This window comes from Kushneria pakistanensis, assembly GCF_014652795.1.
GTDB lineage: Bacteria > Pseudomonadota > Gammaproteobacteria > Pseudomonadales > Halomonadaceae > Kushneria > Kushneria pakistanensis.
The window spans coordinates 516794-632136 of the sequence record NZ_BMZM01000002.1 but is presented as its reverse complement, the minus strand read 5'-3'; the positions used below and the strand labels follow the sequence as shown (position 1 = coordinate 632136).

Genomic DNA, 115343 nt, shown 5'->3' with positions numbered 1-115343 from the left:
TCGTTCACCGCCCGCCTCACCCGGGCCTGGCCAATGTCCTGCGTATTTCAGCCGTCGAGGATGCGCTGATGCCGGGTCGCCTGGCGGCACTCGAAAGCGCGCTTGCGCGCTGAAACAGCGATTTCCCTTACCTCCCTTTCATCACATTCTGCCCTTTCCTCAAGGGCAGAAAGCAACCCTTCACACCGCCATGTCTGTGACCTGACGCCAGGTTTTATGACAACCGGCCTGTGCTCTACCACCAAATTGTTAAGAACTTGTTAAAAAGGCTCTGGACATAAGCGAACAGTGTTCTTATATTGCAGGAAAGGTTTAGCCTGTTAACGAAGTCTTGCCTCAATACCGTGACACAGTGCTCGATCCCATCGCTTGCCCAGGATCTGTACCGGTACTTCCCATCATGAATATTTCCGATCGTCAGCGCCGTCGTGGACGTCCCGATGTTCTTCAGCGCCACTTTCATGGCCCCATCAAATTTGCCGGCTCCCCCTGGCAGTGGTGGCTGGCCGATGACGTGCGCTCGCACGAGGCGGCGCAGCGCATGGATCAATACCTGCGCGGCAGTGAAGACGATCGCATCACGACCCTGCGTGAGCGCAAGGGACGCAGCATCTTTCGCCTCAAGGCCGAACAGGGTGATCTGTTTGCCAAGGAGATCGCCCTGCCGTCGCTGCGAAAGCGCCTTGGCGCTCTACTTGGCGTGCAAAACCGGCTTTTTGGTCATGACCACGGCAGTGCCGAAGTGGATAACACCCTGACGCTTAATGAACGTACCGGGCAGGGCCTTGAGGTCTTGTGTCTGGGCGAACTTCTGCGCGGCGGCATACCGGACCGCCAGCTGCTGATTCAGCCCTGGCTCGAGGGCTGGATCAATCTGGGCGAGGCCTTTGATACAGCCGACAGCCACCAGCGCCGATCGCTGCTGCAGCGCCTTGAAGACCTGTTGCGCGACTTTCATCATGCCCGCATCTGTCATCTGGATATCAACACTGGCAATCTGATGGTATCCACACAGGATGCGCAGGCACCGCTGCGGGCCATCGACTGCGCCAGGATGACGACCGGGGTCACCCAGCCGGCGATTTCCACCGCCCTGCAGATCGGCAAGATGCTGCGTGAGCTTTACGGTCGCGATGAAGCGGACTTCCCCACACTCTATGCCAAGGCCCGCGCCATGCAATATCGCATTGCCGGCGAGACAGGCGTCAACGAGGCCACCGATGCCCTGCTGGCCCTGTCTTTGCGCTATCGACTGAGCAAGAACCTCTCGCGTCGCAAGCTGGTAACCGCCGCTACCGTCAATATTGACGGCCCCTGGCTGGAACAGAACGTACGCGCCTCGAAAAAAAACGCCGACGTGCCGGCTATCGCCTGGGAGCACAACCATCCGGTTCTGCCCGACGACGTTCCGCTCTATTCAAGCCAATAGCTCGGCATGACCTGTCGATAAAAACCGCTACGCTCAAGAGAGTCGCCTGTCACGGCCTGTCCGGAGCGTTTCGTCATGAGCTATCACCCCGGCATTTTCAAGCCGCTACCTGCCGAGTACTTCCGCCACCCCGAAGAAGGGGGCGCCACCAACGTCGAGACACGTCTGTCCCGGCTGCCGGGCTATCTCACACCCAACCGGCAGTTTTACGTGCGAAGCCATTTTGATATTCCCGAACTCTCGTCGGAACACTGGTCGCTGACCCTTGAAGGCGATGCGCTGCACCAGACGTTAAAGCTGGACATGGCCGCGCTGGAACGGCTGCCGCGCGTCAGCGTCATACGAGCCATCGAATGCGCCGGCAATGCACGCACCTCCTTTGCCCGGGATTTTGGCAAGGCTGCCGAAGGCGCCCAGTGGCACCTTGGCGCCATCGGGGTGGCCGAATGGAGCGGTGTCCGTCTGCGCGACGTGCTGGCGCTGGCCGGCGTTGAAAGCGATGCCTTCCATGTCCTGCCCGAAGGGCTCGACAGCGGCCGCTTTGCTCGCCCCCTGGCCATCGACAAGGCGCTCGCCGATGACACCATCATTGCGCTTTCCATGAATGGCGAACCGCTGCCGATCGATCACGGCTTCCCGGCACGGCTGGTCGTCTCCGGCTGGCTGGGTGCGGCCAGCATCAAGTGGCTGGGCCGCATCGAGGTCTCGCGCCAGCCACGCAATACATACTGGAACACGCAGGACTACATTCTGGCAGGACCAGACTATCCGGCCAAGGGCGAGGCCGAAGGCGTCCCCATCACCACCATGCCGGTCATGAGCGTTATCGACATGGAAGAAGGCGCCGTTATTCAGGCCGGCAGGGCCGTGATTCGCGGCCGGGCCTTTTCCGGTGAGGGGCAGATCGTCCGGGTGGATTACCGCATTGATACCGGCAAATGGCAGAGCGCCGAGCTGCACACGCCCAATATTGCCGGCGCCTGGGTGTGCTGGTCACTGCAGTGCGATCCATCACCGGGTCAGCACACCCTCAGCGTTCGGGCAACCGATGATCAGGGCCACCAACAGCCCGAGCAGGTGCCATGGAACGATCACGGCTGCTGCTACAACGCCGTGACCCGGCTCACGTTTCAGGCCGTTGAAGGCCACATCACTTCTCGATGATATACATCCGCTCGGGGTCGAACTGCTCCGGCCAGTCGCGACGCAGGAGCACCTGCCCGTCCTCGCGCAGGTTGGCAATGGCGGACAGATCCAGCTCGACGTGCAGCCACGAGCTGCGATCGATCGTGATGTTTTCGCTCTGCGCCACCACCCCGCTGGCCGGCATGCCGATGTCGGCCGGAACATACAGCCCGGCGCGACCGTAGTTGTAATCGAGCGCCTGCGACCAGGCCGCCTCGCCGACCGTCGGCGAGACCGCCACGGCAATCTGGTTTTCCAGTGCACGAGCCCGGGCCCCGGTACGTACCCGGTAGTAACCGGATTCGGTATCCGTGCAGCTCGGCGAGACGATCAGGTCCACGCCCTGCTCGGCCAGCAGGCGCGCGGCCATGGGGAACTCGTTGTCATAGCAGATCAGAATGCCGAGTTTGCCCAGGGCGGTATCAAATACCTGCAGACCGCTGCCGCCCTTGATGCCCCAGTACTCGCGCTCAAAGCGCGTCATGATCAGCTTGTCCTGAGTGCCGACCAGCCCGCTGGGACCAAACAGCCAGGCGCGGTTGCGATAGATGCCATCGTCATCGCGCACTGGCGCACTGCCCGGCACCAGATAGATGCCGAAACGCCTGGCCAGCGCCTCGCACTGTTCAAGCCAGCCCGGCAGCATCGGCTGGAGCGCCGCAATGGATTCATGTAGATCGCCGCGCACCTCGGGCGGCATCTGTCCGGTCATGACCAGACTTGCATACTCCGGCATGACCAGCAGCTCGGCGCCGCGGCGGGCGGCCTGCTCGATCAGTGATTCCAGATGCGCCTGATAGTCGCGGGGGTGTTCAAAAAGCTCGATGGCGTACTGACACAGGGCCAGGTGCATGGGCAGTCCTTGTCAAAAAAGATCGGAAAGTGGTGCCAGGCAGGCAGTGCCCCGACTTAATCCAGCGTCTTGAGCCAGAAGCGCAGCGTCTTGTGATCGGGCGCCTCGGCGTCGATATCCTGCCACTCATAGTGGGCATAAAGCTCGGGCCGGGGTGTATAGCCGCGTTTGTGCCAGAAGCTGTCCAGCGGCTGATAACTGGCTGGGCGCAAGGGGTGATCCTCAGGGCGCTCCACCGCGCAAAAGGCTGTATGACACACGCCGGCAAGCGTACGCGCATGTGCCTCACGTTCTTCAAAAAAGCGCACCCCCAGCCCCTGGCCGCGATACTCGGGCAGCAGGATCGACTCGCCAAAATAGCAGACGGTCTCGACAGCAATGCCCTGCTCGATGAAGGGGCGCATGAACGCCTCATCCTCATGGGCCAGCGGCAGCGCCGTGCTCATGCCCACGACCTGCTCACCGTCGAGCACCAGCACGCAGAGGCTGTCATCGCTTTGTGCGTAGGTTGCCAGATAGTCGCGCTCGTAGTCGCGCGAGCCCTCATAGAGATAGGGGAATTCACGAAAGACCCGGATACGCAGGGCCGCCAGCGCATCAAGCCACTGCCGGATCTGTGTACCCTGAAGATGAATCAGCTGCATCGCAACGCCTCCGTACCCTGTCAACGGATCGTGCAGGATAGCGTACCGACAAGTGCGATGCTGCCCTGAACCGGCGCCTGTCTATCCACAGGCGCTGGAACAGACCTATATAGAGATGGGTGTGGATAACGCAAGGTTCAGCGAGTGCGGGCAGCCCCGGGGTAGCGCGCCATCAGATCCAGCAGTACGCCGTTGGTCCAGCCGAAGCCATCGACCACTTCATACTCACCGCCGCCGCCCACGCCGGGGTTTTCCACGTTGTACTTCTCGACCAGTTTGCCGGTCTCGTCATACACGCGCTGATTGGTATCGATCCAGCGTCGGGCGATGGTCTCGGCCAGCCGGGTCTGGCCGTAACGGGTCAGACCATCCACCGCCAGCCACTGCAGCGGTGCCCAGCCGTTGGGCGCATCCCATTGCTCACCGGTGTGCCGGTTGGTGGTGACCATGCCGCCCGGGCGCAGCAGTTCGCGCTCGACGGCCGCGCTCGTGGCCTCGGCGCGGGGCTGGTCGGCCACTTCAAACGCCAGCGGATAGACCATGGCGGCGGAGACCACCTCACTCAAGCGCTTTTCGCGCCAGTCGTAGTCGGTATAAAGACCCCGATCGGCGTCCCAGAACACCCGATTGATCGCCTCGCGGCGGGTCTCGGCCAGCTGCTCAAACTGCTCGGCGCGCTCGCGGTTACCTTCGAGCTGCCAGGCGTGCGCCAGCGTCTTTTCCAGATGGAACAGCAGCGCGTTGAGATCCACCGGCACGAAGTCGCGGGTGGCAATGGTGGCCTGCTGGCTGCCGTCTGCCATCCAGCGCGAGCTGAAGTCCCAGCCGCTTTCAGCCGCGGCACGCAGCGCACCGTACACCTCGGCGGCGGGCCGCTCAGGCGCTTTCTGCGCCAGGGCGATTTCACCGGCATAGGATTCCGGCCGCGGGGTGTTTTCACTGCCGTGGTAGCGATTGAGCAGCGTGCCATCCTCGAGTCTCACCACATGTTCCTGCGCCTGACCCGGCGCGAGGGCATCACCGCCGCGCATCCAGTACTCGTACTCTTTCTCAAGCTCGGGCAGGTAGCGCTGATAGACCTTGTCGCCATCGTGTTCGGCCAGAAGCTCTACCATCGAGGCAAAAAACGGTGGCTGGCTGCGGGTCAGGAAATAGGTACGAGTGCCGTTGGGAATAAAGCCGTACTGATCGATCAGCCAGGCAAAGTTGTCGACCATGTCGCGCACCAGGTCATAGCGATCGCTGTGCGCCAGCCCCAGCATGGTGAAGTAGCTGTCCCAGTAGAACATCTCGTTGAAGCGCCCGCCCGGCACCACATAGCGATGCGGCAGCACCACAAGGCTGCTCCACTGCCCCTCATCGGTGGCGGCAGGGTCGCGGGTCAGATAGGGCCAGAGGTTGATGATGTGCTGATCGATCGGCGTGCCGGCCGCCTCGGACAGGCGCGACTCATTCTCGGGCGGCTCGTCGAAGTTCTCACGCACAAAGTCTTCAAGCGCTTCCCGGGAGAGCGGTCCGTCGCTGGTGCGCGATTGATAGTCCGACACGATCAGACTCGGGTCACGCCGGGGCACCAGATCCACCACCGACTTTTCATCCTCATACAGCTCGGCCTCGGCAATGGCCACCATGACCGGTCCCCAGGCGCGCTCCGGAGACTGCGCGGCAAGCTTGGGATCACCATTCGTCCCACCGCTACTGGCACAGCCTGCCAGTACGCATGTCAGCGCCAACCCTGTCAGCACGCGGCCTATCGCGCTCCTTGATGCCATTCCCTGCATGATGATTCTCCCGTCCCTGTCGCCTTGTTGTCTGAAAACGCCGCTACAGCGCCGGAATTCATATTAGCGCACGCCTATCAAATCGCGACTCGCCATTGGGCGAAGTGTTCAGACCTTTCCTGGCAGCACAAAAGACGCTCGAGCCTTTGAAAAGACCCGCCTTCTGTCAATTTCGTGTAAGTCTGCGTAAAGACATGTATCCATGCCGCCGATAACAACAGGGACACCAGCACGGTCGGCGGGGGCGCATGCATGATAAATGCACAGACACCCCCGGCCGTATCAATGCTCCTGTCAGGAATCACCGCGCTTTACCACAAAGGCCAGACACCATGAAACTGACCATGAAAACCCTATGGGCCGGCGTCCTTCTGCTCACGACATCGCTTAACGTCATGGCACAGGGCTATATCAGCGACGAATTCAATACCCCCGGCAGTCAGGCGGTCGCAATCTATACCTGTGCAGTGACCGGCGCCGAAAAGGGGTTTGAACCCGAGGCGTTCGATATCCTGCAGTCGGCCTTCAAGCAGAAAGGGGCCAACATGAAAAGCCGCCAGGCGGCGAACCTGAAGGCGGATGCCTATCGCTGGTATCAAAGCGAGCAGGGCCGCTTCGACTTCGACAGCTACTGGCACGGCCAGTGCGCGCCGGTCTTTGACCGCATGGAACGCGCCATCAACGCCTGACCCTTTCGAACATCGGGGCAGGCGATGCTTTACCTACACGCCCCGCCCCATCATCCGATCCAGCTGGCGATAGCCGATCGCCTCCATCAGCGCGCCCTTCTCGACCTTCGCCTCACCGTTTAAATCCGCAATGGTCCGCGCCACCTTGAGCACGCGGTGATAGGCTCGCGCTGAAAGATTCAGCCGTGCCAGCACGCCGGAGAGCCAGGCACGCTCGTCATCGCCCAGCGCGCAGGCGGTTTCCAGCTCGCTGGTGGAGAGGTGTGCGTTGAGCCCGCCACGAGCGTACTGAATTCTTCGCGCCGCCATCACACGTTCGCGCACGGTCGCGGAGTTTTCGCCCTGTGCTTTGGCGGTGAGCTGTTCGGCAGGCAGCGCGGGGACTTCAATTTGTAGATCGATGCGGTCGAGCAGCGGCCCGGAAAGCCGCGCCTGATAGCGCTGAATCTGGTTGGGCGTGCAGCTGCACTGCTGACGCGGGTCGCCGAGATGCCCGCAGGGGCACGGGTTCATGGCAGCCACGAGTTGAAAACGGGCCGGGTACTCGCGCTGATGGCTGGCGCGGGCGATGTGAACGCGACCGGATTCCAGCGGTTCACGCATGGCCTCCAGTACCTTGCGGTCGAACTCCGGCAGCTCATCGAGAAAGAGTACGCCCTGATGGGCCAGCGATATTTCACCGGGGCGGGGACGGGAGCCGCCGCCGACCAGCGCGGCGGGGCTGGCGCCGTGATGCGGGGCGCGAAACGGGCGCTGTCCCCAGCGCTCGAGAATATCGAGCCCGCAGACCGAGCGAATCGCCGCGACCTCCAGGCATTCGCTCTCGGTCAGCGGCGGCAGAATGCCCGCCAGGCGGCTGGCCAGCATGGTCTTGCCGGTACCCGGAGGGCCGGCAAAGAGCAGGTTATGTCCACCGGCTGCAGCGACTTCCAGCGCCCGGCGCGCCTGATGCTGACCGCGCACATCGCATAGATCCGCGGCAGCAAGCGTCGCGGCCGGCGGTGCATCCAGATGGTGCGGCGTAATACGCCGCTCGCCGGTCAGGTGTGCCACCACCTCTAAAAGATTTGAAACCGGCAGCACTTCCAGATTCCCGGCCAGCGCCGCTTCATCGGCATTGGCAGTGGGCAGCAGCAGCTGGCGCCCGGCCTCCGCTACGGCCAGCGCGGCCGGCAAAACGCCGGTCACGGCACGCAGCTGGCCATCGAGTGCCAGCTCTCCCAGGCACTCCAGCTTGCCCACCGCCTCCTGCGGGATCTGCCCGGAGGCGACCAGAATGCCAAGCGCAATCGGCAGATCAAAACGTCCGCCCTCCTTGGGCAGATCGGCCGGAGCCAGGTTCAGTGTGATGCGCTTGGCGGGGAACTCGAAACCGGCGTTGATCAGCGCGCTGCGCACCCGCTCGCGGCTCTCCTTCACCGCAGCTTCCGGCAGCCCCACGATGGCAAGCCCCGGTAGCCCGTTGGAGAGATGCACTTCAACGACGACTTCAGGGGCCGAAAGCCCAACGCTGGCACGGGTGGGGATGATCGCAAGCATGCAGGGCTCCTGACAGGGGAATCAGCACGCCGTTTTCCGCAGCATGCATTAGATATCCCTTGTGTATCGGCATGGCCTGCTCATGCTTGAATGATTATTACACTAACGTTCTCAAGTTTGATTCCTGAAACGACGATAAGCAGCGCATCCCCACCCGCAGCATCGAAAGCAGAGGTTCCCGCTTTACGGCTGTATCGGTGTAGGAAATCTCATTTCTGCTCCGGTGTCGCTTGCGCGCCGTCTTACAGGGAATTTTGACATGAACCATCTGAGTATTCGTCAGCGCCTGTATCTGAGTTTTGGCGCTGTCGTCCTTATCCTGGTCGCGCTGGTGACCACCATCCTTATCACCACGCATGGCCTGGAAAAGGCCAGCCGGTGGAGTGAACACAGCACTGAAGTCCGCGACAGGCTCGCCGATGCCGCAAGCGCCCTGATCGATATGGAAACCGGTGAGCGCGGCTTTTTGCTGACCGGCGATGAAGCGTCGCTGGCACCCTATCACCATGGCGCAGATGTCTTCGAAAAGTCTCTGGCCCTGCTGACGACACTGACTGCCGACAACCCGACCCAGCAGCAGCGTCTGGCAAGGCTTGGCAGCATGGAGCGAGAGTGGCAGAAGGTGGAAGTCACTCCGGCGCTGGCACTGCGCCGCGCCGTACAGCCTGATGGCACGGGCATGTCGGCGGTGGTCGACTTTGAACAGCAGGCCACGGGCAAGACCCAGATGGATGGCATGCGGGTGGTGATGGCCGAGCTTGATGAGGCCGAGCAGGCACTCAACGTTACCCGTCTGGAGCAGGCTCGCGAAGGACGCGCCCATGTCTTCTGGGTCAGTCTCGGCGGCGGCATCATGTCCGCCATCCTGGCCGGCGTGCTGGGATTTCTGATTTCCCGCAGTATTGTGGGCCCGCTGCGTGAGGCCGAAATGGCCGCCGATGCCATTGCCGAGGGGCGCCTCAATGCCGTGCCTGAAACGACACGCACCGATGAGATCGGTCGGCTGCTCAAGGCTTTCCGGCGCATGGACAACAAGCTCAGCGAGATCGTCAATGATGTCCGCCGCAACTCGGAATCCGTCAGCGTTGGCGCACGCCAGATCGCCGGTGGCAACAACGACCTGTCACGCCGCACCCAGGAGCAGGCCGCAAGCCTTGAGCAGACCGCGGCCTCCATGGAAGAGATGACCTCCACGGTCAAGCAGAATGCCGAAAACGCGGTCCATGCCAAACACCTGACCGGCAGCGTGCGCGATCAGGCCCGCAAGGGCGGCGAGGTGGTTTCAAGAACCATCGATGCCATGAGCGAGATCAACGCCTCAAGCCGCAAGATTGTTGACATCGTCGGTCTGATTGACGACATCGCCTTCCAGACCAATCTGCTGGCACTCAATGCGGCGGTGGAAGCTGCCCGTGCCGGTGAACAGGGGCGCGGGTTTGCCGTGGTGGCCTCCGAGGTTCGAAGCCTGGCCAGCCGAAGCGCCACGGCGGCCAAGGACATCAAGCGGCTGGTGGAAGAAAGCGTCAAGCGGGTCGAGGACGGCTCCGAGCTGGTCGACCTGTCGGGTAAAACGCTGCACGAGATTATCAGTAGCGTGGAAAAGGTCAGCGATATCGTGGCCGAAATCACCACCGCCAGTCAGGAACAGGCCACCGGTATCGACCAGGTCAACCAGGCCGTGGCCCAGATGGACAGCATGACCCAGCAGAACGCGGCACTGGTCGAACAGGCCGCCGCGGCCAGCAACTCGCTGGAACAGCAGGCCGAAATGCTCAAACAGCAGGTGGCTTACTTCCGGTTTACCGGCGAGCGTGAGCGGGAGGTCTCATCACGCCCTGCCACCGCGTCGCCTCGCAGCAGCGCGCCGGCTCGCACACCGGCGCCGACCGCCAGAACGCCGGCACCTGCAGCAACACCGGCGAGACAGCCTTCCAGACCTGCCGCCAGGGCTCACAATGATGTGGAAGAGTGGGAATCCTTCTAGACCGGCCANCATTGTTCTGATCACCTCGAAGTCCGTGCCCTGAGGGCACGGACTTTTTTTTAGGGCAGCCTTCTCAAGTGCCGGTGGCTTCAGATGGCGCGCCCCAGCGGCGCTGCTTGCTGGTCTGGCCGATGCCGGGATTAAAGCAGTTGCAGGGGTCGAGCTGTTGGTAAAACTCGCGCAGGGCCGGCTTGGCGTGATAGAGATGCCCCACGTTGTGTTCGGCCGGATATTCGGCGCCGCGCGCATCCAGCAGTTCCCACATGCGGTGTTCGAGCGCCAGGCAGTCGGTGCCCTTTCTGACGATGTAGTCCTGATGCATCACGTGACAGAAGAAGTGGCCGTAGTAGAGCTTGTGGATCATTGGCGCATCGACATCGTCCGGCAGGACTTCCAGCCAGTCGCGCTCGTTACGCTTTAACGCCACATCCAGTGCCACGATGTCCTCGACCTCGTCATCGTGAATGATGCGATAGCGCCCGGCAGCCCCGGCCGCGGCGAAGCGGTGTAGAAAGGCCTTTTTGCCCTCCTCATCGCTGCACTCGAAATACTCGCCTTCGCGCGTGGCGAAGTGTTCATCGAGCAACGCCCGGGTGCGCACCACGTTCTCCTCGCCCACCTTGAGCAGCAGATGGTGCTCAAAGCGATCCCGATAGTCGTTCATGCGCCCGGGTAGATGATCGGGAAAGAGCCGGCCCAGCTTTTGCAGCACGCGATCGGTGACGTAGTCGGGCATAAAGCGCAGTCGATTACAAAAATCGTCAATCCGGTTCTTGCGATCCCACAGCGCCGGCAGGCGATGGGTGCCCAGAGTCTGGATGGTGAGGAAGGTGTCCTTGCCGTAGTCCCTGGCGATGTCATAGGCGTCGCGATGCATGTACTCACCGGCGATCGGCAGCGTCTCGAAATCAGACAATATCTGCCGGCGCAGCTCGGTCAGCTCTGACGGCGTATTGGTGCCGATGTAGAACACCTTCGGGTTTTTCTCCTGCTCGAAGGTGTCCAGTCGCAGGGCGAACACCATCAGCCGCCCGGCGGAACCTGCTGCCTCATGCAGCCGGCGCAGGTCGGCATTGAAGCGTGCCGGCGTGTCGGCATCGATATCGCGCACGTGCTGGTGGTAATCCGGGTCAGAGGCTGATGCCTCGCTCTTGTCGATATCGGTGTCACGGTAGTCACCACGCTGCAGACGATTAAGCACGGTGTCGGGATCATCACCCAGCCGCACGCCCAGATGATTGACCAGCTCCAGCTCACCGGCCTCGTTCATGCGCGCATAGAGCGCCATTTCGGTATAGGCAGGCCCGCGCTTGATCAGCGAGCCGCCGGAGTTGTTGCATACGCCGCCAAATACCGAGGCGCCGATGCAGGACGAGCCGATCACCGAGTGCGGCTCGCGCCCCATGGGGGCCAGCGTCTTTTCCAGCTGATCCAGCGTGGCGCCGGGCAGGCAGATCACCTGCCGGCCTTCGTCGATGGGCTGGATGATGTTCATGCGCAGCGTGCTGACAATCACGATCTCGCGATCATAGTCATCCCCATCCGGGGTTGAGCCGCCGGTCAGGCCGGTATTGGCCGCCTGAGTGATCACGATGCGATCACTTTCCATGCAGGCCTTCAATATCTGCCACTGCTCGATCAGCGTGCCCGGACGCACCACCGCCAGCGCCCGGCCGGTGCCAAAGCGAAAGCCGGTGCGATAGCGCCGCGTGCTGACCTCGTCACTGAGCACAAAATCACGCCCCACGATCGTTTCAAGCCGATGGAGAAACGCGTCGCGCTCGGGACTGTCGGCGGGCTGCATCTCGAGGGTGTGTGGATCAAGGGTCTGGCGCCAGGTCGTCATGCCAATTAAATCTCCGCAACATCGCCGCATCATGGCGCCATTGGCAGCCATGCGGGCCTGAACCATCAGGGAATCTCTGGCAGGTCGGCATCCGCACGCCATGGGTCGGATATCAACCGGTCAGGCAGTGGCGGGGGCATCGGGTAACGAGGCAGGCTTGCCTGTCATGCGGGTGTCGGCACTACATCGGGACATCATTGTGAAACCGATGTTGCCATATTGCCAGTTGCTGATACAGATTGTCCCGGTGGAAGAGCCCGCCACGACGGCTCGGGCCGTGGCGGGTCAGCAGCAGGATCAGGGCAGTGCCTACTTCCGGTACAGGGTAATGCGGGTCAGCTCCGAGGGCTTGCCCAGGCGCAGGGCAAAGCCCATCCACAGCGCCGTGCCGTTGCTGACGTAGAGCGTCATGTCGTCCACGTCGTAGCGCCCCGATACAAAGCCTTCGTTGGCGCGCGCCACAATCTGATCCATCCCGATAATCATGCCGCCATGGGTATGGCCGGAGAGCTGCAGCGCAACACCTTCACGCGCAGCTTCCCGGGCGTTTTTGGGCTGGTGATCAAGCAAAATGATCGGCACATCATCAGGCACCCCATCGATGGCCGCCGCCACATCGGGGCCCGGCAGGCCGCGGCTGGCACCGGCCGGGTCGTTGACGCCGGCGATAGCCAGCCGCGCGCCGTCTCGTTCGATCAGGGCATGGGCATTGGACAGCCGCTGCATACCCAGACTCACGTAGTGCTGCATCCACTGCTCATAGCCGAAATAGTATTCATGGTTACCGGGGCTGACGAACACGCCATCGGGTGCGCGCAGCCCGGCCAGCGGGGCAACGTCATCACGGCGGTTTTCAAGGGTGCCGTCCATCAGATCTCCCGTGATCAGGATGGCGTCCGCGCCCAGCGTATTGGTGCGCTCGACCACGGCCCGGGTCCAGGATTCAGGGAATAACCCACTGATGTGCAGATCGGTGAGCTGGACGATCCGGTAGCCCTCGAACTGCGGGGCAAGTCCCGGTATCGCGATCTCGACATCCTTGACCGGCGGCACGCGGGAAGCCTGCTGTGCGCCCAGAATGCCCAGCCCCAGCGCGATGACTGCCATGATGTAGCGCGCCATGTCCGGTGCGGCCATGCGCTGCTGCCTGACCAGCATGATGAGGAGCATGATTAGATCCAGCAGCAGCTGAAAGACCGCCAGCAGGATCAGTGCACCCAGCAGGGCGTTCATCACCATCGACAGGGGACGATGGATTTCCGGAGAGAAGATCGACCCTGTGACCCAGCGGCTGATCAGGTGCTGCTCGGCCACAATCAAAAGTACCAGCGCCACGGCCAGCTTGACCCAGAGCGGCGCCGTCAGCGGCAGCAGATAGCGAAGAACAATGACCCCCCAGGGCACGACGAAAAACAGATGAAACATGTTTCATGACTCTTCTGGTCGAATGCGTAAACTCGGACACGGCCCACGAAGGATAGCGGACGAACGAGCGGCGCATGATCCAGAAGTCTCATGACACTGTCCTGCATCGATAAGGCTGCGATAAGCAAGCGTAGAAAGAGGTAACTTCATGGGTCGGCCGACGGCTGCGTCGTCGGGCCATACGGCGCGTCCCGCGGCCTGCATCGTGCCTGTCGATACAACAGCACCGCCGAATGGCGGTGCTGACAATGCAATACTGAAAGGACCAGACTAACTGGCGATATCAGTCAGCGGTGCCCTGCCCGCTTTGATCATCACTGCCGGAGGCGCGCTTGCCGCTGCCACGCGTGGACTTGCCGGCAGGCTTTGACGCTGCAGCACCGGTATTGCCGGTGCCGGAAGTGGCCGAGCCGGTCGTGCCTTTATGGGTGGCCACCGTGCCGGTGGTGTCCGTACCGGCAGTTCCGCCGGCCTTGTCGCTCGAACCGATCGGTGCAGCCGGGGCGTCATGCTCACCAGCCAGGCGCTCGGCTTCGGCGGTGGTCGACGCACCGCCTGGGGCAGCCGCTGCACTCATCTCTGACGGGGCACCGGCCGCCGACTTGCCATCACGCTCATCGAGCGCGGCTTCGAGTCGGGTAACCTGCTTTTCCAGTGCCTCGACACGTGAACGGGTGCGCTGCAGCACCTCCATCATGACATCGAAATCCTCACGCGATACCAGTTCCATGCGATCAAAGGCGCTGCGCATGGCGCTTTGCACCGTGCGCTGGATCTCTTCGGGGCCGCGGGACACATCCTGCAGTCGCTCGCCGACCTGTTGCGCCAGTCGTCCAAAAATATCGTGCTTTGCCATGTCTGCTCTTCCTCTGATCGTCTGCGTTCCCAAAATGAGCGGGTCGGCCACATGACACCTGACATGCCTGCCGACAATACCTGCCTACAGGATACGCAACATGTCGCCTGAACGCCTAGAAACCGCACCGCACCAAAAGCGGGCAGCCACGATCATCTCTCATGCCATTTTAGTGCACTGCGATGCGCCTGCTGCGCGATCATGGTGCTTACATGAATTTACCCAAACTCTGGATTCTCAATAAATACCTGTTTTTAAAGCGTTCTCATGACGATGGCACATTGTCTGCCATGTAATGGCAGACGTGGCGCTGACGCCGTCCAGGCTCCGGCTTCAAGGATATAACGACATGAATGAACTTGTAGAAGTCCAGTACGCACTCGATACCTTCTATTTTCTGATCTGCGGCGCGCTGGTGCTGTGGATGGCCGCCGGTTTCTCGATGCTGGAGGCAGGCCTGGTACGGGCCAAGAACACCACCGAGATCCTGACCAAGAACATGGCGTTGTTTGCCATTGCCTGCACCATGTACATGCTGATCGGCTATCACATCGTCTATCTGGGCGATGGCGGCAGCATCCTGCCTGATTTCGGCTTTCTGATCGGTGCCGAGCATGGCGTGGACGACGTGCTTTCAAGCGGTGGCGATACCTACTATGCCGCCCGCTCGGACTTTTTCTTTCAGGTCGTGTTCGTGGCGACCGCCATGTCGATCGTCTCCGGAGCCGTGGCCGAGCGCATGAAGCTGTGGTCGTTTTTGTTGTTTGCGGTGTTCATGACCGGCCTGATCTACCCGATCCAGGCCTACTGGTCCTGGGGCGGCGGTTTCCTTTCCGAGGCCGGCTTCAGCGACTACGCCGGTTCCGGCATCGTGCACCTGTGCGGTGCGGCAGCGGCGCTTGCCGGCGTGCTGGTGCTGGGGCCACGGCGGGGCAAGTACGGCAAGAACGGTGCCATCAACGCCATTCCCGGTGCCAATATGCCGCTGGCCACACTTGGCACCTTCATCCTGTGGCTGGGCTGGCTGGGCTTTAACGGCGGCTCGGAGCTCAAGCTTTCCGACATCGACAGCGCCAACGCCGTGGCGCAGGTCTTTGCCAACACCAATGCCGCCGCCAGCGGAGGTGTGATTGCCGCGCTGATCCTGGCCCGTCTGTGGTTTCGCAAGGCCGATCTCACCATGGGCCTTAACGGCGCGCTGGCAGGCCTTGTGGCTATTACGGCCGGCCCCTCGGCACCGAGCATCCTGGCCGCCACGCTGATCGGCGCCGTGGGCGGGCTGCTGGTGGTGGTGGCTATCGTGGCGCTGGACGAGCTGCGCATTGACGACCCGGTCGGCGCCATCTCGGTGCACGGTGTCGTGGGCATCTGGGGGCTGCTGGCCGTCCCGCTGACCGATGATGCTGCAGGTTTCGGTGCCCAGCTTCTGGGCATGGCGACCATCTTCATCTGGACCTTCGCAGCAAGCCTTGCCGTGTGGCTGGGGATCAAGGCCGTCATGGGGGTCCGCGTCAGCGCAGAAGAAGAGTATGAAGGTGTGGATGTCGCTGAATGCGGTCTTGAGGCCTATCCTGAATTCACCGGCGGCAAGCGCTAGGAGGCTGCCTGCCTGACCCGCAGTGTTTCGGGCACCCGACGAGGGTGCCCTTTTCATGCGTCGGGTCATGATGTATCACAACAGCACCATGCCGACATGCAGCGGTACCTGAAGCTCGGTGACAATCATGTTTTTTCAACCGGTAAGCGGCACTGTATGCTTGAACCACAGGGCAGCAACCCTACCCATTCCATGACGATCAGGTGAGGACACGAAAGATGAAACTGGTATCTGCCATCATCAAACCCTTTAAACTCGACGACGTACGCGAGTCACTCTCCGAGGTTGGCGTTCAGGGGATCACCGTGACGGAGGTCAAGGGATTTGGTCGTCAGAAGGGCCACACCGAGCTGTACCGTGGTGCCGAGTACGTCGTCGACTTCCTGCCCAAGGTCAAGATCGAGGTCGCCGTGGACGATGCCATGGTCGACCAGATCATCGAAGCCATCACCACGGTGGCCAACACCGGCAAGATCGGTGACGGCAAGATCTTTGTGGCCCCGCTTGAGCAGGTCATCCGTATCCGTACCGGCGAAACCGGTCAGGATGCGGTCTGAACTCCTCCGTCATACCAAAAAACCCGCCAATCGGCGGGTTTTTTCATTTTTACGCGAGAGCGCTCACAGCGACAGCGCGTCGATCTCGGCGCGGGCCGAACTCTGTGCAGTGCTGACGGCCTCTTCACCCATGCCCAGCCCTTCGGCGTAGACAAATTCAACGTCGGTCATGCCGAGGAAACCCAGGAAAGTGCGCAGATAGGGGGTCACCAGATCATGATCGGTATCACGGTGCAGGCCGCCACGGGTGGTCAGCACGATCACACGCTTGCCGGTAATGAACCCTTCCGGACCCTGCTCGGTATAGCGGAAGGTCACGCCGGCACGCGCCACGAAGTCACACCAGGTCTTGAGCTGGGTCGGGATGTTGAAGTTATACATCGGCGCGGTGATGACGATGGTGTCATGCTGCTTCAGCTCCTCGACCAGCGTATCGGACAGCGCCAGGGCTTCCTGCTGGGCCGGTGTCGGCTCGGCCACACTGCCGCGAAGGGCAGCCATCAGCTCGGCATCCAGCACCTCGACGGGCGTAGCGGCAAGATCACGCACGGTGACGCTGCCGGCGCCGTGGCGGCTTTCAAACCGATCGCCCAGATAGTCCGCCAGCTGGCTGGACTGGGAGTGTTCACCAAGAATGCTGGACTTGAGAATCAGTGCTTTTGACATGACATTGTCCTGAAAGGATGGCGCTGAAGCAGCGAATGAGGTGACTTTACACGTTCATCAAATCGAGTGTGAAGCGCAATAATTGCCATTTCTCATTCGATTAAAACGAATAACGCGGCACTCATGGCCGCGTCAGTCCATTATCGTCGGAGGGTACTGCCAGGGGCCGTACCCTTTCTCAACGCAGGACTACTTTTCAACAAAGGCGCGCTCGATCACGTAGTCGCCCGGCTCGCCCATGCGCGGCGAGATGGTAAAGCCCAGCTCATCGAGCACTTCACTGCTTTCGGCCAGCATGGCCGGGCTGCCGCAGATCATGGCGCGGTCATGCTCGGGGTCCAGCTGCGGCAGGCCGATATCAGCGGCCAGCTTGCCGGAGCGGATGTGATCGGTCAGGCGACCCATGGTATGGAAGTCCTCGCGCGTCACGGTCGGGTAGTAGATCAGCTTGTCGCTGATCTCCTCGCCCAGAAACTCGTGGTTGGGCAGGTCCTGGGTAATGAACTCCTGATAGGCCAGTTCGCTGACCGTACGCACGCCGTGAATCAGGATGACCTTGTCAAAGCGCTCATAGGCTTCCGGGTCCTGAATCAGGCTCAGAAACGGTGCCAGGCCCGTGCCGGTGGAGAGCATGTAGAGATGGCGCCCTTCCTTGAGGTCATCAAGCACCAGCGTACCGGTCGGCTTGCGGCTGACCAGCAGCGAATCACCGACCTGCAGGTGCTGAAGCCTTGAGGTCAGCGGGCCGTCCTGGACCTTGATCGAGAAGAACTCCAGATGCTCCTCCCAGTTGGGGCTGGCGATCGAGTAGGCCCGCGTCAGCGGCTTGCCGTCGACCTCAAGCCCGATCATCACGAACTGGCCGTTCTTGAAGCGCAGGCTGTCTTCGCGGGTGGTGCGAAAGCTGAACAGCGAATCGTTCCAGTGATGAACGCTCAGGACTTCGGTGGTAGCAAACTTGCTGGACACGATGGAGGACTCCCTGACAATGGGTCGCATTTGCAATGAATAAGTGGGCCTATTCTAGACACTGCGCCTGCGGGCGTCACTGCACATGCGCCCTCCTGCCTGTTGATAAAACACCGCCGCCCATGAAAAAGGCCACACCCGGGTGTGGCCTTCGATCCTGATGCACTCAGGCGCTAGCGACTCAGTCGGAACGCTCCCACCGTGGTGGCCAGCCGCTGGGCCTGCTGGCTCAGTGATTCCGCCGCCGCGGCCGACTGCTCGACCAGCGCCGCGTTTTGCTGGGTCATGTCATCCAGCTGGGTGATCGCCTGATTGACCTGACCGATGCCGGTGGACTGCTCATTGGTGGCGCGGCTCAATTCCTCGATCACCGTGCTGACCCGTCCGACCCGTTCGACAATCTCGCCCATTGCCTGACTGGTGGCGCTGACAAGCTCTGCACCGCTGGTGGTTTCCCGGCTCGAGGTGGTGATCAGTGCCTTGATATCGGTTGCCGCCTGAGCACTGCGATTGGCAAGGTTACGCACTTCCTGGGCCACCACCGCAAAGCCGCGGCCCTGCTCGCCGGCGCGCGCCGCTTCCACCGAGGCATTGAGCGCCAGCAGATTGGTCTGAAAGGCAATGCCGTCAATCACATCGACGATCGATTCAATCCTGCCGGACGTTTCGCGAATGCGCGCCATGGTGGCGACCACACTTTGCATCTGCTCGCCGCCGCCGCGGGCCATGCCGGCCGCCTCATGGGCCAGGCCGTTGGCCTCCTTCGTGGAAACGGCCGAATGCTCGACGGTACTGGTCAGTTCTTCCATCGCGGCAGCAGACTCTTCCAGATTGGCCGCGGTGGATTCAGTACGCCGGGAGAGATCGTGCCCGCCGGCCGAAATCTCGGCGGCGGCCAGCTGTACCGAATGGCTCGAGTCGCGAATATCGATCAGCACCGCTTCCATGCGATCAACGAACTGGTTGAAGGCCTCGGCCAGCTGCGCCGGCTCGTCACGCCCCATCACCGGCAATCGCTGGGTCATGTCGCCATCACCGTTGGCAATCTGGCGCATGCGCTCGGCCAGAAGCTGAAGCGGACGGGCGATGCGGCGACCGACCATCCAGATGGCGCCCAGCCCCAGCGCACTGACCAGAAGCCCCACCAGCGCCATGGTGATCAGGGCGCCGCGCTGCTGATCCTGAAGCTCTACCTGCAGGGCGTTGAAGTCGGCGTAGACCGCGCTTTTCGGCACGCGCAGCAACAGCTGCCAGCGCGTGGTGTCGCCGATCTGCACCGGCAGCTGCAGCGAAAGATCATCGCCTACCGCGCTCATGACCGGGCGGTCACCGCCACCGGCCAGTTGCCGGGCGGTTTGCGCATCAAAGAACTGACCGGCCGGTTTACCCGGGCTTGCGCCGTCGCCCGAATACCCCACGATGGTGCCGGCGTCCGACACCAGCGCCATGCTGCCCACGCCCTGATACAGCTCCTGGTTGGCGTCAATAAGCACGCTCTGGATGAAATCCAGTGACAGATCCACCCCGGCACTGCCGCGGAACACGCCGTTGACCATGATCGGGACGTTAAACGAGGTCACAAGGATAGTCTTGCCGTTGTAGTCATAAGGGTGTGGGTCGGTGACACAGGCGCGCCCGGTCTCACGCGTGCACAGATAGTATTCGCCTTCGCGGATACCGCTCTCCATCACTTTGGTGCTTTCCATCCCGCTGCCCAGCGCCAGCACCTCGATACGGCCACTCTCGGTACGATACCACCAGGGCATGAAACGACCATCCTCGCCATATCCCCGAGAGGTCTGCCCCTGGTAGTCGGCATCGTTATCGAAGGCGTTGGGTTCCCAGCCGATGAAGGCATCCAGAAAGTCGGGATTATCAATGACGCGCTGGCGCACGATATTGGACATCACCTGCCGGTCGATCGGCAGCAGCGCCTCGCCGATGGCCGGCTGCGCCATCATGGCGTTGGTTCTGGCAAGCTCGGTGGCCGTCTGCAGCGCTCGATCAAGTCGTGCGCTGATGTCGCTGGCCTGGGCCTGTCCCAGCGCCTGCAGGCGGGCCTGAATGGATTCGCTGAGCTGGGCTTCGGTACGACTGGCGGTCTGCTGCTGGGTGCGGGTCATGGCCATCAACGAATACAGCACCAGCACAACCACCACCGCCAGCAGACAGGCGCCTGCGGTGACGGTGACAAAATTACGGATGGATCTGAACTGCATCATGATGCACCACCATGGCTCTCAACGGCTGATAAAAACCCCCTGGGCATATCGGCCCGGCAGGTGATGAGCGTTGATCCACCGGTCGTGCCTGCAGTTGATAACGGCGCAGAAAGTTTGATCTTGATCAAACTCGACCAAGGTCGCAGTCGACCTCAGCCCTGATAAAGCTGCGCTGCCATCAAAAGAAAACCCGCCACGGTGTACCGTGGCGGGTCGGTAAAACGTCGGATGAACTCAGGACACGCCGTGATCACGCAGTCTGAAGGCACCCACCGTGGTGGACAGCCGCTGGGCCTGCTGACTCAGCGATTCGGCCGCCGCCGCCGACTGCTCGACCAGCGCCGCGTTTTGCTGGGTCATGTCATCAAGCTGGGTAATCGCCTGATTGACCTGACCGATGCCGGTGGACTGTTCATTGGTGGCGCGACTGAGTTCTTCGATCACCGTGCTGACCCGTCCGACCCGTTCGACAATCTCGCCCATCGCCTGGCTGGTGGCGCTGACAAGCTCGGCGCCGTGGACCGTCTCGGTGCTGGACGTGGTAATCAGCGCCTTGATATCGGTCGCCGCCTGGGCACTGCGGTTGGCAAGATTGCGTACTTCCTGGGCCACCACCGCAAAGCCGCGGCCCTGCTCGCCGGCGCGCGCTGCCTCCACCGAAGCATTGAGCGCCAGCAGGTTGGTCTGAAAGGCGATACCGTCGATGACATCGACGATCGATTCGATTTTCCCCGAGGTCTCGCGGATGCGTGACATGGTGGCGACCACACTCTGCATCTGCTCGCCGCCGCTGCGGGCCATGGCGGCGGTTTCACGCGCCAGGCCATTGGCCTCTTTCGAAGAGGTCGCGGAGTGCTCGACGGTGCTGGTCAACTCTTCCATGGCCGCCGCCGACTCTTCCAGATTGGCCGCCGTATTCTCGGTGCGCCGGGAAAGATCGTGGCTGCCCGAGGAGATTTCGGCAGCCGCCAGCTGCACCGAATGGCTCGAGTCGCGAATGTCGATCAGTACGGTTTCCATGCGATCCACAAACTGATTGAAGGCCTCGGCCAACTGCGCGGGCTCGTCGCGGCCCATCACCGGCAGTCGCTGGGTCAGGTCGCCATCACCGTTGGCAATCTGGCGCATGCGCTCGGCCAGAGTTTTCAGCGGTCGAGCGATACGACGGCCCACCAGCCAGATCGCCCCCAGCCCCAGTGCGCTGATCAGGATGCCTACCATCGCCATGGTGACCAGCGCCTGACGCTGCTGATCCTGAAGCTCTGCCTGCAGGGCGTTGAAGTCGGCGTAAACGGCGCTTTTCGGCACGCGCAGCAGCAGCTGCCAGCGGACCTGATCGCCGATCGCCACCGGTAGCTGCAGGCTCAGGTCATCACCGCTTGAGGCCATGACCGCGCGGTCCACGCCAGCGGTCAACTGCCGGGCCGTAGCGTCATCAAATACCTGACTCGCCGGCCTGCCGGCGCCCTGCGTATCGCCCGAGTAACCCACAACGGTGCCTCTGGTCGAGACCAGCGCGATGCTGCCCGCGCCGTTATAAAGGTCCTGGTTTGCCTCGACGAGCATGTCCTGAATGAACGCCAGCGACAGATCCACACCCGCACTCCCCATAAAACGGCCATTGACCATGATGGGCGCGTTGAACGACGTCACCAGAATGCTTTGCCCGTTGTAGTCATAGGGCGCCGGGTCGATCACGCAGGGGCGTCCTGTTTCGCGCGGGCACAGGTAGTATTCGCCTTCCCGGATGCCGTTGGGCTGGGCGGCCGTGCTCTCCATGGTCTCTCCCAGCGCCAGTACGTCAACGCTGCCGTTGGCGGTGCGGTACCACCAGGGCATGAAGCGACCGTTGTCCCCGTAGCCCAGCGCCGTCTGGCCCTGGTAGTCGGCGTCATTGTCAAAGGCGTTGGGCTCCCAGCCGATGAAGGCATCCAGCAGCTCGGGATTGTCGATCACGCGCTGGCGCACGATGCGGGACATGTCCTGGCGATCGATGGAAAGCCCCGCAACACCACTGCTGTCACGGGCCATCATGGCGTTGGTTTGCGCCAGCGCCTCGGCCAGCTGCAGCGCCTGATCAAGCTGGGCACTGATCTCACCGGCCTGCGCTCTCCCCAGCGCCTGCAGGCGCGCCTCAATGGCCTGCTCGAGCTGCGCCTCGGTGCGCTCAGCCGTTTGCTGCTGGGCGCGGGTCATGGCGAGCAACGAATACAGCACCAGCACGACCACCACCGCCAGCAGACAGGCGCCTGCCGTGATGGTGACAAAGGTACGAATGGACTTGAACTGCATCATGATGCATCACCATGGGTTGCAAGTGCGGGCCAACGCCGCGTGTAAGGTTAAGGCCAATAACGGCCCCGATGGCGCTCGACTTGATATGCCGTTACACCCGGACACCCATAAAAAACGGTCCCGAATGGCCGTCTTTTGTTTTCAGGCAATGCCGTCATGAAAGGGTACGTTCATGAAGGATTACGCTCATGAATGAGTGCGCTCGCTGAGCCGGAACACGCCAATGATCTGTGACAGGCGCTGCGCCTCCTGCGAAAGCGAATCCGAGGCGGCGGCAGACTCTTCCACCAGAGCAGCGTTTTCCTGGGTCATCTGATCCAGCTGTGTGACGGCCTGGTTGACCTGGGAGATGCCGGTGCTCTGCTCGTTGGCGGCGGTGGTGACCTCATTGATCAGCCCGTTGACCCGCTGGATCTGGACCACGATATCTTCCATGCGCTCGCCGGCCTTTTGTACCAGTGCCTGGCCGTTGACGGTTTTCGTCACCGAGGCATCAATAAGCTGCTTGATGTCCTGGGCTGCCTGCGTGCTGCGGTTGGCCAGCGTGCGCACCTCGGCAGCCACGACGGCAAAGCCGCGCCCCTGCTCACCGGCGCGCGCCGCCTCCACCGAGGCATTGAGCGCCAGCAGGTTGGTCTGGAAGGCGATCGAGTCGATCACCCCGATGATGTTGGCGATCTCGCTGGACGAGGCACTGATATCGCTCATGGTCCCCACCACTTCGGTCATCACCTGGCCGCCCTCTTCGGCAGCCTTCGTGGCCTGCGCGGTAAGCTGCGCGGCATGACGCGAGGATTCGGTAGAGTTGGCCACCGTACTGGTCAGCTGTTCCATGGCGGCGGCCGACTGCTCAAGGCTTGCTGCGGTGGTTTCGGTGCGGCGTGACAGATCCATGCTGCCGGTCGAGATTTCGGAAGACGCCATGCGCACGTTTTCGCTGCTGTCACGCACGTCATGCATGACCCGATCAATACGATCCACGAAACGGTTGAACGAACCGGCAATCTGATTGACCTCGTCATCGCGCCCCGACAGCGGCAATCGCTGGGTCAGATCGCCCTCGCCTTCGCTGACATCGCGCATCGCATCACGCACCTCATGCATGCGTCGGAAGATCGGCGTCAGCAGCGCCCACATCAGCAGGGCAGCAATGATGCCCACCACCACCAGCGCAATGATGGTGGTCTTGACCAGACTCACCATGCCGGCCATGGCTTCCTTGCGATCCAGCGCCATGACCAGTGTCCAGTTGGTGCCCTCGATCGGTACCGCCGACAGAAGCACCTTCTGCCCGCGCAGGGTGGCATCACGCAGTGTTTCGGTGCCGCTCATCCGTGACAGCGCCGCAGGCGTCAGGCTGGCATCCAGTTCGGTGGCCGGCTTGAGAATCAGCGACTTGTCGGCATGGGCAATCATGATGCCGTCATGGTTGACCATGAAGGCATGGCTGTGTGGCGTGGGATCAATGGCGTTGACGGTCTCGATCACGCTGTCCATGGCGACATCCGAGCTGATTACACCAAGCGTTCGGCCATCACGCACGATGGGTGAGGCAAATGACACCACCAGCTTGCCGGAGGAAGCGTCCATATAGGGCAGCGTGGCAATGGTGTGGCCGGCGGCCAGCGTCTGCTGATACCAGGGGCGCTGGGTCGGTTGATAGGTCGGCGGAATGTCCCAGTCAACGTCGCTGGTGATGTAGCGATTGTCACTGAAGCCGGCATAGACCGTAATCATGTCGCCGGCATCGGCAGCCAGAATGAAACGCGACAGGGCGTCCTCGGTCAGTGCCTGGCGTCCGGTGGCTTCCACCACCGTCTTTTTGGCGCGGCTCCAGTCACTGATCGCCATGGTATAGCCTTCGGCGATTTCGGCCTGGGAACGGCTGATGGCCTCGGTGTTATAACGATCGGTGACCTGATAGGTCGCGATGCCGGTCAGCGTCAGTGCCAGCAGCACGATCGCCAGACAGAACACCAGAATTCGGGTACGAATGGATGTCAGCACTGGATTGTCTCTCTTGTTGACAGAAAAGCGGCACAGGCCGGCTATCCCGTCATAACGGCGCCAGTGGTGCCCGGCTTGACCCCTGGCGGCCGCCTCTTCAGTTATTGAAGCGACAGCCACGGACGGCGACACTGAAAAGCCCCGCCACGGGTTCACCGTAACGGGGCTGCGGGCATGACAAGGCCGCCAGAAAAACTGCCGTCGCGCTCAGCGAATACCGTGCTCGCGCAGCCGGAAGGCACCTACCGTGCTGGCCAGCCGCTGGGCCTGCTGACTCAGCGATTCGGCCGCCGCGGCCGACTGCTCGACCAGCGCGGCATTTTGCTGGGTCATGTCATCAAGCTGGGTGATCGCCTGATTGACCTGGCCAATCCCGGTAGACTGCTCACCGGTGGCACGGCTCAACTCGTCGATTACCGTGCTGACCCGCCCGACCCGCTCGACGATCTCATTCATCGCCTGGCTGGCGGCATCCACCAGCTCGGCGCCGCTGACTGTCTCGGTACTGGATGTGGTAATCAGTGCCTTGATATCGCGGGCCGCCTGGGCGCTGCGGTTGGCAAGATTACGCACCTCTTCGGCTACTACCGCAAAACCGCGGCCATGCTCGCCGGCGCGCGCCGCCTCCACCGAAGCATTGAGCGCCAGCAGGTTGGTCTGAAAGGCAATGCCGTCGATGACATCGACGATCGATTTGATTTTCCCCGAGGTCTCGCGGATGCGTGACATGGTGGCGACCACACTCTGCATCTGCTCGCCGCCGCTGCGGGCCATGGCAGCGGTTTCACGCGCCAGGCCATTGGCTTCTTTCGAAGAGGCCGCGGAGTGCTCGACGGTACTGGTCAATTCCTCCATGGCCGCCGCCGACTCTTCCAGATTGGCCGCCGTATGCTCGGTGCGTCGGGAGAGATCATGCCCGCCCGAGGAGATCTCGCCGGCCGCGTTCTGGACCTGCCTTGAGGCATCGCGAATCTCGATCAGGGTGTCATTCATGCGATCGGCAAAGGCGTTGAAGGCGATGGCAATGGCGGAGATTTCGTCACTGCCCTCGACCGGCAGCCGTCGGGTCAGATCCCCCTCACCGCTGGCCACGTTTTCCATCGCCTCGTGAGCCCGGCGCAGGCGTGCCAGCATCGGCCTGAGCGCCAGCCACAGCACCAGCGCCGCCACCAGCGTGCTGATGACCAGTGCCGCCAGGGTGGTATGGCGAATCGAGGCAAGCCCGGCAAGCGCCTCATCACGATCAAGGGCGATATTGAGCTGCCAGTCCAGACCCGGGATCGGTGTGGCCGAGAGCAGATAGTCGTGACCCCTGATACTGACATCGGCAAGCGTGTCGTTGCGTGCCATGTCGGCCAGCGCCGCGCTGCTCAGCGCCGGTGACAGCTCGGTGGCGGGCTTGAGAATGCGCGCGGCATCGGCGTGGACAATCACCCGGCCATTGGCATCGGTGATGAACACCAGACTCGAGGGCGTCGGCTGGATTTTCAGAATCTGTGCGCTGACCTGATTCATCACCGCGTCGGCTGCCACCACCGCCGTAGTCTGCCCGCTCTCCACCACCGGGGTGGCAAAGGTCACGACCAGCCCACCGGAGGTCGCGTCGATATAGGGCTCGGTAGTGACGGTACGCCCGGCCGCCGCGGCCCTTTGATACCAGTCCCGCTCGCTGGCGACGTAATCCGCTGGCGCCTCCCATTGATCGGAAAAAAGCGTTCGACCATCGTGCCAGGCCACATAGGTCGCCAGCAGGCCGCCGGCGTCATTACCCTTGACCAGTCCTGCCATCACATCGCCATCGTCCAGGTGATGGGCGATCGACTTGACGATGTTGCGACGGGCCTCAAACCACTGCGCCATGGCATCGGCGCCACTGCCGCCCAGTGCCGCCGCGTTATGTCGTGCTTCCTGAAGTTGTGCGGTACGACTGGCGATATAGATGGTGGTGCAGGTCACCACCAGCGCGGTGACCACCAGGGCAATACAGATCAACTGAAGACGGGTGCCGATGGAGCGCCGCATGAAAAGGCCTCTTGTTGCGTCATGAACCAGAAGATATCTCCTGATTAACGACGCCCGAAGCCGGGGCTTGAGGGAATTGAAGGCGCAAGCGTTAAAGGAATTAAAAAAACCGGGTGAGCAGAACGTCAGGGACGACAGGGACGACAGAGGGAAAGGATGGTTCTGTTAAAAGGATCAGGTATCGGCCAGCGTGGCCGGTAGCGAAAGACGCTCGCACTGGGCGTGTGTCAGCGTGGTGAGAAGGCGTGCCTGCACGGCACCGCCCATGCCGGGGTCGGTGGCGAGTTTTTTACGATAGCGCCCGACCACACGATAGACACCATCACGCAGCGGCGTGGGCAGCCAGCGCAGGCCGGCCGCCGCCGACCAGGGCGCCTTCAGCGACTGCGCCGTGCGCCAGAGCCCGTCGCTGTCACGATAAAGCGCACCGTCCCGGATCAGCCACATGCTGTCCAGATCATCGGCATCTTCACCAAAGTGCGCCCCCAGATGATGACCCAGCCTGGATTGCAGGGCCACCAGGCCCGTGATGGGCTGCGCCTCGTGAGCCAGGATGGCGTGCACCGCGCGACGACACAGCGGGCACTCGCCATCAAAGACCACCAGCTGACCCGGCCAGTCCGGGTCAGCGGGGGGCGTATTCCGGCCTTTAGCGGTGGCGCTATCCGCGATGGTGCTATCCGCGGTGGTACTGGGGGCTGAGTTCATGCAGCGCCTCGATGAAGGTCTGCACATTCTCGATCGGCGTGAACTGGGAAATGCCGTGGCCCAGATTGAACACATGGCCATTGCCCGGACCAAAGCTTTCAAGAATACGCGCGACCTCGTCGCGAATGACCTTCGGCGAGCCGAACAGCGCCGAGGGGTCGAGATTTCCCTGCAGTGCGACCTTATCGCCCACGCGGGCACGGGCATCGCTCATTTCGGTGGTCCAGTCCAGCCCGACGCCGTCGGCACCGATATCGGCAATGCTTTCCAGCCACTGGCCGCCGTTTTTGGTAAAGACGATGACCGGCACGTGACGGCCGTCATGTTCGCGGATCAGCCCGCGTACGATCTTTTCCATGTAGGCCAGCGAGAAGGCCTTGTAAGCGGGCGTGGAGAGCGCCCCACCCCAGGTATCAAAGATCTGTACCGCCTGGGCGCCGGCGCGGATCTGGGCGTTGAGGTAGTCGGTAACAGCGATGGCCAGCGTGTCCAGCAGTTGATGCAGCACCTCGGGCTGGCCATAGAGCAGCCCCTTGACGTGGCGGAAGTCCTTGCTGGGGCCGCCTTCCACCATGTAGGTGGCCAGCGTCCAGGGACTGCCCGAGAAACCGATCAGTGGCACACGGCCATTGAGCTCGCGGCGAATCGTTGAAACGGCGTTCATCACGTAGTCGAGATCGCGCTCGGCATCAGGCACCTTTAGCGCATTGATGGCGGCCGCATCGCGCACCGGGCGCTTGAACTTCGGCCCTTCGCCCTGCTCGAAATAAAGCCCCAGATCCATCGCATCAGGAATGGTGAGGATGTCGGAGAACAGGATGGCCGCATCCAGGTCAAAGCGCTCCAGCGGCTGCAGCGTCACGTCGCAGGCCATGTCCTGGTTGCGGCATAGATCCATGAAGCTGCCCGCATGCTGTCGGACCTTGAGATATTCAGGCAGGTAACGGCCAGCCTGGCGCATCATCCAGACCGGGGTACGGTCAACGTCCTGCCGCGCCAGGGCGCGCAAAAAGCGATCATTCACGAGAGTCATGCAGACAAGATCATCCGGCAGAAAAATGTCGCTTCATTGTAGCGCAGACAACCGTGCTGCAGGAGAGTCCATCATGGTGCAATATAGACAGCCGCGCCTTTCCCTTGAGCGTCCTTTAGAGCGCTGTGCCCTGCATGTAGATAAACGCCACCTGCCCTGCCAGGATAGCCCCTACAGCCACCACGACGGCTTGCCAACAACATTGAGGTTACCGTGACGATCAGATTTATCGCCAGCTCGCGTCTCCCCATGCCCTGGGCCACCTTCACCATGCATGGCTTTGAAGATGACGAGACCGGCAAGGATCATATTGTCCTGACGCTGGGCGATGTGGCCGATGGCGAACCCGTGCTCGGTCGTGTGCATTCCGAATGCCTGACCGGTGACGCCCTCTTTTCGATGCGCTGTGACTGCGGCTATCAGCTTCAGACCGCGCTCAAGCGCATTGCCGAGGAAGGCCGCGGCGCCCTGTTGTATCTGCGTCAGGAAGGCCGCGGCATCGGGCTTTTGAACAAGATTCGCGCCTATCATCTCCAGGACGGCGGCGCCGATACGGTCGAGGCCAACGAGGCGCTGGGCTTTGAAGCCGACATGCGCCGCTACGACATCTGCATTCCGATGCTCGAGCAGCTCGGCATCACCCGGCTGCGGCTGATGACCAACAACCCGCGCAAGGTGCTTGCGCTGCAGAGTGCCGGCATCGAAATCAGTGAGCGCGTGCCGCTGACCACCGGCCTCAATGCCCACAACGAGCAGTACCTGTCGACCAAGGCTGGCAAGCTCGGTCACATGATGGCACTCGATGAGTTTGAGTCCGCCAGCGATGTGGACCGCGAACATCCCTGAGCCGGCCCGTCATCACCTCGGGCGTCCCGGTCGGGGCACGAGGTGACGACGGCCTGGTCGATATAGCGCTGGCGCTAGTCGATATGGCGGGGGTAATAGTGCGGGTCAAAGCGCCAGCTCATTACCAGCATGATGGCAAAGAGCACGGACAGCGCCACCCAGGCCGTGGCAAAGCTTGAGAGCATGTCACGGGCAATCCCGGAAAGCAGCGTGGCCACCGCCGCCACCAGATAGCCATGTCCCTGTACAAAGGCGGCCAGATCGCCCACGCGGGCAGGGTCGCGGTGATGATCCATGGGCACCAGCACCGACAGCGAGAAGAGTGCCCCAATCCCCAGTCCCAGCAGCGTCCCCCAGAGCGTGGCGAAAACAACGCCTTCGGGTTTGACGCACAGCCCGATAAAGCCGATCAGCGACATGCCCACCGTTAGGTACAGCGCCCGACGCCGGTCCAGACTATAGCGCACCAGAAAGGGCGCGCCGACGCTCGAGGCCACCTGCAAAAGCGTGATATATCCCAGCAGCAGCCCGGCCTCGCCGGCATGCCAGCCCAGCGCCAGATAGTAGGGCGGCAGCCAGGCCATGACGCAGGCATAACCTGCCGTCCCAAAGCCGAAAAAGAGCGCCAGCGTCCAGGCACGCGGAATATGCGACAGCGGTGTGGCCTCGGAGGAACGCTCGCGCGGGACCGGGGTCAGCATCTGGCTGCCCAGGCGATACCAGAGCATCAGTGCCACGGGCACCAGAATGGCCCATCCGGCCAGTCCCAGCCGCCAGCCACCCATGGTGGCAAGCCAGGGCGCCACGCCGGAGGCCAGTGCTCCGCCGCCGATGATCGCCCCGATATAAAGCCCGGTGGCGGTTTCGACCGTGTTGGGCAGCGTGACCTTGATCAGGGCCGGCATCAGCGCCTGAATCAGGGCGATACCAGCGCCGATTGCCAGCGCCGAGGCCGCCAGCAGCGTGAAGCTTTCACCCCACAATCGCAGCAATGAGGCCAGCCCGATCAGGGTCAGTGCCCCCATGACGATGCGGTGACGATCCCAGCGTCGGATCAGCTGCATGCCCTGAAAGCAGGCCAGTCCCATCGCCACGAACGGCAGCGTGGTCAGAAGCGACGCGGTGGCATAGCCCACCGACAGCTCCTCCTGAATGCGATCCAGCAGCGGTCCCACGGCGGCAATCGAGGGACGCAGATTGAGCCCGACCCACACGATCAGCACATACAGCCATAAATAGCGTGCGGTGGGTTGCTCGAATCTTGCCTCGGTGACCTTCATGGAATCCCCCGGTGAATGGATGGCGTGTCGGCGCCTCGACAGGCTGCCGGCACGCCATGCTAGTCATGCAGGGGGTAATTTGCCATGAAAGCCACGCTTGTCATGATCGGGAATGCGGTATGCTCGATGGCCACAGGCACCATCACAACAATATGACGAGAAGCGAGAGAGGGAATGGATACACCGCGTCACCAGATCACCATGACCGTGTTGATGACCCCGGACATGGCCAATTTCTCCGGCAAGGTCCACGGTGGCACCCTGCTGAAGTATCTTGATGAAGTCGCCTACGCCTGTGCCAGCCGCTGGGCCGGTCACTACGTGGTCACCCTGTCGGTGGATCAGGTCATGTTCCGCCAGCCCATTCATGTCGGTGAACTGGTCACCTTTCTGGGCGCGGTCAACTACACCGGGCGCTCCTCGATGGAGATCGGGATCAAGGTCATTGCCGAGGATATTCGTGCCAGCGTGGTCCGCCATACCAACAGCTGCTACTTCACCATGGTGGCGGTGGGCGATGATGGTAAATCGGTCGAAGTCCCCCAGCTTGAGCCTGCCACCGACGTTGAACGTCAGCGGTTTGAATCAGGGCTCAGACGCCGCGAACTGCGCCGTGAGATGGAGCAGCGCTTTCGCGAGATTCGCCATCAGGAAAGCGCTCCATAAGGCTTGGCAAAGTCGCTCAATGGCCCCGGCGTCAGGCGCGACCGGGGCCCGGGGGCATGCCTAGCCCTGGCCGCGTGCCTGGCGAATCCGCTCGTAGGCGTTGCTGATTTCGCTGGTACGCTGCTCGGCCATGCGTTTCATGCTGTCGGGCATGCCCTTGCCGGCGAGCTTGTCGGGGTGGTTCTGACTCATGAGCCTGCGATAGGCGCGCTTGAGCTCGGCGTCCGTGGCCTCCGATGATACTCCCAGTACCCGGTAGGCTTCTTCCAGCGGCTGGGCGCTTTCCTGCGTGCCGCCGCCGCTGGCAGCGGCATTGAGCATGGCCTCGATACGCGAGAGCTCTTCCTGCGAGCAACCCAGCCCCCTTGCCACACGTACCAGCATGTCGCGCTCGGCCTGATCCACCTGGCCATCAGCGGCCAGGGCCACAAGCTGCACCTGGAAAAAGACCTGCAAAAGACCACGCTGGGCGCCGACGATCTGGCGCAGGCCGGCAAGCTCTGCCTCAAGGTCGAAGCTCTCCTGCTGGCCGCGCTCGAAGTCGGCGCGTGCCTTGTCACGCTGGGCGCCGTTGAGATTAAGACGATCAAACACCGCCTCGGCGCTCTGACGCTGGCGGTCGGACACCTCGCCATTGGCCATGCTCATGGCCCCCATCACCGAGAAGGTGGCGGAGAGAAAGCGGGTCTGGCGCTCGGCCAGTTTCCCGATCAGCTTGGCGCGCAGCCAGCGCACCAGCGCATAGCCCAGCAGGCCCCCGATCAAAAGCCCGGGCAGGCGGGCAATGAGGTAGCCGATGAACGCAGCAATCAGGGTGACAATCAGCATGAGACGGTTCTATTTCCGGTTGATTGGAGGAAGTCAGTGACCCAGACGTTGGCGAATTGACGCCTCGATGCCTGCAGCATCCAGCCCGCACTCGGCCAGCAGCTCGCCCGGCGTGCCATGCTCGATAAAGAGATCGGGAATGCCCAGGTGCAGCAGCGACGTGCGCACGTTCGAGGTGGCCAGCAATTCACCCACGCCACTGCCGGCGCCGCCGGCTATCGCGTTCTCCTCAAGCGTCACGACCAGACCGTGCTCACCCGCCGCGGCCAGAATGGCCTCACTGTCCAGCGGCTTCACAAAGCGCATGTCATAGACCGTGGCATCCAGGCGTTCGGCCACGTCCAGCGCCGAGGTCAGCAGGCTGCCAAAGACCAGCATTGCCACGCCCTGCTCGCCCTTTTTGCCTTCACGCCGCAGCTCGGCGCGGCCGATCTCCAGCGGCGCCAGCCCCGGCTCGAAGGCCACGCCCGGCCCGGTCCCACGCGGATAGCGCACCGCCGCCGGGCCTTCGTACTGATAGGCCGTGGTCAACATGCGATAGCATTCGCGCTCGTCACTGGGTGCCATGATCACAAGGCCCGGCACGCAGCGCAGGTAGGAAAGATCCAGCGTGCCGTGATGGGTCGCGCCATCTTCACCAACCAGGCCGGCCCGGTCGATGGCAAAGGTCACGTCCAGCCCCTGCACGGCCACATCGTGAACCAGCTGGTCATAACCGCGTTGCAGGAAGGTGGAATAGATTGCCACCACCGGCTTGACGTCTTCACAGGCCATCCCGGCGGCCAGCGTGACCGCATGCTGCTCGGCGATCGCCACATCGTAGTAGCGCTCGGGATACTCCTTCGAAAAGCGGATCATGTCGGAGCCTTCACGCATGGCCGGCGTAATGCCGACCAGCCGTGGATCGCGTTCGGCGGTATCACACAGCCACTGGCCGAAGACGTTGCAGAACTTGAACTTCTTCGGTGCCGGCACCGCAGGCGTCTTGACCTTGTCCTTTTCGAGCTTGGTGATCGCGTGATAGCCGATCGGGTCACCCTCGGCGGGCTCAAAGCCCTTGCCCTTGCGGGTGACAATATGCAGAAACTGCGGCCCCTTGCGGTTTTTCAGATCGCGCAGGGTGCGAATCAGCAGCGGCAGATCGTGACCGTCAATGGGGCCGACATAGTTAAAGCCCATCTCTTCAAAGAGCGTCGCCGGCGTGAGCATGCCCTTGACGTGCTCTTCGGTGCGACGAGCGATATCCAGCGCGCCGGGCAGGTGCGAAAGCACGCGCTTGCTGCCCTCGCGCGCCGCCACGTAAGGGCCACTGTTGAGAATGCGGGCCAGGTAGGTGGCCATGCCGCCGACGTTTTCCGAAATCGACATCTCGTTGTCGTTGAGCACCACCAGCATGTTGGCATCGACATGGCCGGCATGCGCCAGCGCTTCGAACGCCATGCCGGCGGTCAGGGCACCATCACCGATGATGGCGCATACGCGGCGATTGTCGCCGCGGGTACGGGCCGCCAGCGCCATGCCCAGTGCTGCCGAAATGGAGGTACTGGAGTGACCGACACCAAAGGTGTCATAGGGTGACTCCTCACGACGCGGAAAGGCCGCCAGCCCCTGGTAGCGGCGCATGCTGTCCATGGCTTCGCGGCGGCCGGTCAGAATCTTGTGCGGGTAGGTCTGATGCCCCACGTCCCAGACCAGCCGGTCATGCGGGGTGTTGTATTGCTGATGCAGCGCAATGGTCAGCTCGATGACCCCCAGGCCGGCGCCAAAGTGTCCCCCCGTACAGCCCACGCTGTAGAGCAGATAGGCCCTGAGCTCATCGGCCAGACGCAGCAGTTGCGACTCATCAAGGCTGCGCAGGTCGGATGGCGCTTCGATGCGGTCCAGCAGTGGCGTGACCGGTCTTGTGGTAGGAATATCGTCAAACAGCTTCATAGCGCCTCAATGGCCTGTCAGGATCCTGTCCCTGGTCCTGTCGTACCCCGGGACATCAAAGGGTGTCTTGTTCGGCATGCAGCCGGGGGCGTCTCAGTGATCCCGCTCGATCATGTAGCGGGCCAGGGCGGCCAGCGTCTCGCCGCGCGCACCCAGCGGTGCCAGCGCTGCCAGCGCCTGATCCAGCAGGGCCTGAGCCCGACGCTGCGCCTCTTCAAGGCCCAGCAGTGCCGGGTAGGTCGGCTTGTCACGCAGGGCATCGGCCCCCTGGGTCTTGCCCAGCACTTCGGTCGAGCCGGTCACGTCCAGAATGTCATCCTGGATCTGGAAGGCTAGCCCAATGGCCCGGGCATACTCGCCCAGCGCCTGCAGATGCACCGGCTGCACGCTGGGGGCGACCAGCGCGCCCAGCGACAGCGCGGCTTCAATCAGCGCGCCGGTCTTGTGATGATGAATGGCCATCAGCGCGTCCACGTCGAGCTGCTGACCCACGGCCGCCAGATCCAGCGCCTGGCCGCCGGCCATGCCCGCACGTCCGGCGCAGCGGGCAAGCGTTGCGACCATCTCGGCGGCCCGGGGCTGCCCCGTTCCGGCCAGCACTTCAAAGGCCAGCGTCTGCAGGGCGTCTCCGGCCAGCAGCGCCGTGGCTTCATCAAAGGCACGGTGACAGGTGGGGCGCCCACGCCGCAGGTCGTCGTCATCCATGCAGGGCAGATCGTCATGCACGAGCGAGTAGGCGTGAATCAGCTCGATGGCCACGGCCGGGGCGTCCAGCGCCTGATCATCGGCATCCAGCGCCTGACCGGCGGCGTAGACCAGAATGGCGCGCAGCCGCTTGCCACCGCCCAGCACGCTATAGCGCATGGCCTCTTCAAGCCGGCCGGCCTGCGCGGGGGCTGCATTTTCCAGCACCATGCCCAGCTGCGTCTCGATCCTGTCGCGCAGCGTTGTCATCAGCGCGCTGACATCCACGCCTGCCGTATCCACAGTCATGTATCACCCATCATGCGTCGTTGTTCTCCCGCGATGTGTCATCCCGCGGCGGTGGCATCAGTGACCCGTCCCCCTGCTCCAGCAGCTGCTGCACCCGCAGCTCGGCCTGCTCGAGACGTACGCGGGCGTCCCGAACCAGCGCGATACCGTGCTCGAAATCCTCCAGCGAGGCTTCAAGGCTCAGATCACCCGATTCAAGGCGTCTGACCAGCGTTTCAAGCGCAGCCAGCGCGCCGGCAAAATCAGATGGGCTCTGCGCTGCCCCGGTCGATGACGCCGGGGCAGTCTGGTCATTTGAATGCGCGGACTCGGGCCGTTGTGTCATGCGTAATCCTGTGAGCGCCGGTACATGGCTTGAGATCAGAGCGATGTCGGCCATCGTTACGCGCCGACAGGCCTGCAAGTATACACATCCGTTACGCTTTTGACGCCGCCCGGGCTGCGTATCAAGGCCGATCACAGCAAGTCTTGAGGGGGCATCACATGCACCGGATTCATCCAGCAGACGCAGAGGTTTCAATAAGGGGCGCACTGGCAGACCATGCGCCCCATGTACCACCATGGTAGAATAAGCGCCCCGCCGAGCCGGGCCATCAGGGCAGCCACTGTCGTATCGATGTCCATCCGGTGTCGGTCGATATCGGGCCGCGTCCGCTATCGTTATTTTTACTTTCCCTCAGGCCAGCCGATTAAAGGGTTGATGCGCACATGGCTAAAACGTCTCTGGACAAGAGCAAGATCAAGGTTCTGCTGCTCGAGGGCGTCCACCAGTCCGCCGTGGACAACTTTCAAAATGCCGGTTACAGCAATATTGAACGTCTGACGACGTCGCTGAGCGAAGAGGATCTGATCGACAGGATCCGCGACGCCCATTTCATCGGTATTCGCTCGCGTACGCAATTGAACGAACGTGTGCTGGACGCCGCCGAGCGTCTGGTGGCCATTGGCTGTTTCTGCATCGGCACCAACCAGGTGGATCTGCCGGCGGCGCTCAAGCGCGGTATCCCGGTATTCAACGCGCCCTACTCCAATACCCGCTCCGTCGCCGAGCTGGTACTGGCCGAGACCATCATGATGCTGCGCGGCATCCCCGAAAAAAACGCTCGCGCCCATCAGGGCGGCTGGCTGAAGTCCGCCAGCGACTCGTTTGAAGCCCGCGGCAAGACGCTGGGTATCGTTGGTTACGGCAGCATCGGCGCGCAGCTGTCGGTGCTGGCCGAGTCGGTGGGCCTTAACGTCATCTATTACGACACCATCACCAAGCTGGGGATGGGCAACGCCCGCCAGGTCGGCAGCCTTCAGGAGCTGATGGCGCGCGCCGACGTCGTGACCCTGCACGTGCCGGAAACGCCCGCCACCACCTGGATGATCGGTCGTGACGAGCTTTCGCTGATGAAGCAGGGCAGCTATCTGATCAACGCCTCGCGCGGCAAGGTCGTGGATATCGAGGCACTCGCCGAGGTGCTCGAATCCGGCAAGCTGCTGGGTGCAGCCATCGACGTCTTCCCGGTCGAGCCCAAGGGCAATGACGAGGAATTTGTCTCGCCGCTGCGCAAATTCGACAACGTGATCCTGACGCCGCATATCGGCGGCTCCACGGTCGAGGCGCAGGAAAACATCGGCGTGGAAGTCTCCGAGAAGCTAATTACCTTCTCCGACAACGGCACGACCATCACCTCGGTCAACTTCCCGGAAGTCGCCCTGCCGTCGCATCCGGACAAGCATCGTCTGCTGCACATTCACGCCAACGTGCCGGGCGTACTCTCCGAGATCAACCATGTGCTGGGCAATGAAGGCATCAACATTTCGGCCCAGTTCCTGCAGACCAATGAAGAGGTCGGCTACGTGGTGATCGACGTCGACAAGGCCTACGGGGAACAGGCACTCAATGCCCTGCGCGAGGTCAACCATACCCTGCGCACGCGCGTGCTCTACTCCCAGGCCGACAGTGAGTAACCGGCCGGAAGACCACCTCACCACGCAGGATCCGAGGCTTCTGATCGTGATTGTTGCCGCCATTGTACTGGTGCTGTTTTTTGTCCTTGCCGCCCTGGCTTGAAATACAAAAAACAGGTTGTGAGCGGTCCCTCAACGGGCGTCCCTTTTACAGGGCGCCCGTTGTCATGAGAAGCGATGCCGTTGCTTTCATCTTTCCCTCTGCTGTCCGTCTTCCCTGAGCGTTTACAACACGTATCGATAAATCGTTAGCCGCCTATCGCTTGCGTTTCTACGCTAAGCCCCGGGTCGGCAGGATGTCGGCCAGCCAATCATTTTTTGCGCGGCGCTTGTCTCATGCATGAGCACACGCCTGCATGACCACAAGTGGCCGGGTATTTCAGGGAGGAGACAGCATGAAGGCACTGGTTTATCAGGGCAGCAACGACGTTCGCGTTGAAAATGTTCCCGAGCCGACCCTCCAGCAGGATGACGACATTGTCCTGCGGGTCACCTCGACCGCCATCTGCGGCTCCGATCTCCATCTTTATCGCGGTTCGATGCCGGCCACCGAGCCCGGCGATATCTTTGGCCATGAATTCATGGGCATTGTTGAAGAAGCAGGCTCTGCGGTCACCAGCGTCAAAAAGGGTGATCGTGTGGTCGTGCCGTTCGTGATCGCCTGCGGCAGCTGCTTTTTCTGTCAGCACTCGCTCTATGCCGCCTGTGAGACCACCAACCCCGATGAGGGCGCAGCGCTGAACAAGAAGTCGATCCCGGCGCCGGCGGCGCTGTTCGGCTTTTCGCACATGTACGGCGGTGTTCCCGGCGGTCAGGCAGAGTACGTGCGTGTTCCGCAGGCCAATGCCGGCCCCTATGCCATCCCGGAAGGCATGGACGACGAGCAGGTACTGTTCATGTCGGACATTTTGCCCACCGGCTATCAGGCCGTGCTCAACGCCGGCGTCAAGCAGGGGTCGAGCCTGGCGATCTTCGGTGCCGGCCCGGTCGGCCTGATGGCAGCGGCGTGCGCGCGCATGGAAGGTGCCGAGCAGATTGTCATGATCGACAACCAGCAGTATCGCCTTGATTTCGCAAGGAAGGCCTACGGCGTCGAGACGATCAACTTCGACAAGACCGATGACGTGGCCGAGGCCATCATTCAGATGAGCGAAGGCCGTCGCGGTGTGGACGCCGTGATCGATGCCGTGGGCTATGAGGCCAAAAGCCATGGCGGCCAGCTGCCGGCCATGGATAACTTCGAGGTCGAAAGCAGCGATATTGTCCTGCATCAGTGCCTGGCGGCCGTGCGTCGTGGCGGCAGCGTCAGCATTCCGGGCGTCTATGCCGGCGCCGTGAACGGCTTTCTGATCGGCGATTTCTTCGACAAGGGCCTGACCATGAAGGGCGGCCAGACCCACGTGCATGACTATCTGCCCACTCTGATGAAGGCCATCGAGGAAGGCAGGCTCAAGCCCGAGGCGATCATCAGCCATCGCATGAAACTCGACCAGGCCGCCGAAGCCTATCGCATGTTTGATGCAAAGCAGGATGACTGCAGAAAGATCGTGCTGACCCCGTAATTCACAGACCACGATCCGGAAGACGCCCCGGCCCTGCCGGGGCGTTTTTGTGTTCATGCTTTCAGGCGCGTCACGCTACGCTGATGCGATCTATCCGGAACAATCGATGGAGCATTGCCACATGTCACACAACACGACCGTTGCCGTTCTCGGCCTGGGCGCCATGGGCCACGCCTTTGCCGCCAATCTTCTGAAAAATGACCTGTCGGTGCGGGTCTGGAACCGCACGCACTCGCGCGGGAATGATCTGGCCGACCAGGGCGCCATCAACGCTGAAAGTGCCGCAGAGGCCGTCAGCGGCGCCCGGTTTGTCATCACCATGCTGCCGGATTTTGAAACCACCCGAGAAGTACTGCTGGGAGAAGGCAACGCTCTGAAACACCTGCCCGAGAACGGCGTGGTGATTCAGATGGGCACCATCGGCGTTGCGCAGACCGAATCACTGATCAAGGCGATCAAGACGGCCCGCCCGGATATCACCTTCATTGATGCCCCGGTCTCCGGCACCAAGGCGCCGGCCGAGCAGGCCACCATCTCGGTGCTGGCCAGTGGTGATCAAAACGCCGCCGAGGGCATCGATACGGTATTTAACGCCATCTCCAAACGCGTGGTCTGGCTGGGGGATGCCGGGCGCGGGTCGCGCATGAAGCTTGTCGTCAACGCCTGGCTGATTCACATGATGCAGGGCATTGCCGAAAGCGCACGCCTGGCGCAGACACTTGGCTTTTCCCCCGATGAGCTCTGGTCAGTGCTCGACGGCGGACCGCTGGCCGCGCCCTACGTGAAGGCCAAGCTCGACAAGATCGGTGGCGAGGAATACAGCGCTCAGATGGCACTGGAATGGGGACTCAAGGACGCCAGGCTTGCTCTGGAAGCCGCCGGCGATACCAACCTGCCGGGACTGGTGCGCATCAGCGAGATATGGCGCGAGGCCGTCGATGCCGGGCTGGGCGAGCAGGATATTGCTGCCATACACGACTATCTACGTCGTCACAGCGCCTGACTGGCGTTTAAAAACATCGCGGCCTGTTATTACTGGCAGGCCGCAAACTTACAAAGCACTACCTTCTCATGCACGAATGAACACAATATCGCAGTCATTTAATATTCATAATGCTGTCATATTAAAGTGAACTTAATCTGGCAACCAATGTCCTCTACTCCCCTTCAACATGTCGGCCATCAAAGCGGGCGGTCCGCCCTTCGTGAAAGCGTTGTAGCGCTGATCGCCCTGTTACTGGTGATTACCACCACCCTGATCACTTTCATCATGCCCCTAGGCATGGAAGAACAGGCCATGCTGGCCATCAATCAGATGGCCCGTGAAAGCCCGCTGTTTGATTACATCATGCACGTTCTGTCCTATCAGAACCTGATTTCCGGGGTGGGACTGGTCGCGGGGCTCTGGGCGCTGTGGTTCATGCCATCACTGATGCCCCGGCGTGCCGAGCTTTTGACCTGTAGCGTGGCGGCCTTCTGCTCGGCGGCGCTGAGTCGCATCATGCAGCAGCTGACCCCACCGCATCCGCGGCCGCTGCAGGACGAGGCACTGAACATGACCCCGCCGGCCGGTGTAGACGCCCAGACGCTGCACGATTTCAGCTCCTTTCCCAGCGATCATGGCGCCGTCTATATCGGGCTGGCCTGGGTGATCTGGCGCATGCATCGAAAACTTGGCATGGCGGCCATCGCCTTTGCTGTCCTGCTCTGCTTTACCCGGATCTATCTCGGTTTTCATTTTATTACCGACATCATTGGCGGCGGCGCGCTGGCGATCCTGACCGTCCAGATCGCGCTTTTGACGCCCTTTCAGCGCATCGGCGGCTGGTTTGCCGGCTTCAGCCAGACAGCCCCGCACTGGTTTTACCCGCTGGCGTTTATCGCCTGTTACGGCATTGCCACGCTGGTGGAAGAGCTCAGGCAGCTGGCCAGCGGCCTGCTGAGGTTCATCCTTTAGCCTCGACCCTGTCAAAACTCACGCCGCCTTCGGGCGGTTTTTTACGCCCGAAGGTTTTACTTACCCGATGATACAAAGCCAATCTCGTTGACACAGTCATCAGCGGTTTTGTTAACCATACTTCGACATCCTTAAAAAAAACTTCCAATTGAGTCCTCATGTCATCTCGTGCTACCACCGCTACCAACGCCTCATCTGACGCTGATCGCGCCAGCCTCCATTCTTCACTGGCCGCCGATGCTCCCTCCTGGCCCCGGATCGTGGTGGCGCTGATCGCCTTTGTGATCCTTGCGCCCCTGGCACTGTCAGGTACGACGGTAGAATATGCCTTCATGAGCTTCATCAATCAGCCGGCGCAGCAAAACGCCCTGCTGGATTACTTCATGAACGCGTTCTCCTATCAAAAGCTGATTACCGGCGTGCCGCTAGTGGCTGCCATCTGTGCCATCTGGTGCATGCCCTCGATGATCGCGCGTCGCGGCGATATCCTGATCTGCACCATCGCCGCCTTTGTGACTTCGCTGGTCAGCCGCGTGATGCAGATCTTCATCCCGGCCAACCCGCGCCCCCTGCAGGATGAAGTGCTCGGCATGACGCCGCCGTTTAATATCTCGCCGGAATTTCACGATCTCACCTCCTTTCCCAGTGACCATGCCGCCGTCTTTATCGGTCTGGGCTATGTCGTCTGGCGCTTTTGCCGCCCACTGGGGGTACTGGCGATCGTGTTTGCCGTACTGGTGTCCTTCTCGCGCGTCTACATGGGCTTTCACTTCGCCACCGACGTCATCGCCGGCGGCATCCTGAGCGTGGTCGTGATCGAGCTGGCCCTGTTGACGCCCTTTCGACGCATCGGCGCCTGGCTGACCGGATTCAGCCGGACGCACCCGCAGTGGTTCTATCCCGTCGCCTTCATGGCGTGTTACGCCATTGCCACGCTGATGGAAGAACCCCGAGAGCTTCTCAGCGGTCTGGCCGCCATGATCTAGGCCCTGTTGCATCACTCTCGCGCAGGCCGTCTCTTGTGGCGATCATCCTTCGCAGCCAACAGGGGCGCTCCCGACCATCGGGGGCGCCCCTTTTATATACCCGACCTTTGATTTCAGGGGATCGTTCGCGGCGGGTCTCTCCACGCAACGCTCAGGTCGGCCCGGCGTGCGTCCCCTCACTGACTATCCTGAGGCGCACACCGGCAGCCGTGATACACGCCCGATGGCTGCCCCCGGGCTACAACACCATCGTCAATGAGGGAGCGTCATGTCCCCGCGCGCGCAGGATACCGGCCATGCCGGCCGCTTTATTCAGATCGTGGCCTGCGTGGCCGCCATCTCGGGATTTCTCTACGGCTACGACACCGGCATCATCTCCGGCGCGCTGTTGCAGATCAGCGATGATTTTTCACTTGAACACCGCGGCCAGGAGATGGTGACCAGCGCCATTCTGGTCGGCGCCGTGATCGGCGCGCTGATCTGTGCCCGAGTCTCGCGCCGTCTGGGCCGGCGACTGACCATCATGATCGTGGCGGCCATCTTTGCCCTGGGCGCGCTGGGGGCCGCGTTTTCTCCCACAGCGCTGTGGCTGGGCGTGGCGCGTCTGGTGCTCGGCTTTGCCGTGGGCGGTGCCACTCAGGTCGTGCCGACCTATATTGCCGAACTGGCTCCGGCCGGGGTTCGCGGGCGCATGGTGACCTGGTTCAACGTCTCCATCGGCATCGGCATTCTGGCCGCCGCGCTGGTGGGCTCTTTCCTGCAGGATCTTTGGAGCTGGCGCGTCATGTTTGGCGTGGGGCTGGTGCCGGCCACCCTTTTGCTGATCAGCATGATCTGGCTGCCGGACAGCCCACGCTGGCTGGTGCGCCAGAGCCGTGAGGATGAGGCCCGCCAGGCCCTGGCGCGCGTACGGGAAGATCAGCGCGCCATCGAGAAGGAGATCGACGAGATCAAGCAGGTGCAGACCCGCGAGCAGCAGGAAGGCGGCTGGCGCGCCGTGCTCCATCCGAAGATGCGTCCGGCCCTGGTGGCCGGGCTGGGTGTGGCGGCCTTTACCCAGCTCTCGGGCATCGAGATGATGATCTACTACACCCCCACCTTTTTACGTGACGCCGGCTTTGGCGACAGCGCTGCGCTCTATTCGGCGCTGGGCGTAGCCGTGGTTTATCTGATCATGACCGTGGCCGGAAAGCTGGTGGTGGACCGGCTCGGCAGACGGCGACTGACGCTTTTGATGATGCCGGGGGCAGCGCTTGCCCTGCTCGTGCTGGGCGCGGTGTTTCGCCTGCATGAGGGCGGCGACGGTGCCAGCAGCTGGCTGATCGTGGCCTGCATTCTGGTCTTCATGATCTTCAATGCCGGCGGCATCCAGGTGGTGGGCTGGCTGATCGGCTCCGAGGTCTATCCGCTGGCGATTCGCGAGCAGGCCACCAGCCTGCATGCGGCAACGCTGTGGGGATCCAACCTGATTCTGACCGGCACGGCGCTGACCATGGTCAATGCACTCGGCACCGGCGGCGCGATGTGGTTTTACGCCGTGCTCAACGTGCTGGGCGTGCTGTTCGTATGGCGGCTGGTGCCGGAGACGAAGGGGCGAAGTCTCGAGCAGATCGAACAGAGCCTGCATGAAGGGCGCTTTCGTCCCGGACAGTGAGGTAAAAGTAGTGTCATGACCCTTGTGTTGCGCATGCTGACGCCGCTTCACACTCGCTCATGGATGCTGGCAAATGCTGACGTTTTGACACAGTCAGGCGCGCCCGATACGACTAAGGTAGTCCGTTTGTTGACTGCCTTGATCATCTGGAGACGCCCTACGCATGCGCCAACGCACTTTCCTGTCCGCGATCACGCTGTCTGTCGTCTGTTTTAGCGGCCAGGTGCTGGCCACGCAGATGCCGCCGGTGCCGGATCAGCGCCCCGGCCGTCTGGCTCAGGCCGAGCAGGCCCTGAGCGAACGCCTGTCGCAGGCGCCGTGGATGGATCAGTCCCGCACGCCGGACGAGCGCGCCCGCGCGGCACTGGCCGAGATGACCACCACCGAGAAGATGCAGCTTCTAGCCGGGGATTTTGCCGCCCCCATGGATGCGTCACAGCGGGTACGCGGCGCCATCGGTTCGGCCGGGTTTGTGCCGGGCGTCAGCCGGCTGGGCATTCCGGCCCAGCAGCAGACCGATGCCGATCTCGGCGTGACCAATCCGGGCTGGATCGACCCGGACCGCCAGGCCACTGCATTGCCCTCGGTGCTGGCCGCTGCCGCCACCTGGCAGCCGGCACTTTCTCGTCAGGGCGGCGAGATGATTGCCCGCGAGGCACGTCATTACGGCTTCAATGTGCTGCTGGGCGGTACCGCCGGACTGATACGCGACCCGCGTGCCGGGCGCAACTACGAGATGCCGGGGGAAGATCCATTGCTGTCGGGCCTGACAGCTGCCGCCAAGATCAACGGCATCGAAAGCCAGCACGTGATGTCGACCATCAAGCACTTTGCGATGAACGCTCAGGAGACCGGGCGGCACAAGCTGAGCGCCGATATCAGTGACCAGGCGCTGCAGGAGTCCGACCTGCTGTCGTTTCGCTATGCACTCGAACACAGCCATCCGGGCGCGGCGATGTGCGCCTATAACCGCGTCAACGGCGACTACGCCTGTCAGAACAACTACCTGCTCAATCAGGTGCTCAAGGACGAGTGGGGCTATCCGGGTTTTGTGATGTCCGACTGGGGCGCGGTCTATTCAGGCGCCCCTTCGGCCAATGCAGGGCTTGATCAGCAGTCGGCGGCCGAGGACTTTGACGGTGTGGTCTATTTTGGCGCCCTGCTGGAAAAGGCCGTTGAGCGTGGCGAGGTTTCCCGCGAGCGCATCGATGACATGGCCTTTCGTATTCTGCGCAGCACCTTCGCCTCCGGGCTGGTGGATCATCCACCCGCCGGTGAGCCCATTGATGAAAAGGCCAACGCCGACGTCGCCCAGACCATTGCCGAAAATGCGATGGTGCTTTTGAAAAATGATGACGACGTTCTGCCGCTGGACGGCGCGCGGGACAAGCGTATCAGCGTGACCGGGGCGCATGCCGACCGCGCCGTGATCGCCGGCGGGGGCTCGGCGGCGGTGGTGCCGATGGATGGTGACGCCCTGCCGGATCTCAATCCACCCAAGGGCGTCAACACCCAGCGGCTGTATCCAAAGTCCTCACCGCTGGGCGCCATCGGCCTGCACGCGCCCGAGTCGAAGGTGAGCTTCAGCGCCGGCAATGACATTGACGAGGCAGTGCGCCGGGCCCGTGAGAGCGACGTGGCCATAGTCTTTGCCCAGCAGTGGACCTCGGAGACCATGGACATGAACTCGCTGGCGCTTGAAGGCGAGCAGAATGCGCTGATTGAGGCCGTGGCGAAGGCCAACCCGCGCACGGTGGTGGTGCTGGAAACCGGCGGGCCGGTGGCCATGCCCTGGCGTGATGACGTTAAAGCCATTGTCGAGGCCTGGTATCCAGGCCAGCGTGGCGGCGAGGCGATCGCCAATGTGCTTTTCGGGCAGCACAATCCTTCGGGGCGCCTGCCGGTCACCTTCCCGCAAAATGACGAGCAGCTACCGCGGCCGCAGGTGCCGGGGCTCACCATCGGCAACAGCGCCTTTTTCGATGTCGACTACAACCGCGAAGGCGCCGACGTGGGCTATCGCTGGTTCGAGCGCGAAGGCAAAACGCCGCTGTATCCCTTCGGCCACGGGCTTTCCTACACCACCTTCGAGCGCCACGGGTTAAGGCTTGAGAAGCATGGTCAGAACGTGACCGCGCACTTCACGGTGACCAATACCGGTGATCGCGAAGGCCGCACCACGCCGCAGCTCTATGTGCACGCCCCCGATGGTTCCCCGGCGCGCCTGGGCGGCTGGAAGAGCCTTGAGCTTGCACCCGGCCAGTCCCGAGAGGTGAGTATCGAGATCGACCCCCGACAGTTCGCCCGCTATGACAGCAGCAAGCGTCAGTGGCAACTTGCCGGCGGCGACTATCGGGTGAGTCTGGCAGACTCGGCCACCGGGATTGACGAGACGCAGCGTGTGGCGCTGCCGACAGGGGTGGTCGCGATGGGGAAGCTCGCGCGCGACCCGGCGCCCTCTCCGGCATCGGATGAGCAGCGCGTGGCGGCCAACGAGGCAACACCCGGCAACGCGCCCTGATTCAGGCCGTTCCACCCCAGAAAACGCCCGCCACAAAAAACCGCCTCCCGACAGTGCCGGGAGGCGGTTTTCAGTGCTTAATCAAGGCGCTGTGACGCCCTAGTTGATGATCGCGCCACCGTTGATGTGCAGCGAGTGGCCGCTGATATAGGAGGCGTCCTTCGAGGCCAGAAAGACGTAGGCCGGGCCGAGTTCGCTGGGCTGACCGGCACGTCCCATCGGCATCCCCTCGCCGAGGGTTTCCATGTTGGTCGGATCAAAACGACCCATGGTGGAGGGCTGGATCGGTGTCCAGATCGGGCCCGGCGCAACTTCGTTGACGCGAATGCCTTCACCGACCAGCGACTCCGACAGCGAACGCGTAAAGCCCGTGATCGCGCCCTTGGTCGAGGTATAGGCCATCAGCATGGCATTGCCCACGAACGGGTTGATCGAGGTCGTGTTGATGATGCTGCCACCGGCCTTGAGGTGCGGGCGCACGGCCTTTGCCATATAGAAGTAGCCGTGAATGTTGACGTCAAAGGTGTAGCGCCATTCCTCATCGGGGACTTCGGTAATGTCCTGGCGCACCACCTGCTGAGCGGCATTGTTGACCAGAATATTGATCTCGCCGAATTCCTTTAACACCTGGTCAACGGCCTGCTGACAAAACGCGCTGTCGCTGACATCGCCACTGATCAGGAGCGCCTTGCGTCCTTCGGCTTCGATCAGACGTTTCGTCTCTTCGGCGTCCTGCTGCTCATCAAGATACATCACGGCCACATCGGCGCCTTCACGGGCAAAATGCACCGCCGCACTGCGACCGATGCCGCTGTCGCCACCGGTAATAATGGCCTTTTTACCCTCGAGCTTGCCGCTGCCGCGATAGTCATCGCGGATAATCTCGGGCGCCGGGGTCATTTCATGCTCAAGGCCCGGCTGACGATCCTGTGACTGTGCCGGAAACTGATCTGCCATGTTCGAAATCTCCCTTTTCAGCTGGTGCGGCGACAGGCGAGCGATACTGCTGCCCGCCCATCAGCGTGGGCAATCATGGTCACCCATGCAGAGACATGCGCTCTGCAATGCGACCCCTCCATCAGCCGTTGACGATCATGCCGCCATTGACGTGGATGGTCTGGCCGGTCACATAGCTGCTGTCGCGGCAGGCCAGATAGACATAGGCAGGCCCCAGCTCCGAGGGTTGACCGGCGCGCCCCATCGGCGACTGGCTGCCGAAGTCTTCGACCATCTCTTCGTCAAACTGCCCCATGGTAGAGGGGATCAGCGGCGTCCAGATCGGGCCGGGCGCGACCTGATTGACGCGGATGCCGTCACCGACACACATTTTGGAAAGTGCGCGGGTGAAACCGGCATTGGCACCCTTGGTGGTGGTGTAGGCCAGCAGGTTGGCATTGCCGGCAAAGGCGTTGACGGAGGTCGTATTGATCACCGCGCCCCTTGTCTCGCGCAGATGCGGGATAGCAGCCTTGGCCATGTAGAAATAGCCATGAATGTTGACGTCAAAGGTGCGGCGCCATTCTTCGTCCGAGGTCTCCTCGGGAAGATTGTGCAATACCTGCTGCGCGGCGTTGTTGACCAGCACGTCGAGCTTGCCGAAGGTGTCCACCACCTTTTGCACCGAGTCGCGGCAGAAGTCAGCATCGGCGACATCACCACTGATCAGCAGCGCTTTACGGCCTTCGGCCTCGATCATCTGCTTCGTGGTTTCGGCATCTTCATGTTCTTCCAGGTACATGACGGCCACATCAGCGCCTTCACGCGCGAAATGCACGGCAGCAGCGCGGCCGATGCCGCTGTCACCACCGGTGATGATGGCAACCATGTCCTGCATCTTGCCGCTGCCCTGGTAGTCGGCATGCATGAATTCAGCCGGCGGGGTCATCTCGCCTTCAACGCCGGGCTGATGGTCCTGCTTTTGCGGGGGAATCTGTTGTGCCATGACGCTATCTCCCTGTCACTGGTTGGCCTAAAGCCACATGTCATTGATGAATACGACCATCCGCTTCCTGCGCCAGTCGTATTCCGACGAATGTCTAAAGCGTAGACGCCTGGGCGCGCCCTGCAATCCACCCTTCGCTACAGGGCACTACATGCCGGCATGGCTAGAATGCTGACAGGATATCCAGCAAGCGTCTGATCACGTGATTGCCCAACGGGTTATCGAGGGCAATTTTTCAGCTCGCCAGGCTGGCAATCAGGCTAATGACACCGATTTTACTGACACCAGGAGAGCACCGGCATGACCCCGCAATTTGTGGATACCCATTGTCATTTCGATTTTCCGCCGTTTTGCGGTAATGAAACGCAAAGCCTGAAGCGAGCAGCGGACGCTGGCGTCGAGAAAATGATTGCGGTGGGCGTCGCGGCGGACCGCTTCGCAGGCGTCATGGCGCTGGCCGATCGTTTTGATCCGGTGTATGCCGCACTCGGCATTCACCCCATGGCCATCGGTGAGTTCAGGGAGGAACATCTGACGCAGCTGGAAACGTGGCTTGAAAAGCGTCCCGACAAGCTGGTGGCGATCGGCGAAATCGGGCTGGATCTTTTTATCGACAATCCACAGTTTGACCGTCAGGAAGCCCTGCTGGATGCCCAGCTGCGGCTGGCCCGCAAGCATGATTTACCGGTGATCCTGCATTCGCGGCGTACGCACGACAAGCTTGCGATGCACTTAAGACGTCTGGACCTGCCCAGGTGCGGCGTGGTGCACGGCTTTGCCGGCAGCGAGCAGCAGGCGCAGGCCTTTATCAAGGCGGGGTATTTTATTGGCGTGGGCGGCACCATGACCTATGAGCGCGCTACCAAGACCCGCCGCACGCTTTCCCGTCTGCCGCTGTCGTCACTGCTGCTGGAAACCGATTCACCGGACATGCCCGTACAGGGGTTTCAGGGCGAGCCCAATCGCCCCGAGCGGATCAGGAACATCTGGCAGAGTCTGTGCGCCATTCGTGACGAGTCGCCACAGGAAATTGCCGAAACCATTCGTGATAACAGCCGTCGGCTGTTTCGTATCTAAAGGCACAGCGTTATTACGTAATAATTTTTATCATTTAATAAAATTACATTAGATTAAAATTTAATCAGAACACAAAATGCATAACTTGCCCTGCATATGGCACGCCGGATAATACGCCCAAGGGAAAATATTGCCCCTATGGGACGATGAACCCGTATTTTTACAACAAGAAGGGCCATGAATGGTAAATCACGCCATCATCGGCGAAGTTGTTGGCATTACCGTCGCTTCTGAAGGCAAGGGTACGCTACCCAGCACACCAGCCATTTATCAGGTAGAAGGCTTTCATTACGAGACACTGAGACATGTGGATAGCCATAAAAAAGCCCGCACCACGGAATGTGGCACGGGCGAAAGATAACTTGGCGTAAAATTTACCGTAATATTACGTATTAAGGATAACGCCACCGTTGAGGTGAATGGTCTGTCCATTCATGTAGGAAGACTCTTCGCTTGCCAGGTAGACATAGGCCGGCCCCATCTCGCTGGGCTGGCCGGCACGCTGCATGGGTACCTGCTGGCCGAAGCTTTCCACCTTTTCTTCATCCATGGTGGCCGGAATCAGCGGGGTCCAGACCGGTCCGGGCGCGACGGCGTTGACACGAATACCGCGTTCAACCAGCGACATGGCCATCGAGCGCATGAAGCCCTGGATCGCGCCCTTGGTGGCGGTGTAGTCGATCAGCGTATCGTTGCCCTTGAAGGCATTGATAGAGGAGGTCTCGATAATGCTGTCGCCCTCCTTCAGGTGCGCCAGCGCATACTTGACCGTGTAGAAGTGGCTGAAGATGTTGGTGCGAAAGGTGCGCTCGATCTGCTCATCGGGAATTTTGGTGATGTCATCCCAGTCGTGCTGCTCGGCGGCGTTATTGACTAGGATGTTAAGCCCACCCAGCTCACTGACGGTTTTTTCGATCATCTCACGGCAGAAGTCTGCACTGCCGACATCGCCCTTGAGTACCAGACAGCGCTGCCCTTCGGCCTCGACCAGCGTACGGGTATCCTCGGCGTCGCGGTCTTCTTCGAGATAGTTGATCGCCACATCGGCGCCTTCACGAGCATAGTGCACGGCGACCGCGCGACCGATACCGCTGTCGCCGCCGGTAATCAGGGCAACCTTGCCCTTGAGCTTGCCGGTGCCCTGATAACTCTCCCGGATATATTCGGGCTTCGGGGTCATGCTGTATTCATCACCCGGCTGTGACTGGGGTGCATCGGTTGAATTGGCCACTGTTCAAACTCCTTTTGAAACATGGATTAACTCTTGCGCCGCAGACTGCCCGGCGCGCGTCTCTCCAAGCGTAGAGCGCTCTGTAAAGCGTTCAAGGAGGGTTTGATAAAAGGGACTGACTGGCGCGTTTGCACCGCCCCTTTCAGCAGGTCTTCAATAGGCCAGCGGCGAAAATACCGACCAGCCAATACGCTCGCTGAGCCTTTCCAGTACCGCCATGCCCACCAGTGAATTGCCGCTGGCATTGAGCGCCGGCGACCATACACAAATGCTGTAACGCCCCGGCACCACGGCGACGATACCGCCGCCCACGCCGCTTTTGCCGGGCAGCCCCACGCGATAGGCAAAGTTGCCCGCCTCGTCATACAGCCCGCTGGTGGCCATGATGGCGTTGACCTGCTGGTTCTGACGCGGCGTTAAAATGACTTCATCGCTGTGCAGGCAGCGCCCACCGTTGGCCAGAAACGAGACACCGCGCACCAGATCCACACAGCTCGCCGTCAGCGCACAGTGGTGGAAGTAGCTTTTGAGCACCGCGTCCACGTCATTGTGAAAGTTGCCAAATGACTGCATGAGATAGGCCATGGCCGCATTGCGTGCCCGGTACTGGTATTCGGAATCCGCCACGACCCGATCGGAAATGATATGCACGTTGTCGGTCAGCCGGCGCACGAGATCGCGCATGGACAGGATCGGCGCGGCGTAGCGTGACTGGTTGATATCAGCGATGACCAGGGCGCCTGCATTGATGAAGGGATTGCGCGGGCGGCCCTTTTCAAACTCGAGCTGCACCATCGAGTTGAAGGCCTGGCCCGAGGGTTCATGCCCCAGCCGCTCCCAGAGGCTTTCCCCGGTATGCGAGATGGCCTGCACCAGGCTGAACACCTTGGAAATACTCTGGATCGAAAAGGGTGTATCGGCATCGCCGGCCTGATGAAGCACACCGTCGGTGCCCAGCATGGCAATGCCGAGCTGGTGGGGATCAACTCCTGCCAGCGCCGGGATATAGCTTGCCACATGCCCCTGACCGAGCAGTGGACGCACCTCATCGAGAATGGATTCCAGCAGTGCCTGCATGTGTAATGACCGTCCTGACACGGGGCTGTCGCCCTGATGGAAAAAGCGTGCGCAGTGTATCGCGCTGACCGGTCCTCGCCCATCCCGAAGGGCCACGGCAGCTTCCGGTGAAGACACGGGCCCTGTCGCGCTACACTAGCGCACGTCTTCGCCCCACAGCGCCGGCTGTGGCGGTATTCCTCCTCGACCCAGCCAGAGGCGAGTGCCATGAGTGCCCATCTGTTGTCCGTTGATAATTTGTCCCGCGATTATGTCGATCACCTCTTTGATGTCGCGCGGCGCATGGAACCCATCGCCCAGCGCCGCCAGATCACGCGGGTGCTGGAAGGCGCCGTGCTGGGCAATCTCTTTTTCGAGGCCAGTACCCGTACGCGCATGAGCTTTCACTCGGCCTTCAGCCGGCTGGGTGGCAGCGTCTGCGACACCACCGGTTTTACCTTCTCCTCGATGGCCAAGGGCGAGTCGCTTTACGACACCAGCCGCGTGATCAGCGGCTATGTCGATGCCATTGTCATGCGCCACCCGGATCTGGGCTCGGTGGCCGAGTTTGCTGCCGCCACCCACGTGCCGGTCATCAACGGCGGCGACGGCCCGGGCGAGCATCCAAGCCAGGCCCTGCTGGATCTCTATACCATCAACAAGGAGTTCGAGCGCCTGGGCAAGCAACTGGCCGGCGCACATCTGCTGCTGACCGGCGATCTCAGGTACGGACGCACCGTCCATTCCCTGCTGAAGCTGCTGTCGCTCTATCCGCCGATGCAGATCACGCTGGTGTCACCGCCGGGGCTCGAGATGCCCCTTGAGCTGATCGATCGGGCCGAAAACGCCGGCCACCGGGTGCATCAGCGCGATACGCTGCAGTTTGACTACAGCGACGTGGACGTGGTCTATGCCACGCGGATCCAGAAGGAGCGCTTTACCCAGGAGATGGTGGAAGGCTTTAGTCTATCGAGTGATTTCAGCGTTGATCGCGCCTTTCTGGATCAGCGCTGCAGTGCCCATACCATTGTGATGCACCCGCTGCCGCGCGACAGCCGCCCCGGGGCGAATGATCTCAACGTGGACCTCAACGACGATTCGAGGCTGGCCATCTTTCGCCAGACCGACAACGGCATCCCGGTGCGCATGGCGATCTTTGCCACGCTCATGGGCGTGGCCGACAGCTTTGATCGCAATCTGCGGGAGGTGGGCTGGCAGGCGCCACAGAAGATCGGCGTCAATGATGCTGATTTCGCCACCCTGAAGTAAGCAGTCACTTGCGCTTCAGAGCAGCCAGATAAAGCGATACAAGTCAGCGCGGCGCGGGGATATCAAGCCGCGCGCCACCGGCCTGCTGCGCGAACCAGCCACTCAGGATCAGCTCGGCGGCAATGCCGTCGACGCCTTCCTGGCGGTAGTTGCCCTTGTGCCCGGCCTCGCGGGCAATCGCCTTGGCGGCGCGCGTCGTACCGCGCTCATCGAACATTTCCAGCGGTTTGCCAAAGCGCCCGTGCAGCCGTTTGCCGAACTTGCGCGCGCGCAGGCTCATCTCGGACTCGGTATCGTCCATGTTCAGCGGTAGCCCGACCACAAAAAGATCAGGCTGCCACTCCTCGATCAGGCGGGTAATCACATCCCAGTCGGGAATGCCGTCACGCGCTGTCAAGGGATCCAGCGCCGTGGCGCTGCCCAGCAGTTCGTTGCCGACCGCCACGCCAATGCGACGTACACCGAAATCAAAGGCCAGCACCAGCCGCTGACCGGGCATCTCAGCCATGGCCGGCCTCACGCGAGAGCAGGCTTAGATCAACGCCCAGATGGCCTGCGGCAGTTTCCAGCCGGGCCGGCGCGGGCGTTTTGAAGATCACCTCATCGCTGGCCTCCACGGTCAGCCAGGTGTTGTCCTTGATCTCCTGGGCCAGTTGATCGGGCTCCCAGCCCACGCAGCCCAGACAGATCAGAAACTGCTCGGGGCCGCGGCCGGCCGCGATCGCGTGCAGAATGTCCATCGACGTGGTCAGTGCCCGGTTCTCGCCGGTGCGAATGCTGGAATCCCAGTGCTCGGGGCTGCCGGAGTGCAGGATAAAGCCGCGTTCCCGGTGCACCGGACCGCCGTTGAGTACCGGTGTGGCCAGGGCCTGGCACTCGCTGACATCGATTTCGAGCTGTTCGAACAGCGCCTCCAGCGTCAGCTCCATGGGCTGATTGATCATCAATCCCAGAGTGCCGTTGTCATCATGGTCGCAGATGTAGGTCAGCGAGCCCGCGAAGTTTTCATCATCAAGATGGGGCATCGCCATGAGGAAGTGATCGCGTAAGCCTTGCATGGGCCTCCTGAGGTTTAACGCAAGCGTGCGCCCCTGCCGGCAGGCAGAAGCGCGTATCGATGGGGTCATGCAGATGACGGCGCCTGCCGTCACCCGTGCGCCAGCAGCGCTGATGCGCGCATGGTAACACTCCCATACCGGTGTGACGTCACAACTCAGGTGAAGCGCCGCTCAATCGCATCCATCAGCATGCCGGCAATATCGGTGCCCTTCTGGGCATCAATTTCACGCACGCAGGTGGGGCTGGTGACGTTGATCTCGGTGATGTAGTCACCGATGACATCAAGGCCGACAAAGATCAGGCCCAGCGACTTGATGGAGTCCTTGACCTGATCGACCAGCCAGTAGTCACGCTCGGTCAGCTCGCGGGCCTCGCCGCGACCGCCGGCCGCCAGATTGCCACGTACCTCACCGGCCGAGGGAATGCGTGCCAGGCCATAAGGCACCGGCTCGCCATCGATCAGCAGGATGCGGGTATCGCCCTGTTTGATCTCGGGAATATAGCGCTGCGCCATGATCTGCTCGGTGCCGCGCTGAGTGAGCTGCTCGATAACCGCGCCGATGTTGCGACCGTCCGGGGCGATATGAAAGATACCGGTGCCGCCCATGCCATCGAGTGGCTTGAAGATGGTATCGCCCTGCTCGGCGTGGAACTCGCGCAGGACACGGTCATTGGAGGAGACGATGCTGGGCACCAGACACTGGGGGAACTGCTGGGCGTAGAGCTTCTCGTTGCAGGTCAACAGCGCCCGGGTCGGATTGACTACCAGCACGCCCTCGCGTTCGGCAAACCCCAGCAAGTGCACGGCATTGGTAAAATTGACGTCCACCGGCGGGTCCTGGCGCATCAGGATCACGTCCATGTCGGCCAGCGGTCCGGCCTCGACCTCTCCGAGCGTGTAGTAATGCGCCGGGTCGTTTTCGAACACGTCAAGTGCACGCAGACGCCCCATGGCGCGCCCGTCCTTGAGATAAAGATCGCCGGGTTCGAGATAGTAAAGCGTATGGCCCCGCCGTTTGGCCGCCCACAGCATTGCCAGCGTCGAATCCTTTTTCCAGGCGATATTGGCAATGGGGTCCATGACCACTGCGATCTTCAATGCACGTTCACTCATTTAAAACTCCAGAACACGGCCGTGTGATGTTATGGCGGCCGCCAATGGCGTCAGTATGACGCAAGCCCCATTCTTCGACCAGGGCTGAACCTGCTGTGTCCATGTACGCAGGGTTATCCTTTTCAATCGCTGACATGGCCGGAAACTATCAGGGCAACCCGTGCAAGCGACTAGACTTTCGCAGGACAGGACATCGCTGGATGGCGATGCTCAGGCTTTTATCAGGGAGGAACCCCATGCCAACACTTTTCGAGCCTTTTGACCTTGCCGGCATTCGCTTGGACAACCGCATCGTCATGGCTCCCATGACGCGTTCGCGGGCTCCCGACGACATCCCCACCGAACTGGGCGCCCTTTATTACCGCCAGCGGGCCAGTGCCGGGTTGACCATCTCCGAGGGCACGCCGGTCTCGCGTCAGGGCACGGGCTATCTCTATAACCCCGGCATCTATGGACCGGATCAGATCGCAGGCTGGCAAAAGGCCACGCGCGCCGTGCATGAGCGTGGCGGGGTCTTCTTTGCCCAGATCTGGCACGTCGGGCGCGTGTCGCATACCACCGTGCAGATCGCCGGTGCCGCGCCCGTAGGCCCGAGCGACAAGCCCGGCGGCATGGCGTTTGGCTATAACGAGCAGGGCACCCCCGACATGCTCAAGGCCAGCACGCCGCGCCGACTCGAGACGAATGAAGTGCGCGATATCGTGCGTGACTTCGCCCAGGCGGCCGTCAATGCGCGCGAAGCCGGTTTTGATGGCGTCGAAATTCACGGTGCCAACGGCTACCTCTTCGAGCAGTTTTTGAACCCCGGCGTCAATGACCGCGATGATCAGTACGGCGGCTCGCGTGAAAACCGCTGTCGTCTGCTGATCGAAGTCGTCGATGAGGTCAGCCAGCTCATTGGCGCCCATCGTGTTGGCGTGCGTCTGTCGCCACATGGCACGCTCTTTGACATGCCGGAATACGACGACAACGGCGAGACCTATCTGCATCTGGCGCGTGAATTCAACAAGCGCGGTCTCTCCTACGTCCATCTGCATGATCAGGGTGGCCAGGGCATGGACCCGATGCCACGCGAGTATCTGAAGCGCTTTCGTGAGGTGTATGAGGGTAATCTGCTGCTGGCCGGCAATCTGGATCAGGCAGAAGCCGAGAAGCTGGTCAGTGAAGGCACCATCGATCTGCCGGTTTTCGGTCGCGTTTATACCTCGAATCCGGACCTGGTCGAGCGGATGAAAAACGGCTGGCCGCTGGCCGACTTTGACCCGTCGACCTTCTACGGTGGCGATGCCCGCGGCTATATCGACTTCCCGACGTACCAGGAAGAGCAGGAGCGTCAGGCGCGCCAGAAGCTGATCGACGAGAAAAGCTGATCGGCTCGCCTCTGATCCTCCACACATGAAAAAGCCCCGGCATGGCCGGGGCTTTTTGTCGTCTGTCGCCTGTCATGTGAACGCCCGAGCGCAAGCAGGTCCTTACGCTCGGATGATGACTACTTCTTCTTGCGCCCCAGGCGGCTGAGCCAGTTGGTATTGGCCAGATCCATCACCTCATCACCACGACCGCTCATCACCGCCCGCAGCATGTAGAGGCTAAAGCCCTTCGCCTGAGCGGCCTCGATGGTCGGCGGCATGGACAGCTCCTGTTTGGCCACCTTCACATCAACGATGACCGGGCCATCGTGAGCAAAGGCCTCTTCAAGCGCGCCATCAAGCTGCTCGGAACTTGAGACCGTCAATCCCTTGATCCCCATTGCCTCGGCCAGACGGGCGTAATCGGCGCTGGGCAGGTTGGTGACCTCATCCACATAGCCTGCCGCCTTCATCTCCATGGCCACGAAGCCAAGGGTCGCATTGTTGTAGACGATCACCTTGACGGGCAGCTGCTGCTCGGCCAGCGTCATCAGATCGCCCATCAGCATGTTGATGCCGCCATCACCGGACAGCGATATCACCTGACGCCCGGGCTGGGCCGCCTGAGCGCCCATTGCCTGAGGCATGGCCGTGGCCATTGAGCCGTGCATGAAGGAGCCGGTCAGGCGACGCTTGCCGTTCATCTTCAGATAGCGCGCCGCCCAGACGGTAGGCGTGCCCACCTCGGCGGTAAACCAGGCATCCTCGGCCGCCAGCGCGCTGATGCGGGCAGTCAGATACTGCGGATGCAGCGGCTTGCCTTCAGCGGCCGGCACGGCCAGCTCATCAAGATCCGCGCGTGCCTTTTGATAGTGGGCCTGCGCCTTGTCGAGAAAGGCGCGGTCGGTTTTTTCCTCAAGACGCGGTAAAAGCGCTTCAAGGCTTGCCTTCACATCGCCGACCAGCCCCTTGAGCAGCGTGCTGCGCCGCCCCAGATGCCCGGGGCGCAGATCAATCTGGACGATGCGGCCGTGCTCGGGGAAGAAGTCCCGGTAGGGGAAATTGGTCCCCAGCATGATCAGAAAGTCACACTCCTTGAGGGTGTGATAGCCCGAACTGAAACCGATCAGGCCGGTCATGCCCACATCGTAGGGATTGTCGTACTCAAGGTGCGACTTGCCACGCAGCGCATGCACGATGGGCGCCTTGAGCCGCTCGGCCAGTGCAATCACCTCATCATGGGCACCGGCACAACCCGCACCGCAGAGCATCGCCACCTGTTTGCTGTCGTTGAGCAGCTCGGCCAGTTCATCAAGCTCGGGCTCGGGCGGCACCGAGACAGGCGCCACCGGCGCGCTCCACTGCATCTTCTGCTCGACGGCAGGCGAGAGCGCCACGTCACCGGAGATGACAATCACCGCCACGCTTTTTTCCAGAATGGCCGTGCGCATGGCGGTTTCAATCACGCGCTGCGCCTGAGCAGGCGTGGAGATCAGTTCGCAGTAGTCACTGCACTCCTTGAAAAGCTGCTCCGGGTGGGTCTCCTGAAAATAGCCCAGGCCCACTTCGCTGGAGGGAATCTGGGCGGCGATGGCCAGCATCGGCGTTTTTGCCCGCTGGGCCTCGAAAAGCCCGTTGATCAGATGGGTATTGCCGGGCCCGCAGGAGCCGGCGCATACGGTCAGTCCATTGCGCGCCTCGGCCTCGCCGCTGGCGGCGAGTGCCGCGACTTCTTCATGGCGTACGCCCCGCCAGGTGATGGCGTCCTGCTGGCGCAGGCTTTCGGTCAATCCGTTAAGGGAGTCTCCCGGCAGACCCCAGATATTCTCGACACCGGCGCGCGAAAGCGTGCGCACCAGCATATCGGCAACGCTATAGTCGGCCATGAAACACTCCCTGTTGTGGCGGATGGGCAATGGCGTAGGGCACGCCTGCCAATGGTTGGATGCTGGCTCAAGTACAGACGTTCACGACCACTTGTGCCAATACACAGGCGCTATAGGCGTCGAAGCAGGTGGGGTACAAGGCGAGAATATCTTCGAATACGTTCCGTTGCGGTACGTACCCGAAGACAGGGAGGAGATCTCACGGCAGCAGGCGCTCAGCGCTCAGGCAAAATCGCCAAAGCGCGCCTGCAACAGCGAAAGCGCCACGATCGGGGCGGTTTCCATGCGCAGAATGCGCGGTCCGATGATCCACGACATGAACTGATGCGCGTGAGCACTGGCCACTTCACTGTCGCTCAGTCCCCCTTCGGGGCCGATCAGCAGCGCCGCGCTTTCAGGGGCTGCATCACTCATGGGCGCGGTGGCGCCGTAGGGATGCAATACCAGCCTGAGCGGCTCATCACGCGCCTGCAACCAGTCACTCAACGACGTGGGCGGATGGATCACGGGCACGGTGGCACGACCACACTGCTCGCAGGCATTCACGGCCACGGCCTGCCAGTGATCGCGCTTTTTCTGCGCCCGCTCACTCTTGAGCCGCACATCGCCAAACTCGGTATACAACGGCGTGATGGCGGCCACGCCCAGCTCGACCGACTTCTGGATGGCAAAATCCATCCGGTCGCCCTTGCCGACCGCCAGCCCCAGATGCACCGCCAGCGGTGACTCGGGCAGCGCCGGCTGACGCTCCCCAAGGGTAACCTGCACATCGCCGCGCTTTGAAATGGCCGCGATGTGAGCGGTCACTTCACTGCCCTTGCCGTCAAAGAGCGCCAGCAGATCACCCTCTCGGCGACGCATGACGCGTGCCACATGATGGGCAGCGGCGTCGGGCAGTCTTAAAGTGGCGCCGGGTTTGAGCGCCTGAGGAACGTAAATGCGCATGGAATTACTCGCGACCTCGCCGCATCAGGCGTCGGCCTGCGGCGTGCCCTGCTGTTTCTGGGCATAGATCGCATCAAAGTTGACCGGGGAAAGCATCAGCGCCGGGAAGGTGCCTCGACCGACCAGGTTGTCGATGCACTCACGCGCGTAGGGGAACAGCACGTTGGGGCAGAAAGCGCCCAGGGTGTGGTCAAGCTGGGCATCGCTGAGCCCCGAAATGGCGAAAAGGCCCGCCTGCTGGACTTCGGCCAGAAACGCCGTGGACTCTTCATCACCGTTGTAGACGTGAGCGGTCACACGAACACTGACCTCATAGACACCTTCACCGATCTGCCGGTGATCGTTGTCGACATCAAGCTTGACCCGCGGCTTGAACTGCTGCTGAAAGATCGCCGGCGAGTTGGGCGCCTCAAAGGAGATGTCCTTGACGTAGATGCGCTGCAGCGCGAACTGGATATTGGCCTGCTCACTGGTGGCGTTGTTGTCTGACATGCTCGTTTCCCGGTCTGTGAGTAAGTAATAACTGTTGCTTGAAGCCAGTAAGAACTATTGCTTGAAGCCAGCAAGCACCATCGCTTGAAGAGGTTACATCAGCGTGTCACAACGGGCAGGCCGTCGGCCACCCACTGTGCATGACCACCCTTGAGTCGACGGGCGCCGGCAAAGCCTGCCTTGTGCAGCTTCGTGACGACACTTCCGCCGTGCTGGCCCATCTTGTCGACCACGATGATCGGCTTGTCCCTGTGCTTTTCAAGGCGCTGCATGTTGGTATCAAGCTTGCCGGCAGGCACGTTGACGGCGCCGGCGATATGGCCTGCCTTGAACTCCTTGATCTCGCGCACATCAAGGACCATGGCATCCTCGCGGTTGATCAGGTTGGTCGCCTCACCGCTGCTGACACCACCGGACGCACTGCGCCTGGATTCAAAGGCCAGCCAGGCCAGCAATACCACAACAAAGGCACCTACCAGCAAGGGGTGATTCTGGGCAAACTCCAGCAGCTGATCGATCATGGAAATTATCTTGACCCCGGTCGTTTAAAATGGCTCGGCGCGCGGTCATGCCTGGTCTACCCTGCGAGTTCGGGGAAGCCGCCCGGCAGCTGGAATCCGGCGCGCGCCCAGTATACACAAGCACCCGGCCGTCGTCCGTCCCCGATGATCAATGCTGGCATGCACCGGCTGGGTTATGATGACCACCATTTCGACGCCCTGATAGCGCCGCTTGCTGCGTGAGCACGCCAGCAGCGCAACCCGGTATCGGGGCTTACATGTACGTGTTCCCGAGGCGAAATCATGTCCACATCGCAGCAACCACGTCCCGTCGCCCTGCTGATTCTCGATGGCTATGGCCACAACCCGGACTCGGCCAACAACGCCGTGGCCGCCGCCAACACTCCGGTCATGGATCGGCTGCAGGCAGACTACCCCCACACCCTGATCAATACCGACGGCGAAAACGTCGGTCTGCCCGATGGGCAGATGGGCAACTCCGAGGTGGGCCACATGAACCTGGGGGCCGGGCGCGTCGTCTATCAGAGCCTGACCCGCATCTCCAAGGCGATTCGTGATGACGAGCTGGGCGACAATACCGCCCTGACCGATGCCATCGACGCTGCCGTCAAAGACGATCGGGCCGTCCACGTGCTGGGGCTGCTCTCCCCGGGCGGTGTCCACAGCCATGAAGACCATGTACTGGCGCTGGCCGAGCTGGCCCAGGCGCGCGGTGCGAAGCGTGTCTATATCCACGCCTTCCTCGACGGCCGTGACACCGCCCCCCAGAGCGCGCTGGACAGCCTGCTGCGGGCTGACGCCCTGCTGCGCCAGATGGGCGTGGGTCGAGTCGCCTCGATGATCGGACGCTTTTACGCCATGGACCGTGACAACCGCTGGGACCGCGTTCAGGCCGCCTGGCAGCTGCTGGTCAACGGCGAGGGTGAGCATGTCGAAAGCGATGTCGAGCAGGCCCTTCAGGCAGCCTACGATCGGGATGAAACCGACGAGTTCGTGACCGCCACCAGTCTGCGCGAGAGTGATGATGACCGGGTCACCATTCAGGATGGCGATGCGGTGCTGTTTGCCAACTTCCGCGCTGACCGTGCCCGCGAGATTGCCCACGCACTGGTCGATGCAAGCTTTGACGGCTTCAAGCGTGATCGCACGCCGAAGATGCATTTCGTGTCCATGACCCAGTATTCCGATGACCTGGGTGTACCGGTGGCCTTTGCTCCGGGCGATCTGCCCAACACGCTTGGCGAATATGTCGCCTCAAAGGGGCTGACCCAGCTGCGCATCGCCGAGACCGAGAAATACGCCCACGTGACGTTTTTCTTCTCCGGCGGCCGCGAGGAGACCTATGACGGTGAAGAGCGCATCCTGGTCGACTCCCCGCGCGACGTGAAAACCTACGATGAAAAGCCCGAAATGAGCGCCTTCGAGGTTACCGACAAACTGGTCGAAGCGATCGATTCCGGGCGCTTTGATCTGGTGGTATGCAACTACGCCAACGGCGACATGGTCGGCCACAGCGGCGATCTGGCCGCAGCCACGAAGGCCATCGAGGCCGTGGATGAGTGCCTGGGACGTGTGGTCGAGGCGATCGAGCGCGCCGGCGGCGAGTGCCTGGTCACGGCCGATCACGGCAATGCCGAACAGATGGTGGACCCCGATACCGGCAAGCCGCAGACCGCTCATACCACCTTCCAGGTACCACTGGTGTACGTCAGCCAGCGCAAGGCCTCGCTCTCTGAAGGCGGACGTCTTTGCGATATCGCCCCGACACTGCTGGCCATGATGGGCCAGACGCCTCCGGAAGAGATGACCGGTCGTGTGCTGATCGACCATCAGTAATCGGAGCCTTTCGGTGTCATTCACACTCCACCGGCCTGCGGGCCGGTTTTGGCTGCTGGCATTGACGCTGGGACTGGCAGCGCCTTCGGGCGCTGCCAGCCTGGATACCTCAAAGGCCGAGCTGGACAACATTCGTCAGAGCATTCAGCAGGCCCAGCGCCAGCTTGAAAAAACCGATGCCCAGCGCGGCAGCGCTCAGGAAGAGCTCGAGCAGGCCGAAAAGGCGCTGGCCGATACCCACCGCCGGCTGGAGACGCTGGGGCGGGCTCGCAATGAAACCACCGATGCGCTGGAAGCCCTTGATGAACGCCAGCAGACCCTGACCGTACAGCGTGATGCGCAGCAAAAGGCGCTCGCCGAGCAGGTCAGAGCCCTGTACAAGCTGGGCGAGCAGCCGCGCCTGAAGCTCTTGCTGGATAATCAGGACCCCGGCGAGATCGATCGTTTCCAGCACTATCTCAACCGACTCAACGAGGCTCGCGCCGAGCAGCTCGCGCGTCTTGAATCCCTCAACACGCAGCTTCAGGACAACCGCGCCCAGACCCTTGAGCAGCAACACACCCTGGATCAATTGCAGGACGAGCTGAAAGCCCGCCAGCAGACGCTCGATGAACAGCGACAGGAACGTGAAACGGCGCTGGCACGGCTGGAAGCGCGCTATCAGAGCGGCCAGCGCAACCTGCAGGGGCTTGAATCCGATCGTGCCGAGGCCGAAAAGATGGTCAGCCGTATCGAACGAGAGCTGACACGTGCCCGCGAGCAGCGCCAGGCGCGCGAACAGGCCGAACGCGAGCGTCAGGCCCGGGAGACCAAAAGACAAACCCAGGCGCGCAAGGACACCAGACCGCAGGATGACGGGTTGAGCAGCGACGAAATGAGCGCCCGCCCTGACAACGCCCAGAGCGTGCCTACCCGACGCACCGACCCGGCAGCCGAGCGGCACGCCGAAGCACGCCAGACGGTAACGCATCAGAGCGCCAGCGGCGCGCGCAGTTCCCGATGGCCGGTCAACGGCTCGGTAATATCAAGCTACGGCAGCGGTGACGGCCTGAACAAGAACGGCGTCGTGATTGGCGCACCCGCAGGCACGCCGATTTACGCTGCCTCGAAAGGTCAGGTCGTGTTTGCCGACTGGATGCGCGGATTTGGTTATCTGGTGATCATCGATCATGGTGGCATACTGTCACTTTATGCTCACCAGCAACGTCTGGCCGTGGCGGCAGGAGATCGTGTCGAACGCGGTGCGACACTGGGCTATGTCGGAGACACCGGCGGCCTCTCGCGCCCGGCGCTGTATTTTGAGGTACGCCGCGGCGGCAAGGCCATCAATCCGCAGAGCTGGCTGGCGTCACGCTAGCATGGCGTACGCTTCACCCATTGAAGGTATCGGGCGCGTTATCGCCCGTGTCATCCGCTGAAGGAGTTTGCATGTTGCTGCGCCATGTCGCCACAACACTTGCCCTGTCATCAGCCCTGCTGCTGACGCTGCCGGCCACTGCCGCCGAACCGACCACCGAGGCGGCCACGCCCGACAGCGCGCCGCAGGACGCGCCAGACACGCCCTCCGGAGAGGCTGCGTCCAGCGATGCCAGCGGTGATGAACTGCCCCAGGGCCTGCCGCTGGAAGACATTCAGGCGCTGGCGCAGGTCTTTGAACGCATCAAGCAGGCCTACGTCGATGACGTTGATGATCGTACGCTGTTGCGCAACGCCATGCGCGGCATGCTGGAAGGGCTCGACCCTCACTCGAACTATCTCGACGAGGACGCCTTTCGCACGCTCCATGAGATGACCGAGGGTGAGTTCGGCGGCATCGGCATTGAGGTCGGCCAGGAAAATAACCAGCTGATGGTAATCTCGCCGATCGACAATACACCGGCCTCAAAGGCCGGCCTTCAGCCACGTGATCTGATTATCGAGATCGATGGCAAGAGCACGGATGGCATGTCGCTGGAGGAAGCTGTCGGCATGATGCGTGGTGAACCCGGCAGCAGCATCGAGCTGACCCTGCTGCGCGAAGGGGAAGACGCGCCGGTGGAGGTCAGCCTTGAGCGTGCCAATATTCAGGCCGCCAGCGTTAGTTCGCGCATGCTGTCACCGGGCTATGGCTACCTGCGCATCAGCCAGTTCCAGGAAAACACGGCCCAGGAGACCAGTGAGGCCATCCAGGCGCTGCAAAAGGAGGCAGGTGATGACGGCCTGTCCGGCGTGATTCTGGATCTGCGCAACAACCCCGGCGGCCTGCTGGACGGTGCCGTCAGCGTATCGGATCTGTTCCTCGACAGCGGCCTGGTGGTCTACACCAAAGGACGCCTGCAGGACTCGGACCTGACGTTTGAGGCGCACGCCGACACGGCCCTGCCCAAAACGCCCATGGTCGTGTTGATCAATGGCGGCAGCGCCTCGGCCGCCGAGATCGTGGCCGGCGCCCTGCAGGACCATCATCGCGCCGTGATTCTGGGCACCGAAAGTTTCGGCAAGGGCTCGGTACAGTCGGTCATGCCGCTGGATGACAATACCGGTATCAAGCTGACCACTGCGCTTTACTACACCCCGGGCGGGCGCTCCATTCAGGCCGAGGGCATTGCCCCGGATGTCACGGTGCAGCGCGGTCGGCTGGAGCTCGAAAAGAGCGGGTTTGAAATTCGCGAGGCCAACCTGCGCGGGCACCTGCAAAATGCCCGTGGCGAGCGCGAGCAAGAGCAGCTGCCCGACTCCCCCATTGCCGCCGACGACTATCAACTGGGCGAGGCGCTCAATTTATTGCGTGGCATCAACGTGTTTCAACAGCCCGGCATGCGCCGGCACGAGGCGCCTTCAGCGACGGACGACACGGCATCAACCGATGACAGTACGGGCACCGATAACGCACCGGCTTCCACGGATCAGTAAAAAGCGTCTACGCTGATGAGGCAACGTAACAACGCCATCCGCCTTGACAGGGAGTAGTACACATGAAGAAAGGAATGACGATGGGCGCGCTGGCCGCTGCCATTATGCTGGCAGCAGGCTGTTCCTCCTCCGGCGGTGCGCCTGAAAACAGCGGCGCCTCGCAGGGCGGCCAGAGCGGTATGTCACAGTCCGGCCAGAGCGGCATGTCACAGGGTAGCGGCGCTTCGCAGAGCGGCGGCGGCAGCATGTCGACCCAGCCCGGCGCCAGCGAGACCCCGACGGGTACCGGCAACGGTGGCAGCACAGGCACCTCTCCGGGCGGTGGTATCGACAGCAACAATGACACCATGCCCAGCAATACCCAGTCCGGCATGTAAGATTGCCGCACGCTAATCCAAAAGGCCCGCCCATCGGCGGGCCTTTTTTGTGCCACGTGAAACATGACCGCCTGTCGATCAGGCAGTCATTTTGTCAGACCGCGCTTACGTGCATGGCACGGGGTAAATCACTGCGCTGACCCATCGCCTGCTGGATCAGCAGACGACGCGCCCAGGGCCAGCGACCGGTCGTGGTCAGCCCCTGATTGCGCAGGACGCGTACCAGCGGCCAGGAGGTACCAAACCCGATGCGAAAGGCATCCATGGCCATCAGCATGACCGTGTTATCGCCCCGGCGTCGACGCGCGTAGCGCGACAGAATGCGGATATCGCCCACCGGCGCACCGCGCCTTTTGGCGCGTTCAAGCTCCTCGGCAAGTACCGCAATATCCATCAGGCCCAGATTGACGCCCTGCCCGGCCAGCGGATGGATGTTGTGGGCGGCATCGCCTACCAGGGCCAGGCTGTCATCGACATAGCGCCTGGCATGGCGCTGTACCAGCGCAAAGTCATAACGTTTGCTGATGCGCTCGATACGTCCCAGATGATGTTCAAAACCTGACTCAAGCGCGCGCATGAAGGCGTCGTCTTCCATGCCCATCAGATCATCGGCAAGCGCTGTATCGGCCGACCAGACAATGGAGGACGCCTTCTGCTGTCCATCAATGCTCAGGGGTAAAAAGGCCAGCGGCCCGGTGCCCATGAACCGCTGACGCGCTGTCGCCTCATGATCGTGTTCATGCCATACCGTGGCGACCACGGCACGCTGGCCGGTGGCATATTCACGGTGGCCCAGTCCGGAGAGCGCGCGAATCTGCGAGCGGGCGCCATCGGCCCCGATGACCAGTTCGGCAGCCAGAGTGCGACCATCCTCCAGCGTGATGGTACGCCCCTGGTGCTCAGCACCCGAAAGCGCCGTTACCCGCGCATGCGGCAGGAGCGTCACGCTTGCGCATTCGCTCAGCGCCTCCAGCAGTGCATCGCGGATGACGCCATTTTCAATGATATGGCCCAGCACATCGCTGCCGACTTCGGCGGCGCTGAACGCGATCTGACCGGTCCCCTCGCCGTCCCAGACCGCCATATGGCCGTAAGGACTGATACGACGACGCACAATGCCCGGCCAGACACCCAGCGTGGTGAAAAGCTGTTGTGAGGCCGGCGTAATGGCGCTGACACGTGCATCAATATTTTCTGCCTGCCAGCAGGGCACAATGTCGCCACCATCGAGCAGGGCCACGGCATGCCCCTGTCGACCCAGCGCCAGGGCCAGCGTGGCGCCTACCAGGCCCGCGCCGACGATGACCATGTCAAACCGTGCGGTATCAAACGTCATGAAGTACTCCATTGGCCGGTCATTGCCGCCACGTGGCCTGATTAATGGCGGCCCAGGCCCATGGCACGGCGAATCAGGGCGCGCTTGAGCGGCGTGGCAAGATTGAAAAGTCCCAGTGCAGCGCCGCGGGCGCCGGAGATGCCGGGCAGCTCGAGACCAAAGAGGCGCACCAGCGTATCGCTGGCCTGCATGATCAGATCCCGGTCGCGCTGACGACGCTGTTCGAAATCCGCCATGGTCAGTGCTTCACCCGGCGCCCGCCCGGCATCCAGCGCAGCCTCGATGGCCGCACTCAGATCCATTACGCCGCGCAGCGCCAGATTGAAGCCCTGCCCGGCCACCGGATGAATGGCATGGGCGGCATTGCCCAGCACTGCCAGATGCGGCCGACTCTGCTCGCGGGCCCGGGACATCGACAGGGGATACACGTGGCGTGTGCCCACGCGCTGAAAGCGCCCGAGACGCGCCCCCATGCGTCCCTGCAGCATCTGCAGGAAGGCGTCATCACTCAACGCCATGGTGGCATCGATCTTCTCCGGCGGGCGCGTCCAGATCAGTGCCATGCGCCGCTGCATCAACGGCAGCAGTGCCATTGCTCCCTCGTGGGTAAAGCGCTCGAATGCCCAGCCGTGATGTTCGTGCGCCGTCTCGATGTTGGCGATCAGGGCATGCTGCTCATAGTCATGGCGGTCGGTTTCAATGCCCAGTGAGGCCTTGAGACCCGAGCGCCCGCCATCAGCCAGTACGGTCAGCCCGGCATGCAGGACAACGCCTGTGCTCAACACCAGCTGATGACCACTGACCGCCGGTGTAATGGTCTCGACCCGCGCCGGACAATGCCAGTCGATGGGCATATGTGACAGGCGCTCATGCAGCACCTGTCCGAGAAAGGCATTGGGCAGAACATAGCCCAGTGAGGGCGTGCCCACTTCCTGACACGACAGATGGGTGCGCCCCAGCGCCCCACGCTGACTGACCTCGATGTCGTGAATGGGCGCAGCGCGGGTGGCCAGCTGCGACCAGATGCCCAGCGATTCAAAGTGGGCCCTTGAGCCATAGGCAATGGCACTGGAGCGCTCGTCAAAGCTGGGCTGGGCGCCCCGGGCGCCCAGCTCGCTGGCCTCGATCACGGCCACTTTGAGCCGATAGCGCTCGATCAGGGGGGCCAGCGCCACGGCCAGGCTGGCACCCACCAGCCCGCCGCCGATAATGGCAATGTCTACCGAGATATCGCTCATGCGTGTCCCTGCGCCATTAGTGCCTCGATCTCCCGTACCCGTTTGGGTACACCCTCGGTCAGCACATCACGCCCCTCGGCCGTGACGACCACGTTGTCTTCAATGCGAATGCCGATACCGCGCCACTGCTCGGCAATGTCGGGATCATCGGGGATATAGAGCCCGGGTTCGACGGTCAGCACCATGCCGGGCACAAGTGCCCGCGAGGCACCGTCTACCCGATAGCGCCCCACATCATGTACATCAAGCCCCAGCCAGTGAGACGTGCCGTGCAGGTAAAAGCGCTTGTAGTGGCCCTGTTCGATGGCGGTTTCGACCGGCCCTTCCACGAGACCAAGCGCCACAAGGCCCGCTGTCAGGTCACGAACAACCCCGTCATGAATGCTCTCGAGTGTGGCCCCGGGACGCACGGCACGAAGCGCGCGTTGCTGGGCGCCCAGCACGATCTCATAAAGCTGACGCTGCGGTTCACTAAAGCGGCCACTGACAGGGAAGGTCCGGGTAATGTCACCGGCATACAGGCCATATTCGGCGCCGGCATCGATCAGTACCAGATCGCCGGCAGCCATCACTGCGTCATTTTCCATGTAGTGGAGGATACAGGCGTTGGCACCGCTGCCCACGATGGTGCCATAGGCCGGCGCGCGCGCCCCTTCCATGGCAAAGGCGTGTTCAATGATGGCCTGCAACTGATACTCAAACATGCCGGGGCGTACGCACTGCATGGCGCGAACGTGCGCGCGGGCGGTAATCTCGCCGGCATGGCGCATCAGGGCAAGTTCAGCCTCGGACTTGATCAGACGCTGCTCGTGGAGAATCTCGTCAATATCAGCGTAGCTTGATGGCGCCGGCGGTCCGCGGCGCTCGCGGGCCTTGAGACAATCACGCATTTGACCTGCCAGCGACAGCGCCGCGTCATTGTCCAGCGGCAGGTAAAGGGTTCTGCGCCCTTCCAGCAGTGTCAGCAGCTGCTCGTCGCGCGCTTCCAGCGACCAGGCCTCGTCCACCCCATAGGCTTTAACTGCCCGGCGCGGACCAACCCGCCTGCCGGTCCAGGTCTCGGCCGCCGGGTCGCGAGGCTGACAGAACAGTACGCTTTCGCCGGCTTCCCGACCGGGCAGCAGCACCAGCCAGGCATCGGGTTCGGGAAAGCCGCAGAGATAGTGAAAGTTACTGCTCTGGCGAAACGGGTAGTCGCTGTCGTGGTTGCGCACCGAAAGTCCGGCGGCCGGCACGAGAATGGCGCTGTCCGGTGCAACGCTGGCCATCAGCCGTTCACGACGGCGTCGATACTCCTCGACATCGATGGGTGCCGGCATGCCTTGCCCTGCCTGTGTCACTGTATCCTGTCTCCCGTTACCGGCCTGTTGATGGCGTTTTTCTCCAGCGCATACCCGGTGCTGATAGTTGCCTGTCAGTGGCGTGTCGCGCCGTTGCCTTCGTCATTCAGGCCCGCTTCGTTCATGCCCTCTTCAAACGACTGCGCCGGCTTTTCAACGTCCGGCTGTCCCGGATGCTGCTCGACATACAGCATCAGCGCCGTCATTCGGGCATGCTCGGTCAGGGCAAACAGATCGTTTTCGTTTTCACTGCTCTCTTCGATATCGGCATCGATCTGTGACAGCTGCTCGATATCGGCCACGCCTTCCTGAAGCGGCGTCGACCACGTCTTGCGCTGCTCATGGTCAACCTCACCGGCCACCTCGTGAAAACCCTGACACCACAGCGCCAGCGACTGCGCACGCTCTGCCAGCGAGAAAAGCTCATCAGGCAGCAGCGGCTCAAAGCTCATCTCCTGGGCATCCAGGCGCTCCTTTGCCAGGACACGCCATGCCAGCAGCTGCTCGCCATCTTCACGGGTGGCGGGTTCTTCCACGCCCAGCGCGGCACAGATCAAACCCAGCCAGTCCTCGGCGCTGATGTCTTCAAGCGCCAGTCGTGCGCACAGATAGCCGTCAAAGAAGGCCGGCGACTGCAGGCTGCCATGGGCAAGAAAAATATCGCTGATGGTGGCGAAATCGAGGGCGTTATCACCGGACGGCATACTGCATCCCTTGGCTGATCGTTCCCGTGGCGGGAATCATGAACTCGCGGCCGGGGGCGGCGCGTTGACCGCCCCCGGCCGTCTCTCTATAGTGGTGCTGCAAGCGCAGCGACACGGCTCGCCTGCCAGCTGCACTGTCGGGCAGCACGCCATGCATGGCTGCCCACCATCTTAGCGTAACGGCCAGAGGTTGGCCCATATCGGAAGTGATGTCATGCCGCAAGGTCCTCGTCAGACCGCCGAAATCACCCTGATGGGTCAGAATTTCGTTGTCAGCTGCGCCCCGGGCGAAGAAGAAGCGCTGCACGAAGCCGCGCGCTATTTCGATCAGGCCATGACCGGCATCCAGACCCGGGGGCGTACCATCAGCGTCGACAAGGTGGCCATGATGGCGGGACTCAACATTACCCATGAGCTGCGCCACGAAACCCGCCGTCGTCAGGAACTCGAAGAAAGGCTTGCCGGACTCGACGCGCGTCTGCAAAAGGCGCTGGAGCGTAACCGTACTTCCTGAGCGCGCTGGACAACATCGCCGACGACAGGGTAGCGCAGCCCCCCGGGATATCTGTTAGAATCAAGTTGTTCTCTGGGGTGTTCGCCAGTTGTTGAAGTCCCTCGAGCCTATGCGCAGTACCCAGGGGACCACTATAAGTGGGCCTGTGTGCATGTCCGCGCGACGGAAAGCCTGATGGTCCGCTTGCGGTCACCCACCTTGAACCAGTAGGTTCAGGGCCAGAACAACAGCGGCATTCTGGAGAACCCTCATGTCAGTGCGCTGCGCACTCCCCGCGGATCAGCCGCGTTCACGCAGACCACGTGTGCTGTCACAGCGCACGCCTCGCCCCCGGCGACGTTTTTCTCACTCCCTGTTATCCCATCATGTACGTCAGAACACGACGGCACTGCCAGCCTGCGATGATCGCCGAGCGCTGCGACGCACGCTGCGTCAGCGACGCCGTGCGCTGGGTCATCGTGACCAGTATCTGGCGTCGATGGCTCTGACGCGTCAGCTGATGCAGCAAACTGAGCTGCGTCGGGCACGTCACGTGGCCCTCTATCTACCCGAAAATGGTGAGATCGATCCAACACCACTGGTGGACTGGCTGCATCAGCGCGGCGCTCGGGTCTATCTGCCGGTATTGCGACCGCTGGTGGAAAACCGCCTGTGGTTCGTGCACTGGCGCTTTGACACCCGTCTGGTGCTTAACCGCTTCAATATCACGGAGCCGGATCTGCGCCAGAGTGGTGACCGCGTTCGCCGCATCGCGCCCTGGGCACTGGATGTCGTATTGATGCCGCTGGTGGGCTTTGACGAACAGGGCCACCGGCTGGGCATGGGCGGCGGCTTTTATGATCGCACCCTCGCCTTTGCCGCCGAGGCGCACGGCCCACGCCCGACGCTGGTGGGTGTGGCGCACGCCTGTCAGCAGGTCGAGCGCCTGCCGCATCAGCCATGGGATGTGAATCTCGACATGATCGTCAGTGACCAGCGAGTGCTGCGACCGCACACTGCCCGTGCCTGATACTGACGTGGCGTGCATCGTCACTGGCATAAAAAAACGCATCCTTTTGGATGCGTTTTTTTATGCTGTCCTGTTGCCCGACGCTTTGTCTGACGTCTTGCGCTATCGCCTGACTGCCCCTTACCCGATCAACATACGGTTAATACCCCATGACACTCTGGGCATAGCCTGTCGCCACCACGCCAAATCCAAGAATGAGTACCAGGGTAAAGACCAGATCGGGTTTACGTCTCATTACTGCTCCGTAAAAAAACAGAAAACGTATGAGGGAGCGACACGAAAAAGTCGCAGCGGCGCCATCATAGTGGCACCGCTGAATCAGCACAATAACGTGCGTCCCGACATTACACACTGTTGCATTTTAATAGGCCACAACGTGTGACATCGCGTTTCAGAAGGCGCCGGTGTCAGGACATGAAGAGCCGGTAGGCCGGATTATCGGTTTCATGCCAGTAACGATAGCCGATCTCGTCCAGACGCTGCTCGAGTGTGGCGCAGTCTGCTTCCGGCACCTGCATGCCGATCAATACCCGACCATAGGCGGCACCGTGGTTGCGATAGTGAAACAGCGAGATGTTCCAGCCCCCGGGCAGATGGTTCAAAAAGTTCATGAGCGCGCCCGGACGCTCCGGGAATTCAAAGCGATAGAGCCGCTCGCTGAAGGGTTCCTGCGGCCGCCCGCCCCCGAGATGGCGAATATGCAGTTTGGCCAGCTCGTTGTCGGTCAGATCCTCAACGCTGTAACCTGCCGCCTCAAGCCTTCGGGCGACTTCCAGCCTGTCCTCGCCACCGGGCTGTACCTGCACGCCCACGAAAATGTGGGCCTGTCCGGCATCGGCATAGCGGTAGTTGAACTCGGTCACCATGCGACGGCCCAGCGCCTTGCAAAACGCCTTGAAGCTGCCGGGACGCTCGGGGATGGTGACGGCAAAAATTGCCTCGCGCTGCTCGCCCAGCTCGGTGCGCTCGGCAATATGCTGCAAACGGTCAAAGTTGAGATTGGCACCTGAATTGATGGCGATCAGTGTTCTGCCCTGCGCGCCCTCACGCTGAACGTACTTCTTGAGCCCGGCCAGCGATAGCGCTCCGGACGTCTCCGACACGGCACGGGTATCCTCGAAGATATCCTTGACCGCGGCACACATCTCATCGGTATTGACGGTGATCACTTCATCAACGTGATGGCGCAGGATCTCGAACGGCGCTTCACCGATCTGCGCCACGGCCACGCCCTCGGCAAACACGCCAACCTGATCCAGCGTGACTCGCTCTCCCGCCGCCAGGGCCGCCTTGAGGCAGGCCGCATCCTCGGGCTCCACCCCGATCACCCTGATGTCCGGTCGCAGGTACTTGATGTAGGCGGCCATGCCGGCCAGCAGCCCGCCGCCGCCCACCGGCACGAAAACGGCATTGATCGGGCCCTGGTGCTGGCGCAGGATTTCCATGGCCACGGTCCCCTGGCCTGCGATCACATCCGGATGATCAAAGGGCGGAATCCAGGTATAGCCATGCTCCTGCATCAGTGTCTGGGCATGTAACAGCGCGTCATTGAAGGCATCGCCCTTGAGCACCACCTTCGCGCCGCGGGCACGCGCAGCAGCCACCTTGATCTCGGGCGTAATGCGCGGCATGACAATGGTGGCGTGAATGCCCATGCGTTTGGCGGCCATTGACACGCCCTGGGCATGATTACCCGCCGAGGCAGTGATCACCCCTTTGGCACGCTGGGCCTCATCAAGCTGCGCCATGCAGTTATAGGCGCCGCGAATCTTGAAGGAATAAACCGGCTGCAGATCCTCGCGCTTGAGCAGAATATTATTGTCAAAGCGTTTGGAAAGCTGCGGCATGGCTGAGATGGGCGTTTCAACAGCCGCTTCATACACGCGGGCCTGGAGGATTCTTTTGGCGTAGGCTTCCAGCATTCTCATATCCTGGGCAGTGACTTGAGGGCGGCGCTGCAGGACACTGGGTTACACAACATGCCCACCTGATGTTTCACGTGAAACATGCCGGCTGCGAGGCGGGAAAAGCCCATGTAACGGTCGACAGTGTCCACTGAGGTATCCATGATACGCTTGATGGGCCGCTGTAGAACATCATCAGATTCGGAGACACCATGACATCCCAGGACCAGTCAGCGCTCAAGCAGGCAGTGGCGCAGGCAGCAGTGCAGGAAATACGTTCGACGTTGCGCCGTGATACCGTGCTGGGCGTGGGGTCGGGCTCGACCGTCAATCTTTTTATCGAAGCACTGGCACCGCTGCGTGACGAGTTTGCCGGCGCCGTGGCAAGCTCCACGGAAACCGAACGCCGACTGCAGGCCGTGGGTATCGAGGTACTTGATCTCAATCAGACCGGCGCGCTGAGCGTCTATGTCGATGGCGCTGATGAGATCAATCCCGATTTCGCCATGATCAAGGGCGGCGGTGCGGCCCTGACGCGTGAGAAGATCGTGGCGGCCTGTTCATCACGGTTCATCTGCATTGCCGACCGCTCCAAATGGGTCAGCCAGCTGGGCGGCTTTCCACTGCCCATCGAAGTCATTCCCATGGCACGTTCCTACGTGGCACGCCAGATGGTCAACCTGGGATTCAGCCCCGTCTACCGCCAGGGGGTCGTGACCGACAACGGCAATCAGATCATCGACCTCTATGACCAGCTGATCGATAACGCCCGTGATCTGGAAACGCGCATCAACCAGATTGCCGGGGTCGTCACCAACGGTCTGTTCGCTCATCGCGGCGCCGATCTGCTGCTGCTGGGCACGCCCGACGGCGTTCAACGTCTGTCTCCCTCACGCTAAATGCGCTCTTTGGCCGTGAGTTACCTGTAACTCACGGTTCATTTCCATCGAACAACATTCGATCACACTTTAGCTGCAGAATATTACTCTGCTTTCTCACTATTATCTGCGCGCCACGGCTACGCTGCATCAATAAAGGGCTATCAGGGCTATCAGGGCTATCTGGTTACTCCTGCTGATCGGACATGTTATGGAAGTGTCATGACATTGCTGAGCATCAAAGGCTTTCAGGCGTCTTCATTTCGCACTTGTCATGATAAAAAAAGAGGGTTCAGCATGATGCAGAAAAGTGGTTCTTCAACGCCAACGCGAACACCAGCCCCCTTGCACCAGTTGCGCCGGGCTCTGGTCGACTTTCATGACTCGCTCGACATTGAAGGTGTGCGTGTCAGAGGCGTAGACCACTCCCTGTATTTTGAACTGGCCCAGAGCGAAACGGTCAGGCCGTTGCTGAGTGTCTGGTTCAATGTAGAGCGGCACCAGTACACGCTCATGTGCCGCACGACCATCCTGGAACCCGGTCGCCCGATGAGCGAAACCCGGGCACGTCTGAGCGAGTACCTCGATCGCCACGCCCGACAGCATGGCTGGCGCCAGGCGTCAGGCCTGAAGCACTAGCGCTGGCTACCTGGCGGCTGATCATCCATCAGCGGCCAGGGCTCATGCAGCTCACGCGCCCGGATCAAGCGTCCCAGATAATCACGCGTATGCTTCAGCGCCCCCCGATTGGCCTCCACAACCGCCCAGGCATTGCGACCCAGCGTGTCACGGCGCACGTCATCAAGCAGCAGGGTGACCAGCGTTTCGCCCAGCATGGCGCCACTGCTCACCTCTATCCGGGCATTCGCCTCTTCCAGGGTTGCTGCCACATCACCGAGGCTCGACAGTGACGGCCCGCTGACCACTGCCATCCCGAGCGCCGCCGGCTCCAGCAGATTATGCCCGCCGATATCCACCAGCGAGCCGCCCACAAAGGCGATATCACCAATGGCGTAAAGCATCATCAGCTCTCCCATGGTGTCGCCCAGATACACCTGCGTGCCAGGCTCGACGACGGCGTCATCGCTTCGTCGAGCAACGCTCATGCCCTGATCGGAGCAGAGTTCGGCCACCTCATCAAAGCGCTGGGGATGACGCGGTACCAGAATCAACAGGGCATCGGGAAAGCGTGCCAGCACGCGCGCATGCGCTTCCAGAAGCTGCACTTCCTCGCCTTCATGGGTGGAGCCCGCCACCCAGACCGGCCGAGGGCCGATGGTCTCGCGCAACGCATCGGCGGCCTCGAACACGGCCTCATCCAGATGCAGGTCATACTTGAGCGCCCCGGTCACGTTAAGACGCCGGGCCGACACGCCCAGCGCACGAAAGCGCTTGCCATCTTCGGCGGACTTGGCGCCTACCCAGGCCAGCCGTCGGATCGCCTGTCCCATCAGCTTCGGAAAGCGCTGATAGCGGGCAAAGCCGCGCTCGGTAATACGCGCATTGACCACGGCGACCGGCACGCCGGCCATGGCGCAGGCGTGGATCAGATTGGGCCAGATTTCGGTTTCAACGATGATGGCAATTTCAGGATTCAGTCGCTGCACGAAGCGCCGGGTGGCACCGGGAAAGTCCAGCGCCACGAAATGATGCGTCACCAGATCCCCGAACAGCGTCTGCACCTGGCGGGCGCCGGTGGCCGTCATGGTAGTGACGATGACCCGATGTTCGGGATAGTCATCAATCAGCGAGCGAATCAGCGGTCGGGCGGTGATCACCTCCCCTACTGATGCGGCATGGACCCACAGCACCCGCTCATCCTGATAGCTCGAAATGCGCCCCAGTCGCTCGCCGCGCGGTCGATCGGGTAGATGCTCACGGCGCAGGCGACGCCAGATCAGCGGCGAGAGCGCATACAAAAGCGCAGAATAGAGACGTCGTCCCACGGGGCGATCTACTCCTGTTCGTTGCGGCGCGCAGTGCGCGAGACAATCGCACTGATGGTACCGGTAGTGGACAGGCCTTCCTCAAAGCCCAGCACCCGCACCTCGCCACCGTTGGCCATGACCGCCTCACCGCCGGCAATCTCCTCGATGCGGTAATCGCCACCCTTGACCAGCACATCCGGCAGCACGTTTGCGATCAGTGCGGCCGGCGTGTCCTCGCCAAAGGCCACCACCCAGTCCACGGCGCGCAGCCCGGCCAGCACCGCCATACGATGCGCAAGCGGCGTGATCGGACGCCCCTCACCCTTGAGGCGGGTGACCGAGGCATCATCGTTAACGGCCACGATCAGTCGATCGCCCTGTGCGCGGGCCTGTTCAAGATAGCTGACGTGACCGGCATGAAGCAGATCAAAGCAGCCGTTGGTCATGACAATCCGCTCACCGCGCGCCTGTGCCGCACGTACGGCCGTCATCAGCGTGTCGGCCTCGATCACGCCATGGCCGGCCGCAGCGCCATGATCCGCGCTCAGGGCTGCCTCGATTTCATCGATCGAGACCGTGGCAGTGCCGGGCTTGGCCACCACCAGCCCGGCTGCCAGATTGGCCAGCGCCATGGCATCCGGCAGGCTGTGGCCGGCCGCCAGCGCAACGCCCAGCACACCGATCACCGTGTCGCCGGCGCCGGTCACATCAAAGACCTCCTGCGCGCGGGTCGGCAGATGCAGCGGCGCATGACCTGCTCGAATCAGCGTCATGCCACGCTCGCTGCGGGTAATCAAAAGCGCCTCGAGATCGAGCTCCGCACGCAGGGCCTCCCCGCGCGCGTTAAGCTCCTCATCGCTGTGACAGCGCCCCACCACGGTCTCGAACTCGCTCAGGTTGGGGGTGATGATGCTGGCCCCGCGATAGCGGTGAAAATCGATGCCCTTGGGATCGATCAGGACCCGCTTGCCGGCCCGGCGGCCGGCCGCAATCAAGGCCTGCACCTGTGACAGCGTTCCCTTGCCATAGTCGGAAAGGATCATCAGATCGGTATCACCGAGCGCTTCGCTGACCTGATCCATCATGGCATCGGTATTGACACCCTCGAGCGAGGATTCGAAATCCAGCCGGATCAACTGCTGGTTACGGCTCATCACGCGCAGCTTGGTGATGGTGGGAATCTCGTCGCTGCGCTGAAAGCGCGAGGCGATGCCGGCCCGGGCCAGCAGATCGTCAAGAATGGTGGCGTTGTCGTCGCAGCCGATCAGCCCGGAGAGCGTGACCTGCGCGCCCAGTGCAGCGATATTGAGCGCCACGTTGGCTGCCCCGCCCGGACGATCCTCGCTGTCATCGACGCGCACCACCGGCACCGGGGCCTCCGGAGAGATGCGCGAGGTGGGGCCATGCCAGTAGCGATCAAGCATGACATCGCCGACTACCGTGACCCGGGCACTGCCCAGCATGGCAGGATCAAACATCATGACGCTCACTCCCGGTAGCCCTTGTATGGTCGGCAGTCAGTGCCAGCAGTTCATCAAGCCGATTGATGACATCATCAAAGGTAATCAGTGACATCGCATCCTCATGGCGTACGCGGGTGCCCCAGACAATCTCGTCCGGTGACTTGTGCAGATAGGTGGCCACGGCATCGGGATAGCGATTGACGACGTGCTCGCGCCAGCACCAGGGAGCGGCGCGCTCGGGGTTGGTGGTGGCAAAAAGCCCCAAAACCGGCGTATTCATGGCATTGGCCATGTGGACCGGCCCGGAATCGGGCGCAATCACCATGCGCGCCTGGTCAATGATGGCCAAAAGCCCCTTGAGCGAGGTGCGCCCCAGCAGATTGACCAATGATGCCTCGCTGACACCGGCGGCAATGCGCTCACACATCTCACGCTCCTGGGCACTGGTGCCGCCGGTCAGAAAGGTGGTCAGACCGTGGTGACGCCAGGCGTGTTCGATCACGGCCGCATACCCTTCGGCCGACCAGTTGCGAAAGTTGCGAAGCCGCGGGCTGGCACATGGGCTGATCACCAGCGCCGGCCGCCCTTCCAGCAACTGCCGGGCTTCCTCGCGGGCAGCATCCGGCAGCGGAATATCCCACTCGAGCCGGTCATCGGACACGCCCATTTCGCGGGCAAAATCCATGAACGACTCAAGCACATGGGCGTGCGGATGGGGCGTTAGCTGGCGGTTGGTAAACCAGGTCTGCCAGTCCTTGGCGCGGGCGCGATCATAACCCATGCGCACGCGCGCCTTGAGCCCCAGCGAAAGCATGCTGGCGCGAATGGACTGCTGCATGTGCAGCAGCACGTCAAAGGGTGTGTCACGCAGCTCGCGCCACAGCCTGCGCATGCCGGCAAGCCCGGTGGACTTGTCATACACCATGAACTCGACCCCGGAGAGGCCGGCCAGTAGACTGTGCTCCGCCCGGCCGATGATCCAGGTGATTCGGGCGTCGGGCCAATGGCGCTGCAACGCGCGAACGGTCGGCACGAGGTTGCAGACATCGCCAAGGGCGGATAGCCGCAATACACAGATATGCGCGGGTTGCGCGGGCAAAGGATGCTTCATGCGGATGATTACGTCCCGAAAAGCGAATGCGCACATTCTATATGATGCTCAAACGGCCCCACAAACCGGCCAGCCGGCACTGACGCCTGAACACTTCACCAAAACATGGTGGGAAGCGCGTGATGCCATCACCGGTCAGGCGCCGGGCCGCGGTGAAAGCCTCTTCGTGCAGGCAGGTGATCAGGCGTGGGTGCTGCGTCATTATCGTCGCGGCGGCCTTGTGGCGCGCTTGAGCGCCGAGCATTATGTCTGGACAGGGCTCGAGCACAACCGCGCCTTTCGCGAATGCCGCCTGCTGGCAGACCTTTTTGATCGTGGACTGCCGGTGCCCGAACCGATTGGCGCCTGTGCCTGGCGCACCGGTCCACCGGGACTATTCTATCAGGCGGCGCTCATCACCCGACGCATTGATGGCGCTCGTCCGCTGGCCTCACTGGTGCAGACGCCGCAGGCCTCGAAGCACCATGACGCCCTGCTGACCGCCTGCGGTCGCATGATCCGTCGCTTCCATGACGTCGGGCTCGACCACGTTGACCTCAATGCCCGTAACATTTTGATCGATGATCAGGATGCCCCCTGGCTGATCGATCTGGACCGCTGTCAACTGCGCCCCCCCGGGCGCTGGCAGGCAGGTAATCTTGCACGCCTTGAGCGTTCTCTGGAAAAGTTCGCCCCCGGGCAGGCCAGGGCGCTCATGGCCCTCATCAACCACGGATACCAATCGAGTTAGATCATGCCTCGTTCAAGTGAAGATTCCCTGCGCTTTCGACTGCGCGCTACCGCCTTTTTTGCCCTCTTCAACCTGGCATTCGTCTGGCTGCTCTCGCTGCGCTATCTGCCGATGGTCCAGATGCCTCAGGAGCCGCTGGGCATCGTCTGGCTGGTCTGCGCCTGGCTGGGCGGCTTTGGCACGCTGGCCGTGGTGCTATGGCTACTGCCGGCACTGCTGTCGCTCTTTTTGAAGCGGCGCATGCTGATCTGGCCGTGCGCTGTGCTGGGCACACTGGGGCTGAGCGCGATCTGGATGGATACCCAGATCTTCAGTGCCACCGGTGAACATCTGGTGGATCTGTCCGGCGATGACAAGCCCGCGCTGTCCACCATGCAGTGGGCCATCACCGGTGGCGTTGTCATCCTGATCGCACTGATCGAGCTATGGCTCTCCTGGCGCATCCTGGCGCGCGCACGGCGCATCACGTTCCCGGTCTGGAGTCTGGTGCTTCTGATGCCGGTACTGCTGATTGCCAGCGTCGGCATCGATATTGCCACCGATGCCGATCAGACTGCCGCGCTGCATTCTTCAGCCGCCGACAGCCAGGCACTCATGGGCGAGCCGGCAACGCCGGTCCCCGAGGCCCGTGAGGCCGCCACCCTGCGTGACCAGAACGATGGCCCGGCCATTGATGACAGCGTTGACCCGACAACCCGTGATACCAGCACCCCGGATAGCGCCGAGGGGCAGCCATGAGCATGGCAGCGAGCGCACGCACGCCGATCACCGGTGTGGTGATCACGCTCAACGAAGCGGCGAACATCGAGGCCTGCCTGGCCTCGCTGGGACGGGTGTGTGATGAGCTGATCGTGGTGGACTCGGGCTCCAGTGATGACACCTGCGCCCGTGCCCGGGCCGTGGGTGCCCGGGTGATCGAGCAGCCCTATCTCGGCGATGGTCCGCAGAAAAACGTGGGGCCGAAGGCCGCCACCCATCGCTGGGTACTGTCGCTGGACGCCGATGAGCGCCTGACCGACGAGGCCGTGGCGGCCCTGCAGGCGCTGCCACTGGACACCACCGACCATGACGCCTTTGCCCTGCGCCGGCGCAATTTCATTGGCTCACGCTGGGTGAAGCGCTGCGGCTGGTATCCCGATTATTGCCTCCGGCTTTTTGACCGCGAGCGCACGGCCTTTTCCGAGTCGCGTCAGCATTCGAGCGTTCAGGCACAGCATCCCGCGCGCCTGGAAGCCGATATTGAGCACTATTCCTTTGCCAATCTGGCCGAGCTGTTCACCAAGGCCGGCGGGCGCTTCTCTAGCCGCGCCGCCAAGATCATGTATCTGAAGGGCAAGAAAGTGAACGCCTGCTCACCGTTGATTCACGGTGCCAACGCCTTCGTTCGCAAATATCTGTTTCAGCGGGGTTTTATGGCGGGGCTGGATGGCCTGTCAGTCTCGCTGTCGGCAGGCGTCAACGCCTACCTGAAATATGCAAAGCTTCTGGAATTTCAGCGCGACCCGCAGGTGCGTGAGCGCGAGGACTTCAACCAGGTCTGGTAGTTTTCCTTCCCGGCGTCGAGGGCCGGAATACCCCTGTCGGCGCCGCCCTGTTGCATCATCACTGGCCCTGCTGCCCCTTCATGCGCCACCCTTGGCCCATCGATTCCTTTACAGGTGAGTGATTCCTTGCATATCTGTCACGTCAATCTGGCGCGAAACTTTCGCGGCGGCGAACGCCAGACCCAGCTGCTGATCGAGCAGCTGGCCGCCCACGACATCACTCAGACGCTGGTGTGTCGCCAGGACTCCCCCCTGCGCCAGGCACTGTCCGATGTCGAAGATCTGGGCATTGTGACTGCCGATCAGATGTGGGCCGGCCACCGGCGCATGCCGCCGGTGGATCTGGTCCATGCCCATGAGGCCCGCGCCGTTCACTGGGCCTGGCTGCATGCAAAACTTCATGACACGCCCTACATTCTGACCCGTCGCGTGCCGCAGCCGGTCAAGAACAAGTGGTTCAATCGTCGGACCTACGGGGGCGCGGCCACGGCGGTGGCGATTTCCTCGCCCATCGAGGCGCACCTCAAGGCGCGCCACTGGTGTCCGGTCACGCGCATCCCCAGTGCCCTGTCGCACTTTACCCGCAACATGACCGTGGTCGAGACGCTGCGCCATCGCTTTGAAGGACGCTATGTGATCGGTCATGTGGGTGCACTGGTGGATCGTCACAAGGGGCAGAGCCTGATCATCGAGACCGCGCGCCGACTGGCCGACACCCATCCCGACATCGTGTTCCTGATGCTGGGCAGCGGCGAGGACGAAGCGCGCTTCAAGCGTGAAAGCGAGGGACTCGACAACGTGGTCTGGGAAGGCTTTCAGTCCAACGTGGGCGACTACCTTGCCGCGATGGACCTGTTCGTCTTCCCTTCGCGCAACGAGGGCCTGGGCTCGACGCTGCTGGATGTCATGGATGCCGAGGTGCCGATCATTGCCAGCAACGTGGACGGCATTCCCGATATCGTCATCGATGATGACAGCGGCGTGCTGATTGCGCCCAATGATGCCAATGCCCTGCATGACGCCGTGCTGGCGCTCAAGGACGACCCCGCCCGCGGCGCGCGCCTGACCCGCGGAGCGTGCCAGCGCCTTGAAGCCTTTACCCCCGAAAGCATGGCAAGTCACTACCGCATTCTGTATGCGCAGCTTTTGGGTAACACGGACAGATAACTTCGCGCAGGCGGAACACGCACAGCAGTGCATGAACGTGGCATCATGCGCGCATTATTGAAGACGCAGGCCTATCGGGAGTGGTCATGGAAAAAATCAGGGTTGGGGTCATCTTTGGCGGCAAGTCGGCCGAGCATGAGGTATCGCTGCAGTCTGCCCGCAATATCGTTGACGCCCTGGATCGCGAACGCTTTGATGTCACGCTGATCGGCATCGACAAAAAGGGGCAGTGGCACGTCAATGACGCCGATCGCTACCTGGACAATGCCGATGACCCTGCACGTATTGCCCTGCATCACTCACAGCGTGATCTGGCCGTCATGCCCGGGCGCGAGCGCGCCCAGCTGATCGAGCCCGATCAGCAAGGGGCCCTTGAGCAGCTGGATGTGGTCTTCCCCATCGTGCACGGCACGCTTGGAGAAGACGGCTCGCTGCAGGGGCTTTTGCGCATGGCCAACCTGCCCTTTGTCGGCAGCGGTGTGCTGGGCTCAGCGGTGAGCATGGACAAGGATGTCACCAAGCGTCTGCTGCGCGATGCAGGCCTTGCCGTGGCCCCCTTTGTCACCTTCACCCGCAGGAGCGCGGCCAGCGCCGACTTTGACACCCTGCACGAAGAGCTGGGCACGCCGCTGTTTGTCAAACCGGCCAACCAGGGCTCCTCGGTGGGCGTCAGTCGGGTGACCAGCGCCCAGGAGCTTCGCAAGGCGCTGGATCTGGCGCTCTCATTTGACCACAAGGTGCTGGTCGAATCCGCCATCAAGGGGCGCGAGATCGAATGCGCGATTCTCGGCAATGATGATCCCAGGGCGAGTGTATGCGGCGAGGTCGTGATCAACGATGACGGTTTCTACTCCTACGACACCAAGTACATCAACGACGCTGGTGCCGCCGTGGCCGTACCGGCCGATATCGACGCCACCGTCAGCGACGAGATTCGCCGTATTGCCCTTAGCGCCTTCAGAACCCTTGAATGCGCGGGCCTGGCACGCGTGGACGTGTTCCTCACGTCGGACAACCGGGTGATCATCAATGAGGTCAACACCCTGCCCGGCTTTACCCGCATCAGCATGTATCCAAAGCTCTGGCAGGCCAGCGGCTTGAGTTACCCGGCGCTGGTCACGCGCCTGATCGAGCTGGCCCTTGAGCGCCATGCCGGTGATCAGGCCCTGGACAGTGACCGCCACGACTGACGCGCAGATCAACGCAGCTCGGCCCCGCCCAGGGGCCATCAAAGGAGGCGGCCCTGGATATCACCTACTGGGGGCTTTTTCTGGGCGCGGCGCTGATGATCAATCTGACGCCGGGACCGGACATGCTTTATCTCATGGCCAAAAGCGCCAGCGGGGGGCGCCGTGAAGGGCTGGCGGCCGGCGCAGGCCTCTGGTGCGGTGCCATGGTGCACGTGCTGGCGGCGGCACTCGGGTTGTCGGCCATTGTCATGGCGTCTGCCTCGGCCTTCACCATCATCAAGGTGGTGGGGGCGCTTTATCTCTTCCATCTCGGCGTGCAGGCGATACGCAGCGCCGGCAGCCAGTTTCAGCCGCCCACCGCCGGCGTGCGTTCGACCGGTGCGTGGGGCGCCTTTCGCCAGGGCGTGCTGGTGGATCTGTTAAACCCCAAGACGGCGCTTTTTTTCATGGCCTTTCTGCCGCAGTTCGTGAGACCTGATGCAGGTCCGGTTGCAACGCAGCTGCTGCTTCTGGGCACATTGACGGTGGCCGTGGCGATCCCGATCGAGATCGCCATTATCCTGGGGAGCGCGCGATTGTCGAGCTGGCTGCGCCGGCGACAGCGCCTGGCGCAGTGGATGGATCGTCTCATGGGCACCGTCTTCATCGCCCTGGGCGCCCGGCTGCTGGCCATCAGCCGCTGACGGCGGGTCAGTCAGTCAGTCAGTCAGTCAGTCAGTCAAGGGCCAGCGTCTCGATGACCTGCGAGGGCGCAAGATCGTTGAGACAGCGCGTATGCCCCAGCGGACAGGTGCGCTCAAAGCACGGCGAACAGGACAGATTGAGCCAGTGGATATCCCGCGCCGCCGTCAGGGGTGGGGTGTAATTGGGCGTGGAGGAACCGTAGATCGCCTGCACATGGGTGCCGACGGCGGCGGCCACGTGCATCAGCCCCGAGTCGTTGCTGACTGCCTGCTCACAGGCGCCCAGCAGATCGACGGCGTCCGTCAGCGTGGTCTGACCACACAGATTGATCGCTCCCTCGAGCCCCTGACTGATCGCTTCCCCGGCGTCACGATCCTTTGGTCCGCCCAGTACGATGACCTGATAGCCGCGCTTGATGACCGCCTCGGCGACCTGGCGAAAATACGCCAGCGGCCACTGCTTGGCCGGGCCGTATTCGGCACCCGGCATCATGGCAATCAGCGGTCGATCCAGCCCGTGTTCCTGCCTGAGGACCTGCTGACGGGCAGTGTCCACCTGCAGATGCGGCTCGGGAATGGCGTCTGACGTGCCCTCGACCGGCAATCCCAGCGCGACAAAGCGCTTGACGGTCTGATCCAGCACCGCCTTGTCGAGCGCTCGCCGCTCGGTCAGTACCACGTAGCGCTGCTCGCCGGTAAAGCCGACTCGCCGGGGAATGCCGGCAAAAAACGGCACCAGCGCCGACTTGAGCGAACGCGGCAGCACGATCGCCCGATCATATTCCCCCTTCAGCGAACGCCCCAGTCGCCAGCGCGTACGCAGTCCGGTCTCACCGTGGCCGGTCTCCAGCACGATGGCGCGGCGCACCTGCGGCATGCGATCCAGCATCGGCGCCGACCACTTCGGTCCCATGACATCGATCACACAGTCGGGATCATGTGTTTTCAGCGTTATGAAAAGACTTTGCGCCATGACCATGTCACCGACCCATGAGGGGCCGACGACCAGAATGCGCTCGCCCTGGGCACTGCCTTGTGACGAATCACTCACGAACCGTGGTTCCCGGTCACGCCAAGTGCGTGCATGTAGTCACGAACGCCCCGGGCCAGGCCACGGAACTCGCGGTCATAGCCCGCCTCACGCAGTCGCGTGATATCGGCGCAGGTATAGCTCTGATAGCGCCCCTTGAGATGCTCGGGGAAATCGATGTAATCGATCTCGCCGCGTCCGGTCATCTCGATCACGGTCTCGGCAATCGTCCTGAAGGGCTCGGCGCGCCCGGTGCCCAGATTAAAGATGCCGGATTTATCCGGGTTATCGAGAAACCACAGGTTTACATCCACCACGTCATCGACATGGATGAAGTCCCGGCTCTGCATGCCGGCCTCATAGCCGTCGTATGCGCCAAACAGCTTTGGATTTTCGCCGCTCATGACCTGGGTGTAGTGGTGGAAAGCAACGCTTGCCATCGAGCCCTTGTGCTGCTCGCGCGGGCCATAGACGTTGAAGTAGCGAAAGCCCACCACCTGGGTGGTCAGCTGTTCCCAGCGCGCCCGCACGTACTGATCGAACAACAGCTTGGAATAGCCATACACGTTAAGCGGTTTTTCATGCTCGCGTGCTTCCACGAAGACTTCACTGCCGCCGTAGGTCGCCGCCGAGGAGGCATAGAGAAAGGGGATCTGGTGAATCTGGCAGTACTCCAGCAGCACCTTCGAGTACTCGAAATTGTTCTCCAGCATGTACCTGCCGTTCCACTCGGTGGTGGCCGAACAGGCGCCCTCGTGGAAGATGGCCTCGATGCGCGGCAGGCGAGCGTCGCGCCGCACCCGCTCAAGGAAATCATCCTTGTCGAGATAGTCCTGGATCTGGCAGTCGGCCAGATTGCGAAACTTCGTGCCATCGGTCATGTCGTCAACGACAACAATATCCTCGCGGCCGCGTGCATTGAGTGCCTTGACCAGATTGGCGCCAATAAAGCCGGCCCCGCCGGTAACGACGATCATGAAACGTACTCCTGCAATGAGTTCGTGAGGCGACGATTCCGGAGCGCTGTCCCGAACGGCCGCTGGTGTCACAGGGTAGACAACCTGACGCAGCCCTATAACCCGCATGGCGCTGATTGTATACTTGTGGGCTATTGAATTCATGGGCCAACGGTGGTTCCCCGATGACGGTTTCATCCACGAGTGCGTCAACGCCAGACGTGAAAACCTTTCAGGGCCTGATTCTGGCCCTGCAACAGTATTGGGCGCAGCAGGGCTGCGTCATCATGCAGCCGCTGGACATGGAGGTCGGTGCCGGTACCTTTCATCCGGCGACCTTCCTGCGTGCCATCGGCCCGGAGTCCTGGAACTCGGCCTACGTACAGCCCTCGCGTCGTCCGACCGACGGGCGCTATGGCGAAAACCCCAATCGCCTGCAGCACTACTATCAGTTCCAGGTCGTGATGAAGCCCTCACCGGAGAACTTCCAGGAACTCTATCTGGGCTCGCTGGCGCATCTGGGGCTTGATCCGCTCATTCATGACATCCGCTTTGTCGAGGACAACTGGGAATCGCCCACGCTGGGTGCCTGGGGACTGGGCTGGGAAATCTGGCTCAACGGCATGGAAGTCACCCAGTTCACCTATTTCCAGCAGGCCGGCGGCATCGAGTGCTACCCGGTCATGGGCGAGCTGACCTACGGGCTTGAGCGCATCGCCATGTATCTGCAGGACGTCGACAGCGTCTATGACCTGGTCTGGACGCGTGCGCCGGATGGCTCGGTAGTCACCTATGGTGATGTCTATCTGCAAAACGAGCGCGAGCAGTCGACCTACAACTTTGAGCACGCCGACGTGCCCACGCTCTTTGCCGATTTCGATCATTTTGAACGTGATTGCCGGGCGCTGCTGGAGGCCAACCTGCCGCTGCCGGCATATGAAAAGACCCTCAAGGCCTCGCACACCTTCAACCTGCTCGATGCCCGTCACGCCATCTCGGTGACCGAACGTCAGCGCTATATCCTGCGCGTACGTACGCTGGCCCGCGACGTGGCCCACGCCTATTACGCCTCGCGCGAAGCAGCCGGTTTCCCGCTGGCCTCGCATGAACTGCGCGCTGAAATCATTGGTCAAAAGGAAGCGAACTGATGGCTTTTGACAACACATCGGCCCTTGACGACATGGCTTCCACCCGAACGCTTCTGATCGAGCTGGGCTGTGAAGAGCTGCCCCCGAGCGCGCTGGCCGAGCTGGTCGACGCGCTTGCCCTGAGCGTCAAGAACGGTCTGCTTGATGCCGGCGTCCAGTACGGTGAAGTGCTGCCGCTGGCTACCCCGCGTCGCCTGGCCGTGAGCATTACTCGCCTTGCCGAGTACCAGCCCGACCAAGAGATCGAGCGTCTTGGGCCGGCCGTGGCGGCGGCCTTTGACAAGGAAGGCAACCCCACGAAGGCCGCCCAGGGCTTTGCCGGCTCGCTGGGCCTTGAGGTGAGTGCGCTTTCGCGCATCGAGACCGACAAGGGCGAGCGTCTGGGCCATCGCTACACGCAGCCGGGAGAGGCCACCACCGCGCTTCTGCCCGGGATCGTGCGTCGCGCCGTGGACGGCCTGCCGGTACCCAAGCGCATGCGCTGGGGCGCCTCGCGCGTGGAATTCTCCCGACCGGTGCACTGGCTGGTGATGCTCTATGGCAGCGAGGTTGTCCCCTGTGAACTGCTGGGGCTTGAATCCGGGCGCACCACCCGCGGCCACCGCTTCCATTACAACCAGTCAATCGAGCTCTCCCATGCCGATGAGTATCTGGCAAAGCTCGAAAGCCCGGGTTACGTCATTGCCGACATGGTCAAGCGGCGCAGCCTGATCGTCGAGCAGATCCGCGAACAGGCCCGTGCGCTCAATGCCACGGCCGTGATCGAGGACGCGCTGCTGGATGAGGTCACGGGTCTGGTGGAATGGCCGGTGGCGCTGACCGGGCGCTTTGACGAGCGCTTTCTGGAAGTGCCGGCGGAGTGTCTGATCTCGTCGATGAAGGCCAACCAGAAGTACTTCCACCTGCTTGATGAGCAGGAGAAGCTGATCCCGGCGTTCATCACCATCAGCAATATCGAAAGCCGTGATCCGCGTCAGGTGATCGAAGGCAACGAGCGTGTCATTCGCCCGCGTCTGGCCGATGCCGCGTTCTTTTTTGAGACCGACCGCAAACGGCCACTGGTCGCGCGTGTCGAGCAGCTGTCCGGCGTGGTCTTCCAGCAGCAGCTGGGCACGATTGCCGACAAGAGCGAACGTGTCGGCGTGCTGGCCCGGGCCATTGCCGAGCAGCTGGGTGGCAGCGGTGATCAGGCCGCACGTGCGGCAACGCTTGCCAAGTGTGACCTGGTCACCGAGATGGTGCTCGAGTTCCCCGAGCTTCAGGGCATCATGGGCGCCTACTACGCCCGCTTTGACGGTGAAGACGAGGCCGTGGCCAGCGCGATCTATCAGCAGTATCTGCCGCGCTTTGCCGGCGATGACATCCCCGACACCGTGACCGGCCAGGCACTCGCCATTGCCGACCGCCTCGATACACTGACCGGTATCTTCGGTATCGGTCAGCGACCCACCGGTACCCGTGACCCCTTTGCCCTGCGTCGCGCCGCCATTGGCGTGCTCAGCATCATGGTCAGGGCCGGGCTGGATCTCGACCTGCGCGAACTGCTGACCACGGCCGCCGGTCAGCACGGCAGCGTCAACGACGTGCCGACGCTGGTCGATGAGGTGCAGGACTACATGCTTGACCGCTTCCGTGCCTGGGCGCTGGAAGCCGGCATGAGCGCCGAGACCTATCTGGCCGTACGGGCCCGACCCATCACCCATCCCTTTGACTTCGAGCGTCGTCTGCGTGCGGTACACGCCTTCACCCATCGTGATGAGGCCCAGGCACTGGCCGCCGCCAACAAGCGTGTGGCCAATATTCTCGCCAAGCAGCAGGGTGATGTCCCGGCCGCGGTCGATGCCGCCCATCTTGCCGAGCCGGCCGAAAAGGCCCTGCATGAGGCCGTCATGGCCAAGCGCGAGGAAACCGCGCCACTGATCGACGAGCGCGACTACGCCCGGGCGCTGGACGCCCTGGCCGAGCTCAAGGCACCGGTCGATGACTTCTTTGATCAGGTCATGGTCATGAGTGATGACGAAGCGCTGCGGCGTAACCGTCTGGCGCTGCTGGCCGGGCTTCAGGGGCTCTTCCTTGAAGTCGCCGATATTGCATTGCTGGGACAATCGTCATGAGCCAGATTCGTTTTCGCATCGCCACGCCTGACGACGTCCAGGCGCTGGTAAGCCTTGTGACCTCGGCCTATCGCGGCGAGTCCAGCCGTACCGGCTGGACCACCGAAGCGGACCTGCTTGACGGCGAGCGCCTTGCTCCCGAAGTACTGCTTGCCGACATCAAGCGCCCCGGCAGTTACGTCATCATTGCCGAGCGACCGGGAGACAGCACCCACGAACTGGTGGCCTGTGCCCACGTGGCCGAGGACAACGGTGCCGGCTATTTCGGCATGTTTGCCGTGCGTCCCTGGCTACAGGGCCACGGCATCGGTCAGGCAGTACTGGCGGAAGCCGAGCGCGTGGTGAGCGAGGAGCTGGGTCTGGAACGGCTGCGCATGACGGTCATCGATGTGCGCCTGGAGTTGATCGCCTGGTATGAGCGCCGCGGTTATCAGCGCACCGGTGAATACCAGCCCTTCCCCTACGGCGATACGCGCTTTGGCACGCCAAGGCGTGACGACCTGCGCTTCGCGGTGCTGGAGAAGGCCCTCGCCTGACACAGGATCGCAAGGATGCATGATACGCCCCTGTTTCATGTGAAACAGGGGCAAACGGGCAGACCGGTGACACCGGTCTGCCCGTTTTTTCAGGGGTGTCCTGCCCTTTCAGCTGTAACGAAAGCCGATCACCTCACGGGCATGCTCACGCGCCGCCGTGCCGGCACCGGACAGCAGCGTGCCGATTACACAGATACCCAGATTGAGTACCAGCCCCCACAGCCCGCTGTAAACGCCCAGCGGGCGATAGCCCATGAAGGTGAAGACGCCCGCCAGCGCGGCACCGGCCAGCATGCCGGCAAACACCGCCCGGCTGTTGAGCCGCGTCCAGTAAAGCCCCAGGATCATGGCCGGACCGACCTGAATGAGCACCTCGAACTTGAGCACGAAGATCTGATAGAGCGTGGCCGGCGGATACCAGGCAATCACGATCAGAATCGCCACTGCCACCAGCCCCACCAGCTTGCCGGCCAGCACCTTTTGATACTCGCTGGCTTCGGGCCTGATATAGCGCCCGTACAGGTCGTTGGAGATGATCGAGGAAAAGGTCAAAAGTACCGAATCCGCGGTCGAGACGATCGCCGCAATTACCCCGCCAAAGAGCAGCACCATCGCCCAGTAGAAAAACGCGTTCTGATTGGCGAGTGCATTGGCCATCATGCCCACCAGCTGTTCGGACTGCGCAGTGGAAAGATCCGGAAAGGCCGAGATACCGATAATGCCGACCATGAAGACAACGCCTGCGGTCAGAAACGGCATATAGGCCATGCGAATAAAGGAGCGCTTGAGCGTGGCCTCACTTTTTGCCGAGAAGATGCGCTGTACCGCATGGGGATAGATCGCTGCGCCAATGCCCACCAGCACCAGCAGACTGAACCAGCGGGTCAGCCCGGCACCGTCGGGCGGGTTGAGCTTTTCGGGGGCAGTGGCCTGCATGTGAGCCGCCGCCGAGGGCAGACCGCCAAAGTAATACAGCGAGCCGATCAGAAGGGTAAACACGCCAAAGAGCAGTGCCAACCCCTGAATGGTGTCGGTATAGGCCACCGAGCGCATGCCGCCCAGCCAGCTGTAGGCCACCATGATGATAATGAAAAAGATCACCCCGACCTGATACGGGATGGTGCCACCGGTCAGCCCCGACACGCCCTGCCCGATCGCCACGAACTGCTCGAGCAGATAGTTGGCCAGCCCATAGAGCATCAGGATGGCGGCAAGAATACTGACGCTTTTGGAGCGAAAGCGCAGCTCGATCCAGTCCACCGGGGTCAACAGTGAAAAGCGCCGACCCAGCGCATAAAGGCGCGGCGCAAAGAAGAGATACACCATGATGATCATGATAAAAAACGGCACCGACACCAGATACTCATAGCCCATGCGGTAGGCCGTGGGCGGGTAGCCGATGACCGTATTGCCGCTGTACTGGGTGGCAAAGAAGGTGAAAAAGAGCACCATGACGCCCAGACCACGGCCACCCAGATAGTACTCATCAAGGCTTTCGCGCATGCCACGATTGCGCAGGAAGGCAAAAAGCCCCACGCCCAGCATCAATACGCCATACAGAACGAGCACGAAGATTCCCGACCACCCACTGAACGCCAGTTCGACTTCCATGCTTAGGCCTCCCCGTCACGGCGTGCGCCGCGGCCGTGCTCATCGCCGTTCTCTTTGCCAGCGCCGCCCTCTTTTCCAGAGTCATAGCGCTCATCGCTGTCGGTGCGCCACTGCGTTTGAATCGTCCAGGTAATAAAGATCGAAAGTCCAAGCGAGGCCGCCAGAATGATCAGCGCCCACAATGGGATGCCCATGATCAGCGTCGAGCCGGCGTCAGCGGCGAAGTACCAGGGATTGATCAGTGCAAAGAGCACGATAAAACCGATCCAGACCCGCTTTTTGCGAACCGGCTCCGATATCCGGGGTGTCATGAGGCTTTCTCCTGGCCAGAAACCGCCGCCATCAGGACGGCAAGAGGGAATAACCTTCGGACTCTAGCCAGCCGGGCCGAGCGCTGAATATCAGTCAATAAACAAGGAAGGTTTCGTCACTCGCGAAGCGCCAGGACCAAGGTCGCAGGTTTTCCGGGGTACGTTTCATGGCATCGACTATCAACCCTCACGCTGTGGGGCTGTCCCTCTCGCCGCAGCGCAGCAGATGATCCACCAGCTGACGGGCAATGACCGGCAGGCCCTGGTAATCGCGCATGACCAGATGCAGCTCGCGCAGCGCCCATTCATCGGTGAGCGGAATGGCAACCAGTGACAGGCCATGATGCCGGGCGCTGACCGCCCGCCAGGGCAACACGCCGATCCCCATGCCGCGATCAATCATGCGACAGATGCCTTCAAAGCTGCGCACCTGAATGCGCATGCGCAGCGGTCGGTCAAACCGGCGCGCGCCATCCTGCAGCAGCGCCTGCAGCGAGGCATCCTGCTCAAGACCGATAAAGTCGTTATCCAGCGCCTGCTCCAGGGCCGCCGAGGGTGCACCCGCCAGCGGATGCCCCTGCGGCACGACCAGCACCAGCCGATCACGTCGCCACAGGCGGGCATCCAGCCCCTCCGCCGGTACGTGGCCGGCATAAAGGCCAACGTCCGCCAGCCCGTCGCGCACGGCGGTGACGATTTCATGGCTCAACCGCTCCTTCATGTCGATGCGTATCTGAGGGAAACGGTCCATGAATTCGCCCAGATCATCCGGCAGGAACTCGATGACCGAGGAGGTATTGGCATGCAGGCGAACGTGTCCCTTGATGCCAATGCGGTACTCGCTCATGTCGGCATCCAGACGCGAGAGGTTTTCAAGCATCAATCGGGCATGGTGCAAAAAGGCGTGCCCGGCGGCCGTCAGTTCGATACCGCGCGGTCGACGATAGAGCAGTGATATGCCCAGCTGCCGTTCCAGGTCGCTGATGCGCTTGCTCACTGCCGCCAGCGCCAGATGCTCGCGGCTGGCCGCGCGGGTCAGACTATGCTCATCGGCGATCGCCACAAAAAGGCGCAGGGTGACAAAATCCAGACGCTTCATGGCGCCCTCCAGCCAAAGGACCGCCCAGCCTAGCAGTGTCTTCGCCGGTTGCGAACGCTGCCTTGGTCAAACCCCAATTGTTGCACCTGCAACCGCTCGGCCATGCTCGCTCCCCTATCCATACCCGGGAGCGGATCACCCATGACCACCCATGACGGCACCTCTGCCACCGATCAACCCACGCAGGCACTGTCCGGCCTGAAGGTACTGGAACTGGGGCAGCTGATTGCCGGCCCGTTTGCTACCAAATTGCTCGGCGAGTTCGGCGCCGACGTGATCAAGATCGAGCCGCCCGGCACCGGCGACCCACTGCGGCGCTGGCGCATTGTCGAGGAAGGCACATCACTGTGGTGGCATGTCCAGACCCGCAACAAGCGTTCGCTCTCGCTGGATCTGAGAAGCGAGGAAGGCCAGCAGATCGTGCGTCGTCTCGTCGATGAGGCCGATATCGTGGTGGAGAATTTCCGTCCCGGCACGCTGGAAAAATGGGGGCTGGGCTGGGAGGCCTTGAGCGCGCGCAACCCGGGCCTGATCATGGTGCGCATCTCCGGCTACGGCCAGACCGGCCCCTACCGCGACCGGCCAGGCTTTGGCGTGATTGGAGAAGCCATGGGCGGCCTGCGCTATCTCTCCGGCCATCCGGGCGAGCGCTCGGTACGCGTTGGCGTAAGCCTTGGCGATTCACTCTCGGCCCTCTACGGGGTGATCGGTGCGCTGCTGGCACTGCAGGAGCGTCATCGCAGCGGTCAGGGTCAGTACATTGACGTGGCCCTTTATGAGTCGGTCTTTGCGATGATGGAGAGTCTGGTGCCCGAATACGACGGCGCCGATGTGATCCGTGAGCCCAGCGGCAGCGCCCTGCCCGGCATCACGCCATCGAATTCATATCCCTGCCTGAACGATGAGCATGTGCTGATCGCCGGCAACGGCGACAGCATCTACAAGCGTCTGATGCAGGCGATCGAGCGTCCGGAACTGGCCGAGGCGCCCGAACTGGCCCACAACGATGGTCGCTCGCGCCATGCCGAGCGCATTGACGGGGCGATCGCTGACTGGACCTCCCGCCACAGTCGCGAGCATGTGCTGAGCGTACTGGAGGCCGTCGGCGTACCGGTGGGTTTTCCCTACACCGCACGCGACATTGTTGAAGACCCTCACTACCAGGCCCGTCGCATGATCGAAACCATCACCACCGAGACCGGCCGGCAGCTGAAAGTGCCCGGTGTCATGCCCAGACTGAGTCGCACCCCGGGGCGCATCGAAGGCGGCGGCCCGCGGCTGGGCCAGCACACCCGGGCAGTGCTGGATGAACTGGGTATCGATGCTGACACCCAGCAGGCGCTGTTTGCGCGTGGCGTACTGTTTGAACCGGATGACCATCATGGATCGGAGAAGGCCCACTGACATGACACAACGCATCTTCATTCAGGAAGTGGCCCCGCGGGATGGCCTGCAGATCGAAAAGCGCTTCGTGCCCACGGCGGAGAAGATCGCCCTGATCGATGCGCTCTCCCGCACTGGCGTGGCGAAAATCGAGGCCACCTCGTTCACCTCACCGAAGGCCATTCCCAATCTGGTCGATGCCGGAGACGTCATGGCCGGCATCACCCGCCACGAGACCGTTGATTACGTGGCGCTGGTGCCCAACGCGCGTGGCGTCGAGCGGGCGCTGGCCGCGAGTGCCGATGAGCTCAATCTGGTGATGTCGGCAAGCGACAGCCATGGTCTTGCCAACCTGCGCATGACACCCTGGCAGTCGCTGGCGCACTTTCCCGCGATGATCGAGCAGACGCGCGGTCATGACGTGTTCATCAATGCCTCGATTTCGACCGCCTTTGGCTGCCCGTTTGATGGTGAGGTGCCCGCCTCCCGCGTGATCGACATTGTTGAGCGCCTCGCGGCGTTGGGCATTCGCGGCGTGTCGCTGTGTGATACCACCGGCATGGCCAACCCGGCCCAGGTCAGGGCGCTGTGTAACGAGGTAATCCGCCGCTGGCCCGACGTGGCCCTTACGCTGCATGTGCACAACACCCGTGGCATGGGACTGGCCAACGTACTCGCCGCCTGGCAGGCCGGTGTGACACGCTTTGATGCGGCGCTGGGCGGGCTGGGCGGCTGTCCGTTCGCGCCCGGCGCCAGCGGCAATGTCTGCACCGAGGATATGGTCCACATGTTCGAGGAGATGGGCATTGATACCGGCGTGGATCTCGACGCTCTGCTGGCCGTCTCGGCCACGCTTTCCGATCTTGTGGGGCACGAGGTGCCGGGGCAGGTGGTCAGGGCCGGGCGCGCAAGCCGTCGCTATCCGCTGCCGGAGCACATGCGTCAGTCCTGACAGCTTTGCGCCTGGGCGCAAACCGCCTCACACTGCGCCTCTCCTGTTAAGCTTCAAACCAGAGAGGCGCTCGCCGTGACATCTCGGGATACGACAACAAAGGCCCTGCCGACTCCCCTGTTGCTATTGATGGCCATTGCCACCGGCATTTCGGTGGCCAGCAACTACTATGCCCAGCCGCTTCTACACACCATTGCCGGCCAGCTGGGGCTGAACTACTCAAGCGCCGGTATCATCGTCACCACGGCGCAGCTCGGTTACGCTGCCGGCCTTTTGCTGCTGGTGCCGCTGGGCGACATGATCGAGCGTCGCCGGCTGGTGGTCACCATGATGCTGCTGGCCACCATCGGTCTGGTGATCAGCGCGCTGTCTTCCAACCTCGCCGTACTGCTTTTGGGCACCGCCATGACCGGCGTTTTCTCGGTCGTCGCCCAGGTACTGGTGCCCTTTGCCGCAACGCTTGCCGCCCCGGAACAACGTGGCCGCGCCGTGGGCATCGTCATGAGTGGTCTTTTGATCGGCATTTTGCTGGCGCGCACCTTTGCAGGGGCGCTTTCAACGCTGGGCAACTGGCGGCTGGTCTATATGGTGGCGGCCGTTTTGATTCTGATCACCACATTGCTGCTGTGGCGCGCCCTGCCCAGGCTCACCACCCATGCAGGGCTTGGCTACGCGGCACTGATTCGCTCGGTAGGTCGCCTGATGGTGGCGCACCCGGCACTGCGCCTGCGCGCGGCGCTGGGGGCACTGACCTTTGCACTCTTTGCCGCCTTCTGGACCCCGGTGGCCTTTCTGCTGTCAGCACCACCCTGGCAGTTCAATGACGCTACCATCGGCCTTCTGGGGCTTCTGGGCGCGGCAGGCGCGCTGGTCGCCCCCTGGGCCGGGCGTCAGGTCGACCGCGGTCGGGCACGGCTGACCACCACGGCAGGGCTGGTCCTGCTGCTGCTGGGCTGGCTGCCGCTGCTGTGGGCCGAGCGTTCCCTGGTCGCGATCGTGATTGGCGTACTGCTGCTGGATATCGCCGTACAGCTGGTCCACATCACCAACCTCAACATGGTCTATCGCATCGACCCCGATGCCCGTAACCGCCTCAATGCTGCCTATATGGTGAGCTACTTCCTGGGCGGCGCCATCGGTTCGCTGGCCTCGGCCTGGCTGTACGGTCACACCGGCTGGACGGGCGTCACCCTGTTCGGCATCGTCATCAGCCTTGCAGGCCTTGTGCTCTGGTGGTGCGGGCATCGCCATGAGTCGCATCTGCCGACGTAATCGAAGCCCTGCATGAAGCATGACCGGGATAAAGAAAAAGCCGGCCCGCCAAATGGCGGACCGGCTTTTTTATGGCTTCCTCCATGCAGCGCGCAACGCCGCATGAGGGACGCTTGTTACTGCGCCGGCTGCTGCTGCGCCTGAGACTGCATGGACTGCAGCTGCTGGTAGAGTTCGGGGTCCATATCGATCAAGCGCTTTTCCAGTGCCTTGTCACGCGAGGCGTCAGTACCGATTTTCTGATACTGCTCCACGGACAGATTGTGCTCCTGAAGGGACTCTTCCGTCTTGCTCTGGAAATCCTGCATCAGTGACTGCGCCTGCTGCTGATCTTCCACGTTCTGGCTGGACAGGCTCTGGATGACCGGGATCATGTCGCGATTGACGTCCAGAAACGAGCGCAGCTCGTCATCGTTGTACTGCTTTGACAGGGTGCCAGACTCAACGGGCTGGGGCTGCTGCATCTGAGCCGGTGCCTGCTGCTGGCCCTGCGGGGCGCCCTGGCTGCCGGCCATGGCCATCGGTGCAGCCAGCATGCTGGCCGTGATCAGGGCCGCGCCAAGCATCGAAACGGGCTTTTTCATGGTGAACTCCGAAAAAAGAATTTGATTCAATGTACTGTAGTCATTGCAGGGCGTCCAGGAAGCGATTTTCAGCAGCTCTTCAAAGGTGGCAATGTCACCTTGCCAAACGACTCCCTGAAGTTCTTCTATCCTCCCCTGTTTCAGGGACCATTGCAGAGAGTGCCTACATGAGCGCAGGACTGATTATCCTCGACCGGGATGGCGTGATTAACGAGGACTCCATCGAGTTCATCCGAAGCCCCGAGCAGTGGCTGGCCTTTCCTCAGGCGCTGGAAGCCATCGCCCGCCTGCATCAGTGCGGCTGGATCATCGCCGTGGCGACCAACCAGTCCGGCATTGCCCGCGGCTACTTCGATGAGGCAACACTTGAGGCAATGCACGACAGGATGCACCGGGAAGTCGAGGCGGCCGGCGGCATGATCAGTCACGTCGTGTACTCCCCTCACGGCCCCGATGATGAAAGCGACACCCGCAAGCCCAAGCCGGGGCTTTTGTACCAGATTCGTGACCTGTGCCAGCTTGAACATCTTGATGAAGCCTGGATGGTCGGTGACAGCCTGCGCGATCTGCAGGCCGGCCAGAGTGCCGGTTGCCGCACGGCACTGGTACTGACCGGCAAGGGCGAGATCACCCGGGGCGACCTGGCCCATCTCGAACGCCCCGATGAGGTCGTGATTACCGATTCACTGCTGGATTTTGCCAATCGCCTGCTCTCGGACGACCCGGCCATGAAGGCCCCCCGGCGCTAGCTCCTGCGACACCAGCGCACATGGCGGTGCGCGGTCCACGCGAGCGCGGTAGCGTCGTTTATACTTGAGCCTTTACTTCATACGGTATCGTTTACACGGGTGGCGCAATCATGACAGACACCAGCACGATCAGATCAGACATCGTCATTGTCGGCGGTGGCATCGCAGGCCTCGCCATGGCCGCCCGCCTGGCAAGTCGCACCACCTTCACCATCACGGTGCTGGATAGCGACCGCGCCCCCGAGATGCCCGATGATACCCTGCAGCTTCGCACCACCTCGCTCAACAGCGCTGCCGTGAAGCTGCTGCAGGACGCCGGCGTCATGATTCATCTGTCGTCGCACTTTCTGACCGACTTCAATCGACTCGAAGCCGGCAGCCGCGACGCCCCGAGTGCATTGAGCTTCAGCGCCGACGATATCGATCTGGACCGTTTTGGCGTCTTTGTCGAAAACGAGCGCCTGCGCCATGCCCTATGGCAGACGCTGACCGCCATGCCGCAGGTCACGCTGATCAGCGAATCGCGCCTTTCCTCCCTGCAGCGTCATGACGACCACGTTGACGGCCTGCTCGACGACGGGCGCGCGCTGGAAAGCCGTCTGATCATCGGTGCCGACGGCGCCCGCTCCCAGGTACGCCATCTGGCCGGCATCAGCAGTCATCAGCGCGACTACGCCCAGGAAGCCATGATCATCAATGTGCGTCTGGCCGAATCAGCCGGCCATACCACCTGGCAGATCTTTACCCCCAGCGGGCCGGTCGCCCTGTTACCGCTGCATGACCGACAGGCCTCGCTGATCTGGTATGACAGCCCCGGGCAGGTTCAAAAGCGCATGAGCATGGATGATGATGCCCTGCGCCTCGCCATTATCGAGGCCTTCCCGGCACGGCTTGGGCGGATTGAAGCCATTATCGAGCGCGGTCGTTTCCCGATTCGCCGCTTGCACGCCCAGCGCTATGCGGGCAAGCGCGTGGCACTGATCGGCGATGCCGCGCATGTGATTCATCCCATGGCCGGCCAGGGCATCAACCTGGGGCTGGCGGACGTGGTCGCACTGGCCGATGCCCTTGAGCAGGAAAGTGACCCGGGTAACGGTCATGCGCTGAGCCGCTATCAGCGTCGCCAGTGGCCGCGCAACGCTGCCATGCTGACCGGCGTCGAGCAGCTTCATCATCTCTTCACCCTGCCCTTTGCACCGCTGCGCTCGCTGGCAGAAAGGGGGCTGAAGGGTGCCGAGCGCATGTCACCGGTCAAGCGCTTCATGATGTCGATGGCCACCGGTCAGCCATTGACGACAGGCAAGGATCACAGCCGTCATGACACCCGCGAGTGACGTCGATGATGTCCTGACGTTCTGGTTCGAGACCCTGTCACCCGGGCAGTGGTTTCGGCGCGATAACGCCCTGGATAACACCATTGCCACACGCTTTGGCGCGCTGCTGGAGGCGGCACGCCGGGGCGAGCTGTCCCACTGGCGTGACGGTCATCGCGACAACGAAAGTGACCGCGGCCGTCTGGCCGAGATCATTATCATTGATCAGTTTTCACGCAACGTATATCGCGGTGATCCGCGCGCCTTCTCCCATGACCCGCAGGCGCTGGTGCTGGCGCAGGAGGCTGTGCGCCTGGGCTGTGATCGGCGCCTGCCGCTCAGGGAGCGCCCCTTCCTCTACATGCCGTGGATGCACAGTGAATCACTGCACGTTCATCAGGAGGCGCTGCGGCTTTTTGATCAGCCCGGACTGGAGCGGCATCTCGAGGTGGAACAGCGCCATCTGGCCATTCTTGGGCGCTTTGGCCGCTACCCCCATCGCAACGAGGCTCTCGGGCGCGACAGTACGCCCGAAGAGCTGGATTTCCTGACCACGCCCGGCTCGTCGTTTTAGACCGTTCGGGATGTTTCACGTGAAACATCCTGGCTCAGGGCGGCGCGCCTCAGGGCAGGATCACGAGACCGGCGTGCTGATTGGGCAGTTTCGGACGCGCTTCAGGATCGGGATGGGTCAACGTATGCCGCCGATGGCTCTGGAACCGATAGGCATCAGCATCAGTACCGTCAATGGCGCCCGTAGACCCATCAACCCGTGTGGTGATCGTGCATTGATCGATATGGCCGATTTCTCCCACGCCTGCCGCCTGGAGCTTGTAACAGGCGATGGCACCAAGCGCCAGATGACGCGGACGAGGTGACATGAGCGCCTCAGGCAGATCGAGCCTTTCCCGGAACGTATCGACCAGCGCTTCACTGACCTCATAGGCCTGCGCCCCGGCGGCCGGGCCGACCACCGCGATCCATTCAGACAGCTCACCCCATCGCCAGGCCGTAATCTGCCCCAGCATCGACTCGATAATGCCATCAAGAAGCCCGCGCCAGCCGGCGTGCAGGGCGCCAATATAGTGCCCGCTGCGATGGGCCAGCAGAATGGGCAGACAATCTGCGGTGACGATTGAAACAGGAATACCGGGCTGGTCGGTCAGAAACCCGTCGGCCTCGCCACATGCCTGGCCGGGAGCGTCGACCGTGACAACGCGCGTGCCATGCACCTGCTGTTTTTGCGGCCGTGCCGCTTCAAACCCGACCAGGACCTCGGGCATCAACATCTGCCGATGCCCAAACCCGTGCGCAACGGATGAGACGGCCGTCAGTAATGGGGATTGAATCATGCGCAAGGCTCCAGTGACGCGAATGCTTCTATTGTAGGTCCTTCCGGCATGACCTGACGCTGCCCGGAGAGGACGTTGACATGGCCAGCGTCACAGGCAAAAAAAAGCCTGCCAGGGGATGGCAGGCGACAAGAAATATTCTTGCAAGGGATCATTCAAGGGAACACTGACTTTGAGTCGCCCTGTGGCAAGGAGTTCCTGACACGGACAAAAAATTTTCGATGGCCCTCATCGACTTTGATAGCGTGCTAATGGCTTTGGCCTGTGCCAGACTCAGGGTTATCTGCTGGATTTGAATTTTTACGGAGAACCTCAATGCCCTCCCCTCGTCTTTTTGATCCCCTGAAGCTTGGCAGGCTTGAACTGCCCAATCGCATTCTGATCGCGCCGATGTGCCAGTACTCCGCCCGCGATGGCAATGCCACCGACTGGCACACCATTCACCTGGGGCAACTGGCGCTGTCAGGTGCCGGTCTGTTGATTCTGGAAGCCACGGCTGTCTCGCCGGAAGGCCGTATCAGCCCTGATGATCTCGGACTCTGGAACGACGACAACGAACAGGCGCTGAAAAACACCCTGGATGCCGTGCGCGCAAACTCGGACATGCCGCTGGGCATTCAGCTGGGGCACGCCGGACGCAAGGCCTCCACGCATGTGCCCTGGGAAGGCGGCGCGCAGATAGCACCTGACGCGCCGCGTGGCTGGCAGACTGTTGCCCCTTCAGCGCTTGCCTACAGTGAAGAAGAACACGCCCCGCATGCCCTCTCCATTGACGAGATCAAGGAGGTTCGCGAGCAGTTCAGGCGTGCTGCCGAGCGCTCGGCACGGCTGGGCATCGAGGCGATCGAGATTCACGCCGCCCATGGCTATCTACTGCATCAGTTCCTCTCGCCGCTGTCCAATCAGCGCAGTGATCAGTACGGCGGCAGCCTGGAAAACCGCATGCGCCTGACGCTCGAGATCTTTGATGCCATAAGAGAAGTCTTTCCACAGGAACGACCGGTCGGAATACGTATCTCTGCCACGGACTGGGTGGAGGGCGGCTGGAGCGTCGAGGAAAGTCAGGCACTGGCAAAAGAACTGGATGCCCGGGGCTGCAGCTTTATTCACGTATCCAGTGGTGGACTGAGCCCGGCCCAGCAGATCCCGGTCGGCCCGAGCTATCAGGTGCCGCTGGCGCGCGCCATCGGTGAAGTCGTCGAGATGCCGACCATTGCCGTGGGATTGATTACCGAACCGGAACAGGCAGAAGCCATCGTGGCCACCGGAGATGCCGATGCGGTCGCACTGGCCAGAACCATGCTCTACAACCCGCGCTGGCCGTGGCACGCCGCTGCGGCGCTGGGGGCGCAGGTGAAGGCGCCGAATCAGTATCTGCGCTCACAGCCGCATCAATACAAGGATCTGTTTTTGAATCAGTAACGTCTCAAGGATAGCCGGACAGTGGCTTCAAATCTTCTGATATCCGGCTATCCCTTTCCTGGACATGTCATGCTCGACAAGATCGCCGCTAAAACGCTCGGCGATGTATTCGTAAAGCTCATGCATTTCCGGGCACAGCTGGCCGACAGCTTCTTTCCAGTCACTGTAATAGATGGCTCTTTTACCATTAAATTCAAGATACTGGCTAACTCGTGAAAAGCGAAACCCTGAATATGACAGGAGTCTTGCCAAAGAAGGTTCCATCATCGCAAAGCCATATTGACGATTGGATATCTTTCCAAGTGCAAGCACTGACAGAAAAAGACCTGCCTTGAGAAATGACGCCGTCCTGACAGACTGAGGAGGGTTTTGAGCCAGTGTTTTGGCTTTTTTGCCTTTTCTGATATCCCCCAGTATCGCCACTCTGGATATTTCACAAATATCCTTTCTTTGAAAAAGATCAGGATGATGCTCGTGACTTTCAAAAAGAGAGGAAAATTTCAGCTCGAGCGGCATTCTATAAAATGGAGACCCCAAGGTTTCGGAAGGTAATACAAGTCTTGCACATCCGACAGCCTGACCACTTTCTCGTTTTTCTATGAGACAGTGCAGCGCGCGTTCATCGAAGGGATCCTTTTCAATAGCCTCACTACTATTGACAGGCTCAAACCCAAGCTCCTCACAGTAGACATCATGTCTTAGTGAGTATACTCTTTTCTTTTCTTTCTCAGTTACTGCAAAGATTATATTATAATCCCTGTCAAACAGCTCTTTGCTCATTTTTTGCCATCGCTTGAAAAATTAAATGCCTCTTCGGGTCTGATGGGGAACCCCACATAATATCCCTGCGCATAATCGACATTTAATCCCTTCAATGCCTCCAGTATCTGTGCATCGCTGACAAATTCTGCAATTACCTTCTTGCCAAATCCCTTGGCGACATCTGCAATAGCCTTGACCACCAGCCTGTTTTCATATGACTTGAGCATTTCGCTGACAAAAGAACCATCTATCTTTATGTAATCGCTTGGCATTTGACCCAGATAGTGAAAACTGCTGAACCCGACACCAAAATCGTCAAGTGCGATCTTGCATCCAAGTGCCTGAACACCTTTTAAAAGATTATTGGCCTTCGAAAAATCCGTAACCGCAGCTGTTTCAGTAACTTCGAGAATCAATCTCGCCGGATCAAGTCCCCGCACCTTTAATGCCTGTTCTACAAAACCCCTGAAACCTTCATCCTGTAGTGTCGTCCCGGATATATTGACAGCAAGCGTAATGGGCCGTTTTCGCAGTCTGGAAAGAATATCCAGGCTTTCACATAATACCCAGCGATCAACTTCAACAATAAGCCCGCTTCTTTCTGCAGCAGGTATAAACAGTCCCGGCATGGCAAGATTGCCGTTTTCATCCCGCATGCGCAGAAGGACTTCGTAGTGTTGAATGGTGCCATACTCAACACATGCGATGGGTTGCACCGCCAGTTCAAAACGTCTTTCGCTTAGCGCTCGGCGTATTTCATCCATCCAGTAAACACGCTCCTGAAGCTCATGACTCGTATCATATTCATCAGGAATCAAATACCATTTATTACTGTTCAGATCCTTTGCCTTATACATGGCAAAATCAGCATTGGCCATCAACTTTATATGATCTACACCGTGATCCGGATAGAGAGCGATACCAATACTCGCCATGGCACGGTGTCGACGGCCATTTTCACAAAACACAATATCTTCGAGCTTACGGGATATTCTGGATGCCATATGACGAGCATCGTTTGCGGTTGCACTTTCAAGCAGAATAGAGAACTCATCGCCACCCTGGCGGGCCACGATCGCATTTTCTCCCAGTTCCTCAATCAACGCCTGCGCCACGAGCTTTAAAAGCTGATCTCCAGAATGGTGACCACCCAGCTCATTGACATTCTTGAACTGGTCCAGATCTAGATACAGCACTGCTCCCCTATTATTGTGGTCATGCATGACGTCCTTTAACTTATGTTCAAAAAATCGTCGATTATAAAGTTCTGTCAAAGGATCACGATTGGCAAGCCATGCCAGCCTCTTTTCGGCCTGTTTTCGGGCAGTAATATCAAGTCCTACAGAAATATAATCTTCGCCTTTAGAAACAGGATCCAGTGGCGCATGAACCCACGTCACAATAATATCTTCACCATCTACTTTCTTTACCGTGCTTTCCTGCTGTCTGGTATTTTCTGACAGTTGTATGGCAAGATGCATATCAAGGTTAAAGATTGCTTCAAAAGAGCGACCAATCAGGCTTTGGTCATGCCCCATGGTTTCCTGAGCATGCCGGTTAATCAGCGTTATATTGCCTTCCTTGTCATGCGTCAGGATCAGGACATGTGCGTTATCAAGTAACCCGCCAATAAAATCTCTTTCTTTTGCCAGCTCCTTTAAACGCGCCGATAGCTCCAGATCGCGCATGGAGACCTTGTTTTCAAGTCGCTCAAGTTGATCAGCAAGATCAAAAGCAGCCCTGTCAAGAACATCTATTTCATCCCTCCATTTCTTGCTTTTTATTTGCGTTCTACGTCTAACACGATCAAAACCGCCATGTGCCAGGGAAGGCAGTACACTGGACAAGTGGCGAAGCCTGGCCATGGGTTTCCAAAGGATCATGAAAAGAAATATTTCAGCGACCAGCCAACCCAATACTGCAATAATGAAGGTGTTTCTGGTATTTTCCACAATCCCGTTCACTTGAGCGGTAATGTCGGACATCAAAAGGAGATGACTGATATCACCACTACCCTGAAAGTTTTCCAGCGGCATGGCAAAGACTTCATAGTGACTATCACCATGTTTTAAACGAACGGACTGTTGAGTTATTGATGTCAGCAAGTTCGACCGAGCAATCTCTCTGATAACAGGCAGCTCTTCTTTCTCATTGGTCAGCGCAATAATGGAGGCCTGCCAGGAGGGTAAATAGTGTGTATGGCTCGCAGAAACTTCTCCTTGTATCAAAAGAGCAACATCGCCTCCCGAGCTTTTATTGGTATATAAAATAACATTGCTCAACGAGCTTGTGATCACCACAACCCCTACACTTTCACCATCTGCCAGAACCGGTACGGCAACATACTGACGGCAGACATTCGTACATATTAAGGTTTTTGCGGGCATTTCATCGAGAATGACATTCTGCTCCCATGCACTCATCAGATTTTTGGGTATATTTGACTGAGGAGTACCGAGTGTGGAAACAATTCTGCCATCCATGTTCAGGATGGAAAGACTTTCTATTCCCACCTCAATCTGAAGCGTTGGCCACTGAGAACGCAGCATCTGGTCGATAAAGGAATAGTTATTATTTTCAAGCGCTTCACCGAGGCTATTGGATGAAGCAACAATACCGGCGACTTGACGCAGACCATCAAAGGATCGCTCCAGCGACATATTAATGTCTTCAATACGACTTCTATAACTGGCTTCCTGAGAAGTCTTGAACTGTTCAGAGAGATTTCGATAGCTGACTATTGTCAAAGTACTTGCCAGACCTACCATTACCAGACTGGTTAATATGATAGCGCGCCATTTCAGGCTGAAATTCATGCCATTCTCCCAGAATGCTTATGGCAGATATATGCGGCCGAACACGTGGCGCTTTTTAAAAACGCCATGAAGCCTGAAGAAGAAACATTCCCCAATACTGGTCTGATACATCCTGATCTCTGGGCAGCCAGCCAGTACCATTCACATGATGGTATTCCGTTGAAAGCAATAGGTCAGGGGTAGCATTCCACTGCAGACCCAGTGTCCAGTCTCTGGCAAACTGAGAATGGTCAGCACCTCTTCCGTCAGCCTCAAACTTCTTCCCTTTCGGATCATCCCGGTTATTGACAAGTGAGTCATACCTCAAGAGCCACTGCCAGTCTTCCAGAAAACGTTGCGTGTACTGAAGATACCAGCTTTCTCCCACGACACTCTGATCGAAACTCCCGCCAGTAAAGGATTGGTGCCTGAGCGCATACTCACCTGTCAGGCTCCAGTATCCGTGATTATATTGAAGAGACATTATGATTGGTTTGAAGGAATATCGATCAGGTGCACCGTGTGGGCCATCAATATCTATGTTGGCATCAGCGATAGTTAGAGCAGCGATAATATTGCCCGGGCCATGCTCATAAACAACTTGTCCAATCGAAGACAATGCACCGTCGATGGAGGCCGGCACATTTGAATTCCAAATAGTATGTTTTACGTTGCTATCAGTGTTGGCCTTGCCCACCCCAGCCTGAAAATAAAGTATGCCAAAAGGCAGGTGCTCTTCTTCATAAACAGAGACACCTTCTGACGACAGAGCCGGTGCCCGGGTTCGATCGAAATATATCGACTGTGGCAAAAGTATGCTGGGCCTTGTAAAAGCAACATCACGCGTCTGGTTATAGATACCAAAAGGCTGTTTCAGCTTTCCGATCTGCACACCTGCGACACGGTTGTTACCCGTAATGAACTGGTAATCCAGCAGACCATAATCGAGACGCGGCTCATAGCTGCTGTTGTCATCACCCGCCCGACGGCTTAATACCTGTGCCGAGACCAGCAGATTATTGCTTGGACGCATGGATACATTGGCGCCAACTTCCGTGTATTGAAGACTGCCGGCGTCCTTGCTGCTGGGGCCGAAGAAATCATTGTGTCGGCTGATGATCAGCGCCTGGCTTAGAAACCCATGGGCCTGCACGGTATCGAACACGTCGGCGCGAGCAGCAGATATGCTGCTGGCCATCGTGGCCATCACCAGTGCTGTGACATACAGATAACGGCAGCGCTGATTACTCCACTGCAAAAACGCTGACGCTATCATCCACGGCTCCTTTTTCCAGATAGCCCAGCCCGCCGGGTGTATTGGCCACACGTTGTCGCATCTCTTCTATCGACTTGACTTGATTGGGTGCCTGTCCTGTGCCGGAAAATACCAGCCGATCCCAGGAAAGACGCAGTTGATGGGGATAAACGCCAAGAATCTCCTTGGTAAAGCGCTCATGCAGCGGGTGCTTGTCCGGCAGGACAAAGACATGCGCCGCCTCGCCGTCGGGGAGTGTGCGCTGGCGCATGGCAAAAATGGCGCGCACGGTTTCCCGGGTCATGTTGCCGGGTTGCGTCGAAGGATTGGCGATGAGCACCACCGATTCATGGGCATACGTCGCCTGACTGCACCAAAGCAGCAACATGACTACTGATACAAGTATTATCATGCCTTTCGGCATTCTTCAGGCTCCCTGCTTCTGCCAGAAAAAAGCCACTTCCAGCTACCTCTGGCAGCATGAGTCGGCGCGTCTCGTCAGTGGTGGTCTGATATGAGACGCCCATCATGCCTTTAAGCCAGAAGTATCAAACGCTCAAGAAGCAGCCATTCATCCGTGCATATCGTCATCAACCAAGCCTGTTGGCCCTTCAGCCTGTCGCCTGAAACAGGCTGAAGCCCCAAACGGTCATCCCGCGTTGATGTCTTTTCATTGTTCTTTACAGGATGATAACGCTTACATTAGCAGGATATATGTGCAGATCGGATGATAATTCCCCTACTTTTCGCCTAACCCCTGAAATCCGAATTACAATTAACTTACTGAGCCTTCCAGTATCAATGTTTCAGATTTTGCCATTGATTAAGCTGACCGATATCTTGTGGGGAATCGGCGAAAAATCAGCACATGGCAGAGAAGCCAAAGCACAAACATAAAAAAATCGCCCCGACAGGAGCGATTTTTAGACAGTGAGAAGGCGCAGCCCGTGACGGCCGACGCCGTGTCAGCGACGGCGGGCGTAGTGGTTTTCCTTCTGTTCCTGGCGCTGCTTGGCCTCGATCGTCAGTGTGGCGGTCGGGCGCAACAGCAGACGCTTGAGTCCGATGGGCTCGCCGGTCTCTTCACAAAAGCCATAATCGCCTTCATCGATGCGATCAAGCGTGGCATTGATCTTGCGCCACAGGCGCGTTTCACGATCGGCCTGACGCAGGGTATAGCGCAGTTCTTCCTCACTGGCCGCGCGGTCGCTGTCATCACCGCTGCTTTCTGCCATGCCGATACTGCCGCGCATTTCTTCAAGGGTCTCTTCGACTTCCTTGCGCTCGTTGAGCAGCAGCTGGCGAAAATATTCCAGCTGCGCCTCGTTCATGTAGTCCTCAGCCGGCATGGCAAGAAGCTCTTGTTCGTTGGCAGGGATATTGACTGTCATGATGCTTCGCCTCACTGAGTCCATTCAAAAAAGCGTTCTAACATAGCAGAAAACCGACGTGACGGGGCAAGTATGCCCTGTCGTTCAAACTCGGGGCAGTCTTCCATCGTGGAATACCCGCCCCATAAAGGCACGCCAACAGGAAAAGCATGAATACCATGGATGACTTGAGCGCAGCCCCCGATGACCGCCAGTACAGTCCGGCGGCGCAGCGCAACCGAGAGCCACTGCTGGAAGTGCTGAAGGCGCATCTCACGCCGGGCGCACGTGTGCTGGAAATTGCCAGCGGCAGCGGTGAGCACCTCGTGCATTTTGCCCGCGCCATGCCGGAAAACGAATTTACCCCCAGCGATGCCCATCCTCAGGCACTGGCCTCGATCGCCGCTTGGCGCGACGCGCTCCTTCAAGAGGCGCCTTATGCCCGGCTACATTCACCGCTCGCACTGGATGTCAGTCAAAAGCCCTGGCCGCTGGAAACTTCAAGCGTCGATGTCATGCTCTGTTTCAACATGATTCATATCTCACCATGGCAGGCCACGCTTGACCTGTTCAATGGGGCCGCGCCCCACCTGACACCGCAGGGATGGCTGCTGCTGTATGGTCCTTTCAGCCGCCATGGCGGACAGATGAGTGACAGTAACAAAGCCTTCCATCAAAGTCTTATGGGGCGCGACAGCCGCTGGGGAATACGAGATCTGGAACAGGAGGTATTGCCGGCAGCAGGTGAGGCTGGGCTGACACTGGCCGAGATCATCGACATGCCGGCCAATAATCTCTGTGTTCGGCTATCACGTACCGGCGGCCAGCACGTCGGGCGCTATTGAGATTCGCGCACCCGCTCAAGCGCATCATCCGAGATATAACCGCGTTCATGGGCATGTTCGGCCATGGTCAGACTGTCAGAGGCCAGCACCAGCGAGCAGTCGTTGTCCTGCTGATCAATCTGGGCAGACAGGGCTTCGATGGCCTCCTGTCGGCCGGCATCATTGCTGACATCGCGAATATAGACCGTGCGAATGCGCCCGGGATAATCCCGCACGATAGCAGTGTAGATTTCGGGGTCATGCTGGCCACTGTCGCCGATCAATACGAAGGGCAGGGGATCATAAAGCTCGAGCATGGTCTCGATCAGCTCGCGCTTGTGATCTTCTGCCTTGCGCGGTAGCGGATGCTGCAGCGTCAGTCCCCATTCACGCAGGAACAGGATCGGCCCGACCGGAATGCGATTGAGCCGGAAAAACGCCTCCAGCATTTCATAGATGCTCCAGGGCGCGCGCGAGACATACAGCAGCGGGCGCTGGCAGTGCTGATCACCATCGCCGACATGAAAGCCGCGATACAGTGCCGCCACGCCGGGAAAGGCCATGCGCTGCTCGGCGCGGGCAATAAAGAGGTGATACATCATCTTCAGCTTGTTGGCCACGCCGGTATACATCACCGTATCGTCAATATCGCTGATGACGGCAAAGTCGATATCGGCAGGCGGCACGTAGATATCGGCCACGGCCTCACCACCGGCGCTATCATTGGCACGTGAGCTCTTTCGATCACGACTTGGCGAGAGGATACGCAGATGTGCCTCATGCCAGATGCGATCTCCCGGCAGGGGTGTCTCAAGCTGGAGATGGGCGTTGAAATAGCCGTCCCGGTCGGTAGTCACCGTCACCGTCTGATCGCCCAGCTGGATCTGGATATCAATGTGCTTGACGCCCCAGCGTACGGTACGCCGTACGATACCGGCCAGATCGCTTAACCACGACCCCTCGGCCAGGTTCAGATTAAAGCCGGGCTGACGAAAGACCCGGCCCATCAGAAAGACTTCCCGATGCGTTCCATAGCCCCGGTAGGTATGAATCAGCCTGCCGCCGTGGACTCTTTCTGACTTGGCCGGACGCGCTACAACGTGAAGCAGTTTCTTGAGCCCCTTGATCAGGGCTTCGACGGAGCGACGTGGCATTAAGCGTAACCCGGTAAAAGTCATCGGTTCCCGAAATGGCCCAATGAAAAAGGCCATTTGTTGCATGATGCTTAAGAGTAGTCGCACCGTCCTCCGCTGTCGCCCGCCAGCACCCTGCTACCCGCCATGAAAGGATACCTCTGAAAGCACGCTGGCCATGGATGATGATGCCCTCAGTCAGCGCGGTGGCGCTGGATACTCATGACTCCAAGCGCCGACAGGGCGCAGCCCACGGCTAGGTAAAGGGCCACCGGCAGCCAGCTGCCACCGGCCATGCTCACCAGCGCCGCGGCAATGAACGGCGTAAATCCTCCACCCACCACACTGGCCACCTGATAGCCCACCCCGGCACCGCTGTAGCGATAGGCCGTGCCGAAAAGCTCGGCAAACATGGGCTGCTGCACGCTCACCACCATGTCATGGGCCATGTTGGCCAGCATCACGGCAAAGAACACGATCCAGACGATCGAACGTGCTTCCAGCGCCATGAAAAAGGGAAAGGCACAGAGCACGCCAATGAGTGCCCCCATCATGTAAACGCGTCGCCGGCCAAAGCGGTCGGCCAGCATCGCAAATAGTGGAATGGTCACGCAGCTGATGGCACCTACCAGCAGCCCGATATTGAGAAAGAGCTCGCGGGAAAGCCCCAGATGGCTGGTCGAATAGCTCAGCGCGAAGGTGGTCACGATATACATCGTGAAAAGCTCGGCCAGACGCAGGGCAATGATCTGTAAAAACGCCTTCGGGTGACGGCTCAATGCCTCAAGCACCGGCAGCCGGGCGGGCGCCTGCGCCTTTTGTTCGACGGCCTCCCTGAACTCGGGCGATTCCTCAAGTCCTGCGCGTACCCAGAAGGCGATGGCCACCAGCACGATGGAGAACACGAACGGCAACCGCCAGCCCCAGCTCTGAAAGGCGGCATCATCCAGATAGTGACTTAAAAACGAGACGCTGCCGGTGGCCAGAATCAGCCCCACCCCATAGCCCACCTGCACGCCGCTGCTGTAAAACGCTCGCCGATGACGTGGTGCGCTCTCGACCGCCATCAACGCAGCACCACCCCACTCGCCACCCACGGCAAAGCCCTGCAGGGCACGCAGCACCACCAGCAGTATCGGCGCCCAGACGCCAATGGCGGCGTAGGTCGGCAGCAGCCCGATCAGGGACGTTGCCACCCCCATCAGCATTACGGTCAGCACCAGCATGCGCTTGCGGCCCAGCCGGTCGCCGAAGTGTCCGAACACGATGCCGCCCAGCGGTCGAAACAGAAAGCCCACCCCGAAGGTGGCCAGCGCCGCCAGCGTACCGGCCGCCGGGCTCACATTGGGAAAGAACTGGGTATTGAAGACCAGCGCCGCCACGATGCCGTAGAGCAGAAAGTCATACCAGTCGACCACCGCCCCGACAAAACTGCCCAACGCCGCGCGGCGCGCCTGCTGCTCATGGGTCAGTACACCCGGACTGCTTTCTGCACGCATGCTCACACGCCTCTTGTTTGATATGGACAACTTGCCAGGGGCAGGTTTACAGGAAATAGGGTCAGCGACCATGCCACCGCCCGTGCCGGCCGTCCACTGTCAGGCGTGCATAAAAAAACCGCCTGCCGAAGCAGACGGTTGATATCACCACACAGGGACAACGCGCGGTCAGCGGTTACCGCTACCGCTATTGCCTGACGAGCGCGGGCTGCTGCGACGCCGACGACGCGCCGGGCGCGCCTGCTCATCACCGCTGGTGCTGCCACCGCCACTGCGGGTGCGATTGCCTGCGCCGCCGCGGCCGGCACCGCCGCCATTGCGAGCGCCGCCACCGTTGTTATTGCGCGCCTGACCGCTGCCCTGACGACGCTGACCGCCACCCGGGCGCTGCTCACGCTCATCGGGGGTTTCCGGCACGGCGCGCGTGAAATCAAAGCCTTCAGCGGTAGCCACCGGAATGGCACGACCGATCAGCTTCTCGATCTGTTTGAGCTGACCGCGCTCATCGGGCATGACCAGTGACACGGCCTGCCCGCTGGCGCCGGCACGGCCGGTACGACCGATGCGGTGGACATAGTCGGCCGGTGTCTTGGGCAGTTCGAAGTTGACCACGTTGGGCAGCTCGGAGATATCGATCCCGCGCGCGGCCACGTCGGTGGCCACCATCACCTGCACTTCACCGCTCTTGAAGCCGGACAGCGCCGCGGTACGGGCATTCTGGCTCTTGTTGCCGTGAATGGCCGCTGCCGTGATGCCGGCCTTTTGCAGATGCTGGGTGACCCGGTTGGCCATGTGCTTGGTGGCCGTAAAGACCAGCGCCTGTGACCACTGATGATGGGTAATCAGATGGGTCAGAAGCGCCATGCGCTGGGGCTTTTCGACCATGTAGATCGACTGATCCACACTTTCGGCCGCGGTATTGCGCGGCGCCACCTCGATGCTGACCGGGTTGTCCAGCAGCGTATTGGCCAGCTCGCGGATCTCTTTTGAAAAGGTCGCGGAGAACAGCAGGTTCTGACGCTGTTTCGGCACCAGACGCAGGATCTTTTTGATGTCGTGGATAAAGCCCATGTCCAGCATGCGGTCGGCTTCATCAAGCACCAGGGTTTCGACCTGATCCAGACGTACGGCCTTTTGATTGACCAGATCCAGCAGGCGACCCGGGCAGGCGACCAGGATATCCACGCCATCGCGCAGTCGCGCGATCTGCGGGTTGACCTTGACGCCACCGTAAACCACATCGCTTTTCAGACGTGGCTTGAGGTGCACGCCATATTTTTCGACCGACTCCCCGATCTGAGCGGCAAGCTCGCGGGTCGGGGTCAGAATCAGGGCACGCACCGGACGCTTGTGACCCTGAGGCTCGCGTGAGAGTCGCTCCAGAATCGGCAGGGTGAAGCCTGCGGTCTTGCCGGTACCGGTCTGGGCCGCTGCCAGCACGTCGCGACCTTCAAGACAGGCCGGAATGGCCTTGGATTGAATGGGGGAAGGTGTCTGGTAACCAGCATCTTCAAGAGCACGCAAAAGCTCGGGCGACAGCCCAAGTTGGGAAAATGACATCGACAGGTTGTCTCATGGCGCTATCGGATGCTGGCGTCTTCTTCGCGAGAGCGACAGCGCCGTGACAGCGCAGGGGGAATTTCGAATGACGGAGGCAGGCCAACGGCCTGCCCGTGCGAAGAGGAGTGCCAACATAGGGGAATTACGCACTGATTGCCAGCGTTATCGTGATTCCCCATGTCGTCAACGTGTCGGACTGGCCTGCGCCAGCTCCTCGGGCGTCTCGAAACGCAGTCCCCAGCCGGTGGCGGCAGCAAACAACATGATCAAAAGCAGAAACCAGCCGTGGAAGACAAACGGGAACACCTCGGTGGGGGCCACGATCGGCAGCCAGTCATACTGGTGCTGCATCGCCGTAATCGTGGCCCACCCCAGCAGCACCGGCGCCCCCCAGGGAAAGATATAGCCCAGTGCCGAGGTCACGGCGTCAAGCATGTTGGCGCGGCGATAACGATGAATACGGTACTTCTCGCCCAGCTCGCGCACGAAGGGGGCAGCGGCAATCTCGGCGGCGGTATTGATGGTGATCGCCGAGTTCAAAAGCGCCACGATGCCCCAGATGGCAAGCTCGGCACGACGCACGGAATCGCCGATCCAGCGCGTCAGGCCTTTCGTGATGGCGCTCATGGTGCCGCCAAGCTTGAGCAGATGTGCCGTGGCCACAATCAGTAGAATCAAAATCGCCATGTTGACGTAGCCACTGACACCATCCACCAGCGCCCCCGTGACCACCGCATCACTATCGGAATCAAAGGCCATGATGTCGCCTGGTGCAGCCAGTCCTGCCACCACGATCAACACCGAGGCCGAAACGATTCCCCAGGTCAGTGAGGTGATCAGATGATGACCGCGCAGGGCCAGCACCAGCACCAGCGCAAAGGGAATCAGCATCAAAAGCCCGATCGGGTCGGTCCGGGCCATCATCGCCTCAAGCGCGGCGCTGCCGCCCTCAAGGTCGCTGCTGGCATTGCCCAGCAACACAAAGAGCACCAGTGACGGGACGGCCGCCATGATCGAATACTTGAAGCGGCTTTTCACTACGCCTGGGACATCGGCATTCTGAGTGGTCGCCGAGACGATGGTGGTGTCCGAGACCGGGGCAAGGTTATCGCCAAAGATGGCCCCGGCCAGAATGGCGCCAAACAGCACCACCGGATCACAGCCCAGCGCCACACCGGCCGGGTACATCAGCGTACTAAACGCCACCGTCGTGCCGTAGCCGGTGCCCACAGCGGTAGAAAACACTGCCGCCAGTACAAAGGTCAGCCCCACAAAGGCGCCGCCGGAGGCACCCGATATGCCACCCAGCCAGACCAGGCCCTCTACCAGCCCCCCGGTCTGCAGTACCTGCGCGAGCATGCCGGCGTAAAACCAGGCCACCACGGCCACAACACCGATGGGCTGGGCCATGCCGCTGAAAAGGCCGCTGGCATACGCCTCCCAGCGGCTTTTGCAAAACAAGAGCCCCAGCGTCAGGCCAAACAGGGCGCCCATGACCAGGCCAATCTCGGAGGAAAGCCCCAGCACACTGGTGATAACGGCCCAGCCGACAAAAAATATCAGCGGTATGGCAGCGCCCAGTGCGCCAAGTCGAAAGTTCAGGCTCGGCGCTTCCGGGCAGGTTGTCGTTGTGCGGTTATCCGATGTATCGGTCATGCCGTCTCTTCCATCGTCATCTGAAAACGTGTGGGGGCAGGATACCTGTCACGGGATCGGAAAGAGTCCTCTCCCCGGCAGGCGTTGATGCATTGTTGCACCGAGTTTGACCGGCTCGGGCAGGCACAACAACCGCTGCGCGCCAATGGGCGGCCAACGTATAAGGGTGTCCTGCACTGAGCTAAGCTTTCGACAGGCCATTTTGTACAGGGAGAGTCTGATTGACCCAGCCATATCACGACCGACGCCGCATCGCCACGCTGTGTCTCGTTGGCGCACTGCTGCTTTATATTGTCAGCACCTGGTATCAGGCGCGTTTCCCGGCGCTTGAATATGTCTCGGCCTTCGCCGAGGCGGCGATGATCGGGGGTATTGCCGACTGGTTCGCCGTCACGGCGCTCTTTCGCCATCCGCTGGGGCTGAAAATTCCTCATACGGCGATCATCCCGCGCAATCGCGCGCGGCTTGGGCGCAGCCTGTCAGGCTTTATCCGTGAGAACTTTCTTTCTGAAGCCTACGTGCGTGACAGCGTCCGGCGCTTTGATGTGGCCGGTGCCCTGGTGAGCTGGCTGTCGCGCCCCGAGCGGCGCGCCATGGTCGCCGAGCGCCTGACCCAGGCCATGAGCACCTCGCTGGCAGCGGTGCGCCAGAGTGCCGCGCGGGACTTTCTCACCCGTACCCTGCGCCATCATCTGGGCCGCATCAACACGTCCCGCTTGATGGGCAGTGCGCTGAACGTGCTGGCCGCCGAGGGGCGCCATCAGGTCCTGCTGGATGATTCGCTGGCGCGACTCTCGCGCTGGCTGGAGGTCGAAGACAACCAGGAGCGGGTCAAGACCTTCATCACCGGCACCGTCTTCAAGCTTTTTAATCCGCGGGTAATGGGCCGTGAGATCAGCATGCATCGACTGGCGGGCTGGATGATCAACGAGCGCGTGGTCGAGCAGAGCGCGCGCTTGATCAGCGAGGTGAGCGAGGACCCCGACCACCCACTGCGCCATCATCTGGATCGACAGTTTGCTGCCTTCATCAAGCGTGTTCGCCAGGACCCGGCCTTCGCCCGGCGCCTTGACCGGCTGCGCGATGACATTCTCGATAATGATCGGCTCAGCGACTATGTCACCGGCGTCTGGGAGGAACTGATGGACTGGCTGGCCCAGGATCTGGAAGCCAGCGATTCACAGTCACGGGCCTGGCTTGAACATTTCATCGAGTATTACGCGCGCACCCTCGAACAGGATGCTCCGGCGCGCGCGTGGCTCAACGAACAGGCCGTGACGCTGCTGCCTGCCCTGGTCGAGCGCAATGGACCGCGCATCGATGCCTACATTCAGCGCTATCTGGACAGTCTCGACAGTGACGAGATCGTCGCCCAGATCGAGAA

The 115343-nt window shown here is 61.2% G+C and carries 101 protein-coding genes and 1 other RNA gene (2 of these 102 running past the window's edge); 47 read left to right on the top strand and 55 right to left on the bottom strand.

The window, feature by feature from the left end; translation table 11 throughout:
* The 3 genes from IE123_RS08280 to IE123_RS08270 form a co-directional block, all read left to right on the top strand.
* Nucleotides 1-113, top strand: partial view of a pyridoxal phosphate-dependent aminotransferase gene (locus tag IE123_RS08280; protein WP_189516991.1) — the final stretch only. It extends 976 nt beyond the left edge of the window; only the last 113 of its 1089 coding nucleotides appear in the window; its start codon lies off the left edge, out of view; the stop codon is at nucleotides 111-113.
* A gap of 287 nt (nucleotides 114-400) precedes the next feature.
* The gene (locus IE123_RS08275; protein WP_189516989.1) at nucleotides 401-1429 is read left to right on the top strand and encodes a lipopolysaccharide kinase InaA family protein; all 1029 of its coding nucleotides are present in this window, start codon (nucleotides 401-403) and stop codon (nucleotides 1427-1429) included.
* A gap of 75 nt (nucleotides 1430-1504) precedes the next feature.
* Nucleotides 1505-2593: a sulfite oxidase gene (locus tag IE123_RS08270; RefSeq protein ID WP_189516987.1), complete on the top strand. Its 1089-nt coding sequence runs from the start codon at nucleotides 1505-1507 to the stop codon at nucleotides 2591-2593.
* Here IE123_RS08270 and IE123_RS08265 read toward each other — a convergent pair.
* The 3 genes from IE123_RS08265 to treA all read right to left on the bottom strand — a co-directional run bounded on the left by IE123_RS08265 (nucleotide 2580) and on the right by treA (nucleotide 5892).
* The gene (locus tag IE123_RS08265) at nucleotides 2580-3467 is read right to left on the bottom strand and encodes a carbon-nitrogen hydrolase family protein (protein ID WP_189516985.1); all 888 of its coding nucleotides are present in this window, start codon (nucleotides 3465-3467) and stop codon (nucleotides 2580-2582) included. The two genes, IE123_RS08270 and IE123_RS08265, sit on opposite strands and share 14 nt — an antisense overlap.
* A gap of 56 nt (nucleotides 3468-3523) precedes the next feature.
* Nucleotides 3524-4111 (bottom strand): GNAT family N-acetyltransferase, encoded by a 588-nt coding sequence (locus IE123_RS08260; RefSeq protein ID WP_189516984.1) that lies wholly within the window; start codon nucleotides 4109-4111, stop codon nucleotides 3524-3526.
* Between the two features lie 137 nt (nucleotides 4112-4248).
* Nucleotides 4249-5892 carry an alpha,alpha-trehalase TreA gene (gene treA / locus IE123_RS08255; protein WP_229819664.1) on the bottom strand — a complete coding sequence of 548 codons (1644 nt, stop codon included), beginning with the start codon at nucleotides 5890-5892 and terminating at the stop codon, nucleotides 4249-4251.
* A 344-nt stretch (nucleotides 5893-6236) separates the two neighbouring features.
* Between treA and IE123_RS08250 the strand changes: the two genes are divergently transcribed.
* A complete protein-coding gene (locus IE123_RS08250; protein WP_189516983.1) occupies nucleotides 6237-6581 on the top strand; it encodes a hypothetical protein in 345 nt (114 codons plus the stop codon).
* 33 nt (nucleotides 6582-6614) lie between these two features.
* Here the strand turns inward: IE123_RS08250 and IE123_RS08245 are convergent, their stop codons facing one another.
* On the bottom strand, nucleotides 6615-8120 hold the full coding sequence (locus IE123_RS08245) for a YifB family Mg chelatase-like AAA ATPase (RefSeq protein WP_189516982.1): 1506 nt from the start codon (nucleotides 8118-8120) through the stop codon (nucleotides 6615-6617).
* Nucleotides 8121-8379: 259 nt separating this feature from the next.
* Here IE123_RS08245 and IE123_RS08240 point away from each other — a divergent pair, with 259 nt between their 5' ends.
* Nucleotides 8380-10104: a methyl-accepting chemotaxis protein gene (locus IE123_RS08240; RefSeq protein ID WP_189516981.1), complete on the top strand. Its 1725-nt coding sequence runs from the start codon at nucleotides 8380-8382 to the stop codon at nucleotides 10102-10104.
* A gap of 73 nt (nucleotides 10105-10177) precedes the next feature.
* Here the strand turns inward: IE123_RS08240 and dld are convergent, their stop codons facing one another.
* The 3 genes from dld to IE123_RS16330 all read right to left on the bottom strand — a co-directional run bounded on the left by dld (nucleotide 10178) and on the right by IE123_RS16330 (nucleotide 14231).
* On the bottom strand, nucleotides 10178-11950 hold the full coding sequence (gene dld, locus IE123_RS08235; RefSeq protein WP_189516979.1) for a D-lactate dehydrogenase: 1773 nt from the start codon (nucleotides 11948-11950) through the stop codon (nucleotides 10178-10180).
* 309 nt (nucleotides 11951-12259) lie between these two features.
* On the bottom strand, nucleotides 12260-13375 hold the full coding sequence (locus IE123_RS08230) for a metallophosphoesterase (RefSeq protein ID WP_189516977.1): 1116 nt from the start codon (nucleotides 13373-13375) through the stop codon (nucleotides 12260-12262).
* A gap of 283 nt (nucleotides 13376-13658) precedes the next feature.
* The gene (locus tag IE123_RS16330) at nucleotides 13659-14231 is read right to left on the bottom strand and encodes an accessory factor UbiK family protein (RefSeq protein WP_189516975.1); all 573 of its coding nucleotides are present in this window, start codon (nucleotides 14229-14231) and stop codon (nucleotides 13659-13661) included.
* Between the two features lie 349 nt (nucleotides 14232-14580).
* Between IE123_RS16330 and amtB the strand changes: the two genes are divergently transcribed.
* Both amtB and glnK read left to right on the top strand, forming a co-directional pair.
* Nucleotides 14581-15828 carry an ammonium transporter AmtB gene (amtB, locus tag IE123_RS08220; RefSeq protein ID WP_189516973.1) on the top strand — a complete coding sequence of 416 codons (1248 nt, stop codon included), beginning with the start codon at nucleotides 14581-14583 and terminating at the stop codon, nucleotides 15826-15828.
* Between the two features lie 218 nt (nucleotides 15829-16046).
* Nucleotides 16047-16385 (top strand): P-II family nitrogen regulator, encoded by a 339-nt coding sequence (gene glnK / locus IE123_RS08215; RefSeq protein WP_189516972.1) that lies wholly within the window; start codon nucleotides 16047-16049, stop codon nucleotides 16383-16385.
* A 63-nt stretch (nucleotides 16386-16448) separates the two neighbouring features.
* On the opposite strand, the gene IE123_RS08210 is transcribed toward glnK, so the two are convergent.
* The 8 genes from IE123_RS08210 to hemE all read right to left on the bottom strand — a co-directional run bounded on the left by IE123_RS08210 (nucleotide 16449) and on the right by hemE (nucleotide 28307).
* A complete protein-coding gene (locus IE123_RS08210) occupies nucleotides 16449-17051 on the bottom strand; it encodes an FMN-dependent NADH-azoreductase (protein WP_189516969.1) in 603 nt (200 codons plus the stop codon).
* 189 nt (nucleotides 17052-17240) lie between these two features.
* Nucleotides 17241-18050, bottom strand: coding sequence for a ferredoxin--NADP reductase (locus tag IE123_RS08205; RefSeq protein ID WP_189517897.1), 810 nt, complete (start codon nucleotides 18048-18050; stop codon nucleotides 17241-17243).
* A 143-nt stretch (nucleotides 18051-18193) separates the two neighbouring features.
* Nucleotides 18194-20242 carry a methyl-accepting chemotaxis protein gene (locus IE123_RS08200; RefSeq protein WP_229819663.1) on the bottom strand — a complete coding sequence of 683 codons (2049 nt, stop codon included), beginning with the start codon at nucleotides 20240-20242 and terminating at the stop codon, nucleotides 18194-18196.
* Nucleotides 20243-20476: 234 nt separating this feature from the next.
* Complete coding sequence (locus IE123_RS08195) at nucleotides 20477-22537, bottom strand: methyl-accepting chemotaxis protein (RefSeq protein ID WP_308430205.1); 2061 nt, start codon at nucleotides 22535-22537, stop codon at nucleotides 20477-20479.
* Nucleotides 22538-22723: 186 nt separating this feature from the next.
* Nucleotides 22724-24544 (bottom strand): methyl-accepting chemotaxis protein, encoded by a 1821-nt coding sequence (locus tag IE123_RS08190; RefSeq protein WP_189516968.1) that lies wholly within the window; start codon nucleotides 24542-24544, stop codon nucleotides 22724-22726.
* A 207-nt stretch (nucleotides 24545-24751) separates the two neighbouring features.
* The gene (locus tag IE123_RS08185; protein WP_189516966.1) at nucleotides 24752-26566 is read right to left on the bottom strand and encodes a methyl-accepting chemotaxis protein; all 1815 of its coding nucleotides are present in this window, start codon (nucleotides 26564-26566) and stop codon (nucleotides 24752-24754) included.
* Between the two features lie 174 nt (nucleotides 26567-26740).
* Nucleotides 26741-27274, bottom strand: coding sequence for a thiol-disulfide oxidoreductase DCC family protein (locus IE123_RS08180; protein ID WP_189516964.1), 534 nt, complete (start codon nucleotides 27272-27274; stop codon nucleotides 26741-26743).
* Nucleotides 27243-28307: a uroporphyrinogen decarboxylase gene (gene hemE, locus IE123_RS08175; protein WP_189516962.1), complete on the bottom strand. Its 1065-nt coding sequence runs from the start codon at nucleotides 28305-28307 to the stop codon at nucleotides 27243-27245. Before hemE ends, IE123_RS08180 begins: the two co-directional genes overlap by 32 nt.
* A 213-nt stretch (nucleotides 28308-28520) precedes the next feature.
* Here hemE and ribA point away from each other — a divergent pair, with 213 nt between their 5' ends.
* Nucleotides 28521-29153, top strand: coding sequence for a GTP cyclohydrolase II (ribA, locus tag IE123_RS08170; protein WP_189516960.1), 633 nt, complete (start codon nucleotides 28521-28523; stop codon nucleotides 29151-29153).
* A gap of 74 nt (nucleotides 29154-29227) precedes the next feature.
* On the opposite strand, the gene IE123_RS08165 is transcribed toward ribA, so the two are convergent.
* Nucleotides 29228-30433: an MFS transporter gene (locus IE123_RS08165; protein ID WP_189516957.1), complete on the bottom strand. Its 1206-nt coding sequence runs from the start codon at nucleotides 30431-30433 to the stop codon at nucleotides 29228-29230.
* A gap of 174 nt (nucleotides 30434-30607) precedes the next feature.
* On the opposite strand from IE123_RS08165, the gene IE123_RS08160 reads away from it, so the two are divergent.
* Complete coding sequence (locus tag IE123_RS08160; RefSeq protein WP_189516955.1) at nucleotides 30608-31099, top strand: acyl-CoA thioesterase; 492 nt, start codon at nucleotides 30608-30610, stop codon at nucleotides 31097-31099.
* Between the two features lie 60 nt (nucleotides 31100-31159).
* Here the strand turns inward: IE123_RS08160 and djlA are convergent, their stop codons facing one another.
* The 4 genes from djlA to xseB form a co-directional block, all read right to left on the bottom strand.
* Complete coding sequence (gene djlA, locus IE123_RS08155; protein WP_189516953.1) at nucleotides 31160-31927, bottom strand: co-chaperone DjlA; 768 nt, start codon at nucleotides 31925-31927, stop codon at nucleotides 31160-31162.
* Nucleotides 31928-31960: 33 nt separating this feature from the next.
* Nucleotides 31961-33859: a 1-deoxy-D-xylulose-5-phosphate synthase gene (dxs, locus tag IE123_RS08150; RefSeq protein ID WP_189516949.1), complete on the bottom strand. Its 1899-nt coding sequence runs from the start codon at nucleotides 33857-33859 to the stop codon at nucleotides 31961-31963.
* Between the two features lie 93 nt (nucleotides 33860-33952).
* Entirely contained in the window at nucleotides 33953-34852 is a 900-nt protein-coding gene (locus IE123_RS08145) for a polyprenyl synthetase family protein (protein WP_373295798.1), read from the bottom strand.
* Nucleotides 34853-34862: 10 nt separating this feature from the next.
* Complete coding sequence (xseB, locus tag IE123_RS08140; protein ID WP_189516948.1) at nucleotides 34863-35177, bottom strand: exodeoxyribonuclease VII small subunit; 315 nt, start codon at nucleotides 35175-35177, stop codon at nucleotides 34863-34865.
* Between the two features lie 383 nt (nucleotides 35178-35560).
* Here xseB and serA point away from each other — a divergent pair, with 383 nt between their 5' ends.
* The 7 genes from serA to IE123_RS08105 all read left to right on the top strand — a co-directional run bounded on the left by serA (nucleotide 35561) and on the right by IE123_RS08105 (nucleotide 45488).
* Nucleotides 35561-36808 carry a phosphoglycerate dehydrogenase gene (gene serA, locus IE123_RS08135; RefSeq protein WP_189516947.1) on the top strand — a complete coding sequence of 416 codons (1248 nt, stop codon included), beginning with the start codon at nucleotides 35561-35563 and terminating at the stop codon, nucleotides 36806-36808.
* 395 nt (nucleotides 36809-37203) lie between these two features.
* Nucleotides 37204-38370, top strand: coding sequence for a zinc-dependent alcohol dehydrogenase (locus IE123_RS08130; RefSeq protein ID WP_189516945.1), 1167 nt, complete (start codon nucleotides 37204-37206; stop codon nucleotides 38368-38370).
* Nucleotides 38371-38425: 55 nt separating this feature from the next.
* Entirely contained in the window at nucleotides 38426-39373 is a 948-nt protein-coding gene (locus tag IE123_RS08125; RefSeq protein WP_308430204.1) for an NAD(P)-dependent oxidoreductase, read from the top strand.
* 147 nt (nucleotides 39374-39520) lie between these two features.
* Nucleotides 39521-40327, top strand: coding sequence for a phosphatase PAP2 family protein (locus IE123_RS08120; RefSeq protein ID WP_189516941.1), 807 nt, complete (start codon nucleotides 39521-39523; stop codon nucleotides 40325-40327).
* A 158-nt stretch (nucleotides 40328-40485) separates the two neighbouring features.
* Nucleotides 40486-41313, top strand: a complete 828-nt coding sequence (locus IE123_RS08115; RefSeq protein ID WP_189516939.1) for a phosphatase PAP2 family protein — start codon at nucleotides 40486-40488, stop codon at nucleotides 41311-41313.
* A 268-nt stretch (nucleotides 41314-41581) separates the two neighbouring features.
* Nucleotides 41582-42967, top strand: coding sequence for a sugar porter family MFS transporter (locus IE123_RS08110; protein WP_189516937.1), 1386 nt, complete (start codon nucleotides 41582-41584; stop codon nucleotides 42965-42967).
* 163 nt (nucleotides 42968-43130) lie between these two features.
* Nucleotides 43131-45488: a beta-glucosidase family protein gene (locus IE123_RS08105; protein WP_189516935.1), complete on the top strand. Its 2358-nt coding sequence runs from the start codon at nucleotides 43131-43133 to the stop codon at nucleotides 45486-45488.
* 99 nt (nucleotides 45489-45587) lie between these two features.
* Here IE123_RS08105 and IE123_RS08100 read toward each other — a convergent pair whose 3' ends face one another.
* Complete coding sequence (locus tag IE123_RS08100) at nucleotides 45588-46445, bottom strand: SDR family oxidoreductase (RefSeq protein ID WP_189516933.1); 858 nt, start codon at nucleotides 46443-46445, stop codon at nucleotides 45588-45590.
* 121 nt (nucleotides 46446-46566) lie between these two features.
* Nucleotides 46567-47430: an SDR family oxidoreductase gene (locus tag IE123_RS08095; protein ID WP_189516931.1), complete on the bottom strand. Its 864-nt coding sequence runs from the start codon at nucleotides 47428-47430 to the stop codon at nucleotides 46567-46569.
* Nucleotides 47431-47730: 300 nt separating this feature from the next.
* On the opposite strand from IE123_RS08095, the gene IE123_RS08090 reads away from it, so the two are divergent.
* Both IE123_RS08090 and IE123_RS08085 read left to right on the top strand, forming a co-directional pair.
* On the top strand, nucleotides 47731-48507 hold the full coding sequence (locus IE123_RS08090) for a TatD family hydrolase (RefSeq protein WP_189516929.1): 777 nt from the start codon (nucleotides 47731-47733) through the stop codon (nucleotides 48505-48507).
* A 181-nt stretch (nucleotides 48508-48688) separates the two neighbouring features.
* Nucleotides 48689-48868: a hypothetical protein gene (locus IE123_RS08085; RefSeq protein ID WP_189516922.1), complete on the top strand. Its 180-nt coding sequence runs from the start codon at nucleotides 48689-48691 to the stop codon at nucleotides 48866-48868.
* A 24-nt stretch (nucleotides 48869-48892) separates the two neighbouring features.
* Here the strand turns inward: IE123_RS08085 and IE123_RS08080 are convergent, their stop codons facing one another.
* Nucleotides 48893-49738: an SDR family oxidoreductase gene (locus IE123_RS08080; RefSeq protein WP_268246941.1), complete on the bottom strand. Its 846-nt coding sequence runs from the start codon at nucleotides 49736-49738 to the stop codon at nucleotides 48893-48895.
* Between the two features lie 153 nt (nucleotides 49739-49891).
* Nucleotides 49892-50815, bottom strand: coding sequence for a glutaminase B (gene glsB, locus IE123_RS08075; protein WP_189516920.1), 924 nt, complete (start codon nucleotides 50813-50815; stop codon nucleotides 49892-49894).
* Between the two features lie 207 nt (nucleotides 50816-51022).
* Between glsB and pyrB the strand changes: the two genes are divergently transcribed.
* Nucleotides 51023-52063 carry an aspartate carbamoyltransferase gene (gene pyrB / locus IE123_RS08070; RefSeq protein WP_189516919.1) on the top strand — a complete coding sequence of 347 codons (1041 nt, stop codon included), beginning with the start codon at nucleotides 51023-51025 and terminating at the stop codon, nucleotides 52061-52063.
* Nucleotides 52064-52106: 43 nt separating this feature from the next.
* On the opposite strand, the gene ruvX is transcribed toward pyrB, so the two are convergent.
* The 3 genes from ruvX to gshB form a co-directional block, all read right to left on the bottom strand.
* Entirely contained in the window at nucleotides 52107-52571 is a 465-nt protein-coding gene (gene ruvX, locus IE123_RS08065) for a Holliday junction resolvase RuvX (protein ID WP_189516917.1), read from the bottom strand.
* Complete coding sequence (locus IE123_RS08060; RefSeq protein ID WP_189516915.1) at nucleotides 52564-53121, bottom strand: YqgE/AlgH family protein; 558 nt, start codon at nucleotides 53119-53121, stop codon at nucleotides 52564-52566. The genes ruvX and IE123_RS08060 overlap by 8 nt, the downstream gene beginning before the upstream one ends.
* Before the next feature lie 155 nt (nucleotides 53122-53276).
* A complete protein-coding gene (gene gshB / locus IE123_RS08055) occupies nucleotides 53277-54236 on the bottom strand; it encodes a glutathione synthase (RefSeq protein ID WP_189516913.1) in 960 nt (319 codons plus the stop codon).
* A 236-nt stretch (nucleotides 54237-54472) separates the two neighbouring features.
* Here gshB and IE123_RS08050 point away from each other — a divergent pair, with 236 nt between their 5' ends.
* Nucleotides 54473-55606, top strand: coding sequence for an alkene reductase (locus IE123_RS08050; protein ID WP_189516911.1), 1134 nt, complete (start codon nucleotides 54473-54475; stop codon nucleotides 55604-55606).
* Nucleotides 55607-55725: 119 nt separating this feature from the next.
* Here the strand turns inward: IE123_RS08050 and poxB are convergent, their stop codons facing one another.
* The 4 genes from poxB to IE123_RS08030 all read right to left on the bottom strand — a co-directional run bounded on the left by poxB (nucleotide 55726) and on the right by IE123_RS08030 (nucleotide 59429).
* Entirely contained in the window at nucleotides 55726-57471 is a 1746-nt protein-coding gene (gene poxB / locus IE123_RS08045; protein ID WP_189516910.1) for a ubiquinone-dependent pyruvate dehydrogenase, read from the bottom strand.
* 222 nt (nucleotides 57472-57693) lie between these two features.
* Nucleotides 57694-58416 carry a 16S rRNA (uracil(1498)-N(3))-methyltransferase gene (locus tag IE123_RS08040; protein ID WP_189516908.1) on the bottom strand — a complete coding sequence of 241 codons (723 nt, stop codon included), beginning with the start codon at nucleotides 58414-58416 and terminating at the stop codon, nucleotides 57694-57696.
* Between the two features lie 24 nt (nucleotides 58417-58440).
* Nucleotides 58441-58908 carry a protein-export chaperone SecB gene (gene secB, locus IE123_RS08035; protein ID WP_189516906.1) on the bottom strand — a complete coding sequence of 156 codons (468 nt, stop codon included), beginning with the start codon at nucleotides 58906-58908 and terminating at the stop codon, nucleotides 58441-58443.
* Nucleotides 58909-59006: 98 nt separating this feature from the next.
* Nucleotides 59007-59429: a rhodanese-like domain-containing protein gene (locus IE123_RS08030; RefSeq protein WP_189516904.1), complete on the bottom strand. Its 423-nt coding sequence runs from the start codon at nucleotides 59427-59429 to the stop codon at nucleotides 59007-59009.
* A gap of 282 nt (nucleotides 59430-59711) precedes the next feature.
* Between IE123_RS08030 and gpmI the strand changes: the two genes are divergently transcribed.
* The 4 genes from gpmI to IE123_RS08010 all read left to right on the top strand — a co-directional run bounded on the left by gpmI (nucleotide 59712) and on the right by IE123_RS08010 (nucleotide 64534).
* On the top strand, nucleotides 59712-61265 hold the full coding sequence (gene gpmI / locus IE123_RS08025; RefSeq protein WP_189516902.1) for a 2,3-bisphosphoglycerate-independent phosphoglycerate mutase: 1554 nt from the start codon (nucleotides 59712-59714) through the stop codon (nucleotides 61263-61265).
* 13 nt (nucleotides 61266-61278) lie between these two features.
* Nucleotides 61279-62622, top strand: coding sequence for a murein hydrolase activator EnvC family protein (locus tag IE123_RS08020; RefSeq protein WP_189516900.1), 1344 nt, complete (start codon nucleotides 61279-61281; stop codon nucleotides 62620-62622).
* A gap of 71 nt (nucleotides 62623-62693) precedes the next feature.
* Nucleotides 62694-64157 (top strand): S41 family peptidase, encoded by a 1464-nt coding sequence (locus IE123_RS08015; protein ID WP_189516898.1) that lies wholly within the window; start codon nucleotides 62694-62696, stop codon nucleotides 64155-64157.
* Nucleotides 64158-64219: 62 nt separating this feature from the next.
* Nucleotides 64220-64534 (top strand): hypothetical protein, encoded by a 315-nt coding sequence (locus IE123_RS08010; protein ID WP_189516896.1) that lies wholly within the window; start codon nucleotides 64220-64222, stop codon nucleotides 64532-64534.
* Nucleotides 64535-64628: 94 nt separating this feature from the next.
* Here the strand turns inward: IE123_RS08010 and IE123_RS08005 are convergent, their stop codons facing one another.
* The 4 genes from IE123_RS08005 to IE123_RS07990 form a co-directional block, all read right to left on the bottom strand.
* Entirely contained in the window at nucleotides 64629-65870 is a 1242-nt protein-coding gene (locus IE123_RS08005) for a UbiH/UbiF/VisC/COQ6 family ubiquinone biosynthesis hydroxylase (RefSeq protein WP_189516895.1), read from the bottom strand.
* Between the two features lie 41 nt (nucleotides 65871-65911).
* Nucleotides 65912-67108: a 2-octaprenyl-6-methoxyphenyl hydroxylase gene (ubiH, locus tag IE123_RS08000; protein WP_189516893.1), complete on the bottom strand. Its 1197-nt coding sequence runs from the start codon at nucleotides 67106-67108 to the stop codon at nucleotides 65912-65914.
* On the bottom strand, nucleotides 67105-68427 hold the full coding sequence (gene pepP, locus IE123_RS07995; RefSeq protein WP_189516891.1) for a Xaa-Pro aminopeptidase: 1323 nt from the start codon (nucleotides 68425-68427) through the stop codon (nucleotides 67105-67107). Before pepP ends, ubiH begins: the two co-directional genes overlap by 4 nt.
* Before the next feature lie 95 nt (nucleotides 68428-68522).
* Nucleotides 68523-69152: a UPF0149 family protein gene (locus IE123_RS07990; protein ID WP_189516888.1), complete on the bottom strand. Its 630-nt coding sequence runs from the start codon at nucleotides 69150-69152 to the stop codon at nucleotides 68523-68525.
* Between the two features lie 214 nt (nucleotides 69153-69366).
* Here IE123_RS07990 and IE123_RS07985 point away from each other — a divergent pair, with 214 nt between their 5' ends.
* The 3 genes from IE123_RS07985 to IE123_RS07975 all read left to right on the top strand — a co-directional run bounded on the left by IE123_RS07985 (nucleotide 69367) and on the right by IE123_RS07975 (nucleotide 70675).
* Entirely contained in the window at nucleotides 69367-69666 is a 300-nt protein-coding gene (locus IE123_RS07985; RefSeq protein ID WP_189516886.1) for a cell division protein ZapA, read from the top strand.
* 66 nt (nucleotides 69667-69732) lie between these two features.
* Nucleotides 69733-69914, top strand: a non-coding RNA gene (ssrS, locus tag IE123_RS07980) — 6S RNA.
* A gap of 2 nt (nucleotides 69915-69916) precedes the next feature.
* Nucleotides 69917-70675 carry a 5-formyltetrahydrofolate cyclo-ligase gene (locus IE123_RS07975; RefSeq protein WP_189516884.1) on the top strand — a complete coding sequence of 253 codons (759 nt, stop codon included), beginning with the start codon at nucleotides 69917-69919 and terminating at the stop codon, nucleotides 70673-70675.
* Nucleotides 70676-71082: 407 nt separating this feature from the next.
* Here the strand turns inward: IE123_RS07975 and ilvA are convergent, their stop codons facing one another.
* A complete protein-coding gene (ilvA, locus tag IE123_RS07970) occupies nucleotides 71083-72636 on the bottom strand; it encodes a threonine ammonia-lyase, biosynthetic (RefSeq protein WP_268246949.1) in 1554 nt (517 codons plus the stop codon).
* Nucleotides 72637-72791: 155 nt separating this feature from the next.
* On the opposite strand from ilvA, the gene rpiA reads away from it, so the two are divergent.
* Together rpiA and IE123_RS07960 are read left to right on the top strand one after the other, a co-directional pair.
* Entirely contained in the window at nucleotides 72792-73478 is a 687-nt protein-coding gene (gene rpiA, locus IE123_RS07965; RefSeq protein WP_189516880.1) for a ribose-5-phosphate isomerase RpiA, read from the top strand.
* A gap of 276 nt (nucleotides 73479-73754) precedes the next feature.
* Complete coding sequence (locus IE123_RS07960; RefSeq protein ID WP_189516878.1) at nucleotides 73755-74096, top strand: hypothetical protein; 342 nt, start codon at nucleotides 73755-73757, stop codon at nucleotides 74094-74096.
* Here the strand turns inward: IE123_RS07960 and waaA are convergent.
* From waaA to IE123_RS07945, 3 genes are read right to left on the bottom strand one after another with little or no spacing between them, the layout of a single operon-like run.
* Nucleotides 74093-75403, bottom strand: a complete 1311-nt coding sequence (waaA, locus tag IE123_RS07955) for a lipid IV(A) 3-deoxy-D-manno-octulosonic acid transferase (RefSeq protein WP_189516876.1) — start codon at nucleotides 75401-75403, stop codon at nucleotides 74093-74095. The genes IE123_RS07960 and waaA overlap by 4 nt on opposite strands.
* Nucleotides 75404-75411: 8 nt before the next feature.
* Nucleotides 75412-76866, bottom strand: coding sequence for a bifunctional D-glycero-beta-D-manno-heptose-7-phosphate kinase/D-glycero-beta-D-manno-heptose 1-phosphate adenylyltransferase HldE (gene hldE, locus IE123_RS07950; RefSeq protein ID WP_189516874.1), 1455 nt, complete (start codon nucleotides 76864-76866; stop codon nucleotides 75412-75414).
* Nucleotides 76856-77959: a glycosyltransferase family 9 protein gene (locus IE123_RS07945; protein WP_189516872.1), complete on the bottom strand. Its 1104-nt coding sequence runs from the start codon at nucleotides 77957-77959 to the stop codon at nucleotides 76856-76858. Before IE123_RS07945 ends, hldE begins: the two co-directional genes overlap by 11 nt.
* On the opposite strand from IE123_RS07945, the gene IE123_RS07940 reads away from it, so the two are divergent.
* The 6 genes from IE123_RS07940 (at nucleotide 77958) to IE123_RS07915 (ending at nucleotide 83273) form a co-directional block, all read left to right on the top strand.
* Complete coding sequence (locus tag IE123_RS07940) at nucleotides 77958-78689, top strand: 3-deoxy-D-manno-octulosonic acid kinase (protein WP_189516870.1); 732 nt, start codon at nucleotides 77958-77960, stop codon at nucleotides 78687-78689. The two genes, IE123_RS07945 and IE123_RS07940, sit on opposite strands and share 2 nt — an antisense overlap.
* Before the next feature lie 3 nt (nucleotides 78690-78692).
* A complete protein-coding gene (locus IE123_RS07935; protein WP_189516868.1) occupies nucleotides 78693-79427 on the top strand; it encodes a DUF3413 domain-containing protein in 735 nt (244 codons plus the stop codon).
* On the top strand, nucleotides 79424-80233 hold the full coding sequence (locus IE123_RS07930; protein ID WP_189516866.1) for a glycosyltransferase family 2 protein: 810 nt from the start codon (nucleotides 79424-79426) through the stop codon (nucleotides 80231-80233). The genes IE123_RS07935 and IE123_RS07930 overlap by 4 nt, the downstream gene beginning before the upstream one ends.
* 126 nt (nucleotides 80234-80359) lie before the next feature.
* The gene (locus tag IE123_RS07925; RefSeq protein ID WP_189516864.1) at nucleotides 80360-81400 is read left to right on the top strand and encodes a glycosyltransferase family 4 protein; all 1041 of its coding nucleotides are present in this window, start codon (nucleotides 80360-80362) and stop codon (nucleotides 81398-81400) included.
* A gap of 86 nt (nucleotides 81401-81486) precedes the next feature.
* Entirely contained in the window at nucleotides 81487-82590 is a 1104-nt protein-coding gene (ddlA, locus tag IE123_RS07920) for a D-alanine--D-alanine ligase (RefSeq protein ID WP_189516862.1), read from the top strand.
* A gap of 95 nt (nucleotides 82591-82685) precedes the next feature.
* The gene (locus IE123_RS07915) at nucleotides 82686-83273 is read left to right on the top strand and encodes a LysE family translocator (RefSeq protein WP_189516860.1); all 588 of its coding nucleotides are present in this window, start codon (nucleotides 82686-82688) and stop codon (nucleotides 83271-83273) included.
* Between the two features lie 31 nt (nucleotides 83274-83304).
* Here the strand turns inward: IE123_RS07915 and waaF are convergent, their stop codons facing one another.
* Together waaF and rfaD are read right to left on the bottom strand one after the other, a co-directional pair.
* Nucleotides 83305-84324: a lipopolysaccharide heptosyltransferase II gene (gene waaF, locus IE123_RS07910; protein ID WP_268246940.1), complete on the bottom strand. Its 1020-nt coding sequence runs from the start codon at nucleotides 84322-84324 to the stop codon at nucleotides 83305-83307.
* On the bottom strand, nucleotides 84321-85280 hold the full coding sequence (gene rfaD, locus IE123_RS07905; RefSeq protein WP_189516858.1) for an ADP-glyceromanno-heptose 6-epimerase: 960 nt from the start codon (nucleotides 85278-85280) through the stop codon (nucleotides 84321-84323). The genes waaF and rfaD overlap by 4 nt, the downstream gene beginning before the upstream one ends.
* Before the next feature lie 164 nt (nucleotides 85281-85444).
* Here rfaD and glyQ point away from each other — a divergent pair, with 164 nt between their 5' ends.
* From glyQ to IE123_RS07890, 3 genes are read left to right on the top strand one after another with little or no spacing between them, the layout of a single operon-like run.
* A complete protein-coding gene (gene glyQ, locus IE123_RS07900; RefSeq protein ID WP_189516856.1) occupies nucleotides 85445-86407 on the top strand; it encodes a glycine--tRNA ligase subunit alpha in 963 nt (320 codons plus the stop codon).
* Nucleotides 86407-88521, top strand: a complete 2115-nt coding sequence (gene glyS / locus IE123_RS07895) for a glycine--tRNA ligase subunit beta (RefSeq protein ID WP_229819661.1) — start codon at nucleotides 86407-86409, stop codon at nucleotides 88519-88521. The genes glyQ and glyS overlap by 1 nt, the downstream gene beginning before the upstream one ends.
* Nucleotides 88518-89057 (top strand): GNAT family N-acetyltransferase, encoded by a 540-nt coding sequence (locus IE123_RS07890; protein WP_189516854.1) that lies wholly within the window; start codon nucleotides 88518-88520, stop codon nucleotides 89055-89057. Before glyS ends, IE123_RS07890 begins: the two co-directional genes overlap by 4 nt.
* Before the next feature lie 108 nt (nucleotides 89058-89165).
* Here the strand turns inward: IE123_RS07890 and IE123_RS07885 are convergent, their stop codons facing one another.
* The 3 genes from IE123_RS07885 to IE123_RS07875 all read right to left on the bottom strand — a co-directional run bounded on the left by IE123_RS07885 (nucleotide 89166) and on the right by IE123_RS07875 (nucleotide 92078).
* Nucleotides 89166-90668: a sodium:solute symporter family protein gene (locus IE123_RS07885; RefSeq protein ID WP_189516852.1), complete on the bottom strand. Its 1503-nt coding sequence runs from the start codon at nucleotides 90666-90668 to the stop codon at nucleotides 89166-89168.
* A 2-nt stretch (nucleotides 90669-90670) separates the two neighbouring features.
* Complete coding sequence (locus IE123_RS07880) at nucleotides 90671-90979, bottom strand: hypothetical protein (RefSeq protein WP_189516850.1); 309 nt, start codon at nucleotides 90977-90979, stop codon at nucleotides 90671-90673.
* 187 nt (nucleotides 90980-91166) lie between these two features.
* Nucleotides 91167-92078, bottom strand: coding sequence for a LysR family transcriptional regulator (locus tag IE123_RS07875; RefSeq protein ID WP_189516848.1), 912 nt, complete (start codon nucleotides 92076-92078; stop codon nucleotides 91167-91169).
* A gap of 141 nt (nucleotides 92079-92219) precedes the next feature.
* Between IE123_RS07875 and IE123_RS07870 the strand changes: the two genes are divergently transcribed.
* The 3 genes from IE123_RS07870 to IE123_RS07860 all read left to right on the top strand — a co-directional run bounded on the left by IE123_RS07870 (nucleotide 92220) and on the right by IE123_RS07860 (nucleotide 95685).
* On the top strand, nucleotides 92220-93482 hold the full coding sequence (locus tag IE123_RS07870) for a CaiB/BaiF CoA transferase family protein (protein WP_189516846.1): 1263 nt from the start codon (nucleotides 92220-92222) through the stop codon (nucleotides 93480-93482).
* Between the two features lies 1 nt (nucleotide 93483).
* Nucleotides 93484-94413 carry a hydroxymethylglutaryl-CoA lyase gene (locus tag IE123_RS07865; RefSeq protein ID WP_189516844.1) on the top strand — a complete coding sequence of 310 codons (930 nt, stop codon included), beginning with the start codon at nucleotides 93484-93486 and terminating at the stop codon, nucleotides 94411-94413.
* Nucleotides 94414-94488: 75 nt separating this feature from the next.
* A complete protein-coding gene (locus IE123_RS07860; RefSeq protein WP_268246939.1) occupies nucleotides 94489-95685 on the top strand; it encodes an MFS transporter in 1197 nt (398 codons plus the stop codon).
* Between the two features lie 116 nt (nucleotides 95686-95801).
* Here IE123_RS07860 and IE123_RS07855 read toward each other — a convergent pair whose 3' ends face one another.
* A complete protein-coding gene (locus IE123_RS07855; protein ID WP_189516842.1) occupies nucleotides 95802-96269 on the bottom strand; it encodes a DUF4168 domain-containing protein in 468 nt (155 codons plus the stop codon).
* Between the two features lie 167 nt (nucleotides 96270-96436).
* On the opposite strand from IE123_RS07855, the gene gmhB reads away from it, so the two are divergent.
* From gmhB to IE123_RS07840, 3 genes are all read left to right on the top strand, one after another.
* Nucleotides 96437-97018, top strand: a complete 582-nt coding sequence (gmhB, locus tag IE123_RS07850; RefSeq protein ID WP_189516840.1) for a D-glycero-beta-D-manno-heptose 1,7-bisphosphate 7-phosphatase — start codon at nucleotides 96437-96439, stop codon at nucleotides 97016-97018.
* A 110-nt stretch (nucleotides 97019-97128) separates the two neighbouring features.
* Nucleotides 97129-98352 (top strand): UbiH/UbiF/VisC/COQ6 family ubiquinone biosynthesis hydroxylase, encoded by a 1224-nt coding sequence (locus IE123_RS07845; protein ID WP_189516838.1) that lies wholly within the window; start codon nucleotides 97129-97131, stop codon nucleotides 98350-98352.
* A complete protein-coding gene (locus IE123_RS07840) occupies nucleotides 98336-98905 on the top strand; it encodes a DUF924 family protein (RefSeq protein WP_189516836.1) in 570 nt (189 codons plus the stop codon). Before IE123_RS07845 ends, IE123_RS07840 begins: the two co-directional genes overlap by 17 nt.
* A 49-nt stretch (nucleotides 98906-98954) precedes the next feature.
* Here the strand turns inward: IE123_RS07840 and IE123_RS07835 are convergent, their stop codons facing one another.
* Entirely contained in the window at nucleotides 98955-99614 is a 660-nt protein-coding gene (locus IE123_RS07835; protein WP_189516834.1) for a purine nucleoside phosphorylase YfiH/LACC1 family protein, read from the bottom strand.
* A gap of 384 nt (nucleotides 99615-99998) precedes the next feature.
* Here IE123_RS07835 and IE123_RS07830 point away from each other — a divergent pair, with 384 nt between their 5' ends.
* Nucleotides 99999-101105, top strand: coding sequence for an NADH:flavin oxidoreductase/NADH oxidase (locus IE123_RS07830; RefSeq protein WP_189516832.1), 1107 nt, complete (start codon nucleotides 99999-100001; stop codon nucleotides 101103-101105).
* A gap of 27 nt (nucleotides 101106-101132) precedes the next feature.
* On the opposite strand, the gene IE123_RS07825 is transcribed toward IE123_RS07830, so the two are convergent.
* From IE123_RS07825 to dksA, 5 genes are all read right to left on the bottom strand, one after another.
* Entirely contained in the window at nucleotides 101133-101885 is a 753-nt protein-coding gene (locus tag IE123_RS07825) for a PEP-CTERM/exosortase system-associated acyltransferase (protein WP_189516830.1), read from the bottom strand.
* Complete coding sequence (locus IE123_RS07820) at nucleotides 101882-104683, bottom strand: bifunctional diguanylate cyclase/phosphodiesterase (protein ID WP_189516828.1); 2802 nt, start codon at nucleotides 104681-104683, stop codon at nucleotides 101882-101884. Before IE123_RS07820 ends, IE123_RS07825 begins: the two co-directional genes overlap by 4 nt.
* 55 nt (nucleotides 104684-104738) lie before the next feature.
* Nucleotides 104739-105938, bottom strand: coding sequence for a hypothetical protein (locus IE123_RS07815; RefSeq protein WP_189516826.1), 1200 nt, complete (start codon nucleotides 105936-105938; stop codon nucleotides 104739-104741).
* Complete coding sequence (locus IE123_RS07810) at nucleotides 105907-106305, bottom strand: hypothetical protein (RefSeq protein ID WP_189516824.1); 399 nt, start codon at nucleotides 106303-106305, stop codon at nucleotides 105907-105909. Before IE123_RS07810 ends, IE123_RS07815 begins: the two co-directional genes overlap by 32 nt.
* A 577-nt stretch (nucleotides 106306-106882) precedes the next feature.
* Nucleotides 106883-107308, bottom strand: a complete 426-nt coding sequence (gene dksA, locus IE123_RS07805; RefSeq protein WP_189516822.1) for an RNA polymerase-binding protein DksA — start codon at nucleotides 107306-107308, stop codon at nucleotides 106883-106885.
* A gap of 149 nt (nucleotides 107309-107457) precedes the next feature.
* Here dksA and IE123_RS07800 point away from each other — a divergent pair, with 149 nt between their 5' ends.
* Entirely contained in the window at nucleotides 107458-108132 is a 675-nt protein-coding gene (locus IE123_RS07800; RefSeq protein ID WP_229819660.1) for a DUF938 domain-containing protein, read from the top strand.
* Here IE123_RS07800 and IE123_RS07795 read toward each other — a convergent pair.
* The 4 genes from IE123_RS07795 to IE123_RS07780 all read right to left on the bottom strand — a co-directional run bounded on the left by IE123_RS07795 (nucleotide 108126) and on the right by IE123_RS07780 (nucleotide 113959).
* Nucleotides 108126-109265, bottom strand: coding sequence for an App1 family protein phosphatidate phosphatase (locus IE123_RS07795; protein ID WP_189516821.1), 1140 nt, complete (start codon nucleotides 109263-109265; stop codon nucleotides 108126-108128). The two genes, IE123_RS07800 and IE123_RS07795, sit on opposite strands and share 7 nt — an antisense overlap.
* 173 nt (nucleotides 109266-109438) lie before the next feature.
* Nucleotides 109439-110743: a shikimate transporter gene (gene shiA, locus IE123_RS07790; protein WP_189516820.1), complete on the bottom strand. Its 1305-nt coding sequence runs from the start codon at nucleotides 110741-110743 to the stop codon at nucleotides 109439-109441.
* Between the two features lie 168 nt (nucleotides 110744-110911).
* Nucleotides 110912-112303 (bottom strand): DEAD/DEAH box helicase, encoded by a 1392-nt coding sequence (locus IE123_RS07785; RefSeq protein ID WP_189516819.1) that lies wholly within the window; start codon nucleotides 112301-112303, stop codon nucleotides 110912-110914.
* A gap of 183 nt (nucleotides 112304-112486) precedes the next feature.
* Complete coding sequence (locus IE123_RS07780) at nucleotides 112487-113959, bottom strand: Na+/H+ antiporter NhaC family protein (RefSeq protein WP_189516818.1); 1473 nt, start codon at nucleotides 113957-113959, stop codon at nucleotides 112487-112489.
* 221 nt (nucleotides 113960-114180) lie between these two features.
* Between IE123_RS07780 and IE123_RS07775 the strand changes: the two genes are divergently transcribed.
* Nucleotides 114181-115343, top strand: partial view of a DUF445 domain-containing protein gene (locus IE123_RS07775; protein WP_189516817.1) — the 5' portion only. 106 nt of this gene lie beyond the right edge of the window; only the first 1163 of its 1269 coding nucleotides appear in the window; it begins with the start codon at nucleotides 114181-114183; its stop codon lies off the right edge, out of view.

Bases quoted from the DNA above. Each gene is read 5' to 3' on its own strand.
- IE123_RS08275 (WP_189516989.1), top strand. From the start codon at position 401: ATGAATATTTCCGATCGTCAGCGCCGTCGTGGACGTCCCGATGTTCTT.
- IE123_RS08270 (WP_189516987.1), top strand. From the start codon at position 1,505: ATGAGCTATCACCCCGGCATTTTCAAGCCGCTACCTGCCGAGTACTTC.
- IE123_RS08265 (WP_189516985.1), bottom strand. From the start codon at position 3,467: ATGCACCTGGCCCTGTGTCAGTACGCCATCGAGCTTTTTGAACACCCC.
- IE123_RS08260 (WP_189516984.1), bottom strand. From the start codon at position 4,111: ATGCAGCTGATTCATCTTCAGGGTACACAGATCCGGCAGTGGCTTGAT.
- treA (WP_229819664.1), bottom strand. From the start codon at position 5,892: ATGCAGGGAATGGCATCAAGGAGCGCGATAGGCCGCGTGCTGACAGGG.
- IE123_RS08250 (WP_189516983.1), top strand. From the start codon at position 6,237: ATGAAAACCCTATGGGCCGGCGTCCTTCTGCTCACGACATCGCTTAAC.
- IE123_RS08245 (WP_189516982.1), bottom strand. From the start codon at position 8,120: ATGCTTGCGATCATCCCCACCCGTGCCAGCGTTGGGCTTTCGGCCCCT.
- IE123_RS08240 (WP_189516981.1), top strand. From the start codon at position 8,380: ATGAACCATCTGAGTATTCGTCAGCGCCTGTATCTGAGTTTTGGCGCT.
- dld (WP_189516979.1), bottom strand. From the start codon at position 11,950: ATGACGACCTGGCGCCAGACCCTTGATCCACACACCCTCGAGATGCAG.
- IE123_RS08230 (WP_189516977.1), bottom strand. From the start codon at position 13,375: ATGTTTCATCTGTTTTTCGTCGTGCCCTGGGGGGTCATTGTTCTTCGC.
- IE123_RS16330 (WP_189516975.1), bottom strand. From the start codon at position 14,231: ATGGCAAAGCACGATATTTTTGGACGACTGGCGCAACAGGTCGGCGAG.
- amtB (WP_189516973.1), top strand. From the start codon at position 14,581: ATGAATGAACTTGTAGAAGTCCAGTACGCACTCGATACCTTCTATTTT.
- glnK (WP_189516972.1), top strand. From the start codon at position 16,047: ATGAAACTGGTATCTGCCATCATCAAACCCTTTAAACTCGACGACGTA.
- IE123_RS08210 (WP_189516969.1), bottom strand. From the start codon at position 17,051: ATGTCAAAAGCACTGATTCTCAAGTCCAGCATTCTTGGTGAACACTCC.
- IE123_RS08205 (WP_189517897.1), bottom strand. From the start codon at position 18,050: ATGCGACCCATTGTCAGGGAGTCCTCCATCGTGTCCAGCAAGTTTGCT.
- IE123_RS08200 (WP_229819663.1), bottom strand. From the start codon at position 20,242: ATGATGCAGTTCAGATCCATCCGTAATTTTGTCACCGTCACCGCAGGC.
- IE123_RS08195 (WP_308430205.1), bottom strand. From the start codon at position 22,537: ATGATGCAGTTCAAGTCCATTCGTACCTTTGTCACCATCACGGCAGGC.
- IE123_RS08185 (WP_189516966.1), bottom strand. From the start codon at position 26,566: ATGCGGCGCTCCATCGGCACCCGTCTTCAGTTGATCTGTATTGCCCTG.
- IE123_RS08180 (WP_189516964.1), bottom strand. From the start codon at position 27,274: ATGAACTCAGCCCCCAGTACCACCGCGGATAGCACCATCGCGGATAGC.
- hemE (WP_189516962.1), bottom strand. From the start codon at position 28,307: ATGACTCTCGTGAATGATCGCTTTTTGCGCGCCCTGGCGCGGCAGGAC.
- IE123_RS08165 (WP_189516957.1), bottom strand. From the start codon at position 30,433: ATGAAGGTCACCGAGGCAAGATTCGAGCAACCCACCGCACGCTATTTA.
- IE123_RS08160 (WP_189516955.1), top strand. From the start codon at position 30,608: ATGGATACACCGCGTCACCAGATCACCATGACCGTGTTGATGACCCCG.
- djlA (WP_189516953.1), bottom strand. From the start codon at position 31,927: ATGCTGATTGTCACCCTGATTGCTGCGTTCATCGGCTACCTCATTGCC.
- dxs (WP_189516949.1), bottom strand. From the start codon at position 33,859: ATGAAGCTGTTTGACGATATTCCTACCACAAGACCGGTCACGCCACTG.
- IE123_RS08145 (WP_373295798.1), bottom strand. From the start codon at position 34,852: ATGACTGTGGATACGGCAGGCGTGGATGTCAGCGCGCTGATGACAACG.
- xseB (WP_189516948.1), bottom strand. From the start codon at position 35,177: ATGACACAACGGCCCGAGTCCGCGCATTCAAATGACCAGACTGCCCCG.
- serA (WP_189516947.1), top strand. From the start codon at position 35,561: ATGGCTAAAACGTCTCTGGACAAGAGCAAGATCAAGGTTCTGCTGCTC.
- IE123_RS08130 (WP_189516945.1), top strand. From the start codon at position 37,204: ATGAAGGCACTGGTTTATCAGGGCAGCAACGACGTTCGCGTTGAAAAT.
- IE123_RS08125 (WP_308430204.1), top strand. From the start codon at position 38,426: ATGCTTTCAGGCGCGTCACGCTACGCTGATGCGATCTATCCGGAACAA.
- IE123_RS08120 (WP_189516941.1), top strand. From the start codon at position 39,521: ATGTCCTCTACTCCCCTTCAACATGTCGGCCATCAAAGCGGGCGGTCC.
- IE123_RS08115 (WP_189516939.1), top strand. From the start codon at position 40,486: ATGTCATCTCGTGCTACCACCGCTACCAACGCCTCATCTGACGCTGAT.
- IE123_RS08110 (WP_189516937.1), top strand. From the start codon at position 41,582: ATGTCCCCGCGCGCGCAGGATACCGGCCATGCCGGCCGCTTTATTCAG.
- IE123_RS08105 (WP_189516935.1), top strand. From the start codon at position 43,131: ATGCGCCAACGCACTTTCCTGTCCGCGATCACGCTGTCTGTCGTCTGT.
- IE123_RS08100 (WP_189516933.1), bottom strand. From the start codon at position 46,445: ATGGCAGATCAGTTTCCGGCACAGTCACAGGATCGTCAGCCGGGCCTT.
- IE123_RS08095 (WP_189516931.1), bottom strand. From the start codon at position 47,430: ATGGCACAACAGATTCCCCCGCAAAAGCAGGACCATCAGCCCGGCGTT.
- IE123_RS08090 (WP_189516929.1), top strand. From the start codon at position 47,731: ATGACCCCGCAATTTGTGGATACCCATTGTCATTTCGATTTTCCGCCG.
- IE123_RS08085 (WP_189516922.1), top strand. From the start codon at position 48,689: ATGGTAAATCACGCCATCATCGGCGAAGTTGTTGGCATTACCGTCGCT.
- glsB (WP_189516920.1), bottom strand. From the start codon at position 50,815: ATGCAGGCACTGCTGGAATCCATTCTCGATGAGGTGCGTCCACTGCTC.
- pyrB (WP_189516919.1), top strand. From the start codon at position 51,023: ATGAGTGCCCATCTGTTGTCCGTTGATAATTTGTCCCGCGATTATGTC.
- ruvX (WP_189516917.1), bottom strand. From the start codon at position 52,571: ATGGCTGAGATGCCCGGTCAGCGGCTGGTGCTGGCCTTTGATTTCGGT.
- IE123_RS08060 (WP_189516915.1), bottom strand. From the start codon at position 53,121: ATGCAAGGCTTACGCGATCACTTCCTCATGGCGATGCCCCATCTTGAT.
- gshB (WP_189516913.1), bottom strand. From the start codon at position 54,236: ATGAGTGAACGTGCATTGAAGATCGCAGTGGTCATGGACCCCATTGCC.
- IE123_RS08050 (WP_189516911.1), top strand. From the start codon at position 54,473: ATGCCAACACTTTTCGAGCCTTTTGACCTTGCCGGCATTCGCTTGGAC.
- poxB (WP_189516910.1), bottom strand. From the start codon at position 57,471: ATGGCCGACTATAGCGTTGCCGATATGCTGGTGCGCACGCTTTCGCGC.
- IE123_RS08040 (WP_189516908.1), bottom strand. From the start codon at position 58,416: ATGCGCATTTACGTTCCTCAGGCGCTCAAACCCGGCGCCACTTTAAGA.
- secB (WP_189516906.1), bottom strand. From the start codon at position 58,908: ATGTCAGACAACAACGCCACCAGTGAGCAGGCCAATATCCAGTTCGCG.
- IE123_RS08030 (WP_189516904.1), bottom strand. From the start codon at position 59,429: ATGATCGATCAGCTGCTGGAGTTTGCCCAGAATCACCCCTTGCTGGTA.
- gpmI (WP_189516902.1), top strand. From the start codon at position 59,712: ATGTCCACATCGCAGCAACCACGTCCCGTCGCCCTGCTGATTCTCGAT.
- IE123_RS08015 (WP_189516898.1), top strand. From the start codon at position 62,694: ATGTTGCTGCGCCATGTCGCCACAACACTTGCCCTGTCATCAGCCCTG.
- IE123_RS08010 (WP_189516896.1), top strand. From the start codon at position 64,220: ATGAAGAAAGGAATGACGATGGGCGCGCTGGCCGCTGCCATTATGCTG.
- IE123_RS08005 (WP_189516895.1), bottom strand. From the start codon at position 65,870: ATGACGTTTGATACCGCACGGTTTGACATGGTCATCGTCGGCGCGGGC.
- ubiH (WP_189516893.1), bottom strand. From the start codon at position 67,108: ATGAGCGATATCTCGGTAGACATTGCCATTATCGGCGGCGGGCTGGTG.
- pepP (WP_189516891.1), bottom strand. From the start codon at position 68,427: ATGCCGGCACCCATCGATGTCGAGGAGTATCGACGCCGTCGTGAACGG.
- IE123_RS07990 (WP_189516888.1), bottom strand. From the start codon at position 69,152: ATGCCGTCCGGTGATAACGCCCTCGATTTCGCCACCATCAGCGATATT.
- IE123_RS07985 (WP_189516886.1), top strand. From the start codon at position 69,367: ATGCCGCAAGGTCCTCGTCAGACCGCCGAAATCACCCTGATGGGTCAG.
- IE123_RS07975 (WP_189516884.1), top strand. From the start codon at position 69,917: ATGTCAGTGCGCTGCGCACTCCCCGCGGATCAGCCGCGTTCACGCAGA.
- rpiA (WP_189516880.1), top strand. From the start codon at position 72,792: ATGACATCCCAGGACCAGTCAGCGCTCAAGCAGGCAGTGGCGCAGGCA.
- IE123_RS07960 (WP_189516878.1), top strand. From the start codon at position 73,755: ATGATGCAGAAAAGTGGTTCTTCAACGCCAACGCGAACACCAGCCCCC.
- hldE (WP_189516874.1), bottom strand. From the start codon at position 76,866: ATGATGTTTGATCCTGCCATGCTGGGCAGTGCCCGGGTCACGGTAGTC.
- IE123_RS07940 (WP_189516870.1), top strand. From the start codon at position 77,958: ATGCGGATGATTACGTCCCGAAAAGCGAATGCGCACATTCTATATGAT.
- IE123_RS07945 (WP_189516872.1), bottom strand. From the start codon at position 77,959: ATGAAGCATCCTTTGCCCGCGCAACCCGCGCATATCTGTGTATTGCGG.
- IE123_RS07935 (WP_189516868.1), top strand. From the start codon at position 78,693: ATGCCTCGTTCAAGTGAAGATTCCCTGCGCTTTCGACTGCGCGCTACC.
- IE123_RS07930 (WP_189516866.1), top strand. From the start codon at position 79,424: ATGAGCATGGCAGCGAGCGCACGCACGCCGATCACCGGTGTGGTGATC.
- ddlA (WP_189516862.1), top strand. From the start codon at position 81,487: ATGGAAAAAATCAGGGTTGGGGTCATCTTTGGCGGCAAGTCGGCCGAG.
- IE123_RS07915 (WP_189516860.1), top strand. From the start codon at position 82,686: ATGATCAATCTGACGCCGGGACCGGACATGCTTTATCTCATGGCCAAA.
- rfaD (WP_189516858.1), bottom strand. From the start codon at position 85,280: ATGATCGTCGTTACCGGCGGGGCCGGCTTTATTGGCGCCAATCTGGTC.
- glyQ (WP_189516856.1), top strand. From the start codon at position 85,445: ATGACGGTTTCATCCACGAGTGCGTCAACGCCAGACGTGAAAACCTTT.
- glyS (WP_229819661.1), top strand. From the start codon at position 86,407: ATGGCTTTTGACAACACATCGGCCCTTGACGACATGGCTTCCACCCGA.
- IE123_RS07890 (WP_189516854.1), top strand. From the start codon at position 88,518: ATGAGCCAGATTCGTTTTCGCATCGCCACGCCTGACGACGTCCAGGCG.
- IE123_RS07885 (WP_189516852.1), bottom strand. From the start codon at position 90,668: ATGGAAGTCGAACTGGCGTTCAGTGGGTGGTCGGGAATCTTCGTGCTC.
- IE123_RS07880 (WP_189516850.1), bottom strand. From the start codon at position 90,979: ATGACACCCCGGATATCGGAGCCGGTTCGCAAAAAGCGGGTCTGGATC.
- IE123_RS07875 (WP_189516848.1), bottom strand. From the start codon at position 92,078: ATGAAGCGTCTGGATTTTGTCACCCTGCGCCTTTTTGTGGCGATCGCC.
- IE123_RS07870 (WP_189516846.1), top strand. From the start codon at position 92,220: ATGACCACCCATGACGGCACCTCTGCCACCGATCAACCCACGCAGGCA.
- IE123_RS07865 (WP_189516844.1), top strand. From the start codon at position 93,484: ATGACACAACGCATCTTCATTCAGGAAGTGGCCCCGCGGGATGGCCTG.
- IE123_RS07855 (WP_189516842.1), bottom strand. From the start codon at position 96,269: ATGAAAAAGCCCGTTTCGATGCTTGGCGCGGCCCTGATCACGGCCAGC.
- gmhB (WP_189516840.1), top strand. From the start codon at position 96,437: ATGAGCGCAGGACTGATTATCCTCGACCGGGATGGCGTGATTAACGAG.
- IE123_RS07845 (WP_189516838.1), top strand. From the start codon at position 97,129: ATGACAGACACCAGCACGATCAGATCAGACATCGTCATTGTCGGCGGT.
- IE123_RS07840 (WP_189516836.1), top strand. From the start codon at position 98,336: ATGACACCCGCGAGTGACGTCGATGATGTCCTGACGTTCTGGTTCGAG.
- IE123_RS07835 (WP_189516834.1), bottom strand. From the start codon at position 99,614: ATGCCCGAGGTCCTGGTCGGGTTTGAAGCGGCACGGCCGCAAAAACAG.
- IE123_RS07830 (WP_189516832.1), top strand. From the start codon at position 99,999: ATGCCCTCCCCTCGTCTTTTTGATCCCCTGAAGCTTGGCAGGCTTGAA.
- IE123_RS07825 (WP_189516830.1), bottom strand. From the start codon at position 101,885: ATGAGCAAAGAGCTGTTTGACAGGGATTATAATATAATCTTTGCAGTA.
- IE123_RS07820 (WP_189516828.1), bottom strand. From the start codon at position 104,683: ATGAATTTCAGCCTGAAATGGCGCGCTATCATATTAACCAGTCTGGTA.
- IE123_RS07815 (WP_189516826.1), bottom strand. From the start codon at position 105,938: ATGATAGCGTCAGCGTTTTTGCAGTGGAGTAATCAGCGCTGCCGTTAT.
- IE123_RS07810 (WP_189516824.1), bottom strand. From the start codon at position 106,305: ATGTTGCTGCTTTGGTGCAGTCAGGCGACGTATGCCCATGAATCGGTG.
- dksA (WP_189516822.1), bottom strand. From the start codon at position 107,308: ATGACAGTCAATATCCCTGCCAACGAACAAGAGCTTCTTGCCATGCCG.
- IE123_RS07800 (WP_229819660.1), top strand. From the start codon at position 107,458: ATGAATACCATGGATGACTTGAGCGCAGCCCCCGATGACCGCCAGTAC.
- IE123_RS07795 (WP_189516821.1), bottom strand. From the start codon at position 109,265: ATGCCACGTCGCTCCGTCGAAGCCCTGATCAAGGGGCTCAAGAAACTG.
- shiA (WP_189516820.1), bottom strand. From the start codon at position 110,743: ATGCGTGCAGAAAGCAGTCCGGGTGTACTGACCCATGAGCAGCAGGCG.
- IE123_RS07785 (WP_189516819.1), bottom strand. From the start codon at position 112,303: ATGTCATTTTCCCAACTTGGGCTGTCGCCCGAGCTTTTGCGTGCTCTT.
- IE123_RS07780 (WP_189516818.1), bottom strand. From the start codon at position 113,959: ATGACCGATACATCGGATAACCGCACAACGACAACCTGCCCGGAAGCG.